Source organism: Novosphingobium sp. BL-A-41-Hi4B-X5A (assembly GCF_055521705.1).
In genome coordinates this window covers 745,092-860,434 of sequence record NZ_JBVFVT010000002.1, presented here as the reverse complement: position 1 = coordinate 860,434, position 115,343 = coordinate 745,092, and the positions used below count along the sequence as shown (strand labels likewise).

96 protein-coding genes, 2 pseudogenes and 2 riboswitches (2 of these 100 cut by a window edge) are annotated in these 115,343 nt (G+C 63.1%); of the genes and pseudogenes, 46 read left to right on the top strand and 52 right to left on the bottom strand.

What is annotated here, in order from left to right:
* Both ACZ1JY_RS19585 and ACZ1JY_RS19580 read left to right on the top strand, forming a co-directional pair.
* Positions 1-725, top strand: partial view of an alpha/beta hydrolase gene (locus ACZ1JY_RS19585; protein WP_465131248.1) — the 3' portion only. It extends 244 nt beyond the left edge of the window; only the last 725 of its 969 coding nucleotides appear in the window; its start codon lies beyond the left edge, outside the window; its stop codon occupies positions 723-725.
* Complete coding sequence (locus ACZ1JY_RS19580; protein ID WP_465131247.1) at positions 722-1,831, top strand: pectinesterase family protein; 1,110 nt, start codon at positions 722-724, stop codon at positions 1,829-1,831. Before ACZ1JY_RS19585 ends, ACZ1JY_RS19580 begins: the two co-directional genes overlap by 4 nt.
* Positions 1,832-1,893: 62 nt before the next feature.
* Here ACZ1JY_RS19580 and ACZ1JY_RS19575 read toward each other — a convergent pair whose 3' ends face one another.
* Genes ACZ1JY_RS19575 through ACZ1JY_RS19555 form a run of 5 tightly spaced genes read right to left on the bottom strand, consistent with a single transcriptional unit; the run spans position 1,894 to position 10,190 of the window.
* Complete coding sequence (locus tag ACZ1JY_RS19575; protein ID WP_465131246.1) at positions 1,894-3,249, bottom strand: mannitol dehydrogenase family protein; 1,356 nt, start codon at positions 3,247-3,249, stop codon at positions 1,894-1,896.
* The gene (gene uxaC, locus ACZ1JY_RS19570) at positions 3,246-4,661 is read right to left on the bottom strand and encodes a glucuronate isomerase (RefSeq protein WP_465131245.1); all 1,416 of its coding nucleotides are present in this window, start codon (positions 4,659-4,661) and stop codon (positions 3,246-3,248) included. Before uxaC ends, ACZ1JY_RS19575 begins: the two co-directional genes overlap by 4 nt.
* Positions 4,661-6,268 carry a family 43 glycosylhydrolase gene (locus tag ACZ1JY_RS19565; RefSeq protein WP_465131244.1) on the bottom strand — a complete coding sequence of 536 codons (1,608 nt, stop codon included), beginning with the start codon at positions 6,266-6,268 and terminating at the stop codon, positions 4,661-4,663. Before ACZ1JY_RS19565 ends, uxaC begins: the two co-directional genes overlap by 1 nt.
* The gene (locus ACZ1JY_RS19560) at positions 6,265-7,281 is read right to left on the bottom strand and encodes an alpha/beta hydrolase (protein ID WP_465131243.1); all 1,017 of its coding nucleotides are present in this window, start codon (positions 7,279-7,281) and stop codon (positions 6,265-6,267) included. The genes ACZ1JY_RS19565 and ACZ1JY_RS19560 overlap by 4 nt, the downstream gene beginning before the upstream one ends.
* Before the next feature lie 56 nt (positions 7,282-7,337).
* Positions 7,338-10,190 (bottom strand): TonB-dependent receptor, encoded by a 2,853-nt coding sequence (locus ACZ1JY_RS19555; RefSeq protein WP_465131242.1) that lies wholly within the window; start codon positions 10,188-10,190, stop codon positions 7,338-7,340.
* Between the two features lie 253 nt (positions 10,191-10,443).
* Here ACZ1JY_RS19555 and ACZ1JY_RS19550 point away from each other — a divergent pair, with 253 nt between their 5' ends.
* On the top strand, positions 10,444-11,784 hold the full coding sequence (locus ACZ1JY_RS19550) for a pectate lyase family protein (protein ID WP_465131241.1): 1,341 nt from the start codon (positions 10,444-10,446) through the stop codon (positions 11,782-11,784).
* 17 nt (positions 11,785-11,801) lie between these two features.
* Positions 11,802-12,176, top strand: coding sequence for a cupin domain-containing protein (locus tag ACZ1JY_RS19545; RefSeq protein ID WP_206065886.1), 375 nt, complete (start codon positions 11,802-11,804; stop codon positions 12,174-12,176).
* On the opposite strand, the gene ACZ1JY_RS19540 is transcribed toward ACZ1JY_RS19545, so the two are convergent.
* The 5 genes from ACZ1JY_RS19540 to ACZ1JY_RS19520 all read right to left on the bottom strand — a co-directional run bounded on the left by ACZ1JY_RS19540 (position 12,145) and on the right by ACZ1JY_RS19520 (position 17,264).
* Positions 12,145-13,689, bottom strand: a complete 1,545-nt coding sequence (locus ACZ1JY_RS19540) for a carboxylesterase/lipase family protein (protein WP_465131240.1) — start codon at positions 13,687-13,689, stop codon at positions 12,145-12,147. The two genes, ACZ1JY_RS19545 and ACZ1JY_RS19540, sit on opposite strands and share 32 nt — an antisense overlap.
* Positions 13,676-14,686: a sugar kinase gene (locus ACZ1JY_RS19535; RefSeq protein WP_465131549.1), complete on the bottom strand. Its 1,011-nt coding sequence runs from the start codon at positions 14,684-14,686 to the stop codon at positions 13,676-13,678. Before ACZ1JY_RS19535 ends, ACZ1JY_RS19540 begins: the two co-directional genes overlap by 14 nt.
* Positions 14,687-14,700: 14 nt before the next feature.
* Complete coding sequence (kduD, locus tag ACZ1JY_RS19530) at positions 14,701-15,468, bottom strand: 2-dehydro-3-deoxy-D-gluconate 5-dehydrogenase KduD (protein WP_465131239.1); 768 nt, start codon at positions 15,466-15,468, stop codon at positions 14,701-14,703.
* Positions 15,469-15,494: 26 nt separating this feature from the next.
* Positions 15,495-16,133: an RpiB/LacA/LacB family sugar-phosphate isomerase gene (locus ACZ1JY_RS19525; protein ID WP_118075028.1), complete on the bottom strand. Its 639-nt coding sequence runs from the start codon at positions 16,131-16,133 to the stop codon at positions 15,495-15,497.
* A 114-nt stretch (positions 16,134-16,247) separates the two neighbouring features.
* A complete protein-coding gene (locus ACZ1JY_RS19520; RefSeq protein ID WP_465131238.1) occupies positions 16,248-17,264 on the bottom strand; it encodes a LacI family DNA-binding transcriptional regulator in 1,017 nt (338 codons plus the stop codon).
* A 201-nt stretch (positions 17,265-17,465) separates the two neighbouring features.
* Between ACZ1JY_RS19520 and ACZ1JY_RS19515 the strand changes: the two genes are divergently transcribed.
* From ACZ1JY_RS19515 to ACZ1JY_RS19505, 3 genes are all read left to right on the top strand, one after another.
* On the top strand, positions 17,466-18,965 hold the full coding sequence (locus tag ACZ1JY_RS19515) for a UxaA family hydrolase (RefSeq protein WP_465131548.1): 1,500 nt from the start codon (positions 17,466-17,468) through the stop codon (positions 18,963-18,965).
* A gap of 81 nt (positions 18,966-19,046) precedes the next feature.
* The gene (locus ACZ1JY_RS19510; RefSeq protein ID WP_465131237.1) at positions 19,047-19,856 is read left to right on the top strand and encodes a 2-keto-4-pentenoate hydratase; all 810 of its coding nucleotides are present in this window, start codon (positions 19,047-19,049) and stop codon (positions 19,854-19,856) included.
* A 53-nt stretch (positions 19,857-19,909) separates the two neighbouring features.
* Positions 19,910-21,190 carry an MFS transporter gene (locus ACZ1JY_RS19505; protein WP_465131236.1) on the top strand — a complete coding sequence of 427 codons (1,281 nt, stop codon included), beginning with the start codon at positions 19,910-19,912 and terminating at the stop codon, positions 21,188-21,190.
* A gap of 132 nt (positions 21,191-21,322) precedes the next feature.
* Here the strand turns inward: ACZ1JY_RS19505 and ACZ1JY_RS19500 are convergent, their stop codons facing one another.
* From ACZ1JY_RS19500 to ACZ1JY_RS19490, 3 genes and pseudogenes are all read right to left on the bottom strand, one after another.
* Positions 21,323-23,296 (bottom strand): sulfatase-like hydrolase/transferase, encoded by a 1,974-nt coding sequence (locus ACZ1JY_RS19500; RefSeq protein ID WP_465131235.1) that lies wholly within the window; start codon positions 23,294-23,296, stop codon positions 21,323-21,325.
* A gap of 130 nt (positions 23,297-23,426) precedes the next feature.
* Positions 23,427-23,738, bottom strand: coding sequence for a hypothetical protein (locus tag ACZ1JY_RS19495; RefSeq protein WP_465131234.1), 312 nt, complete (start codon positions 23,736-23,738; stop codon positions 23,427-23,429).
* 183 nt (positions 23,739-23,921) lie between these two features.
* A pseudogene (locus ACZ1JY_RS19490) lies at positions 23,922-24,461 on the bottom strand (TonB-dependent receptor domain-containing protein).
* An 887-nt stretch (positions 24,462-25,348) separates the two neighbouring features.
* On the opposite strand from ACZ1JY_RS19490, the gene ACZ1JY_RS19485 reads away from it, so the two are divergent.
* The 4 genes and pseudogenes from ACZ1JY_RS19485 (at position 25,349) to ACZ1JY_RS19470 (ending at position 28,863) form a co-directional block, all read left to right on the top strand.
* Positions 25,349-26,461 carry a sensor histidine kinase gene (locus ACZ1JY_RS19485; protein ID WP_465131233.1) on the top strand — a complete coding sequence of 371 codons (1,113 nt, stop codon included), beginning with the start codon at positions 25,349-25,351 and terminating at the stop codon, positions 26,459-26,461.
* A 102-nt stretch (positions 26,462-26,563) separates the two neighbouring features.
* Positions 26,564-27,742 carry an APC family permease gene (locus ACZ1JY_RS19480; protein ID WP_465131232.1) on the top strand — a complete coding sequence of 393 codons (1,179 nt, stop codon included), beginning with the start codon at positions 26,564-26,566 and terminating at the stop codon, positions 27,740-27,742.
* Positions 27,743-28,074: 332 nt separating this feature from the next.
* Positions 28,075-28,257: pseudogene (locus tag ACZ1JY_RS19475) on the top strand (hypothetical protein); the annotation flags it as partial.
* A gap of 156 nt (positions 28,258-28,413) precedes the next feature.
* The gene (locus tag ACZ1JY_RS19470; RefSeq protein ID WP_465131573.1) at positions 28,414-28,863 is read left to right on the top strand and encodes a hypothetical protein; all 450 of its coding nucleotides are present in this window, start codon (positions 28,414-28,416) and stop codon (positions 28,861-28,863) included.
* 548 nt (positions 28,864-29,411) lie between these two features.
* On the opposite strand, the gene ACZ1JY_RS19465 is transcribed toward ACZ1JY_RS19470, so the two are convergent.
* Positions 29,412-29,975: a TetR/AcrR family transcriptional regulator gene (locus ACZ1JY_RS19465; RefSeq protein ID WP_465131231.1), complete on the bottom strand. Its 564-nt coding sequence runs from the start codon at positions 29,973-29,975 to the stop codon at positions 29,412-29,414.
* 288 nt (positions 29,976-30,263) lie between these two features.
* On the opposite strand from ACZ1JY_RS19465, the gene ACZ1JY_RS19460 reads away from it, so the two are divergent.
* The 12 genes from ACZ1JY_RS19460 (at position 30,264) to ACZ1JY_RS19405 (ending at position 46,733) form a co-directional block, all read left to right on the top strand.
* Positions 30,264-32,411 (top strand): TonB-dependent receptor, encoded by a 2,148-nt coding sequence (locus tag ACZ1JY_RS19460; protein WP_465131230.1) that lies wholly within the window; start codon positions 30,264-30,266, stop codon positions 32,409-32,411.
* A gap of 46 nt (positions 32,412-32,457) precedes the next feature.
* Positions 32,458-33,246: an SDR family NAD(P)-dependent oxidoreductase gene (locus ACZ1JY_RS19455; RefSeq protein ID WP_465131229.1), complete on the top strand. Its 789-nt coding sequence runs from the start codon at positions 32,458-32,460 to the stop codon at positions 33,244-33,246.
* 21 nt (positions 33,247-33,267) lie between these two features.
* A complete protein-coding gene (locus tag ACZ1JY_RS19450) occupies positions 33,268-34,548 on the top strand; it encodes an amino acid permease (protein WP_465131228.1) in 1,281 nt (426 codons plus the stop codon).
* Positions 34,549-34,585: 37 nt separating this feature from the next.
* Entirely contained in the window at positions 34,586-35,851 is a 1,266-nt protein-coding gene (locus ACZ1JY_RS19445; protein WP_465131227.1) for an aspartate aminotransferase family protein, read from the top strand.
* Positions 35,852-35,863: 12 nt separating this feature from the next.
* Complete coding sequence (locus ACZ1JY_RS19440) at positions 35,864-36,877, top strand: phosphotransferase enzyme family protein (RefSeq protein ID WP_465131226.1); 1,014 nt, start codon at positions 35,864-35,866, stop codon at positions 36,875-36,877.
* A gap of 293 nt (positions 36,878-37,170) precedes the next feature.
* The gene (locus tag ACZ1JY_RS19435; protein WP_465131225.1) at positions 37,171-39,519 is read left to right on the top strand and encodes a TonB-dependent receptor; all 2,349 of its coding nucleotides are present in this window, start codon (positions 37,171-37,173) and stop codon (positions 39,517-39,519) included.
* A gap of 76 nt (positions 39,520-39,595) precedes the next feature.
* Complete coding sequence (locus tag ACZ1JY_RS19430) at positions 39,596-40,399, top strand: SDR family NAD(P)-dependent oxidoreductase (RefSeq protein ID WP_465131224.1); 804 nt, start codon at positions 39,596-39,598, stop codon at positions 40,397-40,399.
* 35 nt (positions 40,400-40,434) lie between these two features.
* On the top strand, positions 40,435-41,061 hold the full coding sequence (locus ACZ1JY_RS19425) for a TetR/AcrR family transcriptional regulator (RefSeq protein WP_465131223.1): 627 nt from the start codon (positions 40,435-40,437) through the stop codon (positions 41,059-41,061).
* Positions 41,062-41,159: 98 nt separating this feature from the next.
* Complete coding sequence (locus tag ACZ1JY_RS19420) at positions 41,160-42,071, top strand: LysR substrate-binding domain-containing protein (RefSeq protein WP_465131222.1); 912 nt, start codon at positions 41,160-41,162, stop codon at positions 42,069-42,071.
* 114 nt (positions 42,072-42,185) lie between these two features.
* The gene (locus ACZ1JY_RS19415; RefSeq protein ID WP_465131221.1) at positions 42,186-44,429 is read left to right on the top strand and encodes a TonB-dependent receptor; all 2,244 of its coding nucleotides are present in this window, start codon (positions 42,186-42,188) and stop codon (positions 44,427-44,429) included.
* 7 nt (positions 44,430-44,436) lie between these two features.
* Positions 44,437-46,203 carry an amidohydrolase gene (locus tag ACZ1JY_RS19410; RefSeq protein ID WP_465131220.1) on the top strand — a complete coding sequence of 589 codons (1,767 nt, stop codon included), beginning with the start codon at positions 44,437-44,439 and terminating at the stop codon, positions 46,201-46,203.
* Positions 46,200-46,733, top strand: a complete 534-nt coding sequence (locus ACZ1JY_RS19405) for a DUF3237 domain-containing protein (protein ID WP_465131219.1) — start codon at positions 46,200-46,202, stop codon at positions 46,731-46,733. Before ACZ1JY_RS19410 ends, ACZ1JY_RS19405 begins: the two co-directional genes overlap by 4 nt.
* 113 nt (positions 46,734-46,846) lie before the next feature.
* On the opposite strand, the gene ACZ1JY_RS19400 is transcribed toward ACZ1JY_RS19405, so the two are convergent.
* The 3 genes from ACZ1JY_RS19400 to ACZ1JY_RS19390 all read right to left on the bottom strand — a co-directional run bounded on the left by ACZ1JY_RS19400 (position 46,847) and on the right by ACZ1JY_RS19390 (position 49,576).
* Complete coding sequence (locus ACZ1JY_RS19400; protein WP_465131218.1) at positions 46,847-47,956, bottom strand: class II histone deacetylase; 1,110 nt, start codon at positions 47,954-47,956, stop codon at positions 46,847-46,849.
* Positions 47,957-48,165: 209 nt separating this feature from the next.
* A complete protein-coding gene (locus tag ACZ1JY_RS19395; RefSeq protein WP_465131217.1) occupies positions 48,166-48,414 on the bottom strand; it encodes a helix-turn-helix domain-containing protein in 249 nt (82 codons plus the stop codon).
* 196 nt (positions 48,415-48,610) lie between these two features.
* A complete protein-coding gene (locus tag ACZ1JY_RS19390) occupies positions 48,611-49,576 on the bottom strand; it encodes a helix-turn-helix domain-containing protein (RefSeq protein WP_465131216.1) in 966 nt (321 codons plus the stop codon).
* 409 nt (positions 49,577-49,985) lie between these two features.
* On the opposite strand from ACZ1JY_RS19390, the gene ACZ1JY_RS19385 reads away from it, so the two are divergent.
* The 9 genes from ACZ1JY_RS19385 (at position 49,986) to ACZ1JY_RS19345 (ending at position 58,476) form a co-directional block, all read left to right on the top strand.
* Positions 49,986-52,133, top strand: coding sequence for a TonB-dependent receptor (locus ACZ1JY_RS19385; protein WP_465131215.1), 2,148 nt, complete (start codon positions 49,986-49,988; stop codon positions 52,131-52,133).
* A 183-nt stretch (positions 52,134-52,316) separates the two neighbouring features.
* Complete coding sequence (locus tag ACZ1JY_RS19380) at positions 52,317-54,122, top strand: NAD(P)-binding protein (protein ID WP_465131214.1); 1,806 nt, start codon at positions 52,317-52,319, stop codon at positions 54,120-54,122.
* An 18-nt stretch (positions 54,123-54,140) separates the two neighbouring features.
* Positions 54,141-54,728 (top strand): YybH family protein, encoded by a 588-nt coding sequence (locus tag ACZ1JY_RS19375; protein WP_465131213.1) that lies wholly within the window; start codon positions 54,141-54,143, stop codon positions 54,726-54,728.
* A 67-nt stretch (positions 54,729-54,795) separates the two neighbouring features.
* Positions 54,796-55,944 (top strand): amine dehydrogenase large subunit, encoded by a 1,149-nt coding sequence (locus ACZ1JY_RS19370; RefSeq protein ID WP_465131212.1) that lies wholly within the window; start codon positions 54,796-54,798, stop codon positions 55,942-55,944.
* Positions 55,941-56,486, top strand: a complete 546-nt coding sequence (locus ACZ1JY_RS19365) for a MauE/DoxX family redox-associated membrane protein (protein ID WP_465131211.1) — start codon at positions 55,941-55,943, stop codon at positions 56,484-56,486. Before ACZ1JY_RS19370 ends, ACZ1JY_RS19365 begins: the two co-directional genes overlap by 4 nt.
* On the top strand, positions 56,483-57,085 hold the full coding sequence (gene traF / locus ACZ1JY_RS19360; RefSeq protein WP_465131210.1) for a conjugal transfer protein TraF: 603 nt from the start codon (positions 56,483-56,485) through the stop codon (positions 57,083-57,085). Before ACZ1JY_RS19365 ends, traF begins: the two co-directional genes overlap by 4 nt.
* Positions 57,086-57,107: 22 nt before the next feature.
* On the top strand, positions 57,108-57,605 hold the full coding sequence (locus tag ACZ1JY_RS19355; protein WP_465131209.1) for a methylamine dehydrogenase light chain: 498 nt from the start codon (positions 57,108-57,110) through the stop codon (positions 57,603-57,605).
* 11 nt (positions 57,606-57,616) lie between these two features.
* The gene (locus ACZ1JY_RS19350; RefSeq protein ID WP_465131208.1) at positions 57,617-58,081 is read left to right on the top strand and encodes a c-type cytochrome; all 465 of its coding nucleotides are present in this window, start codon (positions 57,617-57,619) and stop codon (positions 58,079-58,081) included.
* A gap of 23 nt (positions 58,082-58,104) precedes the next feature.
* Positions 58,105-58,476 carry a c-type cytochrome gene (locus tag ACZ1JY_RS19345; RefSeq protein ID WP_465131207.1) on the top strand — a complete coding sequence of 124 codons (372 nt, stop codon included), beginning with the start codon at positions 58,105-58,107 and terminating at the stop codon, positions 58,474-58,476.
* Between the two features lie 54 nt (positions 58,477-58,530).
* Here the strand turns inward: ACZ1JY_RS19345 and ACZ1JY_RS19340 are convergent, their stop codons facing one another.
* From ACZ1JY_RS19340 to ACZ1JY_RS19285, 12 genes are all read right to left on the bottom strand, one after another.
* A complete protein-coding gene (locus tag ACZ1JY_RS19340; protein WP_465131206.1) occupies positions 58,531-59,469 on the bottom strand; it encodes a helix-turn-helix domain-containing protein in 939 nt (312 codons plus the stop codon).
* Between the two features lie 72 nt (positions 59,470-59,541).
* Complete coding sequence (locus tag ACZ1JY_RS19335; RefSeq protein WP_465131205.1) at positions 59,542-60,519, bottom strand: CobW family GTP-binding protein; 978 nt, start codon at positions 60,517-60,519, stop codon at positions 59,542-59,544.
* The gene (locus ACZ1JY_RS19330; protein WP_465131204.1) at positions 60,516-62,126 is read right to left on the bottom strand and encodes an amidohydrolase; all 1,611 of its coding nucleotides are present in this window, start codon (positions 62,124-62,126) and stop codon (positions 60,516-60,518) included. The genes ACZ1JY_RS19335 and ACZ1JY_RS19330 overlap by 4 nt, the downstream gene beginning before the upstream one ends.
* A 136-nt stretch (positions 62,127-62,262) precedes the next feature.
* A complete protein-coding gene (locus ACZ1JY_RS19325) occupies positions 62,263-63,045 on the bottom strand; it encodes an enoyl-CoA hydratase-related protein (protein ID WP_465131203.1) in 783 nt (260 codons plus the stop codon).
* Positions 63,038-64,114, bottom strand: a complete 1,077-nt coding sequence (paaE, locus tag ACZ1JY_RS19320) for a 1,2-phenylacetyl-CoA epoxidase subunit PaaE (protein ID WP_465131202.1) — start codon at positions 64,112-64,114, stop codon at positions 63,038-63,040. The genes ACZ1JY_RS19325 and paaE overlap by 8 nt, the downstream gene beginning before the upstream one ends.
* An 8-nt stretch (positions 64,115-64,122) precedes the next feature.
* The gene (gene paaD, locus ACZ1JY_RS19315) at positions 64,123-64,626 is read right to left on the bottom strand and encodes a 1,2-phenylacetyl-CoA epoxidase subunit PaaD (RefSeq protein WP_465131201.1); all 504 of its coding nucleotides are present in this window, start codon (positions 64,624-64,626) and stop codon (positions 64,123-64,125) included.
* A 7-nt stretch (positions 64,627-64,633) separates the two neighbouring features.
* On the bottom strand, positions 64,634-65,386 hold the full coding sequence (gene paaC, locus ACZ1JY_RS19310; protein WP_465131200.1) for a 1,2-phenylacetyl-CoA epoxidase subunit PaaC: 753 nt from the start codon (positions 65,384-65,386) through the stop codon (positions 64,634-64,636).
* A 10-nt stretch (positions 65,387-65,396) separates the two neighbouring features.
* A complete protein-coding gene (paaB, locus tag ACZ1JY_RS19305) occupies positions 65,397-65,681 on the bottom strand; it encodes a 1,2-phenylacetyl-CoA epoxidase subunit PaaB (protein WP_465131199.1) in 285 nt (94 codons plus the stop codon).
* A 13-nt stretch (positions 65,682-65,694) separates the two neighbouring features.
* Positions 65,695-66,678 carry a 1,2-phenylacetyl-CoA epoxidase subunit PaaA gene (gene paaA / locus ACZ1JY_RS19300; RefSeq protein WP_465131198.1) on the bottom strand — a complete coding sequence of 328 codons (984 nt, stop codon included), beginning with the start codon at positions 66,676-66,678 and terminating at the stop codon, positions 65,695-65,697.
* A gap of 74 nt (positions 66,679-66,752) precedes the next feature.
* Positions 66,753-67,952 carry a 3-oxoadipyl-CoA thiolase gene (gene pcaF, locus ACZ1JY_RS19295; RefSeq protein WP_465131197.1) on the bottom strand — a complete coding sequence of 400 codons (1,200 nt, stop codon included), beginning with the start codon at positions 67,950-67,952 and terminating at the stop codon, positions 66,753-66,755.
* Positions 67,945-68,373: a hydroxyphenylacetyl-CoA thioesterase PaaI gene (gene paaI / locus ACZ1JY_RS19290; RefSeq protein ID WP_465131196.1), complete on the bottom strand. Its 429-nt coding sequence runs from the start codon at positions 68,371-68,373 to the stop codon at positions 67,945-67,947. The genes pcaF and paaI overlap by 8 nt, the downstream gene beginning before the upstream one ends.
* Entirely contained in the window at positions 68,366-69,865 is a 1,500-nt protein-coding gene (locus ACZ1JY_RS19285; RefSeq protein WP_465131195.1) for a 3-hydroxyacyl-CoA dehydrogenase NAD-binding domain-containing protein, read from the bottom strand. Before ACZ1JY_RS19285 ends, paaI begins: the two co-directional genes overlap by 8 nt.
* A gap of 95 nt (positions 69,866-69,960) precedes the next feature.
* Between ACZ1JY_RS19285 and paaG the strand changes: the two genes are divergently transcribed.
* The 5 genes from paaG (at position 69,961) to ACZ1JY_RS19260 (ending at position 75,877) form a co-directional block, all read left to right on the top strand.
* Positions 69,961-70,752 carry a 2-(1,2-epoxy-1,2-dihydrophenyl)acetyl-CoA isomerase PaaG gene (paaG, locus tag ACZ1JY_RS19280; protein ID WP_465131547.1) on the top strand — a complete coding sequence of 264 codons (792 nt, stop codon included), beginning with the start codon at positions 69,961-69,963 and terminating at the stop codon, positions 70,750-70,752.
* Positions 70,753-70,776: 24 nt separating this feature from the next.
* Complete coding sequence (gene paaZ, locus ACZ1JY_RS19275) at positions 70,777-72,804, top strand: phenylacetic acid degradation bifunctional protein PaaZ (RefSeq protein ID WP_465131194.1); 2,028 nt, start codon at positions 70,777-70,779, stop codon at positions 72,802-72,804.
* Positions 72,804-74,105: a phenylacetate--CoA ligase PaaK gene (gene paaK / locus ACZ1JY_RS19270; protein WP_465131193.1), complete on the top strand. Its 1,302-nt coding sequence runs from the start codon at positions 72,804-72,806 to the stop codon at positions 74,103-74,105. The genes paaZ and paaK overlap by 1 nt, the downstream gene beginning before the upstream one ends.
* A gap of 10 nt (positions 74,106-74,115) precedes the next feature.
* A complete protein-coding gene (locus ACZ1JY_RS19265) occupies positions 74,116-74,415 on the top strand; it encodes an EthD family reductase (protein ID WP_465131192.1) in 300 nt (99 codons plus the stop codon).
* A gap of 76 nt (positions 74,416-74,491) precedes the next feature.
* The gene (locus ACZ1JY_RS19260) at positions 74,492-75,877 is read left to right on the top strand and encodes an aldehyde dehydrogenase family protein (RefSeq protein ID WP_465131191.1); all 1,386 of its coding nucleotides are present in this window, start codon (positions 74,492-74,494) and stop codon (positions 75,875-75,877) included.
* 61 nt (positions 75,878-75,938) lie between these two features.
* Here ACZ1JY_RS19260 and ACZ1JY_RS19255 read toward each other — a convergent pair whose 3' ends face one another.
* The 4 genes from ACZ1JY_RS19255 to ACZ1JY_RS19240 form a co-directional block, all read right to left on the bottom strand.
* Positions 75,939-76,892 carry an alpha/beta hydrolase gene (locus ACZ1JY_RS19255; protein ID WP_465131190.1) on the bottom strand — a complete coding sequence of 318 codons (954 nt, stop codon included), beginning with the start codon at positions 76,890-76,892 and terminating at the stop codon, positions 75,939-75,941.
* 4 nt (positions 76,893-76,896) lie between these two features.
* Positions 76,897-77,373 carry a DUF3237 domain-containing protein gene (locus ACZ1JY_RS19250; protein WP_465131189.1) on the bottom strand — a complete coding sequence of 159 codons (477 nt, stop codon included), beginning with the start codon at positions 77,371-77,373 and terminating at the stop codon, positions 76,897-76,899.
* 90 nt (positions 77,374-77,463) lie between these two features.
* Positions 77,464-79,221, bottom strand: coding sequence for an amidohydrolase (locus tag ACZ1JY_RS19245; RefSeq protein ID WP_465131188.1), 1,758 nt, complete (start codon positions 79,219-79,221; stop codon positions 77,464-77,466).
* 72 nt (positions 79,222-79,293) lie between these two features.
* Positions 79,294-81,645: a TonB-dependent receptor gene (locus ACZ1JY_RS19240; protein ID WP_465131187.1), complete on the bottom strand. Its 2,352-nt coding sequence runs from the start codon at positions 81,643-81,645 to the stop codon at positions 79,294-79,296.
* A gap of 360 nt (positions 81,646-82,005) precedes the next feature.
* Between ACZ1JY_RS19240 and ACZ1JY_RS19235 the strand changes: the two genes are divergently transcribed.
* On the top strand, positions 82,006-82,947 hold the full coding sequence (locus ACZ1JY_RS19235; protein ID WP_465131186.1) for a helix-turn-helix domain-containing protein: 942 nt from the start codon (positions 82,006-82,008) through the stop codon (positions 82,945-82,947).
* A gap of 153 nt (positions 82,948-83,100) precedes the next feature.
* Here the strand turns inward: ACZ1JY_RS19235 and ACZ1JY_RS19230 are convergent, their stop codons facing one another.
* A complete protein-coding gene (locus tag ACZ1JY_RS19230; protein ID WP_465131185.1) occupies positions 83,101-83,271 on the bottom strand; it encodes a hypothetical protein in 171 nt (56 codons plus the stop codon).
* A 52-nt stretch (positions 83,272-83,323) separates the two neighbouring features.
* Positions 83,324-85,093: a sulfatase family protein gene (locus ACZ1JY_RS19225; protein WP_465131184.1), complete on the bottom strand. Its 1,770-nt coding sequence runs from the start codon at positions 85,091-85,093 to the stop codon at positions 83,324-83,326.
* Positions 85,094-85,208: 115 nt separating this feature from the next.
* Here ACZ1JY_RS19225 and istA point away from each other — a divergent pair, with 115 nt between their 5' ends.
* Both istA and istB read left to right on the top strand, forming a co-directional pair.
* Positions 85,209-86,735 carry an IS21 family transposase gene (istA, locus tag ACZ1JY_RS19220; RefSeq protein ID WP_465131546.1) on the top strand — a complete coding sequence of 509 codons (1,527 nt, stop codon included), beginning with the start codon at positions 85,209-85,211 and terminating at the stop codon, positions 86,733-86,735.
* On the top strand, positions 86,725-87,507 hold the full coding sequence (gene istB, locus ACZ1JY_RS19215) for an IS21-like element helper ATPase IstB (protein WP_465131183.1): 783 nt from the start codon (positions 86,725-86,727) through the stop codon (positions 87,505-87,507). The genes istA and istB overlap by 11 nt, the downstream gene beginning before the upstream one ends.
* A gap of 154 nt (positions 87,508-87,661) precedes the next feature.
* Here the strand turns inward: istB and ACZ1JY_RS19210 are convergent, their stop codons facing one another.
* Genes ACZ1JY_RS19210 through ACZ1JY_RS19195 form a run of 4 tightly spaced genes read right to left on the bottom strand, consistent with a single transcriptional unit; the run spans position 87,662 to position 92,044 of the window.
* The gene (locus ACZ1JY_RS19210; protein WP_465131182.1) at positions 87,662-88,879 is read right to left on the bottom strand and encodes a GAF domain-containing sensor histidine kinase; all 1,218 of its coding nucleotides are present in this window, start codon (positions 88,877-88,879) and stop codon (positions 87,662-87,664) included.
* Positions 88,876-89,157 carry an Hpt domain-containing protein gene (locus ACZ1JY_RS19205; RefSeq protein WP_168904955.1) on the bottom strand — a complete coding sequence of 94 codons (282 nt, stop codon included), beginning with the start codon at positions 89,155-89,157 and terminating at the stop codon, positions 88,876-88,878. The genes ACZ1JY_RS19210 and ACZ1JY_RS19205 overlap by 4 nt, the downstream gene beginning before the upstream one ends.
* Positions 89,154-89,522, bottom strand: coding sequence for a response regulator (locus ACZ1JY_RS19200; protein ID WP_465131181.1), 369 nt, complete (start codon positions 89,520-89,522; stop codon positions 89,154-89,156). Before ACZ1JY_RS19200 ends, ACZ1JY_RS19205 begins: the two co-directional genes overlap by 4 nt.
* Positions 89,519-92,044, bottom strand: a complete 2,526-nt coding sequence (locus ACZ1JY_RS19195) for an ATP-binding protein (RefSeq protein ID WP_465131180.1) — start codon at positions 92,042-92,044, stop codon at positions 89,519-89,521. The genes ACZ1JY_RS19200 and ACZ1JY_RS19195 overlap by 4 nt, the downstream gene beginning before the upstream one ends.
* A 208-nt stretch (positions 92,045-92,252) precedes the next feature.
* Between ACZ1JY_RS19195 and ACZ1JY_RS19190 the strand changes: the two genes are divergently transcribed.
* The 3 genes from ACZ1JY_RS19190 to ACZ1JY_RS19180 are packed head-to-tail and all read left to right on the top strand — an operon-like array spanning position 92,253 to position 94,202.
* Positions 92,253-93,455: a PP2C family protein-serine/threonine phosphatase gene (locus ACZ1JY_RS19190; RefSeq protein ID WP_465131179.1), complete on the top strand. Its 1,203-nt coding sequence runs from the start codon at positions 92,253-92,255 to the stop codon at positions 93,453-93,455.
* Positions 93,456-93,472: 17 nt separating this feature from the next.
* Positions 93,473-93,805, top strand: a complete 333-nt coding sequence (locus tag ACZ1JY_RS19185; RefSeq protein ID WP_168904959.1) for an STAS domain-containing protein — start codon at positions 93,473-93,475, stop codon at positions 93,803-93,805.
* Positions 93,798-94,202, top strand: coding sequence for an ATP-binding protein (locus tag ACZ1JY_RS19180; RefSeq protein ID WP_465131178.1), 405 nt, complete (start codon positions 93,798-93,800; stop codon positions 94,200-94,202). The genes ACZ1JY_RS19185 and ACZ1JY_RS19180 overlap by 8 nt, the downstream gene beginning before the upstream one ends.
* Positions 94,203-94,337: 135 nt before the next feature.
* Here the strand turns inward: ACZ1JY_RS19180 and ACZ1JY_RS19175 are convergent, their stop codons facing one another.
* Genes ACZ1JY_RS19175 through ACZ1JY_RS19165 form a run of 3 tightly spaced genes read right to left on the bottom strand, consistent with a single transcriptional unit; the run spans position 94,338 to position 98,435 of the window.
* On the bottom strand, positions 94,338-96,200 hold the full coding sequence (locus ACZ1JY_RS19175) for a glycosyltransferase family 2 protein (RefSeq protein WP_465131545.1): 1,863 nt from the start codon (positions 96,198-96,200) through the stop codon (positions 94,338-94,340).
* The gene (locus tag ACZ1JY_RS19170) at positions 96,197-97,480 is read right to left on the bottom strand and encodes a DUF3131 domain-containing protein (RefSeq protein ID WP_465131177.1); all 1,284 of its coding nucleotides are present in this window, start codon (positions 97,478-97,480) and stop codon (positions 96,197-96,199) included. Before ACZ1JY_RS19170 ends, ACZ1JY_RS19175 begins: the two co-directional genes overlap by 4 nt.
* Before the next feature lie 28 nt (positions 97,481-97,508).
* A complete protein-coding gene (locus tag ACZ1JY_RS19165; RefSeq protein ID WP_168904962.1) occupies positions 97,509-98,435 on the bottom strand; it encodes a hypothetical protein in 927 nt (308 codons plus the stop codon).
* A 104-nt stretch (positions 98,436-98,539) separates the two neighbouring features.
* On the opposite strand from ACZ1JY_RS19165, the gene ACZ1JY_RS19160 reads away from it, so the two are divergent.
* Both ACZ1JY_RS19160 and ACZ1JY_RS19155 read left to right on the top strand, forming a co-directional pair.
* Positions 98,540-101,221, top strand: a complete 2,682-nt coding sequence (locus ACZ1JY_RS19160) for a DUF3131 domain-containing protein (protein WP_465131176.1) — start codon at positions 98,540-98,542, stop codon at positions 101,219-101,221.
* A 266-nt stretch (positions 101,222-101,487) separates the two neighbouring features.
* On the top strand, positions 101,488-102,120 hold the full coding sequence (locus ACZ1JY_RS19155) for a tyrosine-type recombinase/integrase (protein ID WP_168904993.1): 633 nt from the start codon (positions 101,488-101,490) through the stop codon (positions 102,118-102,120).
* Positions 102,121-102,235: 115 nt separating this feature from the next.
* On the opposite strand, the gene ACZ1JY_RS19150 is transcribed toward ACZ1JY_RS19155, so the two are convergent.
* The 10 genes from ACZ1JY_RS19150 to ACZ1JY_RS19105 all read right to left on the bottom strand — a co-directional run bounded on the left by ACZ1JY_RS19150 (position 102,236) and on the right by ACZ1JY_RS19105 (position 114,043).
* Entirely contained in the window at positions 102,236-105,202 is a 2,967-nt protein-coding gene (locus ACZ1JY_RS19150) for a PAS domain S-box protein (RefSeq protein ID WP_465131175.1), read from the bottom strand.
* Between the two features lie 360 nt (positions 105,203-105,562).
* A complete protein-coding gene (gene cobU / locus ACZ1JY_RS19145; RefSeq protein ID WP_168904966.1) occupies positions 105,563-106,072 on the bottom strand; it encodes a bifunctional adenosylcobinamide kinase/adenosylcobinamide-phosphate guanylyltransferase in 510 nt (169 codons plus the stop codon).
* Positions 106,069-107,529, bottom strand: a complete 1,461-nt coding sequence (locus ACZ1JY_RS19140; protein ID WP_465131174.1) for a cobyric acid synthase — start codon at positions 107,527-107,529, stop codon at positions 106,069-106,071. The genes cobU and ACZ1JY_RS19140 overlap by 4 nt, the downstream gene beginning before the upstream one ends.
* Complete coding sequence (gene cbiB, locus ACZ1JY_RS19135; RefSeq protein WP_062342790.1) at positions 107,517-108,452, bottom strand: adenosylcobinamide-phosphate synthase CbiB; 936 nt, start codon at positions 108,450-108,452, stop codon at positions 107,517-107,519. Before cbiB ends, ACZ1JY_RS19140 begins: the two co-directional genes overlap by 13 nt.
* Positions 108,445-109,425 carry a threonine-phosphate decarboxylase CobD gene (cobD, locus tag ACZ1JY_RS19130; protein ID WP_465131173.1) on the bottom strand — a complete coding sequence of 327 codons (981 nt, stop codon included), beginning with the start codon at positions 109,423-109,425 and terminating at the stop codon, positions 108,445-108,447. Before cobD ends, cbiB begins: the two co-directional genes overlap by 8 nt.
* Positions 109,422-110,135, bottom strand: coding sequence for an adenosylcobinamide-GDP ribazoletransferase (locus ACZ1JY_RS19125; protein ID WP_465131172.1), 714 nt, complete (start codon positions 110,133-110,135; stop codon positions 109,422-109,424). Before ACZ1JY_RS19125 ends, cobD begins: the two co-directional genes overlap by 4 nt.
* A complete protein-coding gene (locus tag ACZ1JY_RS19120; protein ID WP_062342785.1) occupies positions 110,132-110,710 on the bottom strand; it encodes a histidine phosphatase family protein in 579 nt (192 codons plus the stop codon). Before ACZ1JY_RS19120 ends, ACZ1JY_RS19125 begins: the two co-directional genes overlap by 4 nt.
* Entirely contained in the window at positions 110,707-111,723 is a 1,017-nt protein-coding gene (gene cobT, locus ACZ1JY_RS19115) for a nicotinate-nucleotide--dimethylbenzimidazole phosphoribosyltransferase (RefSeq protein WP_062342784.1), read from the bottom strand. Before cobT ends, ACZ1JY_RS19120 begins: the two co-directional genes overlap by 4 nt.
* Entirely contained in the window at positions 111,720-112,127 is a 408-nt protein-coding gene (locus ACZ1JY_RS19110; RefSeq protein ID WP_465131171.1) for a DUF1636 domain-containing protein, read from the bottom strand. Before ACZ1JY_RS19110 ends, cobT begins: the two co-directional genes overlap by 4 nt.
* Entirely contained in the window at positions 112,127-114,043 is a 1,917-nt protein-coding gene (locus tag ACZ1JY_RS19105; RefSeq protein ID WP_465131170.1) for a TonB-dependent receptor plug domain-containing protein, read from the bottom strand. The genes ACZ1JY_RS19110 and ACZ1JY_RS19105 overlap by 1 nt, the downstream gene beginning before the upstream one ends.
* 203 nt (positions 114,044-114,246) lie before the next feature.
* Positions 114,247-114,438, bottom strand: a riboswitch (cobalamin riboswitch).
* A 58-nt stretch (positions 114,439-114,496) separates the two neighbouring features.
* Positions 114,497-114,696: riboswitch (cobalamin riboswitch) on the top strand.
* 193 nt (positions 114,697-114,889) lie between these two features.
* On the opposite strand from ACZ1JY_RS19105, the gene ACZ1JY_RS19100 reads away from it, so the two are divergent.
* On the top strand, positions 114,890-115,343 hold the 5' portion of the coding sequence (locus ACZ1JY_RS19100) for a hypothetical protein (RefSeq protein WP_168904972.1). 119 nt of this gene lie beyond the right edge of the window; the window shows 454 of its 573 coding nt (coding positions 1-454); the start codon lies at positions 114,890-114,892; the stop codon falls past the right edge of the window.

The following is a 115,343-nucleotide window of genomic DNA, read 5'->3' as shown; positions in this document are numbered from 1 at the left end:
GGCTGGGCACGGCACTGGTGCTGCTTCACGGAGGTGCCTGGCGATCGGGCGACAAGAGCCACTTTTACGCACTGGCCAGCCACCTCGCCGGACTGGGCCATACTGTCATCCTCCCCGAATATCGCCTCGCGCCCGAGGCCCGTTACCCTGCCGGGATGGCCGACGCCGCAGACGCCTTGCGCTGGGTGCACGACAATGCGGCGCGCTTTGGCATCAAGCCCGATCGGGTAGCCGTGGGCGGCGCCTCATCCGGCGGACAGATGGCGGCTTTGCTCGCATATGATGCAAGCTTACGCACCGATGCGGCGGGCCGTGCAGCACCGGTCGCTGCTCTGGTCGATCTCGACGGGGTGCTCGACATGACCGATCCGCTGGCCTTGCAGTTCGAGAATGCGGCGGGCGACAAGTCGCCGTTTGCGCAATGGGTCGGCGGATCGTTCGAAAGCTCCCCGCAGACCTGGATCGAGGCGAGTGCTGGGCGTCATGTTTCGCAGACGTCTCCGCCGACCCTCATCCTGGGCAGCGGCATCACGCGATTCACCGCAGGGAGAGTGGCAGTGCTCGCGGCCTTGCAAAGTCATGGAACGCAGGCGGAAGTGTACGATCTGGCCAATGCGCCGCATGATTTCTGGCTTTTTGAACCATGGCTGACCCCCACCGCGCGCAGGATCGACCGGTTCTTGCGTGCGGTGATGGGCTTCGGCCAAAACGGGGACAGGCGATGAAGTTCTGCTTGGGAGTTCTGGCAGCTGCACTGCTCGGCGGAGCGCCCGTTCTGGCCAGTGCGGCAGCCGACACATACGCGGTTGCACACGACTGCACGCGCTCTGCCCTGCCTTGCTACACCTCGCTGCAGTTGGCGTTGGATGCGGCTGAACGGGATCGTTCGGACCGGTGGATCGAGATCCGGGTCATGCCGGGCGATTACGAAGAGAAGCCCGTGATCAGGCGGAACCGCGTCAAGATCGTGGGCGCGGGGCGGAGCGTCAGCCGCATCCATTTCGGCGCCGTCGCACAAACGTCAGGCCGCTATCACCGCGCCAATTGGGGAACGCCGGGATCGGCCACGCTCACGATCAATGCCGCCAAGGTGAGCATTTCCGGCATCACGATCGAGAACACCTTTGACTATCTGGCCAACGATGCGCTGGCTGCCAGCGACGCGGGCAAGATTGCCAACCCGCAAGCCGTTGCGCTTCTTCTTGATGTGGCCAGCGACAGCGTGGCGATCAGCGATGCCGCGATACTCGGCTATCAGGATACCCTGTTCACCAACGGCGGCCGGGCCCGGATTGCGCGCTCGCTGATTGCCGGCAATATCGATTTCATTTTCGGCAACGGCCAGCTGTGGATCGAGAACAGCGAAATCCGGACGAGGAAGAGAGCCGCGGAAATCTCCCCTGGCGATTTTCATTCGTTTGTTGCGGCGCCCTCCACGCCGCTTTCCCAGTCGACGGGCCTCGTGATCTATCGCAGCCGCCTGACGCGCGAGGCGGGCGTGCCGGACGCTTCGGTCGCGCTGGCCCGACCATGGCATCCGACAAAGCGCTTTGCCGATGGCCGCTACGCCGATCCTGAAGCTGTCGGCCATGCGCTGTTTGTCGATTGCCACATGGACGCGCATATTCACCCCGACCACTGGGCGCCGATGAATGGAACCTCGAGAGACGGCACCATGAGCACCGTCTTCCGCCCGCAAGACGCGCGCTTTGCCGAAAGAGGCTCGACCGGTCCCGGAGCGGCGTCGAAGCCAATCGGGATGACCTGGAGCGACGCACGTTCCCTGCAGGAAATCAGGCAGGAATTCGCCGGTATCGCGCTCGGCCACTAGCAGACCTGAGCAGACCTGCCCCACACTTGCCTGCCAACGGCCGGAGTATGGGGCCAGTGAGGCTATTGCGGCCGCCAACTGCTGGTAAGCAGCCCGCCTTCCCCGAACAGCGCGATCATTGGCGTGTCGGTTTTGGCGGCGCGGGAGAGCTTGTCGGCGAGGGGGTCGTCGACGGGGCCGTTGTGGCCTTGCAGGTGGTGGATCCAGGCGCTCAGGCCTTCGCGGATGGCGGGGCAGGTGCGGCCGTGAGCCTCGTTGTGCGCGAGCGTTTCCAACCAGCGCTGCGGGATCTTCTGCGAGCCGTCCATGGCGATCTGGATCAGGCGGTGGTTGAGGCTGGGGTTGGCGAAGCGGGCGATGAGCGCGTCGGCATAGGCATCGAGGTCCTGATTGGGCGCTGGCGTGATGGTAGGTGCAGCCTCTTGCCGCATCAGTTGCTCGGCAAGCGCGCGCAAGTCCGGATCGGCAATGGCTTCGTGGACATATTCATGGCCCGCGCGCAGCCCGCAATAGGCCAGCAGCGAGTGCGCACCGTTGAGCATGCGCAGCTTGGCCGTCTCGTAAGGGGCGACCTCGGTGACCAGCTGCGCGCCGACCGCTTCCCAGCGCGGGCGGGGTCCGGCAAAGCGGTCCTCGATCACCCACTGGCTGAACGGTTCGGTGACGACACAGGCCTCATCCTGGCAGGCCTCGTCTTCAAGACCGCCCAGCGCTGCTGCCACCGCCGCGCGGTCCTCGTCCGTCGTGGCGGGCACGATGCGGTCGATCATCGTGGCGGGACAGGTGCAGTGCTGATCGAACCAGTCGACCAGATCGGGCTCGTGCCGGGCCAGGTACTGGCGCATCAGGCGCTCGAGGATCGCGCCGTTCTCGGCAAGGTTATCGCACGACAGCAGCGTCATGCCGGGCAGGCCCGCCTTGGCCCGCGCCAGCAGGCCCTGCGTGACGAAGTAATAGAAGCTCAAGGAATGCGCGAGATCGAAGTCGAGGCTGCCTCCCGAACCGCCATCGCCGTGCCGGCAATAGCCTTTCTCGGTCACCGTCAGGCTGACGATGCGGGTGGCAGGTGCAGCCACGGCGGCAATCACCGCATCGGGTTCCTCGCTCGCCACCAGCACGTTGCGGACCGATCCCACGATGCGCAGGGCCGCTCCATTGGCCGATTGCTCGGCCACGGTGTAGAGCCCGCCTTGCGGGTTCATCTGCCGCGCCACGCCGGGCGAGCGCAGCGAGACACCGGTGATCATCCAGTCACGGTCACCAGCATTCATCGCCGCATCGGTGTACCACGCCTGATGCGCGCGGTGGAATGCGCCGATGCCGAAGTGGACGATGCCAACCTCTTGGCTTTCGCGATCGTAGAGCGGCCGCGCAACCTCTGCGGGCAGCTTGGCCAGCGCTTCTGGAGAAAGCCTCACAACTTGTACGCCTTCTTGGCGAGGTTGTACGACAGGTCCTGCGCCAGTTCGGCCGCTTCCCAGTCCTCGATGCGGTGTTCGGCAACAAGCTGCGCCAGGAAGCCGCAATCGATGCGCCGGGCAACGTCGTGCCGCGCCGGGATCGACAGGAACGCGCGCGTATCGTCGTTGAAGCCGACAGTGTTGTAGAAGCCCGCCGTCTCGGTGGTCATCTGGCGGAAGCGCTTCATGCCTTCCGGGCTGTCGTGGAACCACCATGCCGGTCCAAGCTTGAGGCAGGGGTAGTGCCCGGCCAGCGGCGCCAGTTCGCGGGCATAGGCGCTCTCGTCCAGCGTGAACAGGATGATCGAGAGGTCCCTCTCGTTGCCGAAGCGGTCGAGCAGCGGCTTGAGCGCATGGACGAAGTCGGTCCGCGTCGGGATGTCGGCGCCCTTGTCGCGGCCGAAGCGTTCGAACACCTGGGCGTTGTGGTTGCGGAACGATCCGGGGTGGATCTGCATGACGAGGCCATCGTCAAGGCTCATCGCCGCCATCTCGGTCAGCATCTGGGCGCGGAACAGTTCGGCATCGGCCGGGGTGGAATTGCCGGCCACGACCTTGTCGAACAGCGCCGCTGCCTCGCTGGCAGACAGGTTGGCGGTTGCTGCCGTGGGATGGCCATGGTCGGTGCTGGTCGCGCCCATCTGCGCAAAGAAGGCGCGGCGCTGGCGGTGCGCGGCAAGGTAGCCGGTCCAGCTGCGGCAATCCTCGCCGGTCAGCCCCGAGAACAAGTCGAGGTTCGCCGAAAAGCCCTCAAACTCGGGATCGATCACCGGGTCGGGGCGATAGGCGGTGATGACCCGGCCCTGCCACCCGCCCTCGCGCGCATTCTCGGCGCGGATCGCGGCGTGATGCTCCAGCGTATCGAGCGGGCTCTCGGTCGTGGCGATCACCTCGATGTTGTAGCGATCGAACAGCGCGCGCGGGCGGAACGCATCGGAGCCGAGCTTTTCGGTGATCGTGTCGAAGTAGAGGTCGGCCGTCTCGGCGCAAAGCTGCACGTCCATGCCGAAGGCCTCGGCAAAGACCCAGTCGAGCCACATGCGCGAAGGCGTACCGCGGAACAGCCAGTAGCTTTCGACAAACAGCCGCCACGCCGCGCGCGGGTCCACGCCCTTGTTGCGTACGCCCAGATCCTCCAGCGCGAGCCCTTGCGAATAGAGCATGCGGAACACGTAGTGGTCCGGCACCAGCAGCAGGTCGGTGGCATTGCCGAAGGTTTCGTTGGCGGCAAACCAGCGCGGATCGGTATGACCGTGCGGGCTGACGATCGGCAGACACGCCACGCTGGCGTACAACTCATGCGCAATCGCGCGCACCGAAGGATCGGCCGGCAGCAACCGGTCGGGATGAAGCTCAAGCGTGCGGGGCATCAGTCGTCCAGTGCAGTGAAGGTGAAGTTGCTGAACCTCGTCTCGCCGGGGCCTGCGGCGTAAAGGCCGGGCCGCAGCATCAGGAAACCGCCGCGCACGTTATGATGATAGCCTGAGACTTCCATCCCGCGGTCGAACTTGCGCCATGTGCGTCCGCCATCGCCCGAAGTGTGATAGCTGACGATATGGCGGCGGTTGGTCACCCGCATTCGCATGGCAGGGCCGTGCGGATTGGCCGGCCGGCCGCGCTCCATCCCGTACTGGTGCGTGACGAAGCGCTCCCGGTCGAAGCCGAGCCCGGCATAAAGCTGGTCGTCATAAAACAGCACGAGGCCTGCAGTGGCGCCCTCGGCCAGTTCGATGTCGCACTCGAACTGATAGGACGTATCTCCAGCGATCAGCAGCAGGGGCGAACCGGAGGACGGGGCCTGATCCTTGCCCTTGAAGAACAGGGTCTTGTCGGCAACGCGCACGCGGTCCGCTTCATCCGGCGCCGGGCGGAAAAACGACCATTTTGTGCCAAGTTGCAGCGAGCTGAAATCGTCGCTCAGCGGCATGCCGTGGGGAAGCGCCTCGCCCCCTGTCGGCTTGGCCAAGGGTTGGGAGAGATCGCCGCCTTTCATGTGGAACCAGCCATCGCCAGTCCATGCGACGGGATCGAGCAGGCACTGGCGGCCCAGCGTCCAGAAGCCGTTCTCGAAACCGTGATAAAGGCTCCACCACGATCCGTCCGGAGCTTCGACGAGGCTGGCGTGGCCGCGCGACCACCACGCCTCGCGCACGTCGGTGGTGCGGACGAGCGGGTTGCCTGGGTGCTGCTCCCAAGGCCCGTGGATCGACCTGGACCGGGCGGCAATGACCATGTGCCCCGTGGGCGGGCCAGCGGTGCCACCGACGGCAGTGAGCATGTAGAACCACTTGCCGACGCGGTGAATCTTCGGCCCTTCCGGGGAAAAGCCTTCGACGTCCCATTCATCGGGGTATCGCCATGGGTCGTAGACATGCTCTACCGGCCCGGCGAGCTTGAGGCCATCGTCCGAAAGGCGCACGCGATCGCCGCCGGACAGGAACAGCCAACGCGAACCGTCTTCGCCGACTGCATGGCACGGGTCGATATGGTCGTGCAGTCCGAGCGGGACCGGATCGCTCCACGGCCCGTCGATATGATCGGCATGGATCACGTAGATCTCGTTGCGTGGAAGAGCCTTCACCGGGATGTACAGGAAGTAGCGTCCGGCGTGCTTCTCAAGGCTGACCGCCCAGACCGATCCGATGTTCCTGTGCAGCGCAGGCTTGCGCGGTTGCCAGTTCACCAGATCGCGCGAGTGCCAGATCAGCAGCCCAGGATAGCTCTCGAAGCTGGAGAAGGTGAGGTAATAGTCCTTGCCGTCCTTGAGGATCGCAGGGTCCGGACGGTCGCCCGAAAGGATCGGGTTCAGGAACGTGCCGTTGCCCAGATCGGCAACGCGCTGGTTGTCGAAGCCCCGGTGCCGCGAGGAGATCTGACGCGGCGCCGGGGCAGGTGCGGCGCTTGCCCCGAGTGGTGCGGCAAGGCCGAAGGAGGCAAGGGCAACGGATTTCACGGCATCCCGGCGATTTACGGTCATAGCGCCAGTCCCGTAGTGCGCGCCCATGCCCGCCAGAGCTCAGGCCAGACTTCGACCGGCTTGCCGATTGCCTTGCGCAGGCCAAAGCCATGGCCGCCGAATTCGAACAGGTGGGTCTCCACGCGCACGCCTTGCGCCTTGGCGGCGGCGCGAAGCAGCAGGGTGTTGTTGACCGGCACCGCGTCATCGTCCTCGGCATGAAGCAGGAACAGCGGCGGGGCATCGCGCGGCATGTTGCGGTGAGGGGAATGCGCAGCTTCCATCGCCGGGGCGGCGGCCTTGCCGACCAGCAGTTCGCGTGAACCGGGATGGGCATCGGGCGCGGACATCGAGACCACGGGATAGATCGGTGCGGCGCTGTGCGGTTTGGCCGACAGCGCGTCCGCTGCATCGACCGGGCCATAAGTCTTCGCCGCAAAGCGCGTGGCCAGATCGGCGCAGAGATGACCGCCGGCAGAAAAGCCCATGGCCGAGACGCGTTCGGGGTCGATTGCGAAATCCCCCGCACGGTGGCGGATCACGCGCATGGCGCGTTGCGCGTCGGACAGGGCGACATCGGGGCCTGCCGCCCAGCCTTCCCCCGGCAGGCGATAGAACAGGACGAAGGCGGTGAAGCCACGGGCTGCGAGCCAGCGGCCCATCTCGTACCCTTCCTTGTCAACCACCACCCAGCGATAGCCGCCGCCCGGTGTGATCAGAACCGCAGCGCCATTCGGGCGGTCTGGATGAAAGACCGCCATGCGCGGACGAGATATGCCGAACACGGCCCGATCGGTAACGAGGCGGTCGGTCGAACGCTCCTGCACGGTTTCGACCAGTGCCTTGACGGGTCGGCCTGGCGCGCCGCCCGGCCAAAGATCGATCGTCTCTGACGGCTGCGGCAGGCCGGGAGGCAGAGGGCCTCCGGGAACTGTCGGCGGCGTCGTCTGGCCACGCGCTGCCGCGCCGAGGCCGAGAGATAAAAAAGAAGCCGCCATGAAGTATCGACGATCGAGCGATCCTGCGACAGTCATGGCAGCTCCTTCTAAGTTGCCGGGCGCGGGAGGGGTGCACCCGGCAGGGTGGGTCGTCAGTACTTGAAGCGGGCACCCACCAGGATGTTGCGCCCGTAGTGATTGTTCTCGTAGTTCCGGTTCGCGTCGATGTCGGTGTAGCGATAGCGGTAGGTATCGAGCAGGTTGTTGCCCTCGACCGAGAGTTCGACCCAGTCGGTCAGCTTGAACCGCATCGATGCGTCGAGATTGAACATCGACCCGTAGCCTTCGAGCACGTTGCCGGTGCCGCTCGCCCCCTCGTGATAACGACCGCGATACGTGCCCATGACGCGTGCCGAGAAGCGGCCGTCGTCATAGTACAGCGTGCCGTTGAACGCCTGCTTGGAGACGTTGGCCAGAGCCGCAGTCCTGTCGACGTTGACCAGTGCGCCGCCCGGCGCGGTCGCCGGACCCTGCAGCGTGTAGGTTGCATCGCTGTCGATGAAGGTCGCGTTGGCGATGATGCCGAAGTTGCCGAGGAAGCCTTCGGTGAAGATCTTGAACGGGATCTGTGCGGCCAGTTCGATACCCTTCAGCTTTGCACCGGTGCCATTGACAGTGGTGGTCAGCGTCCAGATTGGCTGGTTCAACAGGGCAGGGTTCAGCGCGGCCGGCGAAGAGGGATTCAGCACCGAAACCGGCAGACCCGTCTGTGCGAAGGTCGCCTCGGTGATTGCTGCGCTCTGCGTGAAGCTCGCCACTTCCTTGATGAAGCCCGCCACCGAGATCAGCGCCTGCGGGGCGAAATACCATTCGATCGACAGGTCGTAGTTGGTGGCCTGGAACGGCTTCAGGAACGGGTTGCCACTGTTGACGCGGAAGTTGAACCCGTCTGCCGAACCACCCGGCGTCAGCGAGCCGAGCGTTGGGCGCGTGATCACTTCGGCAACTGCACCGCGAACGATCAGGTCCTCGGTCGGGTAGAACGCGATGTTCGCCGAGGGCAGCCAGTTGTCGTACGACCGCTCGACCGTAGCCTGCGTGCCGCTGACGAGGCCGTAGGAGGACTGTTCGGTCTTCACATAGCGGATGCCGGCGTTGAGCGCATAGCGCAGGCCCAGCAATTCGCCCTTGCCGTCAAACTGCAGGTAACCGCCCTTGGTGGTTTCCTGAACCCCGCGAATGTTGCCCGCATCGGCAACCAGCGCGCGGTCATAGAGCTTGGTCAGCGCCGTGGTGGTTTCGAGATTCGGCACCAGCCAGGCGTTGGTGTTGCCTGCCGGCTGTCCGGCGTTGCCGAGGTTGAACATCTGCGCCAACTGCGCGGTCACCGGGATGCCGTAGACCGCGGTGGGGCCGAAGACCGACGAGGCCGAGCAGGTGATCGTGCCGAGTACCCGGTCAAGTCCGCCATTGCCACACACGGCGGTGTCGCGGGTGTAGGATTCGGTATCGAAATTGAAGCGGCGCCACATTGCCCCCGCCTTGACCGTGAAGCCTTCGGCAACGTCCCATTCCGTGCGGAATTGCACAGTCTTGAACTTGTTCACCACAGTCGATGGGCGGTCACGGATTTCGGCAAGCTGGAAGTTGGCCGGATCGGTCACGCTGGTGCCGAAGGTCAGCTTCGGGCGCTTCATGTCCGTGTAGTCGAAGCTGTAGCCTTGCGCGTCGCGATCATCGAAGATCATCGTGGTTTCGACCGGGATGTCGGCATCCGATTTCGAGAAGCCGCCGAGTACCGTGAAGCGCAAGGTATCCGACAGGTCCTGGTCCCACGTGCCGCCAACCTGATAGAACTCGGTCTTGCTCTTGCGCAGGTAATGTTCGGTGCGGACCCAAGCATCGTTGAGCGTTGCGGAGATCATGTTGTTGTTGGCATCGTAAACCGGGTTCACGACGTTGATCGAACGCTCGTTGCTGCGCAGCAGGACTTCGCCCCACTGCTCCTCACGATCGGCGTTGAAGCGGGAGAATAGCCCATCGATCGAGAACTTGGTGGCATCGCTCGGTGCGAACTGGACCGAGCCGGTCAGGCCGAGGCGCTCGCGGTCGTGCTTGACTTCGCCGTAGCGCGGGATGCGTGGGTGGAAGGCAAGGGCAGCCTTGTTACACGCGGCGCTGCTGACGTAGGCGCCGCCGCTGTTCGGCGTCGTGAAGCAGTTGGTACCATTGACAGAGTCAAAGCGGGCCTGGGACCAGCGCACGGTGTTGTTGCCAAGCTCAAGGACCTTGGTCTTTTGGTAAGCAGCAGAAAGCGAGACGCCGAAGGTGCCGTCATCGTTGCGCCAGCTGAGCAGACCGGCGAGACGTGGGCCAACGTAGTCCGACAGGTCGTTGTATGTGCCGACGACCGAGGCGACGCCGGTGAAGCCGGCCTTGCCAGCCAGCGGGTTGCCGGTGTTGAGATCGACCACTGCGCCCAGCGAACCTTCATCGAGGCTGGCCTCGGCAGTCTTGTGGACGACGATCGAGCTGAACAGCTCGGAGGCGAAGACGTTGAAGTCGAACGCGCGGTCGCGGTTCGCCGAAGCGCCGTCGGTCGAGGTTGCCACGGTCTCGAGGCCGTTGACGCGGACGCGGGTGAACTGGCTGGACAGACCGCGCACCGTGATAGCGCGGCCTTCACCGGCATCGCGCGAAATCGAGATGCCGGGGATGCGCTGGAGCGATTCAGCAAGGTTCTGATCGGGGAACTTGGCGATGTCTTCGGCGACGATCGCATCGACCGCGCCGACGGCGTTCTTCTTGACGTTTATCGCTGCCTGGAGCGACTGGCGGAAGCCGGTGACAACGATCGCATCATCGGGTGCTGCATCGTCTGCGCCCACTTGCGCTTCAGGCGCCGCGACCGCTTCCTGCGCCTGTGCGAGGCTGCTTGCCGCGAGCGCACCGCTTGCCAGCAGTGCCATCCTGAACAGCGATGTGCGCGAAACTGAAGTAAGCATGATGAATCCCCTCATTGCCCTTTTCGGGGCTATTGATACCGGTGTCAAAGGGGGAAGACGCAAAGCGCCAACCTTCCTGTGCACCACTGCTCCCGCAAGCCGGCCCTGCTACCAACATGACACCGACCATTGATCCGGTCCCGTAGTGATCACGCCCGCCAAGGCTTGGCGCGTCATCAAGGTAACCGGTGTCATTATTTATTGCCCTTGCTTCGCGCCTCTGTCAATAACCATGCCAATGGGAGAATCTGCGATGCACCAGAGACTGCAAAAGTTCACGATTTCGGCCATTTTCGCCAGTCTGCTGGCAACGACCGCCTGGGCAGAACCGCACCCTGCCGATCCGACGAGGGGCGGGGCCACCGGGCGAATCATCCGCGTTACCACGCTGGCTAAGGCCGGCCCTGGATCGCTTGCCGAGGCGCTTGCCGCAAAGGGTCCGCGCACCGTCGTGTTCGAGGTCGGCGGCACGATCGACATGGGCCGCGACACGCTGGAGATCACCGAGCCGTTCCTTACGGTGGCCGGACAGACCGCACCTTCGCCGGGAATCACGATCGTCAAGGGTGGCATCGATCTGAAGACCCACGACGTCATCCTCTCCCACTTGCGCGTGATGACCGGCGCCGATGGTCAGGCCAAGCTTTCAGGCTGGGAGGCCGACGCTTTCTCGACCGTGGCGGCGCACAATGTCGTTGTCGAACATTGCAGCTTCCTGTGGGCGCTTGACGAGAACATGTCCGCATCGGGCCCGCGCTTCACCGGCAATACCGTGGCTGAATGGCGCGCCGGCACGAGCCATGACATCGTCTTTCGCGAGAACATCGCAGCGGAAGGGCTTGCCAACGCCAGCCATCCCAAGGGCGAGCATTCCAAGGGTTCGCTTATCCACGACAATGCAACGAACATCACGTTCTACCGCAACGTCTGGGCGCACAATGTCGAGCGCGCGCCGCTGGTAAAGGGCGGGGCGCAGGTCACCATGATCAACAACGTGATCTACAATCCCGGCCACCGCGCGGTGCACTACAACCTGATGAATCTCGAATGGACCGGGCACGATTATGTCACCGGCGAGATCACTGCAGTGGGCAACGTAATGCGCGGCGGCAACGATACCGATCCGGGCCTGCCGTTCCTGATGCTGGGTGGCGATGGCGATCTCAAGTACTTCGGCAAGGATAACCGCGCGGTCGACCGCCACGGCAATGCGCTCCCGCAGTTCGGCCGCTATGGCGAGACGCGGGCCAGGCTGATCACCGCAAAAGCGCCTTTGACCAACCTCTCTCGTTACAGCGCCCTGCCTTCGGGCGAGGTCGAGACGTCCGTTCTGCAGACGGTCGGTGCGCGCCCGTGGGATCGCGCGCCTGATGATATCCGCGTGCTGTTCTTCGTCGCCGAAGGGCGTGGCGACATTATCGACGACGAGAAGGAGGTCGGTGGCTATCCACATCCCGTGGCCACCTTCGCGCCTTTCGTCGAGGCCGACTGGAACCTCGATACGATGACGCCGAAATCGGGCCGATATCCGGGCCAGAAGGCCGGGCCGCAAGAAAAGCTCTCCACCCGAGATGCCGGGATGCGCCAGCCGTGAGCGCGATTGTCGCGCTAATGCTTGCCGCCGCGCCACCCATGGCGGTTGTCGATGAGGCGGACACCATGCGGCGGGAACCCCCACCGCATGGCAACATCGGCATGAGCACTGCTTGGCGGATCAGCGACGCGGTGCCTCAGCCGCGCCGCATGGAATTCCGCCGCCGCACGCTGGATGTCGGGGCAGCAATCGGCGAACATCCCATCGCGCACGACGAGGTCTATTACGTTCTCGAAGGCGAGGGCGAAGTCGTGTCCGACGGGCAGCGTGCCGTGCTCAGGAAGGGCATGACCGCCTACCTCTACGAGGGAGCGGTCGTCGGCATCACGCAGCGCGGGGACGCGCCTCTCGCGCTGATCATCAGCTACCCGGTTGAACGTAAGGCGCCGTAGCCCAGAGTTCGCGCTCCCAACGGCGGGGATCATTGACGGTTTCGGCCCGGCCGTCCGAAACCACCAGCGTTTCCCGGGCAGGCAGGGTGTAGGGCATCCACGCCGCCAGACCGGGCTGTCCGGTCCTGGCAAGGCCGGTGAATGCCTGCATCAGCAGGTTGCTGGTCGTGCGTGCGCCTGCATCCGTCCCGCTCATGCTGCCGGGCGCATCGAGCGTGCCGAAGACGTAAGGGATGTCATCGGTGTGGGCGGCACCGCGCAAGGGATCGCGCGGAGACGGGCGGTCCAGCTGATAGACCCAGGTGGCTTTGGCACCAGCTTTCGCCCTCTCGTCCGCTTCGATCACCTGCCCGGGCCAGGAGCGGCCGGCCGTGGTCGCGGAGTAGAACACCTGCTCGGGCGTCCATTGCGGAAATTGCGTGCGGTACTGCCCGACGACCCAATCGACATCGAGGTCGATCTTGATCTCCGGTGCGATCCGGGCGGCAAGGGTGTCCCAGGTCAGCCCCTGCAGCTTCGGCCCGCGTGGATCGATGAAGGCCCGCGTTTCTTCGCGCACATTGCCGAGAATCATCGGTATGCTCCGCGACTGCGGCGCCGCATCCGGCCAGAACGGATGGCGGGGCAGGTTGGTCATGTCCAGAACCGGCCCCATATAAAGGCTGCCACCCATGATCGGATCGGTTGTGGCGAGGCCTTCGACGAGTTGTTGCACAGGCATCGTCCGCAGCGTTTCCACGTCATCGGGGCGCAGCTTCAGCGCTGCGAGCAGGGCAAGCGTCCGCTTCCATGCGTTGCCCGGTCCGCTCGCCACAACTTGCTGGCCGCTCATCGTGGTCGCCGCGTGGAACAGGCCGTCAGCCGCCGGCATTGCCATCAGCGTTGCAATCTTGGCGCCGCCACCTGACTGCCCGAAGACCATGACCCGCGCCGGATCTCCACCGAACGCCACGATGTGGTCGCGTACCCATTGCAGCGCGAGGATCAGGTCCAGCTGTCCCAGATTGCCGCTATCGGCAAACCGCGGTCCGAATGGCTTGAGCCAGGCATAGCCCAAAGCATTGAGCCGGTGGTTGACGGTGACCACGACGACGTCGCCTTGCGCTGCCAGCGTCCCACCGTGCGTCAGCGGATCGGTGACCGTGCCGTTCGAGTAGGCACCGCCGTGGAAGTAGACCATGACCGCACGCCGCGCTCGCGGATTGGCGTCCGGCGTCCAGACATTGAGGAACAGGCAGTCCTCGCTCTGCGCCATGTCGGGATTGCCGCGTTGCGGAGCAATCGGAGCGAAGCTCTGGGCCCTTGTCGGCGGCCCCTGCCACGGCTCCGGCACGGCTCGTGCGAACCGCTCTGCGCGGCCATAGCGAATGCCCTTGAAGGCGAGCACGCCATCCTCGCGCAGTCCGGTAAAGCGCCCTGCCTGCGGGTCGCGGGCTTTGCCCAGAATCGGCGATGCAACCAGTGCCGCACTTGCGCCCAGAAGCGCGCGCCGGGTCAGTTCACCGCCTGACATCGCCACCTTCGGCACTGAACGCAGCGAGTTCGCTCGGCCTGATCAGACAGAAGTCGCCGGGGACAGAGTGTTTGAGCGCCGCAAGCGCAAGGCCGCATTCGGCCATGGCCTGAGCATCGCCCCCCTGCAGGTAGCGGTGCAGCACTCCCGCAGCAAAAGCGTCGCCTGTCCCGATCCGGTCGATGATGCCGGTAACGTCGATCTCGGCAGTTTGATGCTTTGACCCGCGCGCGTCGACGCGGGCCGCGATGCGATGGTGATCGCTGTTCAACACTTGTCGCGCGGTCGAGGCGACCAGCTGCAGGTTGGGGAACGCGGCAAAGGCTGCTTCCACCGCCTCGCGCCGCCGTTCGGCGCCATCGCCAGAGAACGTCTTGCCGAGCAGCAGCGAAATGTCGCGGTGGTTGCCGATCAGCAAGGTTGCTGCACTTACCAGTTCCGTCAGCACGGCGCGCGGGTCGCTGTCCCAGCTTTCCCAGAGCTGGGCGCGGTAATTCCCGTCGAGGCAGATCGGCACGCCCGCGCTTTGCGCTGCGGCCACGGCCGCGCGGACAAGTGCCACGCCCTTGGGACCGAGCGCAGGAGTTATGCCCGACAGGTGCAGGAGGCTCGCGCCTTCAAGCGCGCCAGCGAAGTCGAACGCCGCTGCCTCGGCCTGCGCAAACGCCGACCCTGCGCGATCATATGTGATCGACGAAGGTCTGAGGCCAGCGCCCGGCTCCATGAAATAGAGCCCCATGCGCCCGCGCCCACGGGCGACGAAGCGGGTATCGACCCCGCCTGCGCCGAGTTCCGCCCGCGCCCTGTCACCGAGAGGATTGTCAGGCAGCAGCGTGACCATGCGGGTCGCGTGCCCCAGCGAGGCCAGCGCGACGGCCACGTTGGCTTCCGCCCCGCCGACGACCATCTCGAGGCTCTGCGCCTGGACCATAAGCCGCGCATCCGGGGGCGAGAGCCGCAAAAGCATCTCGCCAAAGCAGACGACGTGACCGGCCATCAGCGCGTTCGCAGTCACCGGGCCAGCCAGCCGCCGTCGACGGCCAGCACGTGTCCCTGCACGTAATCTGCCGCGCTGCTGGCAAGGAACACCGCTGCCCCGCCGATGTCGGCAGGGTCGCCCCAGCGTCCCTCGGGGATGCGCTCCATGATCTGGCGGTTGCGCGTCTCGTCGGCTTGCAGGGCTGCGGTATTGTTTGTCGCGATATAACCGGGCGCGATGGCGTTGATGTTCACACCCTTGGCCGCCCATTCGCAGGCGAGCAGTTTGGTGAGGCCGGCAACGCCGCTCTTGCTTGCGGTATAGCTTGGCACGCGGATGCCGCCCTGAAAGCTCAGCATCGAGGCTATGTTGATGATCTTGCCGCGGCGTCCGGTGGCCTCGCGAGTGGCGATCATGTGGCGGCCCGCTGCCTGCGAGAGGAAGAACACCGACTTGAGGTTGGTGTCGACCACTGCGTCCCAATCCTCCTCGGTGAAGTCCACCGCATCGGCCCGGCGGATGATGCCCGCGTTGTTGACCAGCACATCCAGCCCGCCCAGCGCGGAGACCACCTGTTCGACCACGGCCTGCACGGGCTCGATCGTCGAAAGATCGGCACCAACCAGCTCGCACTTGCGCCCCAGTGCCCTCACTTTGGCTGCGGTTTCCTCGGCAGGCGTGCGGCCGACAGCGGCAATGTCTGCCCCGGCCTGCGCCAGCGCCACGGCAATGCCTTGGCCGATACCAGTGTTGGCGCCGGTGACGACCGCGACGCGGCCCGATAGATCGAACAGGTTCATCGTTATCCTCTCCCCTGGATCAGGGGTCAGGCCGAAAGGCCACGCAGGTAATCGGAGATCGCTTCGTCCTTGCTGTTGGCATAGAACAGTTCGGCGAACTTTTCCCCGGCGATCGCGGCCTTGAGCAGGTCCTGATCGACGGTCTTGAGCACGGTCAGCATGTCACGGCACGATGCTTCCTTGAGACCTTTGAGGATGCCGCGATTGGTCTTCATGATCGCCGCGCGCTCCTTGGGGTAACCGAGGCCACGCTCGCCATCGAACAGCTTGCGATAGACGTCCTGCAGGTTCAGTTCGGCGGCCCAGCCGAAGCCCTTCGAATAGGGCATCGAGATGGCATTGCCGTCGTTGATCTGGCCGAACAGGAACGCGTCGGTCGGATCGATTACCAACCCGCAGAACACGCCCGGCATGCTGTTGGCGGCAAGCATCGAACCCATGCCCGTGCCACAGCCGGTCACCACGAAGTCGGCTGCCCCGGAGTTGAGCAGGATGCCGGTCAGCAGACCGTTCATCACGTAGGTCAGCGAGGCTTTGTCCTCGGGCGAATACATGCCGTAATGGTGAACCTCATGGCCGAGCGGCTCTGCGACAGCGGCCAGCGATTCGTGGACAAGGCTCGCCTTGGCGGCCTGGCTGTTCTCGATGATCAATGCGATTTTCATGGAAATTCCTCTCGCTCCGGCCAATTTGACCCGGCAGTGTGACGCGGCTTTGCCCTTTAGGTAACCGGTGTCATTAAGTGAAGCAAGCCCATTCGTGCGCCATCTTCGCAAGTCTCAGCAGGTTGCGACGGAAGCTCGCTCGATCAGGTCGGAAAGGAAGTGCGAGGGTTGCCTGCGGGCCTCTGCCGGGTCGATCAGCTTTATCGCCGCAGCTCTGGCCATTGCCTGGATCGGCCAGCGCACGGTGGTGAGCGGGGGCCAGATATGGGCGGCGATGGCGGTGTCGTCGAAGCCGACGATCGAAAGGTCTTCTGGCACCGAAAAGCCCAGCGTCCGCGCCGCATGCAGCACGCCTGCGGCCATTTCATCGTTGCTAGCAAAGATCGCGCTGGGGCGGGGAGCAGCGGCGAGCAGCTTCCTGCCTGCGGCAATTCCGGTCTCGAATGTGTAGTTGCCCTCGGCCATGATGGCTTCGTCCAGCGGGATCCCCGCCTTCTCCAAGGCATCGCGATAGCCCAGCGAACGCTCGGCAGCGGAGCGGAAGCCTTCGGGGCCTGCGACGAAGCCGATGCGGCGGTGGCCTCGACCGATCAGATAGTCCACCGCTTGCGAAACCGCCTCACGGTCGTTCGACGCCACCATGTGCTCGTCTTCGTCAAGCTGGACAGAGCCCATGCGCACGTAGGTCACGCCCAGATCCTCGCACAGTTCTGCAAGCGCATCGTTTTCGGAAATTGGCGGCAGCAACATGACGCCGAACAGGCGCTGCTGTTCGAGAAATGCGCGCACGTCGTCGAGCATGTCGGGCGAGCGGCGATTGACGGGGCGAACAACCAGCGCGAACTCGGTATCGCGGATCGCGGAAAGGATGCCTTCCTGAACTCCCAGGACCATCTGCGCGTTGGGGTTGTCGTGAATCAGGCCGATGAGGAAGTTGCGGCGCAGGGCCAGGGCCCGGGCTTGCGGGTTGGGTACGTAGCCCAGTTCCGCGATCACCGCCTCGACCTTCTCGCGCGTGGCATCGTTGAGCAGCGGCGACCGGTTGATCACCCGGCTGACGGTTTTCTTCGAGACGCCTGAAAGGCGCGCCACGTCGTTGATTGTCGGCTTGCCGTCCTTCGACTTCTTCACACGTTGTCCCGTCGATCCAGGCCCCGCTCACTGTGACTTACACCGGTGTCAAGGCAGTGCAGCGTTCCTAGCCGGTTCTTGCCAGACTTTGCAATGGGCCACGCGTCTTCGCCATTGACACCGGTTACCTAAAGTCTATCCAGAGACAGCGCCATTGAGGGCGTCTGTTGGGAGAGTCGCGGATTGTCGGTCGCCGTTGCCATGCCGGACGTGCTGCGCGTTCACACGCTGGATAGCGTTGCGGTGGCGCTGCGTCCGCTGTCGCCCGGGGCGGGGGTCACGGTCGGCGGCGTCGCCCTGACGATCGAGGAAGACATCCCGCAGGGGCACAAGTTTGCCACGCGGGCCCATGCAGCCGGCGAACGGGTCGTGAAGTATGGCTTGCCGATCGGCGTTGCCACCCAAGGCATCCGGGCCGGCGAACACGTCCACGTCCACAACGTGAAGACTGCCCTCGACGGCGAACAGGTCTATTCTGCCGAAACTGCACGCGGCGCAGCGGCTCTGGAAGCAGGCGATGCACCGATCTGGCGCGGATACCGCCGCGCCGATGGCCGTGCCGCGACGCGCAATGAAATCTGGATCCTGCCGACAGTGGGCTGCGTCGGTCGTACGGCGGAACAGGTCGCCCGTGCAGCCGAAGCGCGCCATGCCGGTCTTATCGCGGAGGGCTGTATCGATGGCATACACGCGTTCATTCACCCTCACGGTTGTTCGCAACTGGGAGATGATCTGGACGCGACCCGCGCGCTGCTGGCAGGACTGGCGGCCAATCCCAACGCGGCTGGCGTCCTGCTGCTCGGGCTGGGGTGTGAATCAAATCAGTTGAACGCTTTGCTGGCCGCCCTTCCGCAAGCCGCGCGGTCCAAGGTCCGGACGCTGTCCTCGCAATCTGCCGGCGACGAACTGGCGGAAGCGGCAACGCTGGTAGACGAATTGGTCGAACTTGCAGCTTCCGTCCGGCGTGAGGACTTGCCGCTCTCTGCGCTGACTGTGGGGCTCAAGTGCGGTGGGTCCGATGGCCTGTCAGGTCTCACCGCCAACCCCTTGCTCGGCCGCTTCAGCGAACGCCTTGCCGCTTCAGGTGGCACGCCGATCCTCACCGAAATTCCGGAGATCTTTGGCGCGGAGCAGGCGCTGCTGAATCGTGCCGTCGATGCACAGACGTTCGCGTCCGTTGCTGCACTGGTGAACCGCTTCAAGCGGTACTACCTCGATCAGGGCCTCCCAGTGTCGGAGAATCCGTCGCCCGGCAACATTGCGGGCGGAATCACCACGCTTGAGGAAAAGTCCGCAGGGGCGGTGCAGAAGGCCGGCACCGCACCCCTCGCTTCGGTGCTCGATTACGGGGATCAGGCAACGGAGCCCGGCCTCGCCTTGCTCGAAGCGCCGGGAAACGATGCGGTTTCCTCCACGGCACTTGCCGCAGCAGGGGCTACGCTTTTGCTGTTCACGACCGGGCGCGGCACGCCGCTCGGCTTTCCGGTGCCGACGGTCAAGGTCGCCTCGAACAGGGCACTGGCTCAGGCCAAGCCCCACTGGATCGATTTCGATGCCTCGCGCGTGCTCGATGAAGGCAAGGTGGCGGCAGATGCGGCTTTTCTCGAAACGCTCATCGCTATCGCCAGCGGACGGAAGACGGCTGCTGAACGCAGTGACCAGCGCGAGATGGCAATCTGGAAGAAGGGCGTAACGCTCTAACTATGTACCGCGGTCGGACGGCCGAGACTTGTGATTGACACCGGTTTCCTATAGGCAGCCGGGCGAATGAGGGACCAAGGGATGGGGACGGAATTGAACGAGAATGCGGATCAGGTTGCAGCGGCCTTCGTCAGCGCCCGCCACGAAGCCCGCGTGCTCGAAATCTACCCCGGCACTACGCCTCAGGCGCTCGACGATGCCTATGACATACAGGATCGTGCCATCGCGATCGATGGGCGCCAGATCGTCGGCTGGAAAGTCGGACGCATAAATTCTCCTTTGGACGCATCGCTTGGCGCCAACCGCCTTGTCGGCCCGATCTTTGCCGACAGCGTCGTGGATGCCGATGCCGCCGATACTCCCGCGATGCCGGTCTACGCGGGAGGCTTCGCCGCCGGAGAGGCTGAGTTCCTTGTCCATGTGGCGCCAGGCTTCAAGGGTCCGGTTCCCGCCGACGACGCCGGCACGATCGCGATTGTCGATGATGTCCGCATCGGGATCGAGATCGCCAGTTCGCCGTACCCGGGCATCAATGCCGATGGGCCGACGGTGACCGTTTCCGACTTTGGCAACAACACCGGTCTGGTGCGCGGCGCAGCTCTGCCCAACTGGCAGTCGACCGACCTCTGCGCCATCAGGGTCAAGAGCGAGATCGACGGCATCGAAGTCGGATCGGCGACCGCTGCCGCAATGCTCGACGGACCCTATGGTGCGGTGCGCTTCCTGCTTGGCAACCTGCTGGCGCGTGGCTTCGATGTGTCGCAGGGCCTGTGGGTATCCACCGGCGCCGTGACCGGCGTGCACGAAATCGCCGTCGGCCAGGAGTTTCGTGCGATCTTCGAGGGCCACGGCGAATTGACCTGCACGATCATCGCGGCGGCCCCCCGCTGAATTGCATTTGGCGGCATGGCCCGGAACGGGTTGGCCGCTTCGGGAGAGAAGCAATGGACCAGAACTTCAACCCGCCTGCCGCCTCTGCCAAGGCCGGGCGCTACCGCTGGGTCATCGTCGCCCTGCTGTTTGCGGCCACTGCGGTCAACTACATCGACCGCCAGATGATCGGCGTGCTCAAGCCGACGCTGGTGGCGGAGTTCGGCTGGAGCGAAACCGACTTCGCCCAGATCGTGTTCTGGTTCCAGGTCGCCTATGCCATCGGCTACATCGGCTTTGGCCGCATCGTCGATGTGGTCGGGGCAAAGCTTGGCTACACTATCGCCATCGTGGTCTGGACCGCCGGCCACATGGCCCACGGTTTCGCGACCGGTCTTGCCAGCTTTGCCGCTGCGCGCTTCGGCCTCGGCGTGGGCGAGAGCGGGAACTTCCCGGCTGGCATCCGCGCCGTAACCGACTGGTTCCCCCAGCGTGAGCGTGCTTACGCGATCGGACTGTTCAATGCCGGTGCAAACGTCGGCGCCATCATCACCCCGCTGCTGGTTCCGGCGCTTGTGCTGTGGTTCGACTGGCGCGCCGCCTTTTTCATCACCGGTATCTTCGGCGTGGCCTGGCTCGCCGCCTGGTGGCTGGTCTATCGCCATCCTGCCGAACACCCGCGCGTCTCGCCGGCCGAACTTGCCTGGATCCAGCAGGACCCTGCAGACCCGGTCGAGCAGATCGGCTGGGCAAAGCTCCTGACCGTGCGCGAGACCTGGGCCTACGCGCTGGGCAAGTTCCTGATCGACCCGGTCTGGTGGTTCTTCCTGTTCTGGCTGCCCGGCTACCTGTTCGAGCGCTATGACATGGACCTCAAGACCTTCGGCCTGCCGCTCGCGGCGATCTACCTGATTTCCGATGGTGGATCGATTTTTGGCGGGTGGATGTCCTCGCGCCTGATCAAGGCGGGACGCACCCCCAACTTTGCGCGCAAGGCCACGATGCTCCTGTGCGCCGTGGCGGTCCTGCCGATCTGGTTTGCGCAGAGCATCGACAGCGTGTGGGCTGCCGTTCTCATCATCGGGCTAGCCACCGCAGCGCATCAGGCCTTTTCGGCGAACCTCTATACGCTGCCTTCGGACGTGTTCCCGCGCGGAGCAGTGGGTTCGGTGGTTGGCATTGGCGGCACGGTTGGAGCGCTCGGCGGCATGGGCATGGCGCTGTTCACCGGCTATATCCTCGACAAGACCGGCGGCTCATACGAAGTTCTGTTCGCCATCTGCGCCAGCAGCTACCTTCTGGCCCTCGCCGTCGTGCATGTGCTTAGCCCAAAGCTTAGTCCTGCAACTATCTAGGCGCCTCCGTCCTACAGAAAGGCCCGGCCAGCCCTGCTCCATGCCGTTCATGAGATCCCGCCCGTTAAAAGCCCCAAGCCGACAGTGCGAATGCCGGACAGCCGTGCCCGGCAAATCGCCGTGCGCAAACCGTCATGAAGGCCACTTGGCACTTTCAGCGGGCCCCATGAAGGCGGACCCGCTCTTTATCGACCCCTGACAGGCCGCCTCGGAGATCGCCTCTGCCATAGGTTCGTACGGCCCGGTCAGAACTGCTTCGAGATAGGTTGCCAGGCGCTTTGGATACTCAGCATCCCGTTTGACGGTCGACGCCGCAGTTTTCCGGATTACCGGCAGCGCCGGCAGGGCTGCCTTGCCGATGCACGACAATGCATCGAAAGCCTGGATGCGAACCGGCATCGGTGATGGTTCGTCGGCCAATCGCGCGAGGACCTGCACGGCCTGTTCCGGCTTGCCGAGACCTACGAGGGTCTCGGCCACAACCACGCGGACATGATCCGATGGATCCGCCAACAAAGCCGTTTCAAGATCGCCGCGGACGGTAGCCGCTTCCCCACCCAGCATCAGGAGTCCCCGCGCTGCCCAAAACCGGGTTGCTTCGTTGGAACTGCGCAACAGCTTGCGGAACCGGTTCACATTGCGCGGTTCGCGCTTTGCGGCTGCAGCAGCCAGCCGCATCAACGCAGGAAGCGGGTAAACCGCGCGATTGCGACTTTCAAAATAGCCTTCGCCGACGGATCCTTCAGGCAGGAAGCCGTTGTCGTTAATTGCCAGCATATGCCGGTCAAGCGCCTGGCGCAGCCTCCTCGCTGCAGCGGCAGCCGAGGGCGAGGTGATCAGGTTGTTCACTTCGTCCGGATCTGCCGATAGATCGTAAAGCTCCTCGAAAGCCTTCGGCTTGAAGAATGCTTCCTGCTTTGCGTTGAGCTTGCCCGCCAGATGCAGGGCATTCCATTGGCGATAGCTTTTCTGCACGCTCCATTCGTAACCCACGTGCTGCCCAAGAGGTCGATGTGGCAGGTAATTACGGATGTACCGCCAGCGGCCATCGGTGACGGTGCGCACGAGGTCGTAGCGCTCGTCCATGCGATCGCGGAAGCCAAAAGCATATTTTTGCGGCTGACCGATGCGGTGCCCCAGCAGCGGGCGTCCGGTCATCTGCGGTGGCTGTGCCACTCCGGCAATTGACAGAAGCGTAGCAGGCAGATCGATCAGCGTCACCAGCGCGTCGATCGTGCTTCCGGGCATGGCGGGCGCGAGGTGCCGCCACTTCGGCGGTACATACACGACCAGCGGCACGCGCAAGCCTTCCTCGTAGCAATATCGCTTGGACCGGGGCAGTACTCCCCCGTTGTCGCCGTAATAAAACACGATCGTGTCGTCAGCCAAACCATCGGCGTCGAGCTGCGCCAGCCAATTGCCGATCTCTTGATCCATGGCGGTCATGATGTTGTAGTAGTTGGCATAATCCTGCCGGATTGCCGCATCATCTGGCAGAAAGGCGGGGATGCGAACCTGGTCTGGACTAACGGGACCGGCCATAGGGGCGCACATCTTGGACTCGTGGCTGGTGCCGGTGTTCATCACGCACAGGAACGGCTTGTCCTTGGGGGCCTTGCGCCAATGCCCATCGACGCCCTGAATGTCCCAGATGGCCGCCGGGACGACATCGCTGTTGTAGTCGGTCTTCGGGTTGTTGATGCAGAAGTAGCCCGCCGCGCGCATCAGTTCGGGATAAGTGCGGAAAGCTTGCGGCAGCTTGGCTTCGGCCCGCATGTGCTGGGCCGGCGAGCAGCTCTCGGGATTGACGCCGGTGAGCAGGGCGAAGCGTGACGGCGCACAGACTGGCGCATTCGAATAGGCATTGCGGAACAGCACGCCCTTCTTGGCCAACGCGTCGATGTGCGGCGTATGGGCCAGCTGGTCCCCGTAGGCGCCGACATAGGGATTGTTGTCCTCACTCACCAGCCAGAGGATGTTCGGCAACGCGCGAGGGGTCTGGCCTTGGGCTGCTGTGAGACCAGCTGCCCCGAGTCCCAGAGCACCGAGGGCCATGGCTTGGCGGCGAGTGTGTAACATTTTGCGGCGCTCCCACTGCAGGCGCATGAATATCATTGATCAGCTTGACCACCGGACCGGGTAGGGTGGTCGGAAAGCTGGTGGCCGGCCCGGTGTGCGCAGGCCGGCCAAGCCAAAGCTTTGGCCCGGTAAACCAGCTCACCGGGCCAATGCCATCTTAGAACCGGAAGCCGAGCGAGGCCACGAAATAACGGTCTGCATTCTTGGGACGGAAAGCGTAGACGTCAACAACGCTAAGGTTGTTACCGATGAGCGCAGACGTCGTGGTGGTTGTGTAGAAGTTCTGGTTGAACAGGTTCTTCACGAAGACCGTCAGCGTGTAGCGCGAATCCGGTGCCGAAAGCCCGATGCTGGCATCGACCAGCGCATAGCCGTCCTGAGTCTGCAGCGGGTCCTGCTCGATCGCGAACTGAACGTCGCTCTGGTAAGGCAGGTCAACCTGAACGAAGCCATTGAGTGAGGACGTCACGGGCCCTTCCCAGCGGGGACTTACGTTGAACCGCCATTCGGGCGAAACCGGAAGCTGCCCGCACCGTACGTCTTGCACAAGGCCGCTCGTTGCCACGCTGCCGTTCGGTGCCCTGAACTGATAGCGATAGCACGTGTTGACGGGCCGGGTGCCACCCAGTGCGACAGTGACTGCGCTCGGCTGCTACTGGGTCGGGCAGTTCAGGCCATCAACGTCGAGGGTGGCCTGCTGATAGGTGACGGCTGCGCTGACGGAGAAACGGCGCGACGAACGGAGCGTGGCTTCGATTTCCACACTCTTTGTGCGCGAGATACCCGCATTGGTCGGCTGAAAAGCGATCACGCCGTTGGCCGGGTCGCCGCGGTTGGTCTGGACCTGAAGGTTGGTATAGTCCGCGAGAAACGCCGCTGCCGCTACGCTCAGCGAGCCGTCCGATGTCGAGCCCTTGAAGCCCACTTAATAGGCGTTCACGCGCTCAGGCTGGATCACCGGGTCATTGCCGGAGTTGGCCGTGGGCTCGGTGTCGATACCCTGGCCCTTGTATCCGCGGGTATAGCTTGCATGAACCCGAGCACGGCGGCTGAATTCGTACCGCAAACCGGCCTTGCCGGTTACCGCATCGTCGCTAGCGCGTTGTGTGCCGCTGGGATTGATGGTCCCGAACGATGCATCGCCGGGACAACCATTACGGGGCCGGCCTGTGGCCTCGAGGAATCTGTCCACGCCGCCTTGCTTGTGTGAATCTCAATATAAAGTCGTGCCAGTGCCGCTGGCACAACCTTATTATGAGATTCACCGTTCATAAAAATATGAATTTTGATGAACGGTGCCAATCACCGACTGCTTAAGCAGACTGTGTCAGGACCTAATGACCCCTAAACTCACTTCAATATTTTTAATTATGAGTAGGTCTAACTTGTTGCCCGAGGCGCAACTGCTGCAGTTGGTCGCCGCAGGCGGAGTCCTTTAATCGAGCTGCAAATCCGGACCGAGGATCTATCAGCAATGACTACCAAGCTTATCTGGGATAGATCCTCGCAGGATACAACTGCTGGCTACAGCGAGCAAGGTAATTGGCAGATTTTGCGGGCGACCGGGATTGCGGACGATCCGGTTAGGCAGCTTCAGGGCCGCGAAAACAGGATAGCGGCCATTCGAATGCGGCGGTGCCACAGGCAGCACTCGACCAGTTGGCGACGTTCAGCGCGAGTGCCCGGAACGGCGCCATCTGACAAAGAGCAGTCCTTTGTGTCTGGTTAGGCCGTCAGGCGAAGCCGCCTCAGTTCCGGTGATTCCCGAGCCTTCGAAGGCAACAGGATTTTGCCATTTATCCTGCGACCCAATACCGGGAATTCAGTAGTTGGGCCTGAAAATTGGATTTATATTGTTTGTCGTGTCTGCCTTCCGTGCCAGTGCCGATGGCATCGCGGAAGCTGTTGCTCAGATCATTTCAGCCCAATTTCGACTGGCGTCATCGCTGAATGAGATTGAATGACGCCTTTTGGCAGAGGGGTGGTATGATGGCAGGCCCTGCGAGCCATAGTTCGGCAAGGAAGGCAGCCAGGTATGGCTCTCGATCCGCGAGTCTCTGGTCTCCGAAGGCTTTGGCCATGGAATTTTTTACGCCTGTTTCACCTGAACAATCCAGCAGTCTTGGAATGGCGCTGGTTTTATCGTCGGCTATGCCGCTGCTATTGCTCGACGATCACATGGTCATTCAGGCAGTCAGTGAGACGTTCTGCCGCGCGTTCGATTTGCGGCGCAATGCTGTGGCTGGTGTTTCCCTTTTTGCGCTGGGCGATGGTGAATGGAACACGCCGCAGTTGCGATCCTTGCTTGAGGCGACCGCCGATGGGCGCGCAGCAATTGACGCTTACGAATTCGTCCTGAAGCGCGAAGGCAAGCCCGACCGCATCCTGATCCTGAACGCACATGCGCTGGACCATGATGGAAGCGCTGCAATCCGGCTGGTCCTTGCCGTCGCTGACCTCACGGCAATGCGCGATTCCGAGCATGCGCTTCGCGCACAGGCTCACAAAAACGATGCGTTGGTTCGCGATCAGCAGGTGCTGATGCAGGAGTTGAACCATCGCGTTGCCAACAGCTTGCAGATTATCGCAAGCATCCTGATGCTGCGCGTGAAACGCTCTCAGTCAGCAGAAACCCGCGATCATCTGAGCGACGTACACCACCGGGTCTTGTCGATTGCCAAATTGCAACGTTTGTTGGCTTCAAATGCGAATTCCGATGTCGCTCTACTACCCTACCTGACAGATCTTTGTGCCAGCATCGGCGCATCGATGATTGCCGACCCAGACAAACTGACCCTGAATGTCACAGCCGATGAAAGCTCGATGAGCCCAGATCAATCGGTCAGTCTGGGACTGATTGTCACCGAACTGACGATCAACGCACTCAAACATGCATTCCCCGATGCAAATCAGCGAAATTGTCACATCGACGTGGCTTTTGCCGCCAGCATGTCAGGCTGGGTCCTGAATGTATCTGACAATGGCTGCGGCATGGTGGAAAATCCTGCCAAGCCTAAAAGCGGCCTTGGCACTGGCATTGTCCAAGCACTTGCCGGGCAACTGGCCGCAACAGTCGACGTCGCTGACAACGAACCGGGCACCATTGTGACCGTGCGCCACGTAGCGGTCGGTTCTGAAGAGACTTCGGCCAATTCGGGAACTTCCGTTTTGCAATCTCCCGCCGGGCGCTAGGCCCTTGGTACCAACATCGTTGCTCTCGGCAATGGGCATTCCTCGCTGGTACATCTCTTGAAGCCCGCGCCCGTACCCAAAGCCTTGATCAGATCACTTTCGATGACACATGCTGTCCTCTACGGACTTGGCGTCACCATCGGGGCTGGCATCTACGTGCTCGTGGGTGTTGCCGCCGGGCGCAGCGGGATGAACGCGCCCGTCGCCTTCCTGATTGCGGCACTGGCAATGGGCTTCACAGCTGCAGCCTTTGCCGAACTCAGCACGCGGATGCCAATCAGCGCCGGCGAAGCCGCCTATGTCGAGGCAGCCTTTGGTCGGAAATGGCTCGGCCTGATAGTTGGTCTGCTGGTGGTCGTGAACGCGGTCATTACCGCTGCCACCATAAGCTCGGGCAGCGCCGGCTACATTTCAGTCTTTGTTCCCCTGCCCAATGTCTGGATTATAATCGGGGTTGTTGTCGCGATGGGCGCGGTAGCCTGCCTGGGCACAGCTCAATCCATTGCCTTTGCTGGGGTCATGACGCTCATTGAAATTGGGGGTCTGCTGCTGATTGTAGGTGCTGGATTGATTTCTGAAGACGCAGTTCTGACGCGCCTTCCCGAAATGATGCCGACTGGTAATTCCGCTTCGTGGATGGCAATCGGCGGGACCGCGGTCATCGCGGTATTCGCCTTTGTTGGCTTCGAGCATCTGGTCAACATCGCCGAGGAAATGAAGGAGCCAAGCCGGACACTGCCACGCGCCCTGTTCCTGACGCTAGGTATCACGACAGTCCTCTACGTCCTCGTCATGTGGATCTCTGTCGTAGTGGTGCCGCCGCTGGAACTGGCGGCCTCAACCGCGCCATTGGCGACGGTCTTCATGCGCCTTACCGGTCTACCGCTGGTGACTATGAGCGCAATTGCGGTTGTCGCTACGCTCAATGGCATCGTCGTTAACATGATCATGATTGCCCGGGTGCTCTATGGGCTGTCCGCAAAAGGCAGCCTGCCAGGAGCCTTCGCTAGATTGGAAACGCGAACCGGAACTCCCTTGCTGGGAACAGTGGTCGGCGTCGGGTCCATCCTGGTGCTAGCTCTGGCAATTCCGCTTGGGGGCCTTGCCGACATTGCTGCGCGCGGAACACTTCTGATTTTTGCAATCACAAACGCCGCGCTGATCCGCATCAAAATGCGGAACCAGTCCGTTCCATCGGGCAGCTTCGTCTGCCCGATGTGGGCCGCAGTTGCCGGGCTGACCTCCAGTGTCGCGCTCTTGTTCTTCGCCATCGTTGTGTAGGTCGACGACCCCATCTCTTAAACAAGACTGATCGTATCGTGTTCCATGTACTCAAAATCGCACACCACTGGCTGCCGATCACGATTGTTCGCCTAGTACGACTCAAGGATGGGCTGTCGAAAGACAAATTCTAGCTGGAAAGCCGCCCTGCGCCTGTTCTGCTGTGAATGACCGGAAAGTCCCAAGCCAAGTCTTTCCGCCATTGCTAGCGGGAGCTGGACGAAGGGCAGAGATCGATCACGACAAAACTGAGCGCGAATGTCCGGGTTCAAGGCGTGAGGCGCTTGCTTTCTTCTTGCACCGGAAACCGAGAGTGAGATTATGGTAGCAAGATGACCCGCCTCCTCAACCCTCTTGGTCAATTGATTGGAGGCCCCTGCCATCAACCGCGGGTTGTGGTAGCGCGCGGTGAGGATGGCGCAGAACGCTGGATCGATGAGGTCGAGCGGGGACTAGCGTGCAATTGCACTTGTTGGGAGTGCAAAAGCCGCCTTGTTGCTCGCCAGGGATCGGTGCGAGAGTGGTCCTTTGCTCACCAAGCAGACTCGGATTGCGCGGGTGGGGTCGAAACTCAGGCACACCGTTATGCCAAGGCAGTGATAAACGAGGCCGGCGGGCTGTACGTCGCCAGCGTAAGACCTGACGCTTGGGGGGCGTTGCACCCGCGATTCATGCAGCTCGCGCCCGTGCGAACGGAAGAACGGATAGCAGGATTCAGGGCCGATCTTGTGGGCTCTCTGAAAGGGCATGAATTGATTATCGAGGTGAAGGTTACGCATGGTTGTCCAGCCAACAAAATTCGAGCCTATCGTGATCTGAATATGTCAGTATTGGAAATCGATCTTGCGCCTTTCAGGTACGCGACGGCGGACGATCTTCGGGAAGCTGTGCTCAAGCGTGCTACGAGATATTGGCTCTGCTTAAGCGGCGGCAGGGACGTACCGCGACAGCCAGCGCCAACTAAACCGGGTGGCATCGATCAGCAGAGAAAGCTCAGCGGCTTCGCACGACCAAAGAACATATCTCAGCGAGAGTGGGCAGAAATGTCGACCTTAGAAAAAGTCACCGCCGTTGATCCTGACGGACGCCTGACCATTAAAAGTCGGGGCTACAGGAGCTAAATGAACGACCGTTTTTGCTGCGTGCTTCAAATCGCCCGGACGTCCGCTATGTTGGCGACAATTGTCAGGCAATCCCAAGTCTAATTCACTTCTACGTCAATGCCTGCGGCTTCCACATCATCGAATACTGGAACGAGAGGGATCGCGATTTCTCGATGCCTGTGCATGGCGCTATGCCCGGCGGAGACGACACATTCCGGTTCGTCAAGGAGGTCGCCGACGCCTAATCAGCTGCTGGCGGATGGTCGTTAGACAATGATTGCGAAGTAGGCTGACATTTGAAACACCGTTATGACTAATTTCAACAACATGTGCGATCGTCGGGCTGCTAGTGCTGTCGCATATCACGCGGGGTATGTTCTGCTAAATAAGATCAGGTCGATGCCTATAGAAATCTGACATCGATGGAAACTTTAGATCCGTCCCGTAAATGCTTTGGGATGCATGGTAGTCCCTCTCAATTGTATTGGTGATGAGACAGTTTATTTTGATCTGCCTGATGCATTGACTGAGTCTTCGTGCAGGGTATGTCAAACGTGTTCAGAAGGTCATGCAGCCGGTTGTATTATAGATGGAATATATGCCGCTAAATATTGAGTAGATGCCAAAACAGCTTCCTCCTCGTAATCAGGTGTAATGGTAGAATGCCTTAAAACAGACAAGCAAAACATTAAATCAGCAATTTCAATAGCGTGATAAAACTTTTCTTCACGATTTGAAATTTGGGGAACTTTAAATTTGTTATTTACCATCTTTAAAAGTTGGGTTGCGAGCAGAAGATCGCTCTTACGGTCGCTTTGCTTGACAATTGCGGGAGTGTAAGGGCCAAGTAAAAGTTGTAGAGCGTCCCTGTTTGAGCGAAAAAACTGTGCTCCACGCCGGACATATGCGTCGACGATATGCCGCCACTCAGACGCTGGCAATTCTTCAACTTGTTGTTGCCAATCAAATAGCTCTTCTTCAACCTGCTCAGCTACTGATCTATACAGGTCCTGCACGTCACTGAAGAAATGGTAGGCTGAAGCACGTGGTATGCCTGCTGCAGCCGCAATATCCGGCAGAGTTATCAACTGCATCTCCTGTTCGCGCAGAAGCTGACGAGCTGCGTCCATCAGTTCGCCTCGCCTCATTCTCCCACGCGACTGGGTCCGCTTTATCGTTGGCATTTTTCTGACATTCCATTTCCGACGTTTGTCGAGTTTTGGTTGTAGAGGATTTGCGTGTGCTAGGTGATAGCAGCATTTATCCCCTTTACAAACCGACTCTGTTCGGGTTTTATCCGACCGGTCGGATAATCAAAGATTCTTGGACTTCAGGGGAGAAGTACGATGGTATTCACTGGCGCCCGGCGCTTGCGGACCGCTTTGTTGCTTGCTGGTGGAGCTCTGGCTTTCCCCGGCATGGTCCAGGCTCAAGCCCAGTCTGGTAATGAGGGTGAGACGGACGAGATTGTTGTTACCGCGCAGAAGCGCGAGCAGTCGGTACAGAACACCAGCCTGGCTGTTACCGCACTCGGGGAGTCGGCGCTCGCCGCGGTTGGCCGTCAGGATGTTACCGCGCTTGCAGGGCAGGTGCCCAGTCTCCAGGTCAACCAGTACAGCCCGACCATCACGGTCTTCAATCTGCGCGGCGTGTCCCAGAACGACTTTGCCGACTCGCAGGAGGCGCCGATCGCCTTCTACAATGACGAAGTCTATGTCGGTGCCTTGGGCGCCATCAGTGGACAGACCTTCGACCTGCAGCGCGTCGAGGTCCTGCGTGGTCCGCAAGGAACGCTGTTCGGTCGTAACGCGACGGGCGGTCTTGTCCAGATCGTCACTGCCAAGCCGACCCGCGATTTCGAGGGCTTTGCCACCCTTACGGTCGGCAGCTATGGTCAGGTTGCGACCGAGGGCGCGGTCAGCGGTCCCTTGAGCGAGAGCGTACGCGCCCGCCTTGCCTTCACCAGCAACCACCATGGCGGCTACATCAAGAACGACATCGGCCCCGACCGTGGTGGCAGCAAGTTCTACGGTGGCCGTTTCCAGCTCGAAGGCGATGTCGGCAGCGAGGGCAAGCTGCTGTTCAAGGCGCAGTATCTGCGCAATGACAATGAACGCAGTTCGGGCAGCTACAGCCATGCGGCGGCCGGCTTCAACGCCGATGGCCTGGGCTATGCCCTGCCGGCCAATGTCGACTTCTGGGGCACCTGCGCAGGATGCGATGCGGTTGGTTATCGCGATGCCGATGGCGACCCGTTCACTGCCTCGCTCAACACCGATCCCCGCTTTGGCCGCACCTACTGGAGCACGACCCTTCGTTACGAGCAGAAGATCGGCACCGTCAGCCTGGTCTCGATCACCGACTACCAGAAGTTGAAGAAGAACTACGGCGAGGACTCCGATATCGGTCCTTCGTCGGCTTTCAACTACACCACCGCCCAGGATCTCTACCAGCTCTCGCAGGAGTTGCGCCTCTCGGGCGACACTGACCGCCTGCAGTGGCTGGTGGGGGCCTATGGCATGAAGATCCGCACCGACAATGCCTATGTCGCCGATCTTGCCCAGTCGTTCGATCTCGTCACCCGCTATGGCGGGCGCCAGAACACCGAGAGCCTCGCCGTGTTCGGTCAGGGCGAATACGAGGTGGTGCCGCAGGTCCACCTGATCCTCGGTGCGCGCTACAGCTGGGACTGGAAGGACTACGACTTTGCCCTGAGCGCCTTCGATGGCGCGGGCACCGACCTTGGCACCGAGCGCTTCAACAAGGCGCTCTATCCCGACCTCGCCAGGAAGACCTTCAAGAACTACTCGTTCAAGGCCCAGGTCGACTATCGCCCGGCTGATGGCGTGCTGGTCTATGCCGGCGTCAACCGCGGTACCAAGAGCGGCGGCTTCGGCGTCGTGGCCTTCCCGGGCATCGTGCCCGCCAGCCTGCCCTATGACCAGGAAGTGCTGACCAACTACGAAGCCGGCTTCAAGACCGAGCCTGCGCCGGGCATGACCCTCAACGGTTCGATCTTCCACTACGACTACAAGAACTACCAGGCCTTCTCGATCGTCGGCCTGTCGCAGTCGATCACCAACCGTCCGGCCAGGATCAACGGTGCCGAACTGGAACTGGGCGCACGGCCCCTGCGCGGGCTGAGCCTGCAGGCCTTTGCAACCTACCTCGACACCAAGGTGCGCGGCATCGTCCTGCCCTTCGGGCGCGTTGCCGACCGCGTGCTGCCACAGGCGCCCAAGTGGAGCATTGGCGGACGCATCCAGTACACCGTCCCGGTAGGCCCCGGCGACATCACCGTGCAGACCGACTGGAAGTATGACAGCTTCCAGTATTTCTCCACCTTCAATGCACCCATCGATCGCGAACCCGAACGCGTGATCGGAAACGCCCGCGTCTCGTTCAAGACCAACGACGACCACTGGGAAATCGCCGCATTCGCCAACAACATCACCGACAAGCAATACCGCGTATACAACCTCGACCTCTCCACCGCCCTCGGCATCTCCCAGCAAACCTTCGCAAGACCTCGATGGATCGGTGGATCGGTTACCTACACATATTGAGTTGGGCAGTGCTGTGCTGACCTCGACCCTGTCCGGAGAGTCTGGAATGTCCCTTCAAAACAAGACTATACTGCTTACCGGTGGCGGGACGGGTATCGGCGCAGCCGCAGCACGGCGGGCCGTTGCCGAAGGGGCCAACGTGGTCCTGATGGGGCGTCGCCGCGCCATGCTGGAGCCGGTCGCCGCGCCGTTAGGCGACCGGGCCGTAATCGTCGAGGGGGATGCTGCCCGGGGCGAAAGCGTCCGCGAGGCCGTGACCCGGGCCACGGAGCGCTTCGGCGGGCTCGACGGGGTCATCGCCTGCGCCGGCACGGTGCAGGTCGGCGCGGTAGGTGATATGCCGGACGAAGTGTGGCGCGAGCAGCTCAGCACCAACCTCGACACGGCTTTCGTCACCGCGCGCGAATGCATTCCGGCCTTTGCGGCGCGGCAAGGCGGGGCCTTCGTCTTCCTCTCGTCGCTGGCGGGGCTTCAGGCCATTCCGCAGGCGGCGGGATATGTTGTGGCCAAGCATGCCCTGATCGGCCTTACCCGCTCGATCGCGGTGGACTATGGCGCCCAGCGCATCCGCGCCAATGCGATCTGCCCGGGCTGGGTAGAAACGCCGATGGCCGATTCCGAGATGCAGGTGATTGCCGAACGTGACGGCATCACCCTCGCTGAAGCCTACAAGCTGATGTCGTCCGACGTTCCGCTCGGCCGGGCGGCCGGGGCCGACGAGATCGCCGACTTGTGCTGCTACCTCGTTTCCGAGCGGTCGGCCTTCGTCAACGGCACCTATGTCACCGTGGACGGGGGCGCTTCTGCCGTCTGCGTGCCGACGCTGCGCGGCTGACGGCGCCGGAAAGGACCTGACGTGTCACTTCAGACAGATCGCCTCAGCTGGAAATCCATCGCGGGACTTGGCGTCGCCATCGTCATCGCCGGACAGTTCTCGGGCTGGAACTATGGGCTGGCCCATGGCTGGAGCAACATGTTCGCGGCGACCATTGCCGTGGCTCTGCTCTATACCGGGCTTGCCCTGTGCATGGCCGAACTGTCCAGCGCACTACCCGGGGCAGGCGGGATGCAAATCTATAGCGAGACGGCTTTCGGCCCGCTGGCGGGGGCACTGGTCGGCTTTGCAGTGTTCCTCGCGCTCTCGCTGGGTACTGGCGTGGCCAGCAGCTTCGTCTCGTCCTATGTCCAGTCTGTGCTCGGCGTGGGCGGGTGGCCGGTCAAGATCGCACTGTTCACCTTGATTATTGCCATCCATCTCTACGGAGTGGGAGAGGCGCTGTGGATCACCCTGGCGGTGGGTGCGATCGCGACGCTTTCGCTGGTGCTGTTCAGCGTCTCCATGGTCCCGGCCTTCGACCGCGCCAACCTGCTGGTCGACGGCAGGATCGGCCTCAGCCTGAGGAGCGTGTTCGACTGCATTCCCTTTGCGGTGTGGCTGTTCCTTGGCGTGGAACAGGCGGCAACCGCATCGGAAGAGGCGCGCGATCCGCACGTGACCATGCCCAAGGGTCTGCTCACCGCCATTGCTGTCCTGTTCGTCACGGCGACCAGCGTGCTGATACTTGCGCCCGGTGGGGCAGGGGCGGCGACCATCGCAGGGGCCGGAGATCCGCTCTATGCCGCCATGGTCAAGGCGCCGGGGGTGACGAACACGTCGCTATTGTCGACCGTGGTCGGGCTCGGCGCGATCACCGGGCTGGTGGCGACTTTCTTCTCGCTGCTCTATTCGGCCTCGCGCCAGCTCTATGCTCTGTCCCGCGCCGGGCTCCTGCCCAAGTTGCTTTCGGCGACCAACCGGCGGGGCGCGCCCTGGGTTGCGCTGTTCGCGATCGCGGCGATCGGCATGCCCGTCTCGACCCTCTCGCCCGACACGATCCTCGTCGGCGTGGTGCTGCTGCTGAGCCTGACCTACGTCGCGACGCTTTCGGCGTTCATCGCCCTGCGCCGCCGCAATCCCGAGCTTGCCCGCCCCTTCCGCGTGCCGCTTGGCGCGCCGGTGGCGGCGGTCATCCTCGTGCTGGCGCTGATTGTGCTGGTGGCAAGCGCCATCCAGAGTACGGCCATCCTTGCCCCGCTGGGAGCGGTGATGGTGCTGTGCGGAATCATCATTGCATGGCGCGTGCAGCGCCAGAGCTAGCCCGTTGCATAACTCTTAGATCAAGGCCCCTGCCGACATGAGCCAGGAAACCATTCTCGAACGCCGTTACCGTGTGCTCGGCCCCCACTCGCTGCTGTTCTACGACAACCCGCGCCACATGGTGCGCGGTCAGGACGTCTGGCTCTGGGATGCCGACGGCAAGAAGTACCTCGACGTCTACAACAACGTGCCGCAGGTCGGCCACTGCCACCCGCGCGTGGTCAAGGCCCTGGCCCAGCAGGCAGCGACGCTGAACGTCCACACCCGCTACCTCAACGAGCGCATCCTTGACTATGCCGAGCGGCTGACCGCGACCTTCGCGCCGGAGCTGTCGCGCGCGATGTTCGTGTGCACCGGCACCGAGGCGAACGAGCTGGCGATCCGCATCGCCCGGCACAATACCGGCAACCGGGGCATCATCGTCACCGACTGCAACTATCACGGACACAGCACGATCCTCGCCGCGCTGACCACCGGGATCCCGCAGGCAGAACCGTTCCCCGACTTCGGCCGCAAGATCACGATCCCCGACATGCTGCGGACCAGCCTGAGCGAGGAGGAACTGCTGTCCATGCACCTCGAGCAGGTGCGCGCAGCAATCGATTCCCTCAACGCCAGCGGCCATGGCGTGGCGGCAATCTTGCTCGACACGCTGTTTTCGACCGAAGGCCTGCGCGTGGTGCCCAAGGGCTACCTCGAGGCCGTGGTACAGATGGTGCGGGAGGCCGGCGGTATGGTCATCGCCGACGAGGTCCAGCCCGGCTTTGCCCGGATGGGCGATGCGTTCTGGGGCCACCAGCACTATTCGATCGTTCCGGACATGGCGACGATGGGCAAGCCGATCGGCAACGGCCACCCGATGGCCGCGCTCGTCACCCGGCCCGATATTGCCGAGCCGTTCTGTTCGGAGACGATGTATTTCAACACTTTCGGCGGGAACCCGGTCTCCGCCGCCGTTGGCCTCGCCGTGCTGGACGTGATCCGCGACGAGGGGCTGCTGGAGAATGCCCGCGTCGTGGGCGACTATATCAAGACCGGCCTGCAGGACCTGGTCGACCGGCACGAGCTGGCCAGCATCGTGCGCGGGCGCGGCCTGTTCTTCGGGATCGAGCTGCTCAAGAACGGGGTCGCCGCGCCGGACGAGACCAAGAAGCTGATCAACGATATGGCGGATCGCGGCGTGCTCGTCAGCCGCATTGGCCCTGAAAACAACATCCTCAAGATGCGCCCGCCGCTCACGTTCAAGCCGGAACATGCCGACATGCTGATCGAGACGCTGGACCGCGCCTTTGCCACCCTTTGAAGGTTGATCGAAATGCCAGAATTGCAAGACATGGACCCGGCCGCGCAGGAGCGCGCGGTCTATGCCCTCGCCGAATCCGCGCTTGCCAGCTGGCCCGGTGAATTCTCCGACCTGCGCCTGATCAAATACCGCGAAAACGCGGTGTTTTCGGTGGTCCGTGATGGCGAGACCAAGTTGGCCCTGCGGGTCCACCGGCTTGACTACCACAGTGATGCCTCGTTGCGGTCCGAGCTGCAGTGGGTACGCTTTCTGGCCGATGCCGGGATTGGCGTGCCCGAGATCATCCCGACCGCGAGCGGTGACGAGTTTGCCCTCGCCACGGCGCCGGGCCTGTCGCGCCCGCGCCAGGCGGACATGCTGGGCTGGCTGGAAGGCGGGCCGATCGGTTCGGTCGAGGAAGGCCTAAACGGGACAGCCGAGGAACAGGCCGCGCTCTATTTCGAGGTCGGTGCCCTGGCAGCGCGCCTGCACCAGCACACGTCCGCCTGGACCCTGCCCCAACAGTTCAGCCGCCACGCCTGGGACCATGATGGTTTCATCGGGGCCGAACCGTTCTGGGGACGGTTCTGGGAACTGGATGGCATTTCGCCCGATCATCTTGCGACGATCCAGCGCGCGGTGGAGCAATGCCGAGCGGAACTGGTCGCCTATGGCATGACGAAGGACAACTATGGCCTGATTCACGCCGATTTCGTGCCGGAGAACATCATCCAGTCCGATGGCAAGCTGTTCCTGATCGACTTCGACGATTGCGGCTTTGGCTGGCACATGTTCGAGCTTGCGACCGCGCTCTACTTCCATCTCGAGGCGGAGAACTACAAGCAGATCCGGCGCGCGATGATCGAGGGATATCGATCGGTCCGGACTCTGGACGATCGCGACCTGAAGATGATCGAGGTGTTCCTGTTCCTGCGCAGCACCACCTATCTTGGCTGGGTGCACACCCGGTCCGAAACGGAGACGGCGCGCGAACTCAAGCCGTTCTTTATCGATACCACGGTGAGGCTGGCCCAAGCCTTGGGCTGATCGGCCTTGCTTCCCTGTGGTGCGCACATCACAGCCCACCCTCTAGCGCCGCCCACCCCATTTTAGTGGCGGGCGGCGCGCTTTTTGGGCTTGCTTGCATGAGCATGAAGCCTGGCTGACAAAAGAATGGCACGCGTCGATTGGCTGCGGCACGCGTAGAACAGAATTATGACTGCGCCTCCCTAGAAGCAGACGGATAGTCAAAGCGGCGAGCAGGGTTGCGGCAAATAGGGCAAATGACGCCCACCGTGACAGAACGAGACCTGCCGCTGCGGGGTAAAAAGGGGACGGCAGTGAGGAAGAAGACCACCATTGCGTTGACCGCCAGCCTGTCAAGCATGGCGCTGGCCACAGGAAGCGCACACGCGCAGGCGGCTGCTGATGGCGCCGACGCGGGCGGCGAGATCGTCGTCACTGCGCAGAAGCGAGCGCAGAGCACCACGGACGTGGGGATCACCATGTCGGTCCTGTCCGGCTCCGACCTGCAGAATCGCGGGATCAAGTCTGCCGCAGACCTTGCGCTGACTACTCCCGGGCTTGTGGTCAACGATTCAGGCGCGCAGGGCGTGCCGATCTATACGCTGCGCGGGGTTGGCTTCAACAACATCTACGTCAATGCGTCGAGTACGGTCGGGCTCTATGTCGATGACGTCGCCATACCCTATCCGGTGATGAGCAGAGGTGCCTTGTTCGATATCGAACGGGTCGAAGTACTCAAGGGACCGCAGGGTGACCTGTATGGGCGCAACACCACGGCGGGCCAGATCAACTTCATCACCGGGCGGCCGACCCGCGAGTTTCACGCCGGTTATGCACTGGAATATGGCCGTTTCAACTCGGTCGACGCCGAGGGTTTCGTCAGCGGGCCGATATCGGATTCGATCCAGGTCCGGGTGGCGGGCAAGCAGGTGCTGAGCAGCGGCTGGCAGCGCAGCCTGTCGCGCCCGCAGGACAAGCTGCTGGGCAGCAAGGACGAAACCGCCCTGCGCGGCAAGATCAACTTCGACCTCGGCGGGAAGAGCTCGATCCTGCTCGAAGGTTACTGGACGCGGGACCAGTCCGAAGGCGTGGCGGCGGCAGCTCTCGACGGGCGCCTGATCGGCCTGCCCAGCGCGCAGACCGCACTGCCGGGCCGGGGCACCGTGATCTACACCATCGGCGACAACCGCGCGGCCGACTGGACGCCCAAGTTCAGGCCGCGCCACAACAACCACAGTGCGGGCGGATCGGCCCATGTCGACCTCGACCTCGGCAGTGTCTCGCTCGCCTCGATCAGCGCCTATGACCATTACGTCCGTCACGAGACGAACGACTGGGACGGCGCGGCAGCCAACATTTCCGGCAGCATCAACAACACCAGGATCAAGTCCTTATCGCAGGAATTGCGCCTCTCGGGCGATGCCATGGAGAAGAGCCTGAACTGGATCGTCGGCGGGTACTATTCGTGGGACAAGCTGACCGAAGACTACAATTACTTCATGTCGGATTCCTTCTTCAACACGGCGCTGGGGATCGACGAACTCAACACCCGCTACACCCAGGTTACGCGCAGCATCGCCGGGTTCGGCCATATCGAATGGGACGTGGCACCCAAACTCCAGATCGTGGGCGGGCTGCGCTATACCCACGAGACGCGCTCGTTCACGGGCTGCACCTATGACCGCAACGGGACCTATGCGGCGACGACCAACAATCTGATCACGCCATTCCTGATCTTGCCGAACGGCCTGCCCGATCCCGGGCTGGTGCCCTTCGGTGGCTGCGCGGTCTATGACGACCGGCGCGAGAGCCCAAACTTCGGGACCTTTGCCCCGTTCAACGACCGGATCACCGCCGACAAGTGGATGGGCAAGGTCGGGCTGAACTACAAGCCCAATTCTGACCTCCTGCTCTATGCCTCGGTCTCCACCGGGTTCAAGTCGGGCGGGTTCAACGGCGGCAATTCCAACACCACCACCCAGCAGGCGGCCTATCGGCCCGAGCGCCTGATCGCTTACGAAGCGGGGGTGAAGTCTGATATTCGCCAGCTTGGCCTCAACCTTGAGGCGGCGGCATTCTACTATGACTATCGCGACAAGCAGGAAGCCGGTCTTGCGGTGACTTTTGTCGGCAACATCAACGGCCTGACCAACATTCCCCGCTCACGCATCTATGGCGCCGAGATAAGCGGGACCTTCCGGCCGACCCGCGAGCTGTCGCTGGCCTTTGGCGCGACCTATCTAAACAGCAAGGTCCTGCGCTGGAACCCGATCAGCGACCGCAGCCTCTATCCAAACGTAATCACCTTCGACGCGGCGGGGCAGCGGCTGCCGAACGCGCCGGAATTCTCGTTCAACCTGACGCCAGGCTACAAGAAGCCGGTCGGGAGCGGGCTGTTCGTCGAACTGGCGGGTGACCTCAACTATCGTTCGTCAACCTCGGGCAGCGGGTTCATCTATCGCGGGCTCAACCCCTATTTCCTTGTCAATGCGCGGCTGACCGTGGGCAAGGAAGACGGGCCGTGGCAAGTGAGCCTCTGGGCGAAAAACCTGTTTAACCGATACTATTTCAACTACGCCAACGACATCGGCGGCTCCGGCACCTATATCCGCGTGCCCGGTATGCCGCTGACCTACGGGATGCGCCTGTCCACCCGTTTGTGAACACGGGGCGGGGGCATCAGCCTGACCCGTGCCTCCGTTTGTCCCCCTACTAGACGATCACACCGAGGGTACAAACATGCGTTTTGAAGGAAAGTCGATTTTCGTGACCGGCGGTGGAACCGGAATTGGGGCGGCCATCGCGCGCCGCTTCATCGAGCTTGGCGGCAAGGTGACGATCATGGGCCGACGCCGAGAGCCGCTCGAGGAAACCGCCCGCGAACTCGGCTGCCTCGCCATTGCCGGGGACGCTGCCGACGGGCCGACGGTGGAGGCAGCAATCAACCAGACTGCCGAGGCTCATGGCGGGCTCGACGTGCTGGTCGCCAATGCCGGGACTGCGCAGATCGGATCGGTCATCGATACGACTGACGCGATCTGGGAAGAGGCTCTGCGCAACAACCTGACCAGCGCCTTCGTCGCCGCGCGCAGCGCCATGCCGTGGCTTAAGCGCAAGGGCGGGGCAATTGTGATCATTTCCTCGCTCGGCAGCGTTGAAGTGGTACCGGAAATGTGCGGATACGTCACCGCCAAGCACGCCCTAATAGGCCTGACAAAGTCGATCGCCCATGACTTTGGCAAGTTCGGGGTGAGGGCCAACGCGATTTCGCCCGGTTTCGTGCGGACGCCGATGGCCGACCAGACGATGCAGGCGATCATGGCGCGCGACAACGTGTCCATGGACCAAGCCTATGCCTCGGTCACGGCGCACCAGCCGATCGCCCGACCAGCCACCCCGGAAGACGTAGCGGCGGCCGCGGCCTTCCTCGCTAGCGACGAAGCTGCGTTGATCACTGGGTCCAATCTCGTGCTTGACGGCGGTAATGCCATCGTCTGCGGGCAGATGCTGCTGGCCAACTTCGCAGGCGATCCCCGGCGCTGACTCTGCCGGTTCGCATCTTGACCTCAAAGTGTGCAATGCTACGCGCATTGGTGCAGAAAAAGGGGTATGCGCGAATGGCCCGTACACAGGCCGTAGATTATGAAGAGCGGCGCGAGGCCATCGTTGAGAAGGCGGCGGAGCTGTTTGCTGCAAAAGGCTTTCTCGGTACGTCAGTAATGGACATCGCAAAGGCGTGCGATGCGTCCAAGTCATTGCTCTATCATTACTTTCCATCTAAGGAGGACGTCCTGTTGGGCGTCATGTCCTCGCACATCGATCGGTTAATCGAGACGCTTGAAGAGGTCGAAGGCAGCGAGGGCGAAAGCGCCGAAAAGCTGGCGCGCCTGATTCGGATGTTTATGGCCGATTATGTCGGCGCGGCGGCGAGCCAGTCGGTCCTGCTGCAAGAACTGGATAACCTGCCGGCCGAAGCCCGCGCGGACATCGTCGGCAAGCAGCGGCGGATCATCGATGCGGTGCAGGGCTGGTTGGTCGAGATCCACCCGGAGCTGGCCAACGACCGGGCCCGAGCGCGGTCGCTCACCATGCTGCTGTTCGGCATGATCAACTGGACCGGCAACTGGTACGATCCGGCCGGCGCAGTGACGCCAGATCAGATCGCGGCCATGGCGGTCGGACTGATCACGCGCGGGCTCGGGTAGGGCGCCTGAACGCGGATAACATCGGCCGTGGCGGGCTGCGGGCCTTCCCCGGATAGTTGCACGCCAGCAAAGATGCGCGAGTGCAAGGGAGGAGGCACATGTTCGGTAACCTGCCGCTGACCGGCCTTCGCGCGTTCGAGGCACTGGCCCGCACGCTGTCGCCCGGCTCGGCGGCCAAGGAACTTTCGGTCACGACCGGCGCGGTGACCCGTCAGGTCCGCGAGCTGGAGATCCTGCTCGACCTCAGGCTGTTCGAGCGGCAGCGCGGCGAATGGCACCTGACCGCGCAGGGGGCGCAGCTGGCGGCGTCGATCGCGGGCAGCCTGCAGTCGATCCGTTTCGCGCTCGACACCTTGCCGTTCAGCGCGCAGCCGCCCTTGCGGATCGGAATCTCGCGGGCCCTCGCGACCCATGTCGTTGCGCCGCGTCTGCGTGAGTTCCTGGAGATCGCGCCCGGTACAGTCATGTACCTCGACGGCGAGCAGCAAGGCGGGGTCCCCCATCCGGGGCTGGACCTGGTGGTGCGCTATGGCATTCCCGAAATGGTGCCGGGGATGAAGGCGACGCAGCTGTCGTCCGGGCTACTGTTCCCGGCGGCGGCACCGACGCTGCTCGGAGGCAGTACGCCGCTCGTGCCAGAGGAGTGGCCGGATGCTGAGCTCCTCGCCTTCATGCTGATCGACCACTGGACCGAATGGTTCGTCGCCACCGACCGGCCCGTGACCCGACGGCCGATCATCCACTTCAGCGATTCCAACATGCTGTTCGAAGCGGCGATCCACGGGGTCGGAATAACCATGGCCCACTCGGTCATCTGTCATTCCTTCCTGAAGAACCGCGCGATTGTGCCCATTGGCGAGGGGGTGCAAATCGACCACCACTATTACGCACTTGTCCCGGCCAACAGTTCTGGCGTGGTCGGCCAGTTTCTCGACTGGCTGGAGGGGATCATGACCGAGGCGGAAAGATCCTCCGCGCAATACCTGACCTCAGCTTCACGCGGAAAATAACTGCCGGATTTGCAGAAGTTTTTTCGTTCGACAACGCGGCCCCACGCTGATTAGCCTGATTAAATAGACTGATCGGTCAGTCTATAAAGAAAATCAGGTGATGGGGGCTACCACATGGCAAGGACTGAAAAGAGACGGGCACTGCGCTGGCTGGTGACGACGACGGCGCTGTGCGCTCTGGGCGCGGTGTCACCCGCCCTCGCGCAGCAGGAGGAGGGCCGGGCCGCTGCGGCTGCGTCTGCCGGAGCCGACGAGGGCGGCGAGATCATCGTTACCGCGCGCAGGCGCGACGAAAGCCTCAAGGACGTGCCGATCTCGATCTCGGCGCTGGGCGCGGAATCGATCCGCAACCGGGGCCTCGGCTCGGTCAACGAGATCGGCTCCACCGTTCCCAACGTGCGAATGCCTCCGGCCAGTTCGGGCAGCAACGGCTCGGGCGCCTATACCTACGGCATGCGCGGGATTGCCACCAATGCCCGCAATATCGGGTTCGATCCCGGCGTCGGCGCCTATGTCGACGGAGTTTACGTCGGCCGTTCGGCGGCGTTCAACCAGGTTCTTGCAGACGTGGAGCGGGTGGAAATCCTGCGCGGTCCGCAAGGGACACTGTTCGGCAAGAACACGATCGCAGGCGCGGTCAACATCATCACCCGCAAGCCGAGCTCGACCCCTGAGGGCAGCGTCCTGGTCGGCATCGGCAACCGCGATGCCAGCAAGATCGAGGGCCGCCTGTCAGGCCCGCTGACGGACGGCGTTTCAGCCAAGATCAGCTTTTCGCGCTCGCTCAAGGACGGCGATGTAATCAACCGGCTGGATGGGCTGGACTATCTCCATGACGACAATACCTGGGCGCTGCGCGGCGCACTGCGCGCCGAGGCTTCGCCGGGGCTGAGCTTCACCCTGTCGGGCGACTATACCACCACCCGCAGCCGCGGCATGGGCGCGCAGCTGACGCGGGTGGAGGGAATGGCGCTGACCGTCCCGGGCGTGATCGCCAACGACCGTGATGCGATGAACATTGACGGCCTCAACCGCAATTCACTGATCAACTGGCGCGATGAATATGGCGTGGCCCTGACCAGCGAGCTGGAGTTGCCGGGGAACCAGGTCACCGCGATCACGGCCTATCGCGATGCGCGCCTGCGCTTCAGTACCGACGATGACGCGACGCCCTGGCCGATCCAGTATTCCGGCTTCGACGACCGGACCAAGGCTTTCTCACAGGAACTGCGCGTCGCCTCGACCGGGACGCGGTTCTGGAGCTACCTTGTCGGCTTCTACTATTTCCACCAGAACGGGACGTCAAAGCGCTATACCGACGCGGCCCTGCCCGATGCGTTCCATTCGGGCCCGTTCTATCCGATCTACAACAACTACCCCATTACCTATGGCCGGATCAGCACGGATTCACGGGTCAATTCGCGCGTCTGGGCGCTGTTCACCAGCAATGACTTCAAGCTGCGCGATGATCTGACCCTAACCATCGGTGCGCGCTATACCGAGGAGCGCAAGACGCTTGACCACCGCCAGCGCGACACGTCGTGGATCAAGTTCCCCAGCCTCGACATCGTCGGCCAGTCGCGCAAGGACAGCGATTTCTCGGGCAACGCCAGCCTGAACTATCGCCCGACGCGCGACACCAGCATCTATGTATCGGTTGCGCGGGGGTTCAAGTCGGGTGGGTTCAACCCGGACTACATCCGCAGATCGGTCACCTTCGCACCGGAAAAGGTCACCAGCTACGAACTGGGGGTCAAGTCCGATCTGTTCGACCGTAAGGTCCAGCTGTCCGCCGCTGCGTTCTATACCAATTACGAGAACCAGCAGGTCAACATCTTCGAGGCCGGTGCCTTTACAATCAAGAACGCCGGCAGGTCGACGATCAAGGGTGGCGAGGTCGAGCTGACCCTGCGCCCGGTGTCCCGCCTCACCGTGACCGGCTCGGCAGGTTATACTGATGCGAAGTACAAGGCCTTCCCGAACTGCCTCGGCGCAAATACCGATTGCGCCGGACGCAGGCTGCCCTACGTGCCACGCTGGTCAGCCTTCGGCTCTGCCGAATATGCGATCCCGGTGCCGGGAGGAGAGGTCCGCCCGCGCGTGGAGGTCAGCTATACCGGCGACCAGTACTTCGATGCCACCAATGTCGAGCGCAACCGGGTGCCGTCCTACACCCTCGCTAATGCAAGCATCGCCTATCAGCGTGATGACGGCTGGCGGGTGAGTGTCTGGGCGAAGAACGCGCTCAACAAGAAGTACGATGCTGCCCGCTGGGACTTCGCATCGCTGTTCGGGATCTACTACTTCTTCCCGGGTGAGACGCGCACCTTTGGCGCTGACCTTTCCTATCGCTTTTGAGGCTTGAATGATGAACCGGATCGGCCGTTTCCGTGCCATGGTGGGCACCTTCGCACTCGTCGCTGCCTGCACGCCGGCCATGGCTGGGCAGCCGGCGGACCTCGTCCTAACCGGGGGGAAGATCTTCACGGCCGATCCGGACCACCCCTGGGCGCAGGCAGTCGCCATCGCTCAGGGAAAGATCGTGGCGGTAGGCACCGACAAGGAGGTTGCTGCGGCTGCGGGCAGGGCCGCCGTCGTCCGCAACCTGCGCGGGCGGACGGTGATTCCCGGCCTCAATGACGTTCACGTTCACACCTTCTGGGCCTCGCAGAACATCGTCCACTACCGCTGCAACTTCCCGGTCTACTCCACCTTCGAGGAGGTGCTGGACCGGGTCCGGGCCTGCAGCAAGTCAGCCGAGCCTGATGCCTGGATCATGGGGGAATACTGGTCCAGCAATCTCCTGCCGAAGATCGGCACACTTGCCGCCCTTAAGGCGCTGGACGAGGCGAGCGGTGGCCGCCCCGTTTACCTGCGCGATGATACGACCCACAACCGCTGGGTCAGCACGCGGGCGATGGAGTTGGCCGGGATTGATCGCAGGACCCAGGAGCCGGCGGGCGGCAAGATCGTCCGCGACCCGGCGACAGGTGAGGCGGTGGGGCTGTTCGTCGAACGAGCCGCGTTCAGCCTGGTGGAAAAGGCAACGCCGATCGCCCGGCCGTTCAGCGAGGCCGACATGCCCGGCATGTTGCAGGCCAGCATCGCCCGGATGAGTCGCAGGGGCATCACCGGTTTCCAGGACGCCCGCATTGATGACGTGAACGTTGGCGCGGCCTTTGCCCGTCTGGACAGGGCGGGCAAGCTGAACGCGAGGGTGGCCCTCTCGACCTATTTCGATGCGTCGAACAAGGCCGATCCGGCTGCTGTCATGGCCACTGCCGCCAAGGCGACAGGGCCCCATGTCGCGACCCAGTATGCCAAGATCTACCTCGACGGGGTGATGACCACGCGGACCGCGGTTTTCGTCGAACCCTATCACCTTGGCGAGGAACACGACCCCAATTTCCGCGGCGAGTACAAGATGAAGCCGGGTGAGCTGGTGCCTCTGGTGGTCAGGCTCGACGCGCTCGGCGTGTCGATCAAGTTACACGCTGCGGGCGACGGCGCAGTGCGCGAGGCGCTCGAGGCGATCGAGGCGGCTCGTGCGCTCAACGGGGATCGCGGGCCGATCCACCAGATCGCCCATGGCGGCTATATCAAGGACGATGACCTTGCCCGCCTGGTGCCGCTGCGGGTGGCGATCGATGCCTCGCCCACCGTGTGGTTCCCGGGGCCCATCGCGGATGGCACGGCCGCCCAGATCGGGACGGAGCGCACCAACCATTACTGGCCGTTCAAGACCATGGTGCAGTCGAACGTGACGCTGGCCGGCGGTTCCGACTGGAAGACCCTGCCCGACGAATACTCCGACATCTGGGCCGGGATCGAGGGCATGGTGACCCGGCGCAACCCGACCGGGCGCTTCCCTGGCGCCATGTGGCCAGAGCAGAGCCTGACCATCGAGCAGGCTGTTTCAGCCTATACTGCAGGGTCGGCGCGGGCTATGGGGATGAATGCCGCGATCGGCTCGCTCATGCCCGGGAAATGGGCCAACTTGGCCATTCTTGACCGCGACATCTTCACCATCAAGCCTGACGACATCGGCGAGACCCGCGTGCTCGAAACCATATTCGAGGGCCGCGTCGTCTATGCCGCCGATCCGGCCTCGGCGCGGGAGGGCGCGCGATGAGCGGCGAAGGGGTTGCCGGACAAAGCCGCCGGGCTGTGCTGCAGCATGCCTCGCTGGCGGCGGCGCTGACGGTCCTGCCCGTCACGCGCCTCTCGGCTGGGGCGGCATCGGCCGGGGGCCAGGCGCCTTTGGCGCTCAAACCGTTCTGTACCCTCGTCACCCTGACCGGTGAGCCGGCTACCATCGGTGCCGGCGGGCGGATCATCATTCCGATCACGGGCGGAACGGTTGACGGGTCGGGCCTGCAAGGAGAGGTGCTGCCGGGCGAATCCTGGCTGGACCGGCGGGCCGATGGCAACGTTGAATACCTCGTCCGCTACCGGATCAGGTCCCGTCAGGGCCAGATCATCGCCGACCAGGCCCAGGGCTTCGTTCGGGGCGGCGCAAGTAATGCAGATGCCTATTCCCGCACGGTCCACCACTTCGAGGCGCCAGAGGGGGCACATGCGTGGCTGAACAGCTCGCTGTTCATCGGACGGCTCGGCCATGTTGAGGGCGGACGGAGGATCGAGGTGTTCGAACTCCTGTGAGCAGCTAGCCCAAGTGGGCACAGAATTGCTTTATTGGGTTCAACAGTCGGGTGCTGCCTGCTGGCGCATCGCCCGTAACGGGTCGATGCGCCGTGTCCACATGGACTGGCCGGTCAGCTTATCGCGAGCGTCTTGCAGAACTGGTCGATCAGTTCGTTGTGAAAGCTAAGGACGTGGGACCTAGGTTGCTGGAGCTGGAAGAACTCAAGCTCGGGGTCGACCACTTCGGTCTTCTTGCCTGACAGGGCTTCAAGCAGGGCGTGGCCGCAGAACGGGACATAGTCCTCCGAATAGCCGCCTTCGTGCACCACGACGAGGCGATCGTCACAGAGTTCGCGGGCTAGTTCGAGCATGTATTCCGTCATCGCGCGGTAGCTACCGCTGTGCAGAAGCATGCGCGCGAGAAGGTCGACCGAGTTGGCATCGAGGCCACTGGCGACGATGACGAGGTCAGGATTAAACGCGCGCAGTGCCGGGCCGACGATCCGGTGCAGGGCGCGCATGTAAGTCTCGTGACCACTGCCGGCGGGGAGCGGAATGTTGATGTTAGCACCAAGGCCATCGCCTTCGCCGCGGTCTTCCAAACCGTTGTAGCCCGGCGGGTAGCAGCCATCCTGATGTAGCGAGATGGTGAGCACATCACCACGATTGTAGAAGATGCTTTGCGTGCCGTTGCCGTGATGGATGTCCCAGTCGACCACGGCAACGCGTCCGGCAAGCCCCTTGGCCATGGCCGCCCCGATCGCGATCGAGATGTTCGAGAGCAGGCAGAAGCCCATGGCTTGATCGCGAAGGAAATGGTGCCCGGCTGGACGGCACAGGGCATAGGCGTTGCGCGCTTTGCCGGTTAGCACGTCGTCGACCGCGCGCTTGGCCAGCCCGGCAAACAGCGCCGCCACCTCGAATCCCCCCACGCTGAACGGAGCGACCCTGCCAAGTTCGCCGCCACCCCTGGCGCTCAATTCGGGAAAGTGCGCGATGTAACTGCGCGTATGTACGCGAAGCATGTCCTCTTCGGTGGCGGGCGGAGCGCTCAGCACGGTGAGCTTATCGACCAGCCCAGACACTTGGGCCAGGTTCAGAAGCCGCCGCTTGGATTCCGGGGTGTCCGCGCCATAGGTGCCAGAAGGTGGTTGGACCCAGCGATCGAGGGGGAGGAAAAGCGCCTGGACGCCAGTTGAATGCCAGAAGGTACGTTCATCGGTGTAGAAGTTGGTCGTCATCCGTAGTCGCTCCGCAATCTGCAATTCGAGCCACCTAGCTCGCGTGCAAGTGACACTATCGGCGGATTCGAAAAGGAGCGCTTGCCAGCCCGTGCCAAATTCTGGACATGCTTGCCAAGTGCCACGGCGCGCGCAACAAGGCTGATTTCTTTGTGCAGGCGTGCGGCGAAGGCCGACCCACTTGCCTATGCGTGCCGCGATGGGCGCGCTCAGAAGGCGGCACGAACCATCGATGGGGTCACGCCGAACTGCTTGCGAAAGGCGCGGGAAAAGTGCGCGGCGTCATTGAAGCCGACAGCGAAGGCCACTTCGGTGATCGACGTGCCGGAATGCTGCTGCAGGTGCTTGTGCGCCACGGCGAGGCGCAGTTGCGGAACCCACGCCTGAGGAGTGATGCCCTCCTGCGCGAAGAGGCGGTATAACTGGCGCAGCGAGTGGCTGGCGACCTCAGCCAGCATTCTGGGCTGAATGTTCGGTTCGTGGATGTGATCGATAACGAAACCCTTGAGGTCATGCAGCCTGAGCCTGCTACGCGGCGTGGTGACGCCAATTGACGCCGCGCACAAACGGGCTGACCCTGTCCTATCGCCAGTAGGTCCTGCCAAGAAACGCGGGTACCCTCACGGGTATCCGCGTGAGACTTGACAGTTGGCTTCAAGACGGTGAGCGCATCAGGCTCGGCAAAATGCCGTAGCGGTTGCGGAAGGCACGTGAAAAGGTCGTTGAGTCATGAAATCCTACTGCCGTTGCGATTTCCGAGATCGAGGACTCAGCTTGGCGCAAGAGAATATCATGCGCGATTTCCAGCCGTATATCTGAGACCCAAGCTTGTGGTGTCGTGCCCTCGCGCGCAAACAGGCGGTAGAGTTGGCGACGGGAAACGCCGTACTCTTGTGCAAGGCGATCAGGCGAAATAACTGGCTGCCTTGCGTTCTGGATCACCCAATGCCTTAGCCGCGCCGTGCGCTGAGGTGACTGGGTGAGATTTGACACCTGCCTGTTCTTCCAGCTGCGATAAAGCATGGAAACGAGCGCCCTTAAAAGGACGTCATGGTCGCTTGCGTCCAGCATCTGTTGCGACTGGTGCAACGAGTTCAAGGTGGTTGAGAGGATTCGACCGAACCCGCGGCTGCCGTCAATCGCGACTCCGACCATTTGATCTAGATAGGCCTCGATCGGTTTGAGGCAGGTGCGTGGAAGCGGAACGGCAAGTAGCGCGCTGGGACCTGGCATCTTGAAGTGGCATTCGCCGAATGGGGAAACCAGCAAGAAATCGGAGGTATCTAGCGAGATCCTCCGACCGGCGTGCGTGACGATGGATTTGCCGCGCTGTTGCTGCACCAGAAACACGCAGTCGTGCCAGCCCCAGTTGAGCCGGCCAGCGTGTCGCTCCCATGCAATTCCTTCTCCTGCGGCGATACCGGCCGAGAGCGGACCTATCTGTACCGCTTCCAAAGCAATAGAACAATTCGGCCCGATCGCCGTTGCCACGTGAGGGCCGTAACGGTCCTGCAACGCTTCTTCAAATTCCAACAGCAGGGCGCGCAGAGCAGCGCTGCGCGAACTGGTGTGATCGAGCTCAGGGATTGAGTGACCAATGCTCATAAGGGCAATCTGCAAAACGCTCTTAGGGAATTGTATGACCAGTCGGACTATTTAAGCAAGTTCCGAATTTTCGGTGGGACTCGGCCAAGCCATGTCGCACCCCGGCATTTGGCAATGCCATTCTTTCTGCGGAGACCAATCAAAGCTGTCTGAAGCCCGCTCCCATCTCTGTTCAAATCCGAGCCGACGGTGGCGTTTCTCTTTTTTTCCGACGTTTGTCGAGTTTTGGTTGTAGAGGATTTGCGTGTGCTAGGTGATAGCAGCATTTATCCCCTTTACAAACCGACTCTGTTCGGGTTTTATCCGACCGGTCGGATAATCAAAGATTCTTGGACTTCAGGGGAGAAGTACGATGGTATTCACTGGCGCCCGGCGCTTGCGGACCGCTTTGTTGCTTGCTGGTGGAGCTCTGGCTTTCCCCGGCATGGTCCAGGCTCAAGCCCAGTCTGGTAATGAGGGTGAGACGGACGAGATTGTTGTTACCGCGCAGAAGCGCGAGCAGTCGGTACAGAACACCAGCCTGGCTGTTACCGCACTCGGGGAGTCGGCGCTCGCCGCGGTTGGCCGTCAGGATGTTACCGCGCTTGCAGGGCAGGTGCCCAGTCTCCAGGTCAACCAGTACAGCCCGACCATCACGGTCTTCAATCTGCGCGGCGTGTCCCAGAACGACTTTGCCGACTCGCAGGAGGCGCCGATCGCCTTCTACAATGACGAAGTCTATGTCGGTGCCTTGGGCGCCATCAGTGGACAGACCTTCGACCTGCAGCGCGTCGAGGTCCTGCGTGGTCCGCAAGGAACGCTGTTCGGTCGTAACGCGACGGGCGGTCTTGTCCAGATCGTCACTGCCAAGCCGACCCGCGATTTCGAGGGCTTTGCCACCCTTACGGTCGGCAGCTATGGTCAGGTTGCGACCGAGGGCGCGGTCAGCGGTCCCTTGAGCGAGAGCGTACGCGCCCGCCTTGCCTTCACCAGCAACCACCATGGCGGCTACATCAAGAACGACATCGGCCCCGACCGTGGTGGCAGCAAGTTCTACGGTGGCCGTTTCCAGCTCGAAGGCGATGTCGGCAGCGAGGGCAAGCTGCTGTTCAAGGCGCAGTATCTGCGCAATGACAATGAACGCAGTTCGGGCAGCTACAGCCATGCGGCGGCCGGCTTCAACGCCGATGGCCTGGGCTATGCCCTGCCGGCCAATGTCGACTTCTGGGGCACCTGCGCAGGATGCGATGCGGTTGGTTATCGCGATGCCGATGGCGACCCGTTCACTGCCTCGCTCAACACCGATCCCCGCTTTGGCCGCACCTACTGGAGCACGACCCTTCGTTACGAGCAGAAGATCGGCACCGTCAGCCTGGTCTCGATCACCGACTACCAGAAGTTGAAGAAGAACTACGGCGAGGACTCCGATATCGGTCCTTCGTCGGCTTTCAACTACACCACCGCCCAGGATCTCTACCAGCTCTCGCAGGAGTTGCGCCTCTCGGGCGACACTGACCGCCTGCAGTGGCTGGTGGGGGCCTATGGCATGAAGATCCGCACCGACAATGCCTATGTCGCCGATCTTGCCCAGTCGTTCGATCTCGTCACCCGCTATGGCGGGCGCCAGAACACCGAGAGCCTCGCCGTGTTCGGTCAGGGCGAATACGAGGTGGTGCCGCAGGTCCACCTGATCCTCGGTGCGCGCTACAGCTGGGACTGGAAGGACTACGACTTTGCCCTGAGCGCCTTCGATGGCGCGGGCACCGACCTTGGCACCGAGCGCTTCAACAAGGCGCTCTATCCCGACCTCGCCAGGAAGACCTTCAAGAACTACTCGTTCAAGGCCCAGGTCGACTATCGCCCGGCTGATGGCGTGCTGGTCTATGCCGGCGTCAACCGCGGTACCAAGAGCGGCGGCTTCGGCGTCGTGGCCTTCCCGGGCATCGTGCCCGCCAGCCTGCCCTATGACCAGGAAGTGCTGACCAACTACGAAGCCGGCTTCAAGACCGAGCCTGCGCCGGGCATGACCCTCAACGGTTCGATCTTCCACTACGACTACAAGAACTACCAGGCCTTCTCGATCGTCGGCCTGTCGCAGTCGATCACCAACCGTCCGGCCAGGATCAACGGTGCCGAACTGGAACTGGGCGCACGGCCCCTGCGCGGGCTGAGCCTGCAGGCCTTTGCAACCTACCTCGACACCAAGGTGCGCGGCATCGTCCTGCCCTTCGGGCGCGTTGCCGACCGCGTGCTGCCACAGGCGCCCAAGTGGAGCATTGGCGGACGCATCCAGTACACCGTCCCGGTAGGCCCCGGCGACATCACCGTGCAGACCGACTGGAAGTATGACAGCTTCCAGTATTTCTCCACCTTCAATGCACCCATCGATCGCGAACCCGAACGCGTGATCGGAAACGCCCGCGTCTCGTTCAAGACCAACGACGACCACTGGGAAATCGCCGCATTCGCCAACAACATCACCGACAAGCAATACCGCGTATACAACCTCGACCTCTCCACCGCCCTCGGCATCTCCCAGCAAACCTTCGCAAGACCTCGATGGATCGGTGGATCGGTTACCCGTAGTTTTTAAAGTGGAAGGGATCGCCTTATGAAGGACAAGGATCGCAATGCTGGGGCCAAGTCCAGTCAGTGGCCCGATATAACCCGACGCGATTTCGTTGGGGCAACGCTGATCGGGTCAGGCGCGTCACTACTTACGGCCGCTGCACCCGGCATGCGATCCTTGGCGAAAGCGCAAACGTACCAACTCCCCATGACGGGGCTCGGTCCTGACTGGACAGGCCCAAGCGGGATCGGCGACTATGCCGACAAGAACGGCAACACCCACAAGGTCGTCAATGCCGCTCATGGCGAAATCCGCAACGGCTCGTTCGACAAGCGGATTGCCAAGGCCCCGGTTGTCGACGACCTCTACGACCTGGTAATCGTCGGCGCGGGCATTTCCGGTCTGACCGCTGCCTATGTCTATATCCACGAGAAGCCCGACGCGAAGGTCCTCGTCCTCGACCAGCACGACATCTTCGGCGGTGAGGCCAAGCAGAACGACTTCGAGGTCGACGGTTATCGCCTGACCGCGCCGCAGGGCTCGACGGGCATCGTCGTTCCCTTCGCCAAGGCGAGAGAGGCCGGTTTTCCCACGCCTTTCGTCCGCGAGCTTGGTTTTCCCACCGAGTTCGTCCACCAGAAGCCGCAGAACCTGACCAAGGATATCCTCATCCCCGAGGACATGTGGTCGCCCATGCACATCGCGTGGGAACGGGCCGACACCGCCTTCTATTATGAAGGCCACGGCATGGTGAAGAATCCGTGGCGCGACGGCTTCGCCAAGGCCCCGATCCCTGAGCGGCTGAAGAAGGCGCTGGTCGACCTTGAGCTGTACCGCACCCCGCCGCGCCGCGACGACTGGGCGCAGTGGCTGGACACGATGTCCTACAAGGACTTCCTGCTCAACGTCGCCAATGTCCCGGCCGACCTGATCGATCAGGTCTGCGCCTATCTGGACCCCGTGATGGCGGCGATGGGTTGCGCGCTGGGTTCGGACATCATTTCCGCCTACTCGGCATGGAACTACATGATGCCGGGCGTGAACGCCTATTCACGCTACCAGCTTGGCGGCACTGACCCGACCGATGGAATTTTCCTCGCCACGTTCCCGGGCGGCAACACCTTCCAGGCCAAGCGCTTCCTCAAGCTTGCCAAGCCCGAAGCGCTGACCGGTGACGACAGCCTTTATGGCCTGCAGTACAGCACGGTGAACTGGGACACGCTGGACCGTCCCGGCGACAAGTACCGCATGCGCCTCGGCGCGACGGTGTTCTCGGTCGTCCACGAAGGCAAGGCGGCTTCGGCGAAGGTCGTCCGCGTTACCTACGAGAAGGGTGGCAGCCTGCATTCGGTCCGCGCCAAGCGCGTCATCTGCGCCGGCCAGCAGCATGCCAACAAGCGCATTTGCCATGACATCAGCCCAGCCTACCGCGAAGCGATGCAGGCCTTCCAGCACGCGCCGATCCTCACCCTCAACGTCGCCCTTAGGAACTGGAAGTTCCTCGAGAACCTCGGCGTGGCAGCGGTCCGCTGGTTCGAGGGTCTTGGCTGGTGGACCAGCCTGCGCCGCAACCTCGTGCTCGACGGCAAGGAAACTCAGCCGCTCGACCCGAACAAGCCGGTGGTGCTGACCCAGTACATCCCGTTCCTGAACCCTGGCGTTCCCTTCCCGGACCAGTGCACCACGGGCCGCATGCAGCTTTTCGGCATGAGCTTTGCCGACATCGAGAGCCAGATCCGCGACCAGTTCACCAAGATGTTCGCGCCCTATGGCTTCGATGCCGACCGCGACATCGCGGCGATAATTGCGAACCGTCAGGGCCATGCCTACGTCTGCGGCTATCCGGGGTTCTTCTTCGGAAAGGACGGCAAGAAGGCCCCGATGGAGGTCCTGCGCGAACCCTTCCACCGCATCGCATTCAGCCATTCCGAGCTTTCCGGCGCCCAGATGTGGGAAACCGCCGTGGAGCAGGGCGAGCGCGCGGCCAAGCAGATGCTGGCCCTCAACGACTGACACTTCGGAGATTTCACAATGAACAAGATGCTCAAGATCCGGCACGCCGCTGCCATGACAGGCCTAGCCGCCGTCCTCGTGCTCGGCGGTTGCGGCAAGTTCGACAAAGCCGAGGCGGCGCCTTCCGGCGAAGCGACCGCGGCCGACGCTGCGCCCGAAACCACGACCGCCTTCACCACGGTTGGCGACATCCCGGCTTCCGACCCGACTGAACTGGCCGCCTTCCGCAAGGCGACTAAGGAACTCTATACTTTGAAGGAACAGGCTTTCGCCGAGGGCAAGGCCGATCCGATCGTGAAGCGGTTCTATGCCAACAATGCCCTGTCGTTTGGCGTCGAGGGCAAGCCGGTCGAAGGCCGCGCCGCCTTCGATGCCGACTACCAGAAGACCGTCGCGCGCTACAACGTCCGCGTCGTGCCGTACAACAGCTATGTCAAGGGCGATGCTGGCTGGGACTGGGCCACGTTCTATGTGACGCCGAAGGACCCCAAGTCGGGCGAGAAGCCGTTCTCCTTCGCCATCCTGTTCCTGTGGACCAAGGTCGATGGGCGCTGGGTCTGCGCGGGCGACATGTACGTCATGGGCAGCTTCGAAGCCGCCAAGTAATCAAGCGAAGGCTGCGCAGCCACGCATGGCTGCGCAGCCGCTCAAATACTCACAGCTGGAGCGGTCGATGCTCAGGAAATTCGTTCTTGCCGCCAGTGCCTGCCTGTCGTGTTCCGCCGTGGCCCACGCAGAACTTCAGCCCGAGCAGCTGGTCGTCGAATCCCTTGCCAAGACGATGGCGCCCCATTGGGTCTGGGTGAACGAGATTGCCTTCGAGCGCATGCCTGACGGGCGATCCTACCTGGTCGACGGGGATACCGGCCGGGTTCTTGGCATGATCAGCGGTGGCTACGGCCATGGCACGCTGATGATCCATCCCTCGGGCGAATACGTCGCCGTCACCGGCACCTATTACACCCGCACCTCGCGAGGTGAGCGGGCCGACGTCGCGACCTTCTACAAGACCACCGACCTTGCCCCCGGAGACGAGGTGGCCATTCCGCCCAAGCGCTTCGGCGGCATGCCCTTCCTTGCCTCGAACAGCGTCATGCCCGGCGGCAAGTTCGGCCTTATATACAACTTCACGCCGGAACAGTCCTTGACCGTGCTCGACATGGAACAGCGCAAGGTTACTGGCGAATTCGCGACGCCGGGCTGCGGCCTGACCTTCCCGACCTCGGCCACGCAGTTCTTCATGCTCTGCAGCGACGGGTCGACCCAGCCGGGCACCCTTGATGCCAAGGGCCAGATCTCGCTCGCCCCGGCGACGGCCCAGATCTTCCCGACTGATGATCCGGTCACCGAAAAGGGTGTCTGGACCGGCACGAACTGGCTGTTCTTCTCGCGAGATGGCAAGGTCTTCGTGGTCGGTGAGGCCAAGGGCATACCGGTCGTTCAGCGGACTTGGCCGCTGGTCCAGAACGTTCCCGGCGCGTGGCGCCCCGGTGCGCTGCAGACGGCTGCCTATCACTCAGCTACTGATACGCTCTATGTCCTGATGCACGAAGGCGACGTCAATTCGCACAAGGACCCCGGCACCGAACTGTGGGTATACAAGGCTTCCGAAGGGCGCCTGATCCGGCGCATGCCGCTCGATGGACAGGCCACCTCGGTGGCGATCAGCCAGGATGCAGCGCCGTTGCTCTACACCGCCAACCTCGGGCAGAGCGCGCTCCAGATCCGCGACGTTGCAAGTGCCAAGGTGCTTCGCACGGTAGATGGGCTTGGGGCATCGATCACTGTGCTGCAGCCCGCTCCACTGGCCCTCCGGCCGTGATCGGTCCGCTGGCTATCCTTGCCGGTCAGCTCGGCTTTGCCGCGCTGTTCCTCGCATCGGCTACGACCAAGATCGCTCGCCCGCGGCAATTCGCGGCGACGGTGGACAGCTACATGCTGGTCCCAGCGGCGCTGGTCTCCCCGGTGGCGGTTGCACTGTCCGGCCTCGAACTACTGCTCGGCCTTGCCCTGCTGGCCATCCTTCCTGTGTCGCCACAGCATGCCCTTGCCGCGACTGGCGTGGTCCTGCTGGTCTATGGCCTTGCTATGGCGATCAACGTCTCGCGCGGGCGTACCGGGCTCGGCTGTGGCTGTTCCGGCTTCGGCAAGGCCGAGGCCCCCATCAGCTGGGCCATGGTCGGGCGTAACGTCGTGCTAGCGGCCATAGCCCTCGTGCTTGCCAGCGGGCAGGCCACCCTTCCGGGGCCGCTGTGGTCGGCCTGCCTTGCCGCCGCCCCCGCGGCTATCGTCAGCCTGTTGCTCTATGCCGCATTCAGCCAGCATCAGACAAACCGCGCAATTCTGGGAGCAATGCAGCGATGAGCAATTACCTCGTATTCGCAATCGTCGCTCAGTGGGTGGTGATCGTGGTCATGGCCGCGATGATGCTCGGTATGCTCCGGCAGATCGGCATACTGCATGAACGCTTGCCATCGTCGGGCGCGCTGTCTCTTTCCGGCGGCCTGCGGCCCGGCGAAGAGCTTGCCGTCGCCAGCTATGCCACGCTTCACGGAGAAAACCTGACCATTGGCGGAGCGAGCGAGGACGGGCGCGCCACGCTGCTGTTCTTCGTCTCGCCGACCTGCCCGATGTGCAAGGCGATGCTGCCTACCGTGCTCGGCATGGCCAACCGGCTTGGCCGGACCACGCGTCTGGTCCTCGCCAGCGACGGCGACGTGCCGCTCCAGCAGCGCATGGTCGAACGCGAAGGGCTGGATGGCTATCCGCTGGTCCTCTCGATGGAACTGGGCCGCAAGCTCGGTGTGGCCAAGCTGCCCTATGCCGCGCTGATTGGTGCCGATGGCCGTCTCGTTGCCAAGGGGCTGGTGAACAATCGCGAACATGTCGAGAGCCTGTTCGAGGCCCAGCGCCTCGGCGTCAGCTCGCTCCAGGATTACCTTGCGCAACAGCGCAGTGCATGAAATCGAAATTGGAGGTCCTCAGATGAGCCGGATTGACAGGATTCTGGAACGGATGTCCAGGTCCACTGCCCGCAACATTTCCCGTCGCAGTTTCTTCGGTCGCGCCGCCACGTTCGGGATGGTCGCCTCGCTTCCGCTGCTGCCCGTGTCGCGCGCCGGAGCGGTCCAGCCCGGCGAATCCGGCAATCCGGAGTCATGCGATTATTGGCGCTATTGCGCGATCGACGGGTTCCTCTGCTCGTGCTGCGGCGGATCGGCATCCACCTGCCCGCCCGGCACCGAACCTTCGCCCGTGACCTGGGTGGGCACCTGCAAGAACCCGGTCGACGGCAAGGACTACATCATTTCCTACAACGACTGCTGCGGCAAGTCGGCCTGCGGCCGCTGCCAGTGCAACCGCAACGAACGCGATACGCCGGTCTACATGCCGTCGGGTTCGAACGACATTAACTGGTGCCTCGGCACCCAGGTCGGCGTGGTCTACAACTGTTCGACCTCGGTCTTGCTGGGCACTGCCTGAGGATAACGCCCATGTACCCGAGGATCCTGCTGGTCTTTGTGCTTCTCGGTACCGTTTCCGCAGCTGTCGCCCAAGTTGTGGCCCCACCCCAACCGGGTGGCCGCCCGCAGTCGAACAGCACCAACGGGCGCCGGGTCCAGGTCAACTACATGCTGGAATGCCAGGGCTGCCACCTGCCCGACGGGTCAGGCATGGCCGGCCGCGTGCCGACCCTGCGCGGTCAGGTGCAGCATTTCCTGACCGTGCCGGGCGGGCGGGAATTCCTCGTCCAGGTTCCGGGCTCGTCCAATTCCAAGCTGAGCGACCGCGATCTGGCCGAGCTGATGGACTGGATGCTGGTCCAGTTCGGCGGGCTCAAGCCGGGCAGCTTCAAGCCCTATTCAGCCGAAGAAGTGGCACAGTACCGCAAGGTAAAGCTGGGCAATGTCGTGGCGACCCGTGCAGCCTTGGCTGCCGGATTTCCCAAGGCCCAATAGAAAGACGCAACCGGGAGAATACGATGAAGTTCAGGTTCCTTGTCGCCGTTCCTGCCATGGCCGCCGTCTGCGGCTTTGGCGCAGCGGCTGCCATGGCCCAGGCGGCCCCTGCGGCATTCAACCAGTGCAAGGCGTGTCACGTGGTCGGTGCAGGCCAGAAGGCCACGCTCGGCCCCAATCTCTACAAGGTGGTCGGCAGCAAGGCCGGCTCACGTCCGGGCTATGTCTATTCCGCCGCGATGAAGGCCAGCGGGAAGGTCTGGAACGCCCAGACCCTCGATGCCTTCATCACCAGCCCGCAAGGGGCAGTCAAGGGCACGAAGATGTCTTACTTCGGTGAGCGCGATCCCCAGAAGCGGGCCGCGATCATCGCCTATCTTACCTCGCTGAAGTAAGGCCGAAGGCGTCGGCAGGGCGTTCGGGCCAGATGTCCGGGCGCCCATTGCCCCTCAGTTTGCCGCCGCTACTTCCCGCGGGGAACAGTCGAACATCTGGCGGAACGCGCGGGAAAAGTGCGCCGCGCTGTTGAACCCCACTGAAAACGCGATGTCGGTGATCGTCCGGCCGCGATCCTTCATCAGGCAGGCCCGCGCCGCCTGCAGCCTGAGGTTCCAGACCCAGGCCTGCGGGGTCGTCCCTTCATCGCGGAACAGCCGGTAAAGCTGGCTGCGCGACAGGTTGCAGACCCGCGCCAGCTTGTCCGGGCCAAGGTCGGGATCGTCCAGATGCTGTTCCACCCAGCCCTGCAACTGGGTGAGCTGGCGGTGGCGTACCTCGTTGGGCTTGGGGCCGGTGCCGGTCTTGCAGTGGTCCAGCATCGACGCGATGATCTCGCCAAGAACCACGCAGTCGTCGGCATCGAAATTGGCCTCGGGCTGGGCCAGCGCGCCCAGCATCGAGGACAGGACCCGGCCCACCCCCTGCGACCCGTTGATCGTCGCCCCCAACAGGTCGGTAAAGTCCGCCTTCGACCGCTCGAGCAGGGGGAAGGGCAGGCCGAGCGAGATCATTGCCCCCGGCTTCACCAGTTCAAAGCTGCATTCCCCGACCGGGCTGATCAGGACAAGGTCGTGCGACCGCAGTTCCGCCACCCGGTCGCGGTGGCGCACCCGTGACAGGCCGCCACGCTGCTGGATCAGGAAGATGCAGTCATGCCACTGTTCGTCCAACTGGCGCCGCTGCCGTTCCCAGCCAATGTCGCGGCCCCGGGCGATCCCGGCCGCGAACGGGCCAAAGGCGGCGACGTCAAGCTGGGCCACATGGCGCTCGCTCCGCACGTCGACGCGGTGGGCGCCATAGCGGTTGGTCAGCGCCTCGGCGAAGAAGCGCGAACCCGAGACGACCGAGCCGCCCGCCGTGCCTTCATCTCCGTCAGTTGGACATCCCATCGTGTTGTCCCTCAGCTCAGGTTCCTGCCTATCAGGTTATCCTTGATCCGTAACGTTTTTTAGGTGCCCTCTTCATCCCGGCACAGGCGCGGTGGCTGCTTCCAGCAGGGCCATGAAGCGGTCGCGCACCGGGCCTGCGTTCTGGTCCTTGGCAATGAAGGTCAAGGCGGTCTTCGCCTCGCCCCGCGGCCAGGCCTCGAGCACCTCGGGCGGGAAAAAGAAATGGCGCACTCCCTGGACAAGGATCGGACGGGCACTCTCGGCGACGTGGCACAGACCCTTGGCGCGCAGCAGCACATCGTGGAACTCCCGCGCCGCATTATCCAGCGCGCGGGCAAGGGCGGGCCAGGGGAGGGCGCGGTCCAGTTCGGCCACTGCGGTCGATACCGACAGGCCTTCCGCATGGGGCGAACAGGCGTGGGCGTTATGGCCGGTCCCGGGGTGATCCGGGCGGCAGAGGAGGTCGGCCGGCACGCAGTCGCCGTTGATCGAAAGCGTGATTGTTGCAAGGCCGTTGCAGCGCCGAAGCAGTGCCGTTGCAGCGGCCAGATCGGTCACCGGAACGAGGTCGGACTTGGTCACCACGAACCGGTCGGCCAGGCTCACCTGCTCGCGCGCCTCGACCGAGCCGAGCACGGCCTCCGGCCCGAACTGGCAGTCGACCACGGTAATCACGCTATGCACGCCAAACCGCGCCCTGACCCAGTCGTCGCTCGCAAGCCTGTGCAGGACCGGCCCCGGACAGGCGATCCCGCTGGTCTCGATCACCACGCGTTCAAACTCGGGAATGTCCCCCCGCTCGCGCAGGAGCGCCAGATTGCGCAGGGCAAGGCCAAGGTCGCCCTGCACGCTGCAACAGACGCAGCCACCATCCATCAGCAGGGCGGGCATCACGTCGGTGCCGACCAGGTGCTGGTCGATCCCGACCTCGCCCACCTCGTTCACGAGCACTGCCGTGCGCGCAAATTCCGGCGTGCGAAGCAGGGCGCGGAGCAGGGTGGTCTTGCCCGCGCCGAGAAACCCGGTGAGCAGAAAAACCGGGATCGTCATGAGCTTGGGCCCTCCTCGGCAGCGTAGACGGTGCGTCCTTCGAACACGGTCCGCAGCACTGCGGTGGCGCCGATCTCGGCGGTCGGGACTTCGAACAGGTTCCGGTCCAGCACGATGAAGTCGGCGGACTTGCCCACTTCGAGGGTCCCGATGCGCTGGTCGAGATTGACCGCGCGGGCCCCTTCAATCGTCATCATTCGCAGCGCATCGGCAAGGCTGACGGACTCCGCGCCGCGTTCCACCATCCCCTGAAGCGCCGGGAACAGGTTCGGGTCGGGGGTGATGATCCAGTCCGATCCCACGGTCATATGGGTGCCCAGCTGCTGCATCGACTGAAAGGTGTAGCCGCTGTCCAGAACGGCGAACTCAGGCGTGCGGATGTGCCAGATCGCGGGCGAAAACTCGGCAATCACATTGAGTTCGGCGAAGCGCGGGCGGTCATCGGGGTGGATGAAGGTACAGTGCGCGATCTCTTGCGGCCGGTTGCTCGCCCCTTCGGTCTTGCGCATGGCCTCGATCGCATTGAGCGCGACCCGGATCGACCCTTCGCCCGCGCAATGCATCTTGAGCATGATGCCCTGCCGGTCATACTCGACCAGCGCAGCGGTCAGAACTTCCTCGGAAATCTGGATCCGGCTCGTGTCCACGCCGGCGCCATTGTCCAGCAGCGGCGCCTCGGTAAAGTGGGGCGGGAGCGGGGCCCCGTCGAGCCAGCACTTCACGAAATCGGTATGGACGTGCGGGCTGCTGAAGTCGCGCCGCTGCGCGATCAGGCGCTCCTGTTCCTCGCAGGAAACGCCGCCGCCAAAGGACTCTTCCTGCCAGACGAGGTGGGCCGTGACGTGGACCGGCAGTTCTCCGGCCGCATCCAGTTCGTTGAGCACCTGCAGCTGGGCGAGCGAGGCCGAGGCTTCCTGGACCGAAGTGATCCCGAACTTGCTGGTGGTGGCCAGGGCCCAGCGCAGGGCATCGCGATAGATGTTGCTTTCATAGGGCGGGATCGCACGCTTCACCGCCCAGGTTGCGCGCTCCACCAGTTCCCCGGTCGGCTCCTGTGATCCGTCACGCCGCATGATGCGGCCGCCGCGCGGGTCGGGGGTGGAGGCGTCGATCCCCGCGAGTTCCAGCGCCTTGCCGTTCACCAGCGCGTGGTGGATCGTGTAGTCGTAGATGTACACGGCCTTGTCCGGAAAGGCTTCGTCAAGGAAGGCGCGGTCCGGCTTGGCGTCGGGAAAGACGTTGGGGTTGAACTCCCCGGCGATGATCCAGTCGGACAGGGCAGGGCTGGAGCACTTGGGGCAATCGCAGAGGTTGCGGACGATCTCGTCGGCGTCGGCGTTCTCGGTCAGGCGGCATTCGAAGCAGAACTTCAGCCCGCTGGCGAGGAGGTGGATATGGGCATCGTGGATGCCCGGCATGACCATACGCCCGCCAAGGTCCTCGCGCGGGGCGTTACCCGCTTGGGCAAGGATCTCGTCCGTCGATCCGACCGCGCGGATCTTCCCGTCCTCGACCAGCAGGGCCTCGGCCCAGGGCAGGTCGGCAGTGCCGGTGTAGATCTTGCCCCCGACATAGGCAGTGGTCTGCGGACGTGCTCCGGATGTCATGCGTTTCTCCCAGGTGGGTCGCTGAGGGCGAGGCCACGCGCGACTGATTGGGAGGCATAGTGCGACGGCACGCGGGGGCGATCTTGCCCCAGCGTACTGCCGACCGATCAGGAGTGACAAAGATTGCGGGTGCGGATCACCTGCCGGACCAGACCGGCGCGCGCTTTTCCTTGAAGGCCCCGATGCCTTCGGCCTTGTCGGCGCTGTCCATCAAGGTGAGGAACAGCTCGCGCTCGCGCCGGATATGGGCCGCTTCGTCGAGCGAGGTGGTTAGGCGGATGCTCTCCACTGCCACGCGCATCGCCAGCGGTGCCCGGTCGGCAATGGTGCGGGCCATCTCCAGCGCTTGGTCGAGCGCCTTGCCGGCCTCTGCCACCGTGGCGACCAGCCCCCAGTCAAGCGCTTCGGCTGCCTTGATAGGCTGACCGGTGAGGACCATCACCATGGCACGCTGCATCCCGATCCGGCGCGGCAGGACCGAAGTCCCCCCGGCGCCGGGCATGATTGCGAGGTTGGTTTCGGGCTGTCCGAACCGCGCTTCGCTGCCGGCGATGACGATGTCGCAGCATAGCATCAGCTCGCACCCCGCGCCGAGGCACCAGCCTTCGACTGCCGCGATCAGCGGCTTGGGAAAGCGGCGGATCGCCTGCCAGGCGAGGAACCGTGGGCTTTCGACCGCGTCTGCGCTGGTCGAGCGGGCCATCTCGTCGAGGTCTGCGCCGGCGGCGAAGACCGTGTTGCTACCCGTGATGACCACGGCGCCTATGGCGGGATCGCTTACCACACCGTCCAGTTCGGCGGCGATCGCCTGAAGCAGCGCGGTTGACAGGGCATTGCGCCGCTCCGGCCGGTTGAGGCGCAGGACGAGGACCTTGCTATCCACCCGCTCCGCCAGGAGGATCGGTGCATCATCAGGCATCGAGGTCGAGTTCCACATCGTCGCTCAGCGGAATGGCCTGGCAGGTGAGGACATAGCCCTGTTCGACTTCCTTGGCGGTGAGCCCGAAGTTCTGGAACATCTCCACTTGGCCCGAGATGACCTTGGCCCGGCAGGTTGCGCAGACGCCAGCCTTGCAGGCAAACGGAGCGGGAAGCCCAGCGGCGCGGGCGTTGTCGAGGATCGAGCCCTGATCGGCATGATAGGACAGGGTGCGGCGGCGCCCATCGATCGAGAGCTTGATCTTGCGCCCGTCCGCCTGCTTTTCCAGCGCACGCACGGCCTCAAGCCGCTCCGCGCTCATCTCGCCCACGGTGAACCGTTCGACGAGGATGCGGTCCGCAGGAACGCCGGCTGCGGAAAGGCCGCTTTCCACCGCGTCCATCATCTGGGCCGGGCCGCAGATGAAGGCGGCATCGAGCGAGGCGGGCTGGACCAGCGAGCCGAGCACTTCGCCGACCTTGGTCTCGTCGATCCGGCCGTTGAGGATGTCGAAATCGCCTTCCTCGCCGGTAAGGAAGTGATGGATCACGAGCCGGCCGAGGTAGCGATCCTTGAGCCCGGCGAGTTCCTCGAGGAACATGATGCTCTGGGTCGTCCGGTTTCCGTAGAACAGGACGAAGGTGCTTTCCGGTTCGACTGTAAGCGCGGTCTTGAGCAGGGAGAGAACCGGGGTGATGCCGGAACCGCCTGCGAACCCGGCATAGGTCGCCTTGCGCGCGGGGTCGAAGGTCCAGGTGAAGCTGCCATGGGGCGGCATCACCTCGATCCGGTCGCCGGCCTGAAGCGTGGCATTGGCCCAGCCGGAGAACAGCCCGCCCGGGATCTCCTTGATCGCGACGCGCAATTCGTCGTCAGCGGGGGAAGAACAGATCGAATAGTTGCGGCGCACGTCCTCGCCGCCGATCATCGCGCGCAGGGTCAGGTGCTGGCCCGGGCTGAAGCGGAACTGGTCCGCCACTTCGGCAGGCAGGTTGAGCCGGAGCGATACCGCGCCGGAAGTCTCGCGCCTGACCTCGGCAACCTCGAGCGGATGGAACGAAGTGGACATGCGAACTCCTAGTGGCACTTGAAATTGTCGAACGGCTCAAGACAGGCATTGCACTGCCAGAGCGACTTGCAGGGCGTGGAGCCGAAGCGGGAAATCTCGCGCGTGTCCGCAGAATCGCATCGCGGGCAGAGCACCGGCTGATTTCCCCGCAGCGACCGGGCATCGGCCCCCTTGGGCGGCGGCGCGATGCCATAGGCCCTCAGCTTGTCACGCCCGGCGTCGGAAATCATGTCGGTCGACCAGGCAGGGGAGAGGACCAGTCTGATCCCCACATCTGCAAGGCCTGCCGCATCCAGCGCCTCGCGCACCGAGGTCTGGATCGCTGCCGTGGCCGGGCACCCGGAATAGGTGGGGGTAAGCCGGACGACTGGCTTGTCGCCGTCCAGCGCAACCCCCTGGACAATCCCGAGATCAACCACGGAAACCACGGGGATTTCCGGGTCGGGCACTTCGGCCATGACGGCCATGACCTTGCTGGCCAGTGCGGGATCGATCTGCTCCGGGCTGCTCATCGCGAGCTTACCAGGTGGCTTCCGGATGGGCGCGGGGCAGGACCTGCATGACCGCGAGCATCTGCGACAGGTGCTCGGTATGGCGGCCTTCGCGCCCGCCGGTCAGCGGCCAGGTCACTTCAGGAGCGCTGACCGTCGCCTCGGCCAGAACGGCGGCGACTATCTGGTCGAACCGTTCGCGGATCGCGTCGGGCCGGGGCAGCAGGCCCTGTGCAGCGAGCGCGAGGGCATCCGCATTCCAGCGGAACAGGTCGTCGGTGAACCGGGCCAGCCAGTCCAGCCCGTCGATCACGCGCTGGCGGCTTTCCTCCGTGCCGTCGCCCAGGCGCACGATCCATTCGCTGGCATAGTCGACGTGATAGCGGGTTTCCTTGATCGCCTTGGCGGCAATCTCGGCCAGGCGAACGTCGCTAGACCCGGCGAGCAGTTCGAACAGGACGCTGCTGTAGGCCGAAAAGTAGAGCTGGCGCACCAAGGTCCGGGCAAAGTCGCCGTTGGGCTGTTCGACCAGCAGCGAATTGCGGAATTCCTCGGCGTCGCGGTGAAAGGCAAGTGCATCGGCCGTGCGGCCCTTGCCCTCGACTTCGCCCGCATATTCCAGCAGCATGGTCGCCTGGCCCAGCAGGTCAAGACCGATGTTGGACAGGCTGAGGTCGACTTCGATCGTCGGTGCCGTGCCCGACCATTCGCACAGCCGCTGCGCCAGGATCAGGCAGTCGTCACCCAGCATCAGGGCGGCGTTGAAAAGGGGGGTGGTCATCGCAGGCCCCTCACATGTGCTTTACGGGTTCGGGCAGGTCGTAAAACGTGGGATGACGGTAGATCTTGTCTGCAGCCGGGCCGAACAGCTCTTCGGACTGCTTGGGATCGGACGCGACGATATCGGTCGACTTCACCACCCACAGGCTGACGCCTTCCATCCGCCGGGTATAGGTGTCGCGGGCGTGGCGCAGGGCGATCTGCGCGTCGGGCGCATGGACCGAACCGGCGTGGCGATGCTCAAGCCCCCCACGGGCGCGCACGAAGACCTCCCAGAGGGGCCAATCGGTGGACATCTCGAATTCTCCTTCAGGCCGCGATGCGCGCGGATTGTTTTGCGGCATAGGCATCGGCCGCCTCGCGGACCCAGGCCCCGTCGTCCCAGGCCTTGCGGCGGGTGGCAAGGCGCTCCTTGGCAGTCGGGCCCTCGCCGCGGACGACTGCGTAGAACTCGTCCCAGTTGATCTTGCCGAAGTCGTAGTGGCCGCGCTCCTCGTTCCAGCGCAGGTCCGGATCGGGAATGGTCAGGCCGAGCAGTTCGGCCTGCGGAACCGTGGCGTCGACGAACTTCTGGCGCAGCTCGTCGTTGGTTTCGCGCTTGATCCGCCAGCGGATTGACTGGGCCGAGTTGGGCGAGTTGTCGTCCGGCGGGCCGAACATCATCAGCGACGGCCACCACCAGCGGTTGAGCGCGTCCTGCGCCATGGCCTTCTGTTCGGGCGTACCGTTAACCAGCGACAGCAGCAGGTCGTAGCCCTGGCGCTGATGGAAGCTTTCTTCCTTGCACACGCGCACCATGGCACGGGCATAGGGGCCATAGGACGTGCGCTGCAGCGGGACCTGGTTCATGATCGCCGCGCCGTCGACCAGCCAGCCGATCGCGCCGATGTCCGCCCAGTTGAGCGTGGGATAGTTGAAGATGGTAGAGTACTTGGCGCGGCCTTCGTGAAGCGCGTCGATCATCTCTTCGCGGCTCGTGCCAAGCGTTTCGGCGGCACAGTAGAGGTAGAGGCCGTGGCCGCCCTCGTCCTGGATCTTGGCAAGGAGGATCGCCTTGCGCTTGAGGCTCGGCGCGCGGGTCAGCCAGTTGCCTTCGGGCAGCATGCCGACGATCTCGCTGTGGGCGTGCTGCGAGATCTGGCGCACCAGGGTGCGGCGATAGGCTTCGGGCATCCAGTCCTTCGGCTCGATGAATTCATCGGCGGCGACGCGCGCCTCGAAAGCGGCGACCAGCTCGGGATCTTCGACGACAGAGACCACATTCTGCGGCTTGCCGAGTTCAGTGGTATACATTTGCAAACTCCCCAATCACGAAACAGGTATATAATTTACTGACCGGACGGACAACTAAAATCTATGTGCGCGGCTCAGATTTTTTCGATTGCAAGGGCGATGCCCTGTCCAACGCCGATGCACATGGTGCAAAGTGCCCGGCGCGCGCCGGTTTCGGCGAGCTGCTGGGTGGCCGACAGGATGAGCCGCGCCCCCGACATGCCGAGCGGATGGCCCAGCGCGATCGCCCCGCCGTTGGGGTTCACGTGGGCCGCATTGTCGGGCAGGCCGAGTTCGCGCAGCACGGCGAGGCCCTGGCTGGCGAAAGCCTCGTTCAGTTCGACGAAGTCGAAGTCCGAGATATTCAGACCGAGTCGCTCGGCCAGCTTCTGGCTGGCGGGGGCGGGGCCGATACCCATTATCCGCGGCGGCACGCCGGCCACGGCGCACCCCAGCACGCGGGCGCGGGGGGTAAGGCCGTACTTCTCCACCGCGCTCGCGCTGGCGACGATGATCGCCGCCGCGCCGTCGTTGACGCCGCTGGCATTGCCTGCGGTCACGGTGCCGTCAGGGCGGACGATCGGGCGCAGCTTGGCGAGGGTTTCGAGCGTGGTTTCGCGCGGGTGCTCGTCACGGTCCACGATCACATCGTCACCCTTGCGCACCGGAATGCGGACCGAGACGATCTCCTTGGCGAGGCGGCCGTTGGCCTGGGCGCGCGAGGCGCGCAGCTGGCTTTCGACGGCGAATGCGTCCTGGTCGGGGCGGCTGATACCGAACTGGTCGGCGACGTTCTCTGCCGTCTCCGGCATGGAATCGATGCCGTATTCCGCCTTCAGCCGGGCATTGACGAAGCGCCACCCGATGGTCGTGTCATAGACGGCATTGTTGCGGGAAAAGGCGGTCTCCGCCTTGGGCATCACGAAGGGCGCGCGCGACATCGATTCGACGCCGCCCGCGATGTAGAGATCGCCGTCACCGGCCTTGATCGAACGCGCGGCGAAGCCGACCGCGTCCATGCCCGATCCGCACAGGCGGTTGAGCGTGGTCCCCGGAGCGCTTTCGCCAAGGCCCGCCAGCAGGGCCGACATGCGGGCGACGTTGCGGTTGTCCTCACCTGCCTGATTGGCACAGCCCATGATGATATCGTCGATCGCGCCGACGATGGCGGGATTGCGTTCGGCCAGCGCCTTCAGTGGCACGGCCAGCAGGTCGTCCGGCCGAACCGAAGCCAGGCTGCCGCCATAGCGACCGATCGGGGTGCGAACGGCATCGCAGATAAATGCATCAGTCATCAGGCTGTCCTTCGAGAATGGCCCCGCCAATTTCGCGGGATTGACCTTGGAATTGGGCGACCACCCGTCCATCGTCGGCGGTGACCACGACCGAGCAGACCCCGGTCCGCCCCTGCCGGGCGGTCATCCGGGCTTCGGCAATCAGCGTCTCGCCGACCTTGCCAGGGCTGAGGTAGACGATCGAGGCACCCTGGCCGACGGTGCGGACGTTGTGGCTGTTGCAGGCATAGGCAAAGGCGGTGTCGGCGAGGGCGAAAGTCATCCCGCCGTGCACTGCGCCGTGGCCGTTCACCATGTCCGGCCGGATCAGCATGGCAATCCGGGCATAGCCTTCCGCCGCGTCCAGCAACTGGATGTTCCATGCTGCGCCCGTCCCCTCGGACGAGAGCAGGGCGCGGGCGACCGCGAGGGGATCAACCATGGGCAGGCTCCTCCGCCTTCGCTGCCTGCGTGATCGCGGGCGAGGGGAGGTACATGTCGTCCCCGCTAGCCCGGGCGATGTTGGACAGGACCTGCGCGAGGCGGTCCGGGCCGAAGCGGTCGGCCCACTGCAGCGGCCCTTCGGGATGGTTCGCGCCGAGCCGCATGGCGGCATCGATCCCGGCGGCATCGGCTACCTCGTCGGCCAGGGCGTCGAACGCGGCATTGGCCAACTGGGCGAGCGAGCGCAGCACGACCTGCCCGGGGCGGTCAGGCACGGCGATGGCCACCATCCCGGCGCGGGCGATCAACGCGGCGACGGCGGCAAAGGTCACTTCGTCACGTGCGGTAATGCCAAGAGCGGTTGCCTCCTGTGGATCCCGCTGGTGGTCGAGCAATGCGTCGAGCTCCGCCCGCTCGGAGAGCAGGCGCCCGTCGCCAGCGCCGATCCGCCATTCGCCAAGGGTGAAGCTGTCTTGCGGCAGGGTGGTATCGGCCGCAACTGCCACGCCCGCAGCCGCCAGCCGGTCGACCAGAGGGCGAAGCGCTGCGCCTGCGTTATGGCGCAGAATGAGGTCGTCACCCGCAGGCGCCGCATTCTCGGTCAGGCGAACCGGCTGATACCCGGCTTCGCCTTCGCCATAGGCGTAGAAGCCACGCCCGCTCTTGCGGCCCAGCGCGCCGGTTTCGACCAGCTTAGCCTGAACCGGGCTCGGACGGAAGCGGGTCCGGCCATCATAGGCATCGTAAACCGAGCAGGCGACAGTGTAGTTCACGTCGTGCCCGATCATGTCGGACAGGGCGAGGGGCCCCATGCGAAACCCTCCGGCCTGCTCAAGCAGGCTGTCGATACTGGCGTTGTCCATCCCCTCGCCGGCGGCGATGAAGCCCTCGGCGTAATAGGGGCGGGCGACGCGGTTGACGATGAAGCCCGGCACGTCGCGCACCAGTACCGGCTGCTTGCCCCAGGCCGAGAGCGTGTCGACCATCCTTTCGAGGAGGCCCGCAGGGTTCGATCCCGATCCGATCACCTCCACCAGCTTCATTGCCGCCACGGGATTGAAGAAGTGCAGCCCGACGAACCGCTCGGGCCGCTCCATCAGGGCGGCAAGCTGGGCAATGGAGAAGGACGAAGTGTTGCTGGCGATGACCGCATCGGCGTCCAACACCGCTTCGAGCCGTTCGAACAGGGCGATCTTGGCGTCATGATCCTCGATGATCGCCTCGATGGCAAGAGCGGCGCCTGCGGCATCGCCGAGGTCGCCCGACCAGGTGATTCGCTGGCGCACCGCGTCGGCAGCCTCGGCAGTCAGCCGCCCGCGCCTGATCTGCCCGTTCAGCATCGTTTCAATGCTGTCGCGCGATCGTTGCAGTGCGGGTTCATACCCGTCGACCAGAACGACTGGATGGCCGGCCACGGCCGCCACGAAGGCGATGCCTGACCCCATGGTGCCCGCGCCGATCACGGCGAGGCGCTGATTGCTCCCGATCATCATGAGACTTGCCTAGCCGGAAAAATATAGCTTGCCAATAATTGTCCGACTGGGCAGGTTATTAAAAGTTGAAAAAATATTTGGGGAGTCGGCCGGTGGCCTATGCGACGATCGGATTCGAGGTGGTGGATGGTGTCGGCTGCCTAACCTTCAACAGGCCTGATCGGCTCAACAGCTTCAACGTACAGATGCACGGCGAAGTCGCGGAAGCGCTAGACAGCGCTGCAACCGATCAAGCCGTTCGCGCGGTCCTTGTCACCGGGGCCGGGCGGGGTTTCTGTGCCGGACAGGACCTTTCGGACCGCGCTGTTGCGCCGGGTTCCGATGCAGTCGATCTCGGCAATTCGGTTGAGCGGTACTACGCCCCGCTGGTGCGCCGCCTGACCGGCATGGCCAAGCCGGTGATCTGTGCGGTGAACGGGGTCGCCGCCGGTGCCGGCGCCAACATCGCCTTTGCCTGCGACATCGTGATCGCTGCGCGCAGCGCCAAGTTCATCCAGTCCTTTGCCAATATAGGCCTCATCCCCGATACGGGCGGGACCTGGGTGTTGCCGCGTCTTGCGGGGCAGGCCCGGGCACTCGGCCTCGCTCTTACTGGCGAACCGCTGCCAGCGGAAAAGGCCGAGGCTTGGGGCATGATCTGGAAGTGCGTGGACGATGAACGGCTTGCGGAAGAAAGCCTGTCTCTTGCGCGCAAGCTGGCTGCGGGGCCGACCCGCGGGCTGGCTGCAACCAAGGCTTCCCTGCGCGGCTCGTTCGGACGCTCGCTGGACGAATCGCTGGAGCTGGAGCGCGATCTGATGCGCGAACTCGGCTTCAGTGCAGATTACAAGGAAGGCGTGTCGGCCTTCATGGAAAAGCGCGCTCCGCAGTTCACCGGACGCTGAGCCTTTCAATTTTTTGGAGTAGACATGACCAGAATTCTCGAGAGCTACAGTGGTGACGCCTGGACGCGTACCACTGCGCCTGCCCAGCATGTGCTTTCCGCCATCACGGGTGAAACTGTCGCCACGTGCGGCGGAAGCTCGCTCGATTTCGGGGGGATGCTGGGCCACGCCCGCCAGACTGGCGGCGCATCGCTGCGCGCGATGACCTTTCGCCAGCGCTCTGCCATGCTCAAGCTGCTGGCTCAAGCCATCATGGCCCGCAAAGAAGAGCTTTACGAGCTTTCCGCGCAGACCGGCGCGACCCGCACCGACAGCTGGATCGATATCGAAGGCGGCGCCGGTACCCTGTTCACCATGGCGTCCAAGGGCCGAAAGGAGCTGCCTGACGACGTCGTGCTGATTGACGGCGATCTGGAGCCGATCGGCAAAAACGGCACTTTCGTGGGCCAGCATGTCTACACCTCGCTGCAGGGCGCGGCGGTGCTGATCAATGCGTTCAACTTTCCAGTGTGGGGCATGCTGGAAAAGCTCGGCCCCGCGCTGCTGGCGGGCGTGCCGGCTATCGTGAAGCCCGCCACGGCCACCGCCCAGGTGGCCGAACATGCCGTGCGGATCATGGTTGAATCCGGTCACCTGCCTCCCGGCGCACTTCAGCTGATCGTGGGTGACGTGGGCGACCTGTTCGATCATCTCACCTGCCAGGACGTGGTGTCGTTCACGGGCTCTGCCGCGACCTCGCTCAAGCTCCAGAACCACCCGGTAATCGTGCGCGAAGGCGTCCGCTTCATTGCCGAGCAGGATTCGCTCAACGGTTCGGTCCTCGGCCCAGATGCAGAGGCAGGATCGCCGGAGTTTGACCTGTTCGTCAAAGAGGTCGTCCGCGAAATGACGGTGAAGGCGGGGCAGAAGTGCACCGCTATTCGCCGCGCCTTCGTGCCCAAGGCTCTGCTCGGCGCTGCGGAAGAAGCACTGAAGGCGCGCCTCGCCAAGGTCGTCGTGGGCGATCCGGCGCTGGAAGGCGTGACCATGGGCGCGCTGGTCAATGCGCGCCAGGCCGATGACGTCCGCGCCAAGGCCCAGCAGATCGGCAACGAGGCGGCGCTCGTGTTCGGCTCGATCGACACGGTGGACGCCCGAGCGGACAACCCCGGCGCTGGCGCCTTCGTCTCGCCGCTGCTGTTCAGGCACGACACGCCGTGGACAGCGGAGGCCGTTCACGACGTCGAAGCCTTTGGCCCGGTCGCGACGCTCATGCCGTACGAGGACCTCGACGACGCGATAGCGCTCGCCAATCGCGGCAAGGGCTCCCTTGCGATCTCGCTGTTCACCTACGACCCCGCCGTGGCGCGGCACTTCGTCCTCGGTGCGGCCGCCTATCATGGCCGACTGGTCATCATTGACCGCGACAGTGCACGGGAATCGACCGGCCACGGTTCGCCTCTGCCGATGCTGATCCACGGCGGTCCCGGCCGTGCCGGTGGCGGCGAGGAGATGGGCGGCGTCCGCGGCGTGAAGCACTTCATGCAGCGCAGCGCCATCCAGGGCAGCCCGCGCAACCTCAGCCGCGTAGTGGGCCAGTGGCTTGCCGGGGCGCCCCGACCTGAGGGGGAGGTCCATCCGTTCCGCATGACTTATGGTGAGCTTGAGCTGGGCTACACGCTGCGCACCCCCTCGCGCCAGATCACGCTCGAGGACATTGAGCATTTCGCACACTTCACCGGCGACACATTCTATGCCCACATGGACGAAGTGGCCGCCGCGGCTAGCCCGATCTTCGGCGGGCGTGTGGCTCATGGTTACCTGATCCTGTCCTTCGCCGCCGGCCTCTTCGTTGACCCAGCGCCGGGCCCGGTGCTCGCAAACTTCGGGCTCGAACACCTGCGCTTTGTCCAGCCGGTCAAGCCGGGCGAGAGCATCAAGGTAGCGCTTACCGTCAAGTCCAAGTCCCCGCGAACGCCCGACATGGGTGAGGTCCGCTGGGCCGTCGCCGTGACAAACGCCTCTGACGAGCTTGTCGCTACCTATGATCTCCTGACCATGAATGCATTCTGATGGCCCGCGTCGATCAAGCCGAACTGCTCGCTAATGAGCGTCTGGATCTGCCGCAGCTTCGCGCGCTCCAATTGGAGCGCCTGAAGCAGAGCCTCGCCCACACGTGGAAAGGCAACCTTGCCTACCGCGCGAAGTGCGAGGCAGCGGGCGTCACTCCGGACGACCTTCAATCGCTCGAAGATCTGGCGAAGTTCCCGTTCGTGTCAAAGGCTGACCTTCGTGAAAACTATCCGTTCGGCTTTTTTGCCATGCCGATGGACCAGGTCTCGCGCGTTCATGCCTCGTCGGGGACTACCGGCAAGCCCACGGTAGTTGGCTATACCGAGCAGGACATCCAGACCTGGTCCGGTCTTGTCGCCCGCTCCATTCATGCTGCGGGCGGCCGCCCCGGGATGAAGGTTCACGTTGCCTACGGCTATGGCCTGTTCACCGGGGGCCTTGGCGCGCACTATGGGGCCGAAGCGCTCGGCTGCACCGTCATTCCGATGTCGGGCGGGCAGACCGAAAAGCAGATCCAGATGATCCAGGATTTCCAGCCTGATATCATCATGGTCACTCCCAGCTATATGCTGACCCTGATAGACGAGATGAAGGCACGCGGCATCGATCCGGCGTCGACCTCGCTCAGGACGGGCATCTTCGGGGCCGAACCGTGGACAGACGCCATGCGTCGCGAGATCGAGAAAACTGCCGGTCTGCGCGCCGTCGACATCTACGGTCTGTCGGAGGTGATGGGGCCGGGCGTCGCTCAGGAATACGCCCACACCCAGGATGGCCCGACGATCTGGGAAGACCACTTCTATCCTGAGATCATCGACCCGGTGACCGGCGATGTTCTGCCGGACGGCGAGGAGGGCGAACTGGTGTTCACCTCGCTGACCAAGCAGGCCATGCCGATCATCCGCTATCGCACCCGTGATCTTACCCGGCTGCTGCCGGGGTCGGTCGGCCCGATGCGGCGTATGGCCAAGATCACCGGTCGTTCCGACGACATGCTTATCATCCGCGGGGTCAACGTCTTCCCCAGCCAGATCGAGGAGCAGATCCTGAAAGTGCCGGCGCTGGCGCCGCATTTCGAGATCGAGGTCAATCGCCCCGGTCGCCTCGACGTGGTGATCCTCCGGGTCGAAATGCGCGATGCGATGGCAGAGCAGGATAGCCAAGCTGCGGTCAACGAACTGGCTCACCACATCAAGACCATGATCGGCATCTCGACCAAGATCGTGGCCTGCCCGCGCAGCTCATTGAAGCGGTCCGAAGGCAAGGCGACCCGCGTCATAGACAACAGGCCCAAGTGCTGAGGAGCAAGAAATGGCAGTAAAGTTGGTGGCGATTTACGCGACTCCCGATGATCCTGATGCGTTCGAGGAGCACTATCGCACAGTGCATGTTCCACTGGTGCAGCAGGTGCCAGGACTTGCCGACTTGCGTCTAATTCGCCGCAACAAGCGCCTGATGGGAACTGCGGATGTGTATCTGATCGCAGAGATGATCTTCCCGGATCAGGAAGCTTTCGACAAAGCCATGGCCTCGCCTGAGAACCGCGCAACCGGCAAAGACCTGGCAAACTTCGCCAAGGACAAAGTCACGCTCATCATAGCGAACGACTGAGGGATAAGGGTTTATGTGGGATACCGGCACAATCTTTGTCGCAGGTCAGGATATAAAGGCTGATCAAGGCGCAGTGATGGACGTTATCAGCCCCGCCAATGGCGGTGTTGTTGGCCGTGTCGGCTCGGCTTCCGCTGCCGATGTCGATAGGGCCGTAGCTGCCGCAAAGGCCGCGTTCGAGGGTGAAGAATGGTCGTCCATGAGCGGCGCCCAGCGCGGTGCACTCCTGCTGCGCCTGGCCGAGCTCGTCGAACGCGACGCCAAGTTGCTTGGCGACATGGATGCCCTGTCGATCGGCCGTCCGTCGATCGAGACGCAAATCCTCGACCTGCCGAATGCGGTTGGCACCTTCCGCTATTACGCGGGCTGGGCGGACAAGCTGGAAGGCCGGGTAGTACCCACCGCGGGCTATTTCGGGCGCAAGACCCATTCCTTCGTCACGCGCGAGCCAGTCGGCGTGATTGGCATGATTGTGCCGTGGAATACGCCGCTGATGATCCTGTCCTGGAAATTGGCTCCAGCCTTGGCCGTCGGCTGCACCTGCGTCATCAAGCCGGCCGAGCAGACCCCGTTCTCGGCCATCCGTCTCGCCCAGCTGGCCAAGGAAGCCGGCTTCCCTGACGGGGTAATCAACGTCGTCCCGGGCCTTGGGTCCGTGGCAGGTTCCGCACTCAGTGAACACCCTGACGTTGACAAGATCAGCTTCACCGGCAGCCCCGAAACCGGCGCTGTAATCATGCGTGCGGCCACTTCCAACTTCAAGCGCGTTGCGCTCGAGCTGGGCGGAAAGTCGCCGCAGGTGGTTTTCGAGGACGCGGATCTCGACGCCGCGATCCAGGGCTGCGCAATGGGCCTGTTCTTCAACCAGGGCCAGGTCTGCGCCGCAGGCACGCGCATCTTCGTCCACCGTTCGATGGTCGACCGGTTCACCGAGGCCATGGCCGGGGCCGCCAGCGCCACCGTGGTGGGCGATCCGACCAGCGGTGAAGTGCAGATGGGTTCGCTCGCCGGCAAGGGCCAGTTCGAGCGAGTCGAGCGCTATGTCCAGGCGGGTCTCGCCTCGGGCGCCCGGATGGTGACCGGCGGTGCCATAGCCCACGATCAGGGGTACTTCTACCGGCCGACCATCTTCGATTCCGTGACCGATGAAATGTCGATCGTCGCCGAGGAAATCTTCGGTCCAGTCGGCTGCATCATCCCCTTCGATAGCGATGAGGAAGCCGTGCGCCGCGCCAATGCGACCCGCTATGGTCTTGCGGCGACATTGTGGACCAAGGACGTGTCGCGTGCCCTCACAGTCGCCAAGGGCATCCGCGCTGGTGCAGTTTCGGTCAATGGCTGGGCTACCATCGATCCGGCTCTGCCGTGGGGCGGCTTCAAGACCAGCGGCATCGGCCGCGAACTCGGCATCAGCGGGATCGAAGCCTGCACCGAAGAGAAGGTCACGACGCTGGTTCTCTGATGTGAATAGGGGCGGCGGCTTGGGCCACCGCCCCTTTTAGGATAGATTGTCGTGGGCTCTGTCAGGCCAAAGTGGCGGCAGCGGTGCGTGCTTCGGCGATGAAATCTTCGATAAAGCCGGCAGCGACCGTGCTGTGGTGCGCAAGCGTCATGTAATTGTGGCACATTCCCGGATAGACCTTGAGCGTCGCCGGAACCCCGGCAGCTTGTAGCATCGCGGCATAGTGGACGGAATCGTCGCGCAGCGGGTCGCACTCTGCGGCGGCTATGAAGGCGGACGGCAGGCCGTTCATGTCCCCCTTGAAGTGGATCGGACTGGCCTCGACCAGTGACTCTTTGTCCGGGAAATAGGCCTGGTTGAACCCCTTCATTACCTCGATGTTGAGGATCGGTCCCGCCGCAAACTGGCGGTGTGACAGCTTCCTGCCCTCGGCCACGCCGGGAAAATCGAGCACCGGATTGATCAGCCCCTGCCAGAACAGGCGCTCGCCTAGCTCCGCGTGGTGCCGTATGGCGAGCAGGGCGGAAAGATTGCCGCCGGCCGAATCCCCTGCCACTGCAATATTGCCCGAAGTGCCAAGCAGTTCGGTGTTTTCCGCTGCCCACAGCAGCGCGTCCTCGCACTGTTGAAGCGCAACCGGATAGGTGTGCTCGGGCGCGAGGGCATAGTCGAGCGATAGGATGACAAGCCCGGTCGCATGGCTGAACTGGTGCATTACCTTGTCCAGCCCGTCGAGACTGCCGACCATGAACCCGCCGCCGTGCATGTAGAGGATTAGAGCGGGCGGGGCCTTGATCTCGGGCGTGTAAAGCCGCGCCCCCATGTCGCCGTGGCGCGTCGCGATCGTTATGTCACTGGTCCTGACGCGGACCGGCGGTTCGCCCTGCTCGGCCATCAGTGTGGAATAGCGCTCGCGGAACTGCTGCACCGTCAGGCCGGGTTCGCCCATGACCTCATCGAAGCGGGCTGCCTGGGGCGCGATTTGCGGGTCCAGCGGGGGAGCTTCAGATGACATGGATTCAGTCGACCTCGTAAAAGTGTATGATGATGTCCGCGCCGATGTAGCGGCCGATGCCGATGTGGACGCGCGTGGCAAGCCACTGGTAATCCGGGCTGTCGGTGAAGAACTGGGCCACGGTCCGGAAATACACGCCGTCGAGCGACGCACCGCCCTTGGTGACGATTTCCTCGAACAGGGCAGGGTCGGAGTGGCCGATGCCCCGGTTATAGACCTCGATCCACGTGCCGTCCGCGGTCTGGACCGGATAGCGGGCGTCGAGCCGGAAGATGCCGTTGACGTCGGTGGACCAGTCACCCCCGCCCGGCTGCACCAAGGCGTCTATGTTCGGCCCGATCAGCGTTCCGCCCGTGACCGGCGTGAATTCCCGCACCACCGGGCCATGCCGCTCCACCCCCACCCGGGGGCCAAGTGCGGCGCACAGTTCGGCGACGAACCGGGATGTGGGCGGGGGTGCGGGTTCGATCCTGTATGTCATGTTCACCTCGTTTGGGCTCACCATTGCCGGTCTATGTCGCGATGCGATCCGAAGGTTCTCACGTGCCGTCAGCGCTGCCACGCCGGATGGTCAGTTCGGGGCACGCTCATAAACGAGCTTTCCGCCGAAGAAGGTCATGTCCACCTTCGTCGCTGCGATCCGGTCGGCAGGGATCCTGAACAGGTTCTGGTCGAGCACGATCATGTCCGCCGCCTTGCCGATGCGGATCGATCCGGTGCGCTTGTCCGCGCGGATCGCCTTGGCCGAGTTGAGGGTGTAGAACCGGATCATCGTGCCGACGTCGACCGCCTGTTCGGGCCAGAGCGCGCCGGGCGCGGCGCCGGTCGGATTGCGACGGGTGACCATGCCCTGCATACCATCCCACAGGTCGGAGAATTCGCCGGGGAGCGTCTTCCAGTCGGTCCCGCCGGCCACGACTATGCCTTTTGCGGCATAGGTCCTGAAGGGCCAGTACCGATCGGCCCGATCCTTGCCGATCACGGCCTCGGTGCCGGTCAGGATCGGGCCGGGGTACCATACGGTGGGCGAGGCATCGACCGCCGCATTGAGCGGGCGGAACCGGTCGATGTCGCTGTCGGCGACATAGCCAGCGTGGGCGAGGGTATGGATGGGGCCGTTCGGGCCATTGGCCTTGCGCGCCGCCGCGATCGCATCGAGCGCCATGCGGACCGACCCGTCGCCCGCCACGTGCAGCTTGGTAGACACGCCCCGCTTGTCCAGCTCGGTGACCATTTCGGCCAGGCGGGCGGCCGACATCTTGGTCGGGCCGTGGAAGGCCTTGCCGTGGGCCTCGTCGGGCAGATAGGGCTGGATGAAGTTGGCGGTGTGGCTGACCATCACTCCGTCGACGAAGATCTTGGCGAAATCCATTGACAGGTTGCGCGAGTTATACTCGGCCCTGCGGCTGTAGATGTTGGCAATGTCCGGGTTTTCCGGATCGATCAGCATGGACAGGGCGGCATGGGCCGTGAGGCCGCCGCGCTGGTCGAGCAGGCGATAGGCGCGAATGTCGGAGAACATGCTTCCGCCGAAGACCACGCCTGCATCGTCGAAACCGGTGACCCCGCGCGAGTTGAGATAGCGTACGCCGACGGCGAGCGCCCCGGCCTCGTCTTCCACGCTGGCCTTGGCCGCCATGGCAGGGATGTGTTTCTCGACCAGAGCCGTGGCGCTTTCCAGCAGCAGGCCGTTGAGCGCGCCTGTCTGCGGATCGCGGCCAATCTTGCCGTTCACCGGATCGCTGGTGTCCGTTCCGATCCCGGCAACCGCCAGCGCCCTGGAGTTCACCCAGCGGTCGTGGATGCTGTCGTTGCGGAGCATGACTGGGTGGTCACCGCTCGCCTCGTCCAGCGCCTTGAGCGAGCGGGCGTCGGCCAGCCGGCCATAGAGCCCGCTGCCCCAGCTTTGCCCCACGATCCACGTGCCTGCAGGGATTCTCGCGGCACATTCCCGCACGCTTCGGATCACCGCATCGAAATCGCCATAGGCGGAAAAGTTGCAGTTGAAGATCTGCAGTTCGGCCGCAGCCGTTGCGAGATGGACGTGGCCGTCGATGATGCCGGGCATCACCATCCGGCCCTTCAGGTCGACGACCCGGGTCCTCGTCCTGATCAGCCGGTCGATCTCCCGGTCGGTCCCAATGGCGACAATGGTGCCATCCTTGACCGCTACCGCCTGGGCCCATTTTCCCTCGGGCTCGACAAGGTAGATCGACCCGTTGCGCAGGACGAGATCGACGTCTCCGCCATGCGGTGCCGGGGACTTCGCCAGTCCCGCCTGTGAGGTGCTCGACAGCAAGACAGCCAATGCCAAAATCATCGTCCGCATCGCGCACCCCGTCAGGCTAAGTATTTGAGATCATCGGGTGGATCGGGCCGACGACCGGACCGATCCCGGTATTCAGTATCGGGCCGTGGCGGTCAGGCCGATGGTCCGTGGGCGGAAGCCCGAGAAGCGGGTCAATGGCGTCCCGACCAGGTTCTGCCCATCCAGCGCGGTCTTGGTGTCGAACAGGTTGTCCGCAAAGAGCGAGAGGTCGACCTTGTCGAGCTTCACGCCCACGCGGGCCGTCACGAAGTTGGTCTCCGGCGCCCCGTAATAGAACGGGATGAAGTTCAGCCCGTTGGCGGGATTCCTCTGGGCAACCTGTGACGATTCGGCGCTGGCATACTGGTAGTCGACGCGGGCATAGCCTTCGCTGCGGCCGGTCAGGGCGAAGCGGTATTCGGCGTTGAGCGCAATGCGCCACGGCGAACCCTGGATCCGGTCGCCCGCCGAGACCGCCGAGCTGCCCGGCCGCGGCGCGGCAGCATAGACGGTGTCCTTGAACTTGCCGTTGGTATAGCCGACTGCCGCGCCAAGGTTCAGGCCGTCGATGGGCGTGAATGCCGCATCGATGTCGAAGCCCTTGTTCTCGGCGCTGCCAAGGTTGGCGATGAACCCGCCGCCGCAGCTTGACAGAGTGACGAACTGCTGGATGTTCTTCCACTTGACGTAGAACAGGCTGGCATTGAACGTCAGACGACGGTCCGCAGTCTGGTTCTTGCTGCCGACTTCGTAGCTCCACACCGTATCGGAATCATAGGTGCTCGGGTTGATCCCACCGAGGCCGAGCGCGCCCAGCTGCGCCTGGCAGGGGGAGAGCTGCCGAGCGTTCGACCCGCCAACGCGGAAGCCCTTGGCGACCGAGGCATAGACCGAGTTGAGCGAGCTGATCCTGTATTCGAGTCCGAATTTCGGCGTTACCGGAGAGTCGCTCTGCTTGCCGGAGTCGGTGAAGGGCACCCCGCCGAACGGCCCGCCCACGCTGGTGAGGAACGAGAACTTGGCTGAGGCGACGCGCAGGCCTGCCGTGGCGGTGAGGTTCGGGGTAATGTCATAATCGACCTGGCCAAAGCCCGCGATCTGCTTGTCCACGGTCTCGAACGGATCCTGGTAATAAATCAGCCCACCGGGGAGCACGGGGATCCCGAAGACCGCCGTAAAGGGCAGACCGGTCGCGGTCTCGAACTCGTTGGTGAGCGTTGGGTCATAGACGAACTGCGTCGCGTTCTGCTTGGAGTGCTGGTAGAATCCACCGATAACCCAGCGCAGGCTCTGGCTCTTGTCGGTTGACTGGATGCGAACTTCCTGCGTGAAGCTGCGTTGGCTATTGCGAAACTTTGAGGGAGCCGCCGCGCCCGCGGGCGGGATCGGGTTGCCGAACACAATCGCGCGGTCCAGCTGAGTATAGTCGGCGATGACGTCCTGGTCGCGGTGAAGATAGGATGAGACCGAGATCAGACTGATATTGTCAGCAAGATCAATCGATGCAGTCAGCGACGGCACGTAGAACTCATCCTCGGTTGGCGAGGCGATCTCGTTGCCGTTGATGAACTTGCCCTGTGACGGATTGCTGAGGATATCCCAGTATGTCGGCGCATCATCGGTACGCTGGCGCTGGTAATAGAAAGAGGCCGTCAGCTTGACCGCCTCGGTCGGCGCAAGGGTAAGTGCCGCGCGGCCAGAGAAGGTATCGCCGCTGTTCGCGTCCTCCTGAATGATCGCTTTGGTGCGGGGATTGGCGCGATCTACCCAGCCAGCGGTCTTGCGATACCAGGCGCTCGCCCGGAAGCCGAGCTTGTCTTCTACAATTGGCGCGCCATAGGCCGCGCCGATTTCATAACCGACGCCGCCGTTCTTGGTCGTGCTGACTTCGGCGCGGCCATAGCCGGACTGGTCCGAGAGGCTCGGCGATGGGGTGATGAAGCGGATCGTGCCGCCCTGCGACCCGGCGCCGAACAGGGTGCCCTGCGGTCCGCGCAGTACTTCGACGCGTTCAAGGTCGAACGCCTCGGGAAAGGGCGAACCGCCCGAGTACCCGGCCCGGCGTGCTTGGATCGGTACGTCGTCGATGTAGATGCCCGTGGTGCTCGCACCGCCGTTTGAGCGGATGCCACGGATCGAGATGTTCGTAAGGTTCTGCGGTCCACCACGGTTGAAGTCGAGCCCCGGGGTCAGGCGCACGACGTCCTGGATATCGCGCACACCCTGCCGGTCCATCCGCGCCTGGGTGTAGGCGGTGATGCTGATTGGAACCTTCTGGATGCTTTCGCTGCGGCGCTGCGCCGTGACGACGATCTCGCCGTTAGCTGGCGTAGCTTGGCTGTCGCCATCGGGCTGCCCGGAGTCCTGGGCCATTGCGCTAGCATAGGGCAGGGCGGCCGAGGCAGTGGCCAGAAAGATCGAGAAGATCTTGGTTCGCTTGTTCATTGTTTTCCCCCCATCGCGTGAAGCGGTGTGTGTTGGCCGGCAGCTTAGTGCGCGGCATAGGGGGAAATTCGTTGACCGATCGGTCTGTGTCAACGCGTGGGGAGGTTAGAGAGGGGTGCGCAGCGGGCTTGTCGATGCGTCGCCCAATCTGAGATTAAATGACGGTAAAATAGTCATTTTTCCTGCCGACTCAAAGAATTTAATCGCCACGATGATGCCATTTTGGCCCCTTTGACGGCAGGGTGGTGCAACAGTTTGGCAACGTCGTGCAAGCAAGTTTGCCCGTAGGTGCGACAGCACTTGCCGAGACGCAGTTGATGCAACACTTTGGTCCCTAACAAACCACGGGATGAGTGACTCATGGTGAGCCCGCTTGAGTATGCAGAGGGTGCACGCGACCAAAAGACAACTCAGCTGCTGAACATAGAGCAGCGGATGAAGCAGCGGTTCGGCGACATTGGCGTCCGCCCCCTAGGCGCGGTCAAGCCTGCGCTTGCGATCGAGTGGCGCAGCTCATGCATCGGGCCGGCATTCGTTACGCAACTGAACGGAGTGGAGATCGCAAGGCAGGCCGGTGCGCTGAACGATCGCTGGTCGGACGCGGTGTTTCTAGTGCAGCAAAAGGTCGGAACTGCGTTCTGCCGGGAAGACGGCATGGAATTCCGGGCGGGGCCCGGCGAAATAGTGATCGTGGACCCCTGTCTCGACAGCTCGATCAAGAGCGAAGGACCTTGCAAGTTCCTCTCGTTCGGAATCCCCCGCGATACAATCCTTTCGCTCGAGAAGCGGGGGCTAAAGCCATTTCATAAGGTTATCCGGGCGGATACTGACATCGCCAGGATCCTGGTCGGCACTATCGACCTTCTCCTCAAGTCAAACCAAGCTGATCTCCTCACCACAAGAACTGCCAATCAGGTCCTCCTGGATCTGCTGACCGGGGCTCTGCAACTTCAACAACTCAGCGCATATGATGAAGAGCTTGAGCTGATCGAGAATATGCGAAAGTGGGTTATCGCGCGGGTTGGCATGGAAAGGACGGAAGTTCACGATCTCACGCGCCGCTTCGCCGTATCCGAGCGCGGGCTCTATCGACTTTTCGCTCGTCACCAGCTGACCCCAGACCGGTGGCTCTGGGCATGTAGGCTTGAAGTGGCGAAGCATCGACTAGATTTGCCTTTTGTCAACATTACGCAAGTCGCGCTGGAGACCGGGTTCAAGGACGTCTCTCATTTCTCGCGGTTGTTCAGCAAGATGTTCGGGGAATCACCAAGTGTGTATCGGCGAAAGAAATCGTCGATCTGAAAGCGGACGAAACAGTCGTTATCGCCAACATGGGTTACTTTGTTGAGGCGAATGTGACGGTCGCCAAATCTGAGGAAGGGGTCGCGCGCTCACATTCGAATGATTTGATGAGGCGGGGGCGCAAAATGCTTTGGGCGGTTGGAGGCGGGCCGGTCAATCGGCGGCGATACCGGGGAGGAACCGGAGGTTGTCACCGCTGACGTAGAGTTCGACGATCGCCTGGCCCTTGGTGGTCGCCGAGGCTTCGCCCAGATCGATCAGGTGTCCTCGCAGGGAGTCCCTTCGCTCATGATCTTCATCCTTCTTGGCTAGACGCGACCCCATTGTCCCAGGCCACGGATGCGGACCAACCCGCGTCGGGTCAGCGAAGGCAGTGTCATTTACCGCCCTTGCGGGCGAGGGTCTCCATCTCCGAAGCCAGGACATCCACCTGGTTACGACCGTGGCCGAGCGGTGGCATGTCGAGGAACGACTTGCCCTGGTTGTGCAGCGACTCCTTGAAGCCACCATCGGGAACCAGGTCGTCCACCCGGTCTGAGCGATCCGGCTCGACGTACCATTCCTTGGGGAATGGAGCAGAACCGGTGCCGCCGATCGCTCGGCGCACGCTGCCGATCGACGTCCGCGCGGTGTAGGGGATGACGTGGGCGCCGTCGCGGTTGGCCAGCTGCTTGAACATGGCGGCGCGCAGCGTGACTTTTGCATCGGTGTAGGCGGGATCGTTCGCGAGATTGTGCATCTCGTCAGGGTCCTCGGCGAGATCGTAAAGCTCGTCCCGATCATATACGCCGTAGTACTGGATGTACTTGAGGTTACCCCGGCAGATAGCGAAAGTGCCGGGCGTCATCGGGAACGACCATTCCCAGTAGTATTCGTACACGAAATCCGGTGCCTTGTAGGCCTGGGGCGCAACCTTGCCGGTGATCAGCGGCCAGGCACTCTGCCCCTCGAACTGCGGCGGTGCGGCAACGCCCGCCAGGTCGAGGAAGGTGGGCGCATAGTCGAGATTGCGCAACAGAGCCGGATTGGTCACCCCGGCCGGGACTGTTCCGGGTGCGACCATGATCATCGGCACCCGGACCGAGGGTTCATAGGCGGTGCGCTTGTCAATCAGACCGTGCTCGCCGATCTGGAAGCCATTGTCCGAGGTGAACACCACGAGCGTGTCCTTCTCCAGACCCTTCTTCGTCAAATAGGCCATGATTCTGCCCACGCTGTCATCCACCGCCGAGAGCGTGGCGTAGTAATACCGGAGGTACTCCGGCATCTTCATGTCGGCGTTGTAGAAGAAGTCGACCCCGTGCCAGGAATTGCGCTGGTTGTAGACCCACATCGGCTTGCCGGCATAGTTCTCGGGGGTGTTCGCCGCGCTCGCCGGCAAGGCGAAATTCACTTTGTCGTACTGGTGTGCGTAGCGGGGCGGCGGCAGCGGGTCGGAATGGACTGCCTTGTGGCTGAGATAGAGGAAAAACGGCTTCTTCGGATCACGCTCCTTGTCGAGCCAGTTCATCGCATAGTCGGTGAGCTCGTCGGTGATGTAGCCGCGCTGCGGCACCCGCTTGCCATCGACATTCAGTGTGTTGGCCGTGCCCTTGGCCGCCTGTGCCGCAGAGATGCCCTCGGTCGGATAGTAATGCCCCTGTCCCGCGAAGCTCACCCACATGTCGAACCCGGGGCGTGGAGCGTCGGTCGCCTGGCCCATGTGCCACTTGCCGACGAAGGCCGTCTGGTAGCCGGCCTTCTGCAGATAGGCCGGGAAGAAGGTCAGGCCATCTTCCGACGAGTTGTTGTTGTCGACGATGCCATGGTTGCGGGCCGTTTGTCCGGTCAGGATGGTGGCCCGGCTGGGGCTGCACAGCGATGACGTGACGACCGTGTTGGGGAAATAGGTTCCGCGCTTGGCCAGCAAGTCGATGTTTGGCGTGCGGATCTGCGGCTGCAGGAAACCCATCCCGTCGTAGCGCAGGTCGTCGAGGATGATGAAGATGACATTGCGCTGTTGCGCGCCAATCGCCGCCGGTGCGAGTGCGGCGTGAGCGGGTGCTGTCTGCACCGGCATCGCCGACTGGCCGATTGCGCCCGGCGCAGACGTCAGGACGGCCCCTACAAGAGCTGCTTTGCCCAAAATTCGTTGGCGAAGAGCCATCACTGTTGATTGCCACTGAGAAGTGACCCGGGAGGGGCCGTAATTTCCACTGAGATTTGACCCATGTTCTGATCGTTCCCCTGGCTGGCAGTCGGGGGATCATGGAGTGATCGACATGGCGTTATTGAGTGTGATCCGCCGCTGGCATTTCCGGGAAGGTATGCCGATCCGGGAGATCGAACGGCGCACCGGCTTGTCCCGCAACACGATCCGCAAGTACCTGCGAGCCGGGACAGTCGAGCCGCAGTTCAAGGTGCCCGAGCGGCCCAGCAAGCTCGACCCGTTCGCCGAGAAGCTGTCAGGCTGGCTCAGGGTCGAGGCCGGCCGCTCGCGCAAGCAGCGCCGCACGGTCAAGCAGATGCACGCCGATCTGGTGACGCTCGGCTATGACGGCTCATACAACCGGGTCGCCGCTTTCGCGCGGGAGTGGAAGGTCGACCGCCAGCGCGATGCGCAGACCAGTGGGCGGGGCACATTCGTCCCGCTTGTGTTCATGCCGGGAGAGGCCTTCCAGTTCGACTGGAGCGAGGACTGGGCTATCATCGCCGGCGAGAGGACCAAGCTGCAGGTTGCGCACAGCAAGCTGTCGCACAGCCGCGCCTTCATCGTCCGGGCCTACCTGCTCCAGACCCACGAGATGCTGTTCGATGCCCTGACCCAGGCGTTCCGGGTTCTGGGCGGGGTTCCACGTCGGGGGATCTTCGACAATATGAAGACCGCGGTCGACCGGATCGGTGCCGGCAAGGTGCGTCAGGTCAATGCCCGGTTCTCGGCGATGGCCAGCCATTACCTGTTCGAGCCGGAGTTCTGTAATCCCGCCGCCGGATGGGAGAAGGGTCAGGTCGAGAAGAACGTCCAGGATGCCCGGCGCCGGCTGTGGCAGCCATTGCCGTGCTTCCCCGATCTTGCCGAACTCAATGCCTGGCTCGAGCAGCGCTGCATCGAGCAATGGCACGAGATCCAGCATGGCGTCATGCCCGGCACAATTGCCGATGCCTGGGCGGACGAGGTCGCCAGCCTGATGCCGCTGGGACGCACCTTCGACGGGTTCGTCGAACATGCCAAGCGGGTCACGCCGACCTGCCTCGTGCACCTCGAGCGCAACCGGTACAGCGTACCGGCCTCCTTCGCCAACCGCCCGGTCAGCCTGCGGGTCTATCCGGACCGGATCGTCGTGGCGGCCGAGGGTCGGATCCTGTGCGAGCATGAGCGGATCATCGAGAGGTCCCATCATCTGCCCGGGCGGACGGTCTATGACTGGCGTCACTACCTGGCGGTGATCCAGCGCAAGCCCGGAGCCCTGCGCAACGGAGCCCCCTTCCTGGAGATGCCCGATGCCTTCCGGCAGCTGCAGGCGTCCCTGCTCAAGCGCCCGGGAGGTGACCGGGAGATGGTCGAGATCCTCGCCCTCGTCCTCCAGCACGATGAACAGGACGTCCTCTGCGCGGTCGAGTTAGCGCTGGAAGCCGGCGTGCCGACCAAGACCCACGTGCTCAACATCCTCCACCGGCTGACCGACGGCAAAGCGGGTACACCACCGAAGATCGACGCTCCCCAGGCCCTGACCCTGCGACGTGAACCCAAGGCGAACGTCGAGCGCTATGACGCGCTGCGCAGCAGGGAGGCCGCCCGTGCGTCATGATCCTGCCAGCGCCGCCGTCGTGGTCATGCTGCGTGGCCTCAAGATGTACGGCATGGCCCAAGCCGTTGCGGACCTCATCGAACAAGGCGCACCAGCGTTCGATGGCGCCGTGCCGATCCTGTCGCAGCTGCTCAAAGCCGAGGTGGCCGAGCGCGAGGTCCGTTCGATTGCCTACCAGACCAAGGCGGCCCGCTTCCCGGCCTACAAGGACCTCACCGGCTTCGATTTTGCTTCCAGCGAGATCAACGAGGCCATGGTCCGCCAGCTCCACCGCGGCGACTTCATTGACGGCGCCAACAACGTCGTGCTGATCGGCGGGCCCGGCACGGGCAAAACCCATATCGCCACGGCCCTCGGCATCCAGGCCGTCGAGCATCATCGCAAGAAGGTGCGCTTCTTCGCCACCGTCGACCTGGTCAATGCCCTCGAGCAGGAGAAGGTTCTGAACCGCGCCGGCCAGCTCGCCGATCGCCTGCTCCGGCTCGACCTTGTGATCCTCGACGAGCTCGGCTACCTGCCGTTCAGCTCATCGGGCGGTGCCTTGCTCTTCCACCTGCTCAGCAAGCTCTATGAGCGTACCAGCGTCATCATCACCACCAACCTGAGCTTCTCCGAGTGGGCCGGGGTCTTCGGCGATGCCAAGATGACCACCGCGCTCCTCGATCGGCTCACCCATCACTGCCACATCCTGGAGACCGGAAACGACAGCTTCCGCTTCAGAGCCAGCAGCGCCGCAGCCCCCAAATCGCGAAAGGCCAAATCACCCGCTTGACCCCACCCCCGCACCGGGGGACACATATCCACCCGGGTCAATTCTCGATGGAAATCCCGGGTCACTTCTCAGTGGCAATCAACAATAGGACATCAAAAAGCCAGCCAACCCGTTGCCGGAAAAGCAGTTACGCCGACATGGTTAGCAAAGGGTTTCATTCCGCCTTGCGTTCGGCAGGCAACGAAACCCAGAACGTCGTGCCAATGCCTTCTTCGCTGGAAAAGCCAATCCGCCCTTGCATGAGCGTGACAAGCTCGCGCGCAATCGCAAGGCCCAGTCCGCTGCCAGCCTTCTCCGTCGCGTCCGTCTCTCGCGCCTGCTCGAACCGGTTGAATATCCGCGGCTGGAATGCCTTCGGGATGCCCCGTCCCATGTCTTTCACACAGATGACGATGCGCTCGCCCTCGCTTCGGGCAGCAAGCGTGACCGCAGCGCCACGTGGCGAGAACTTGATCGCATTCGAGAGCAGATTGGAGAGAACCTGCTGCAGCCGGTTCGCATCTGCCTTCACCATGCATCCGGACACGTGGCATTGGCTTTCCAGGCGAACATCGTGCGCCACCGCGAAGCCGCTGGCTGCCTCGACAGCTTCACGCAACTGGCCTTCCACATCGAGCGGAACGACATCGACGGTGATGGCTCCTTCGGCCAGGCGGCTGAGGTCGAGCACGTCATTGACGAGTCCGGCCAGGCGCCGGCTGTTGTCCCGCGCAATGCGCACGAGACGACGGGCGTTCTCGGGAAGGTCGTCAGAAAGGCGATCAAGCAGACCGAGCGAGCCCATGATCGAGGTGACGGGGGTGCGCAGTTCATGGCTGGTGGCCGCGAGAAATTCGTCCTTCATCCGATCGAGCGCGCGATGGCGTTCCTCGGCCACCGTGCTGTCGAGCCGCAATTCGATCAGGTCCACGACGAGCCGGGCGAGCTTCGCCAGCGTTTCGCGCTCCTTTTCCGAAAGCGTCCGGGGGCGATGGTCGATCAGGCATAGCGTGCCGGGAACGAGGCCGTCCTTCAAGCGCAGCGGAGCGCCGGCATAGAAGCGAATGGCCGGGGCGCCGGTGACCAGCGGATTGTCTGCAAAGCGTTCGTCGGCCAGCGCATCCTCGATCACGAACAACTCGTCAGAGAGGATCGCGTGGGCGCAGAACGAGATGTCGCGAGCCGTCTGGTCAGCATCAAGCCCAACCTTGCCCTTGAAGCACTGCAGGTCAGCACCAACGATCGAAACAAGGCTGATCGGCACGTCGAAGGCGTTGACGGCCAATTGCACTGCGTGATCGAACGCCGGTTCCTGCCCGGGGCCTTCAAGCCGGTAGCGTGCGATGGCATCCAGACGGACAGCTTCGTTGTCGGGCAGGCGGGCGGTGATCATGACGGGTCCTTTTCCTCGAGCGCTTCCCGCAGCGCGTGGACGAGTGCGGAGACATCGGGGTGATCCTTCTCGACGTGCTCGAGCGCATCGACTTTCGCGGCAGCGTGGCCGACTTCCGTGAAGCCGAGGGTTGCGGCAATGCCTGCCAGTTTGTGGGCTTCACCGCGAAGGACGGCGCTGTCACGTTCTCCATCGGGACGTTCGAACAGTTCGAGGGTCTGCGTCATGCGGGCACTGAAGCGGGCGCGGATCGCGACAAGAGGGTCAGCCCCGGTCATGGCAGGAATTCCCGGCATTGCGCGGCCAGGGTCATCACGTCAAACGGCTTGGCCAGCACCCCCGCCGCGCCCGAGGCGAGGAGAGATTCAACGTCCCTCGACGACGTGCGGGCTGTTATGAACACGACCGGCACCTCATCCAGGCTGCTGTTCTGGCGCAGGAGCCGCAAGGTGGCGGGGCCATCGAGATCGGGCATCATGAAATCGAGCAGGATCAGTTGCGGTTTCCATTGCTCGATGAGAGCCAGCGCATCGCTGCCTGAAGCGCTGGTGCGCACCTCGAGATCAGGGTCGAGGGACAGCGCCATCTCGGCGATTTCGCGGATATCGGCGTCGTCGTCGACGTAGAGAACGGGGATGGTCATGTGTTGGCCTCTCCGGCCGCGCTGGCCTGCGCAAGCCTGCTGACGGTCCGCACGAGGTGGTCGATCGGCGTGTGCGACTTCGTGAAAAACGCCTGGACCTTCTCGGAAACTTCCGGGTCGGCGTCCTGCGCCGAGAAGATGATCACCGGAAGCGGTCCGTTGGGCGCCTTGGCCAGATCGCCGAGCAGGGCAAGACCAGAGCCGTCGGTCAGACCGAGATCGAGAATCGCAAGATCCAGTTCGGTCCGGGCGATCGTCGCACGGGCCATTTCCACGCTGGGTGCAGCAAACAGCGTAGCCTTGCCCTCAAATGCAGCCTCGACAAGGCGGACGATGTCGGGGTCATCCTCGGCATGGAGCACCCGCGGCAAGCGGCTGGCCCCTTCCTTGCCCGAGGGCAGCTTGTTGATGACGCGGTTTACCGCCTGCACCACCTGATCGAGGGAGAGCGGCTTTCGCAGCCAGTCCTCGATCTGCAGGACCTTGGCCGACAGCGCATCGCCGTCTGTCTCGGCCGAGATCATCAGTATCGGCGTTGCTGGTGCGGCGCCGTCACGCAACTCTCGCACCAGCGCGATGCCTCCCTCGCCGGGCAGTTCGGCATCGACGAGGATCACCGAGAAATCCGCACCGGCCGCCGTGGCGAGAGCATCCTGCGCTGTCGCGGCGATCCTGCAGGTCAGGCCGTTGTCGCTGATCATCTGCGCGAGGGCATGCGCGACGATCGGATCGTGTTCGCAAAGCAGCACACAAGGAGCGATGCCGATGTCATGGTCCCGCAGCGCCGGAAGGACAACCGTGAAGTTCGAGCCCTTGCCGGGCGTGCTGTCCACCGTCACCTTGCCGCCAAGCCGTTGCACGATCTCGCGAACTATCGCGAGGCCGAGACCGGTGCCTTCCTTCTGACGGGCATCAGACGAATCCGCCTGGGCAAAGCGCTGGAACATGCGGCCGAGGAATTCGGGAGCAATGCCGCTGCCGCTGTCGATGACGCTGACAGTGTGGGCATTGCGTCCCGCTTCCACCCGCACTTCGACGGTTCCGTTCCGTGGAGAGAATTTGGCCGCATTCGAGATGAGATTGGCCAGCACCTGCATCAGGCGGTCGGCGTCGACCCAGATCGGCGTCGGTCGATCCGGCTGGGTCAGTCGCAGGGTTACCCCGTAGCGTTCGCCGTAGGACCTGTTTGCGACGATGGCCTGCGCGGCAATCTCGCCCAGATCGTTCCGGGCATTGTTGAACACCATCTTGCCGGCATCGAGCTTCTCGATATCGAGAATATCGTTGATAAGGCGGACAAGACGTTCCGAATTGTTGTGCGCAATCTCGATAAGCCTTCCCGCCCGATCCGGCAGCGCGCCTCCCGCTCCGCCAGCAAGCAGCCCCAGCGAGCCTGCGATGGAGGTGAGCGGCGTGCGCAATTCATGGCTGACGCTGGCGACAAACTCGGCTTTCATCCGCTCGATCTTCTTGCGCTCGCTCATGTCCCGCACGACCGCAACGTAGTGCATCCCGTCGGCCAGCGAGACGGCGCTTATGGCGACGTCCGCCAGGAGGGGGGTGCCATCCTTGCAACGACCGGGGATTTCCTGAAGCGAGCCGGGTTCGCCGTCCTGCAGGTTCATCTGCCGCAATTGCATCGCGACTTGTCCGACGGGTGTCGGTGTCGCGAAGAGCATGCCGACATCACGGCGCAACAGTTCCTCCTCGGCATAGCCGAACATGCGGGCAACGGTCTGGTTGACCGATTCGATCGACCCGCTGGGATTAAGGATGATGATGCCGTCCATCGCGGCATCGAGAATGGCTTTTCGCCGTCGTGAAAGATCGGCCACGGCGTCCAGCGCCTGCGACCTGCTCTTGGTGGCACTGGCGATTGCCACGGCTGCGCCGGTGAGCAGCACGAGCAGAGCGCCGAGGATGGCCAGAGCCGTCATCTCGAGCCGGTTGCGGGCGGCTCCGGACCGTGCCGAGAGCCGATCGAGACGGCTTTCCTCGGACAGCTGCAGCTCGGCAATCTCGGAGCGCAGTGCATCCATGGCCCGCTTGCCATCCCCGGAGCGAACCCGACCGACGGCCTCCGTCGCTCGCCCCGAGGTCGCGAGAGTGATGGTCTCGCGAACGAAGTTGCGCTTCTCGACCGAATGCTGGCGCAGATGCCGCAATTGCTCGCCTGCGTTTCCGTTTTGCTCAAGCCGATCAAGCTTGGAAAGTTCAGCATCGATTGCCGGTTCAGCAATGCGATAGGGTTCGAGAAAGTCTTCCTGCTGCGTCAGGACATAGCCGCGCGATGCAGTTTCAATATCCTGATGAAGCGAAAGAATCCGCTGCAGTTGCAATCGGCGGGCGTAGGACTGTTCGACCTCGTTGCGTAAATCCACTGCCTGCCGGGCCTGGCTGACGAGCAGGAATCCCACCACCACGATCCCCAGCGTGACGGTGACCAAAAGCGCCACGAGAAGAATGCGAGGGCGGCCGCGATCAGCCGCGCGCGCGCCGGTGAAGTCGAAAGCGCCAGTCACAGCGGATCGGGGCCGCAGCCGAATCGCAGCGCGATTGCCGGAATGAAGGCGATCCGGGCTTTTGGTTGATCGTGGCTTGTGCACGGGCTGCAGGCAAATTCGAGCATCTGCTTGCAATCTTGCACAAATCCATGAAATTCAATTAAAAATGATCTGCATTCCGATGTCCGCGAAAGGTTCGTCGGCAGACTTTCGGAGCAGCGTACCGATGAATCTTACGGCACCCTTACGGATCGCACGTCCGCTTGAGGTGCTGCTGGTCGACGACGATGACTTATTCCTTGATCTGACCTCCCTCGAACTTGGTCGGCTGGGCTGCGAGGTCCAGGGGGTGACCGATGCACAGCAGGCGCTCGACCTGCTTTCGCGGCAGGAGTTCGATGCGATCATCACCGACTGGCAAATGCCCGGGATCGACGGGATCGAACTGGTTCGCCGCGTGCGCAAGGCCGGTTCGGCCGATCGCTTCCGCTATGTCGTGCTGACGACGGCGCGGGCCGATCCGGACACGGCGCGGGCTGCGCTGGAGGCGGGCGCGGACGACGTCCTGTTCAAGCCGCTCGACCGGCTGCAGGTGGAACTGACGATCGCGTCGATCAAGCGCACGGTTGAACTGCAACGCCGGCTCCATCGCCACAACCGCCATCTCAAGTCGGCCCACCAGCGCACGCGCGAAGCGTTCAGGCGGATCGAGGCGGACATCGAGGCAGCCGCGAGGCTGCATCGCGGCCTGCTGCCGATGCCGACAGCTCGCGATCGGTTTGATTTTGCCTGGAGCTATCTGCCGGCCAGCAACCTTGGTGGAGATTCGCTCGGTCTCGTCACGCTCCGCAACGGGGCGACGCTGTTCTTCCTGATCGACGTGAGGGGGCATGGCGTTCCCGCTTCGCTGGCGTCGTTCCATGTCCATCACCGCCTGATCCAGCTCTCCCCCGAGACGCCGCAGGCGCTTGAGACGGCGATTGCGCAGCTCAATGACGAGATTGTGAACCAGCCCGAGGAGACATACTGCACCCTGATCTGCGGTCTGTTCGATGCCGAAGGCCGTAAAGGTCACATGGTCCGCGCCGGCCATCCACAGCCAATCGTGGTGCATGAAGGTGCGGCGGTCGAGACGAAGATTTCCGGCGGCTTCCCGCTGGGATGGTTTGCAGGCCAGCGTTTCGTCGCCGAGCCGATCGAACTGCCCGACGAAGCTACGCTGCTGGTCTATTCCGACGGGCTGACCGACTGTGTCGATATCGACGGCGCACCACTGGGACATTCTGGGCTGCAGCGTGCCTTGCAAGGGAACGTCGGCGACAGGCCGGTTGAGAAAATAGCAAGGCTCGAGAGCTACTTGCGCCGGTTGCAGCCTCGCAGCGGCTTCGACGATGACGTTTCGGTATTGGCGCTTAGGCGCAAGGCCTAGAGGGAGATTCAAGCTTGATGAACGCTCAGCAGTTAGAGGATATCCTGGAGATCACGATAGACGGACCTAGGATCGACTCCGTCGTCGCGCCACAACTCAAGATCGATCTGGAGCAGGCCGTGGCGCAAGCACCCAAGAAAATCGTTCTCGACCTGTCGTCCGTCGACTTCATGGACAGCACGGGCCTCGGCGTGTTCGTGTCCCTGTTGAAGAAGCTGGGGCCTGACGGGGCGATTGCCGTTGCTGGGGTGCAGCCCGCCGTGCTGCGCCTGTTTCAGCTGACGCGCCTCGATACCCTGTTCCGCATCGTGGACGACCTTCCCGCGGCAAGAGCGCTGGTGCGTGGCTGATCTTTCCTCTTCATGCGACGCGACATTCGAAGGCGTGCGCCTGCTGGCCGAACGTCTTCGCGTCTGGTGCGAAGACGCGGGCCTGCCCGAAGCCGCTCGCATGGATCTGGAACTGGCGCTGGTCGAGGCGGCAAACAATGTCGTCAGGCACGGCTATGCCGGATCGCCCGGCGGCAGGCTGGACCTCGAGGTGCGAAAGGTGCCCGGCGGCGTCGAAATGGCGCTGAGCGACCATGGAACGCCGATACCGGCCGCTCGGCTGCATTCGGTGCACAGCCCCGCGTTCGACAGCGAAAGCGGACGCGGGCTGGCACTTATTGCCGCCTGCACGGATCGCATCGGCTATGTCGAAGGGCGAGAAGGCAACCGCCTCGAGCTGTTCAAGGCGCTTCCCTGACGCAGTCCTCGCAGGTCGGCGCCGGCCGGCTCGCCAACTTTTCGTCGTCGAGTCGGATAAGCAGAAGGCCCGCTCCGGCCAGTGCCAGAGCCGTCAGGATGTGACTGCGACCCCTGCGCAGCCCGGTTCGCCAGTTCATGCGTCGCTTTCCGGTTTCCACATCGCCGCGCGGACCATGATGGACATCGCGAGGATGTTGTTGAGGCCCCACAGCCCGTTCGCGATCAGTCCGCCGAGGGTGTAGCTGCCATATCCCAGCGTCAGCGCCACCGCCGCCCAGAGGAAAGCGGCAACCGTCGCGATCATTACGGCAAGTTGCGGATAGACGAGGTGGAGGAAGTTGCCGGTTTGCCGCTCCTTGGGCGTCACCGGGAACTTGATCTTCTGCTTCCGGATCACTGCCCACAGCGCGCGCAGCGAGATCGGGAAGGATGCGAGGTAACTGACCTTGCCCTTGTATCCCGACAGGCCCCAGGTGCCGACCATGAAGGCGATCTCGTTCACGATCAGGAACGGCAGTGCGTGCACGAAGAAGTCTCTGGTGTAGGCCGACACAGGCGTGACGCCGAAGACAAGATAGATCAGCGGCGCGATCAGGAACAGGCAGTTCCACACCGCGCCGAGGTAGGACCAGAACGTGGTCAGGTACATCAACCGCTGCCCCAACGACATGCCGCGCGCGGTCAGCGGGTTGTCGTGGAACAGGATGTCCAGGCTGCCGCCGGCGTACTTGAAGCGCTGGATGGTCCAGGTAAGCAGGTCCTGCGGGCTCAGCATCCTGGATTCGACGTCGGGGTGAAGCACCGACTTCCATCGCCGCGAGCGGTCCTGATGCAGCACGATCGAGGTGTAGATGTCTTCCGAGACGTGGAACTTGTAGGGCGTAAGCTCCTGCTCCTGCGCCGCCTGCCACATGGCCAGAGCTTGCTTGTCAGGATCGGCCTTTCGCCTCGTAAGCCGCTGCAGCTTGGAACGGGTCTCGTCCGAGGCCTTGTGGATGGCATCGGCATACGCCTTGAGCGCCACGAACATGACGGCTTCGCGCCGGTGGATCGAGGCAGCGCCACAGCAGAAAGCAGCGTTCCACGTGTTCCGCCGCCGCTGAATCACGTCATAGAACATCGCCGGATCATTGACGAACGGGTCTTCGCCAACTCGGATCTCCCCGAAAAGTCCTTCCACGGCACGACCGAAGATCCGACCGAGCCTGCCGACCTTGCGCCCGAGAAAATTGCTTAGCGTCTCTCCTTCCGGCAGGTCATAGAACCATTGCGGCGTCTGTACGAAGGCCACGTCGGGATCGCGGAAATAGCCCAGCGTTCGTTCCAGCAAGGTCGGAAACGGTCGCGTATCGGCATCGCAGATGACGATGAAATCGCCACTCGTCTGCTCCATCGCGTTGCGCAGGTTTCCCGCCTTGAAGCCTTCGTTGGTGGCGCGGGTGATGTAGTTCACGCATTCCTGCGCGGCGACAGCGGCCATGGTGGGACGCCGACCGTCGTCGAGCACATGGACGTTGAGCAAGATCGGGTGCGGATAGCGGATCGCCTTGGCATCCTGGATCGAAAGTCTGACGAGTTCCTCGTCCTCGTTGTAGGTGGCAATGAACACATCGACGCTGATGGCGCGATCGGCCTGGGGCGGTTCTGCCAGACAATCGGAGAGAAACTGCGGCGGCGGGCGGCGGGGATAGTCGCGCACTTTCCACAAGTTCAGCGAGAACAGCACCAGTCCGATCCAGGCGCAGGTCTCGGCGAGCACCAGCGGCACGGCGAACCATGCGGCGTCCCAGTTGATCGAGGCTGTCCAGCGCCACCCGATGTACCAGGCACCAAGGCCGATGTTGAGTACGGCGAGGACTTGCCAAAGCAGCTCGATGGGCCGGGACGCCGGCAGCGGGTCGGGCGGGCGACGGTCCTCGAAGCGCGTAAAGTAGAAGTCGCCGGCGGCTTTATGGGCCGCTTCGGCGTCGGACGGCGCCGTACCGAGCGCGTTCACTTCGACACCAGCGCGGGCAGCGAGCAATCGCCGCCCGTCCCCCCTTTGATCTGGCCTTTGATCTGGCGATCTGCCGAGAACAGCTTGCCGACGTTGCGATAGAGGATGCTTTCCAGCACCGCCGCGTTGGTCGCCGAAGAGCGGGTCCATTCGTAGGCACCCGAAGCTTCATAGCGACCTTCGTACCAGCCAGATGCGGGATCGTACAAAGTGCTCAGCGTGCTTGTCAGGGCCTTGGCCTGACCACCGTCATGCAAGGCTGCAAGCATGAAGCCGGTGCGGGTGGAAACCAGCGCTAGTTCGGGATGCGCCTTGCCGTCCTCCCCGGTCGTGCTCCACGGATACCCGCCAGAAAGCACGGCATCGGTCACCGCAAAGGGCGCGCTGGTCCGGCGGAAATCGCCGCGGGCCGTGACAAGGCCCGTCCGTTGCCAGCGCCGTGTCTGCACGCGCCACAGCCGCTCCTCCATGGCCCGAGCCGGCGCAAGGTCCTGACCACCGGGCGCCTTCCAGCCGAACTCGATGCCGAGCAGGGCGTATGGTGCGGATTCAAGCGGGGAACGATCAGCCAGCGCGAAGTCCTCGCTCTCGATAGTGATGCGAGCCTCGCCAGATGTGGGCGAAGGCGCAGCGACGCTTTCACCCCAGGCGCCGAAGCCCTGCGAGGCGTAGAGTGCTGCACCGCCTTGCCGTTCTGGCGCGTTCTCAAGACCCTGGCCCGAGGGCAGGGCGGCACGCAGATGGCCGGCCTCGTCAACTGCGCGACAGGTCTGCCAGCGGGACAGCGCCCGCGCAACGAAAGGTTCGTACTGCGGATAGCGGTCGACCAGCATGCGCAACCAGATAAGCAGCCGTCCGGCCTCGATCGAGGACCAGCCGGGATCGACGCCCGGGCGTGGGGGGTCGATCAGCCCGCCGTCGCGCGTGCTGTAGTAGCGGGCCGGCATTTCGCCGTTCGAGAGCGGCATGCTGGAGAGGAAAGTCAGCGCCGAACTCACGTTGTCGTCGAATTCGCGGCGGTCTATGACATGCAGGCGGTCAGCCGCGATGGCAGCGGCGATCTGGTCGCCGATCGCAGAAGGGGTGGTGAAGCCCGAACCGGCAACCGCTTCGACCACGCCGGTTGCGCCCGACCGGGCGGAGCGGAAGTAGGACCAGGCTGCCTTGGCGTGCGCGTCGTCCGTGGGACCGGGGCTCACATAACCGGTGGTCTCTTTGACCAGCGAGCGCGCGATGACGCCGCAGCCACCGAGGATGCCGGCGAGAGCAAGACCGGCCATGAGCCGAGCTGTTCGAGTGTACTTCATGTCAGAACCCGTGATTCCAGCTGAGGGAGATGCCGCCGTCCTTGAAACGGCCGCTGTTGCGGGCGCGTGCGCGGCCCGGAAAGCGGTTGCCCGAATAGTTGGCGTACTGGATGGAAAACCGGTTCGAGCGATAGTCGAACAGGCCGAACGAATAGGTGTAATCGGGGTCCCACGGCTGCTGGCCATGGGCATAGGCGAACAGGTTCACGTCGACGAAGAGACGGTCCGTGAAGGGATAGCGGCAGCCCAGATTGGCCGAGGTCTTCCAGCTGCCGGTTCCGCCATCGTTGCGGTCGAACCGGGGCGAAGCGTTGAAGCCGACGCGGCAGTTTATCTGCCGTCCCTCGCCAACCAGAAACAGGCGCGCCAGCTTGTCGGGCATCGGCGCCTTCCAGCCAAGCGACACCGTGCCGTGGTCAAAGGGCGTGACCCGATCGCCCTCGCGCGGGCTGAAGCGGTTGTTGGCGTAGTTCGAATACACCAGACTGAAGGTGTAGGGGTGCCAGTCGTCGTAGCCGAAACTGTAGGTGAAATCGGGGTTCCACCGCGCGCGACGTTCGGGCTGGAGATAGCCATAAATCGTCGCCTGCGCGAACCAATGGCCGACAGGCTGGTAGCGCAGCGTCAGATTGGCTGTCGCGCTGGCGCTGTTCAGCGCCCCGGTCGTAACCCCGCCAGCCTGTTCGGATGTCAAGGGAATGCCGATGGCCGGGGTAACGGTCAGGCCATCGAGCAGGTTGGCCAGTTTCGAATCATATTTGCGACGCAGGAGATCATCGACCGGAAAGGCGAAGGAGCTATTGATGCCGTCGAGGACCGGATCGCGCGAGGACTCTGCAGGCGGTTGCCCGTCGAGGGACTGCGCCAGCACCGGGGAGCATATCCCGACCAGGCTGGCCACATTCACGACGACGTTTCGCAGTACCAAGGATCTCTCCGGTTGCACGGTTGATCGCAGCTTGTATGTCATTGAATTCGTTAAATCGACATTGATCTGTCAGGTTTAGCGACGAACCGTTGACGAGGAGCGAGATGATCAGGATGCAGCAGCGGTTTGGCCTTTTCCTGTCGCTCGGACTTGCCTTTCTCTCGGCCAATTGCGCTGCCGGCCGGACCACAGGCGCTGCTTCCGCAGGGTTTGCCGGAGACCCGGTAACCAGTGGTTTGACGACCAGCACTCCAGCGGAGCCCGGCGCTGCCCATCCCGGCCGAACCGGCGCGCTGCTCCCGGAAGAACGCCGCCTTGCCGAGGCGGCGTGGCGCTACGTGGTCAACAATACGCAGACGCAAACCGGGCTGGTCAATGCCGCTGACAACTACCCTTCGACCACGATGTGGGATTCGGCATCGGCCATCGGCGCGATCATTTCGGCCGAAGGACTCGGCCTGACGACCCGCGAGGATGCGTCGTCACGCCTGTCACTGATGCTGGACACCTTGGGGCGAATCCCGCTTTTCCGTGAAACCTGTCCCAACAAGGCCTACAACACCGTCAGTGCGCAGCCGGTCACCTACACCAACCAGCCCGGCGAAATCGGCTGTTCAGCACTCGATGTCGGGCGAGCGATGTACTGGATGCGTGTCGTCCAGCAGCGCCACCCCGAACTGGCTGAAAAGGCCGCCGCTGCCGTGGCGCACTGGAAGCCCGCCAACCTCGTGCGCGACGGCGAGCTTTATGGCACGGCGCCGAAAGGCGATGGCCAGTTCGAATATCTGCAGGAAGGCAGGCTTGGCTATGAGGAGTATGGCGCGAAGGCCTTCCGCCTGTGGGGTTACGACGCCAGCAAGGCGTCCCGTGCCGAACCCTATGGCCTGATCTCGCTGTTCGGCGTGCGTCTGCCCTACGACGCGCGCGATCCGCGTTCCACTGGCGCGCACAATTACGTCGTGACCGAAAGCTACGTACTCGATGGCATAGAGTATGGCTGGGACGAGCCGGACGACGCCACCAGTGGTCCATTCGAACATACCTCGGGCTGGATCGCACGCGGAGCGCAGCGGATCTTCGAAGTGCAGAAGCGCCGCTACGAACGCACCGGTATCCTGACCGCACGGACCGAACACCAACTCGCAGGCGCGCCCTACTTCGTCTACGATACAATCTATTCGGACGGCATGCCCTGGGCCACGATCACCGATACCGGCGAAGCTCATCCCGAAGCCTCGGCCGTAGCGCTGAAGGGCGCGATCGGGATGTGGGTGCTGTCAAAATCGGATTATACCGACAAGCTCTTCGCGGCCGTCAAGGACGCCTACGATCCAGCCAAGGGCATTTATGAGGGGCTTCTCGAAAAGGACGGCAGCCGGATCGCGGCGTTCACTGCCAATAACAACGGCATCATCCTCGAAAGCCTGCTCTACAAGGTAGAGGGCAAAATCCTGCGACAGGGCCCCGTCTCCGTTCCCGAGCGGAAGGTTTCGAGCGCTCGCTTTCGCAGGCCCGCTGCCGGGCCGGAGCTTGCGCGGACGACGCTGGTAAAGCGGATAATTCCGGTTACGCCACCGAAGCTCGCGCCACTTCCGCCAGCCGCCGTGCCGCACGAAGGTCCGATCGATGACGCGATGGCGCAAGTCGCCTGGACTTATTTCATCAACAACACGCAAAGCGACACGGGACTGGTAAACGCGGTCGACGGCTATCCCTCGACTACGTTGTGGGATGCGGCGTCAGGCCTTGGCGCTGTGGTGGCGGCTGAAGGGCTCGGGCTGATCAACCGAGACGAAGCGGAAAGCCGGCTGCGAAAAGCGCTCGAAACTTTCGGATCATTCCGGCTGTTTGCCGGTCTCTGCCCCAACAAGGTTTATGATACGCGCACAGCGCGTCCTGCAAACTATTCCAACCAGCCGGCGGAAATTGGCTGTTCGGCAATAGACGTCGGCCGGATGCTCATCTGGTTCAAGATCGTCGGCAACCGCTATCCCGATTTGGCTGAAAAGGTCGCCGATGTCGTCCGTTACTGGAAAGTCGCTGGTCTGGTGCGCGAGGGTGAACTTTACGGCGTCAACCGCAGCGGTCGGCAGGAGCCCCAGTTCCTGCAGGAGGGGCGACTGGGGTACGAGGAGTATTCGGCCCGGGGCTTTGCGCTTTGGGGCATGGACACGACCCGCGCCGCAGCACCCGAACCGTTCCAGATCGTGCGGGTCGAAGGCTTGCCGATCATGCAGGACGAGCGCGGGAACAGGGATGACGCGGGCATCAACGCGGTCGTGACCGAAAACCATATTCTCGATCTTGTCGAGGTCGGTTCCGTTAACCCGTCGGAGCCATGGCATATTGCCCAGTGGAGCCGCGCGCAGGGGGACAACGTCGTGCTCGCGCAGGAGAAGCGCTTCGCGCGGACCGGCATCCTTACTGCGAGGACTGAGCACCAGTTGGATCGGGCACCGAACTTCGTTTACGATACGGTGCTTTCGCAAGGGGAACCTTTCGCTACGCAGGATGTGAGTGGCAAACCTATCGCAAATGCCGCGGCCGTTTCCACCAAGGCTGCAATCGGCATCGCGGCACTTTGGCCAAGCGCCTATGCCACTCGACTGGCCGACAGTGTACGGGATTTGTTTGACGCGAAGTCGGGTTTTTTCGAGGGTAAATTGGAAAGCGGTAAGCCGATACGTGCTCGCACCGCCAATACCAACGGCGTCTTACTCGCGATTGCGTTGTACAGTCGTGTTGGCAGCATTTTGCAATGGTCTATGCAGAATCTGCAGAAATAATGGTTGTGTTGCTGCGGACCTATTTATGTTTTAATTAGACTGTTGAAATTGGCGCTAAACAATTCGCTTACTTGATTATATGCATCATCCGCAGAGGACGCTCCAGGTGTCCGGGGACGACGTCTCGAGGCGAGATGGCCATTGATTTATCTTACATGTTGTTTGGGCGAAGCCCCTCCGTGTTTTGGCGATAGGCGTATAGCCCTTTCGCCGAATCCGCGTTGTGTCAATCTCGCTATGGCCGATTTGGCCACAGGAGAATCGTCATGGGATATTCAGATCTTGATGCTGCCGTCCATGATCGGCCGCCTTGGAATGCAGGGCAAAATGTTGGCCCGAAACGCCCTTTGCGCAGGCGAGACATCTGGGCAATTCGCTTCTATCTCGACGAGCACAAACGCCTTCGCGACCGCGCGTTGTTCGACCTCGCCATCGACAGCAAGCTTAGGGGCTGCGATTTGGTGAAGCTCCGCATTGGGGACGTTGTAAGCGGCGGACACATCAGAAACCGTGCAACCGTGATCCAGCAAAAAACGGGACGACCTGTCCAGTTTGAAATCATGACTGAAACGCGAGCTACGCTAGAACGCTGGCTTGAACGAAGAGGCGGGCGACTCAACGATTTCGTGTTTCCAAGCCGGATCGATTATCTCGGCCATCTTAGCACGCGGCAATACGCGCGGCTCGTCGATGAATGGGTGTCGGTGGTCGGCCTCGACAGGCGAGACTATGGCACACATTCGCTTCGACGAACGAAAGCTTCCTTGATTTACAAATCGACCGGAAATCTGAGGGCGGTCCAAATCCTGCTCGGACACACGAACATTCAGAACACCGTTCGCTATCTCGGTGTCGACGTGGACGATGCAATAACACTGTCAGAGCGAACGGAGATTTAAACTCTTGGCAATTGGGCCTGTGAGGGATCGGCAGGCCCGACTATCGATGAACGAATGGCAGCAATCAATAAAAGGAAATCGACCACGGAACGTCTGGAATGAAAGGCGTCAGATGTCACTTTTTGCCGATGCCCAGCGCCGCAAGCGCCTGATCAAGATCTGCGGCTTTGAAGGGCTTGGTTAGCCTCGGAAGGTCGGGTGATATTCCTTCCACATCGGCGTAGCCAGATACGATCAGGCACGGAAGTCCTGAACGAAGGTCCTGTACTTGGCGCACAAGTTGCGACCCGCTCATGCCGGCCATCAGGTGATCTGTCACGAGCACTGCCACGTCGTCCAACTCGTCCAGCAGGCGCAGAGCTTCTTCGGCTGACCCAGCTTCCGCCACTTCGAAGCCTGCGTCTTCAAGCATATCGGCGGTGCTAGCGCGTACCAGTATGTCGTCGTCGACAAGCAGAGCGATGCCGCGATAGCTTTGGGATCCTATTCCGTTGCGCTCAGGCGCAGCCACGCCTGAGCGCTGGTCTTCTGCAACCGGCAACCAAAGTTCGATGTTGGTGCCGTAGCCTTGACGGCTGAAGATACGAAGCTCGCCGCCGAGTTGGCGCGCAAGGCCGTGGACCATCGACAAGCCGAGGCCAGTTCCTTTTCCCACGCCCTTTGTCGAGAAGAAAGGTTCAATTGCCCGGGCGACGGTTTGTGCGTCCATGCCCGAGCCAGTGTCAGCGACGGATACTACGATGTAGCTACCCTCTTTAAGCTGGCCCTTGGGCGATTTGGATTGATTGCGAACGGATGCGCTAATCCGAAGTGTTCCACCCTCAGGCATGGCATCTCGCGCATTCACGCACAGGTTCAGCAGCGCCATCTCAAGCTGATTGAAGTCGGCCTGGGCAGGCCGAATATTATCGGCAAGGTCGGTCACCACCTTGATTTGCGGACCCGTGGTACTGGCAATGAGTTCGCTCATGCCTGTGATGAGTTCGCGAATATCGATGGCGGTCGGCTGCAGAGGCTGGCGCCGCGCGAACGCAAGCAGCCTTTGCACGAGCACGGCTGCGCGCTCTGCTGATTGCATGGCTCCAGCAATCAGGCGTTGCTCGCGCTCGCCGCCGAACTGCTTTCGGGCAAGGAGGTCGAGCGTCCCGACGATGGGGGTAAGCAGGTTATTGAAATCATGCGCGACGCCGCCGGTCAACTGGCCCAAGGATTCAACCTTCTGAGCCTGGCGCAGTTGCTCCTCTGCTTCGGCCAGACGCTGTTGTTCGCGAATTCGGTCGGTCACGTCATGGACTATCTGGTAAGCACCAATTTGCTGACCTGCGGCATCGCAAAGCCTGTTGAAGGTGATCTCGTATGATCGGCGCTGGCGTCCCGGATCGCCAAACTCATCAACTATTGTAAACTCATGACCAGCGAGAGCCCGGCTCCAGGTCTTGCGAACATGCTCCTGCTCTTCCGGCAGGTGTCGGAGGACATCGAGCATCGAAGCGCCAACGCGGGGCTGGACGCCATAGACGGCTTCAAAGGCCGCGGCGGCAGCCTTGTTGACAGCGAGCCAGCGGAAGTCGCGATCTGCGACGAGAATGATAGCCGTAGTGTTTTCGACCACATCCGTAAGCAGCTTGCGCTCTGCAAGAGCGTCAGCAATCCGCTGCTCAAGCGTCTCGTTCAGCTCCCGCAGCGCCTGTTCGATCGCCTTCCTTGCAGTGATGTCGATCGCTGTGCCGATGACGCGATTGCAAACGTCACCAGCGAAGACTCCGCGACCTTTGGCGGCGATCCATCGTACTACGCCATCTTCCTTGCCAATCGTGCGATATTCGACGTCATACGTCGTACGACGAGCGGGGTCCGCAGCCGAAGCGTAGGCTGCCGCCGTCGCTTGACGGTCGTTGGGGTGTAGCCCGGCGTAAAAATCATCCATCGACACTGCAACATTTGGAGAGATGCCGAACATTGCCTTCACGCGCGGTGGCCAGAACAACGTCTGGTTGATCTCGTCGACGTCCCACAGTCCGATCTCAGCCGCATCGATGGCCAGGCGCAATTGCTCTTCGCTTGCGCGCAGGTTTGCCTCGGCACCCACGCGCTCGACATGCGCCCAGGATCGGTCAGTGACCTCGCGAATAACCCTGAGCTCATAGTCAGACCAACGATGTGGAACGTTGTCGTGAATCGCCATCAGGGCCGCGAGCCGACCATCCTTGATCAGCGGCATGCAGATGGTCGCAGCTATCCCGATATTCTGAAATGTCTCTGCTTCTTCGGGAGCAATCTCGGTCAGATTATCATTGATGATCAAGGGTCGCCCAGCGTTGAGCTCCTGTACTGCGAGCTTACCAAAAGCAGCGAGGCGATACCGGCCAATAATCGATGGCGAGCCCGGAGCATGCCAGTTACCGCGGATGGTAAAGCCGTCCTGGTCGTCATCCATGTCGGCGTATGCGCAGTTGGTTATCGAGAGATGCTCGGCAACCATGCGCGTGCTTGTCGCCAAGACGGCGTCAGCGTCCTCAAGCCCGCCGACAGCTTGTCCCAGATCATCGAGAAAGCGATAAAGTTCTTCGCTTTTTGCCAGCTGCTGCTCTGCCAAGACGCGAGCTGTGATATCGAAAACCATGGCCAGGCTGCCCACTGGCTCGCCGTGCTGATTCCGGATCGGCAGGTATTCAAGGTCCATGAAGACTTGTTCGGGCCTGCCATGACGCCACAGTTCGAGTTCCTGCGCCTGGAAGCTCAGGGTCTCACCTGTTAGCCCCGCTGCTATCACTCTTGCGTTGAAATCACGCGCCTCTGGCCAGATCTCGAGAACCTTCCCACCCAAAGCTTCAGGGTGGCGAGGCCCACAGACCTGCGCATAGCCATCGTTATAGAGCAGGATCCCGTCAGCACCCCAAAGGACGACCATCGGCACTGGAGATGACAGCACCGTCTGAACGTTTATCTTCAGCTCGGCAGGCCAACTCTCGATTGCACCGAGCCCGGTCGATTCCCAATCCTTGGAGCGGATTAGATCGCCCGTCTTGCCACCGCCGAAAAGGCCGCTGCTACCAGGAGAACTTGCTACAGTGTCCAGCATAAGCTGGCATCGTAGCTCCTTTAGGTTTGGACGGATAGCCAAGACTTTGAAAACGCGCCATGAATAGCAACTCGAGGTTCGATAAATGCTGAGCCAGATCGGCGTCGTGAACGCTACTCCTGGCGAGATCGCTCGACCGAATTTCCGCACCTTCGGAGCTTACACTGTCAGAGCGAACGGATATCTCAACGTCTTTGTCTTGGGCCTGTGAGGGACAAGCAAGCTCGACAATCGATGAATGAACGGCAGCAATGAATTTGACGAGATCAACTACGGAATGACCGGAGTTAAGGCGACAGCGGCATAGTCGGCTGGGATGAAGGACCATAATTCGACTAATTTGAGCATACGTCAGGCGTGTTAACCTTTCAAGCGAAGCGGTAGGCCTGCAGTGACAAGCACAACTTCCCGAGCAACCGCAGCTATTCTCTGATTCAGCCACCCGGCTTCGTCGCGAAACCGGCGAGCGAGAGCATTTTCCGGCACGATGCCCATGCCCACCTCGTTGGCGATCAGGACCAGCGGCACAGTCACCTGCCGAACTGCCTCGGCCAGTTCCTCGCGGGCGACCGCAATCGGGTGATCTTCCAGCATGAGATTGGACAGCCACAGGGTGAGGCAATCTACGAGGATTGCATCGGCGTATCGGGTCGCCTGCCGAATGGCCTGCAGCAGGTCGATCGGCTCTTCAATCGTGGTCCAGCCCGCACCACGATCGGCACGGTGTCGGGAGATCCGGTCAGCCATCTCCTCGTCCTTGGCTTGCGCGGTTGCAATGTAGACACGGCTGCGGCCCTGATCCTCGCAACGTCTTTGCGCATAGGCGCTTTTGCCTGAGCGCGCGCCCCCCAGGACGAGAAGCGAGGTCATCGTCCGTGCTCCTGAGCCATGCGGAGCAGTCCGTCGATATCAAGATAAGCCTCAAGGGCACTGGCAAGATCATCTAGCGCGTCGTCCACCAGCTTGGCATGGTGCAGACCATTTCCTTTCGCCCCAATCCACTGCAGCAGGGCGGTGCGCAAGTGCGGGGCTGCGAGCAGGCCGTGGCAATAGGTTCCAATGACGCGCGCATCTGGACTCCCCGCGCCCTCGTTGCGTTCGTCATCCAGAATGGCAAAGGGCCTCGCACAATCGGCACCGGTCGTGGCGCCCATGTGCATTTCGTACCCCTCGAATCGTGCACCCAAGGCCGTGCCGGAAACCTTGCGAAGGTTCTTGTGCGCGCGCATTTCGGTTCGCACGTTGAGCAAGCCGAGGCCAGGCATACTGCCGCTTGCGCCTTCCAGACCGAGCGGATCGTCTATTTCCTTGCCAAGCATCTGGTAGCCACCGCAAATGCCAAGAACCGCCCCGCCACGCCGATGGTGATGCAGGATGTCAATGTCCCACCCTTGCTCGCGCACAAAGGCGAGGTCCGCCATCGTCGCCTTCGATCCGGGCAGCACAACGAGGTCTGCTGCCAGCGGTATCTGGCTGCCGGGCGGAACCATGACCAGGTCAACTTCAGGCTCGTGGCGAAGGGGATCGAGATCGTCGAAATTGGCGATGCGCGGCAGCATGGGGCACGCGACAATCTTGCGCGAACTGGATACCGGTTGGGCCCGTTCGAGTACCACGGCGTCCTCGGCGGGAAGGCTGGTAACGCACGGAAGCCACGGCACAAGCCCCATGCCGTGCCACCCGGAGAGCCGCTCGATCTCCATATAGCCATCGGCAAAGAGCGCAGGATCGCCGCGGAACTTGTTGACTATGAAGCCGCGGATCATCGCTGCGTCACCGGGCTCAAGCACAGCACGCGTGCCGACGAGCGAGGCGATCACGCCACCACGGTCGATATCGCCAACCAGCACCACAGGCACTTTGGCCGCACGGGCGAAGCCCATGTTGGCAATATCGCCATCGCGCAGGTTGATCTCTGCAGGCGATCCTGCACCTTCCACGACAACTATGCCGCAACGCTCGCGCAACCGTTCCCAGCTTTCCAGAACTTCGGGCAGGAGGTTGCGGCGACCTTCCCGAAAGTTGGCAGCGCCCAGGCTTCCGCGAACTTTGCCGTGTACGACGACTTGCGATTTCCGATCTGCCTCGGGCTTCAACAGAACGGGATTCATGTCGGTGTGAAGCTCGGCACGCGCAGCCAGCGCCTGAAGTGCCTGTGCCCGACCGATTTCGCCACCGTCGGCCGTAACGGCGGCATTGTTGGACATGTTTTGCGGCTTGAACGGCAGCACCATCATGCCCCGATTGGCAAGGGCGCGGCACAGGCCAGCGACCAGCACCGATTTGCCGACATCGGAGCCTGTTCCCTGCAGCATCAGTGCAGCCATGTCATTCCCCCTGCAATAGCCCATCCGAGCAAACATGCTCGGTGATAGACCCGCCGCGCGCGCATCAAGCTGTTAGCGTCGGCCACGCCGCCTTCGCCGATCCATGGCTTGTCAGCCAATGCCCCGTCATAGCTGACCGGCCCCGCCAATCGTACGCGAAGTACGCCCGCCATCGCGGCCTCCGGCCAACCGGCATTGGGCGAGGCGTGGTGGCGGCAATAACGCCACGTTATCCGCCATCCGCTCAACCCGGCGAGGCAGATCAACACAGCGGAGAGACGCGCGGGGACGAAGTTCATCACGTCATCGAGCCGCGCGGCGGCCCAGCCGAAGTGGCGATAGGGCGCCTCCTTGTGGCCGATCAGGCTGTCCGCCGTGTTGATCGCCTTCATTGCCCACAGACCGGGAAGGCCTGCGACAATCAACCAGAACAGCGGCGCGATCACACCGTCGCAGAAACTCTCTGCCAAGCTTTCGATGGCCGCTCTTGCGACCCCTGCCACGTCGAGCGAAGCCGTGTCGCGACCAACGATCATGCCAGCCGCCTTCCGGGCTCCACGTAGATCGCCAGCTTGCAACGACTGCAGCACGGGCAGGAAATGCTGGTCAAGGCTGCGCTGAGCGAGACCGGGCCACGCCAGCATGGCGATCAGGACCCATTTCCATTCTGTCGCCAGCTTCTCGCATAAGGCTGTCAGCAGCAGGCCTGAGCCAGCAGCGAGGGCCAAGAGCAACAGTACGGTCAGAACGCCGCCCGCCTTGCGCGTGCTGTCTGGCAATTCATTGCGGTTCAAGCGTAGCTCGCAGGCCGAGATTGCCCTTGCGAAGAAGCCGACCGGATGGCCGATACGGACATAGAGCCAGTGCGGCCAGCCGATGGCGGCATCGATTATAAGCGCGGTCAGGACAAACGGTTCAGCCAAGCGCCTTGTCCAGCCGGCCAAGCGCTGTCTGGTCGGCAGGCAGGCCGATGCGCAGCAGGTGGGGCCAATCGGAGAAGGGCCGCGTGAGAATACGTTGAGCGGCGAGGCGTTCGAAGAGGGCCGGTGCGCTTGGCGTATCGATCAGGCGGAACAACGGGCATTGGCCCTCGGGCGCAAGACCGTGCTTCAACAGCACTTTGTCGAGCCGGGCCGAGACTAGCGGCAAAGCGTTTCGAGTCCGCGCGATCCACGCATGATTGGCATAGGCAGCACGGCCCAGGGCGAGGGCGGCGGAATGGAGGGGCCAATCGCCGAGAAGCATGCGCAAAGCGTCCAGTATTTTTGGGGGAGCAATAACGAAACCGAGCCGAAGCCCGGCAAGTCCGAAGAATTTTCCCAGCGAGCGCAGCACGATCAGTCTGCGTCCCTCTTGCACGGCATCGGCAACGCTGAGGGTGGGGTCACAATCGGCGAAGGCTTCATCGACAATCAGCCAGCTGCCGTGCCGCTCCTGATGATCGAGCATGGCCAGCAGGCTTGTGCGCGATTGCACCGTACCATCGGGATTGTTGGGGTTTCCCACGACCAGCGCTGTCGAGCGAGCCGGGAGGGTAGCGAGTTGGGTGAGGTTCTCACTACGACTGAAAGCCGCGCGATAGGTGCCATAGCAGGGGGCACGATGCAGGCCGCGCAATCCGATCAACTGCGCAAGCAGGCGCAGGGCCATTTCGCTGCCCGGAACCGCAACGCAGATTGCTTCGTCGCAGCCGAAATGGCGCGCGGCAGCTGCCTCGAGCGCTGCCAGCGCGTCGGGTTCAGGCAGGCGCTGCCACTCCACGGTGAGGTCGGCAGGAGGCGTCCAGCCATTGGGGTTGATGCCGGTCGAAAGTTCGAGCCAGTCTTCGGGCGCACCGCCGAACCGTGCGCAGGCCTGCGCCAGTTGCCCGCCATGGCGGGGGAAGGACGTTGTCATTGCGCTACGACCTGGGCGAGCACGGCGCATGTCTCGACCAGTTCGATGCCTGCGCCATGACCGTCGCCGGAAATGCCGCCGATGCGTTTGCGCAGCCACCACGGCCAGACTGCGAGCGCGGGTAGAGAGGCGAGCAGCGCAGGGTCGACGGCGAGCGCGCCGATGCTCCAAGCCAGCAGCCACACGATCAAAACCGGCGCATTCGCGCCTTTGCGGAAGAGGGTGCCAAAGCCCTCATGCAAGGGCGAAAGGAATCGTGCCCACGCCAGTGGGCCGATCCGCGCCAGCACTGGAACGAGCACGAGCGCGGCATAGGATCCTGTCAGGATTGTCAGCCACACCAGCACAAGCTTTGCCAGCATTTGCAGGGCGATGGACGTCGCTCCGAAGCTGCCGACATGCGGATCGGCCAGCACGACACTCAGGTGTTCCGGCGTGCGGTGCATGGCGCCGGCTGCATCGGCAATATCGGCCAGTCCGTCGAGGTGCAGCGCGCCAGTAACCCCCACCCATGCCGTCAACGCCAGCAATGCGCCAAGAGCCGGGTCGTGTTGCGACCCCAGCCAGCCAGCGCCGGCAACGCAAAAACCCACAAGAGCTCCACACAGCGGGAACCAGCGGATAGCATTGGCAAAATCCGCCTCCGTCGCATCCATCGCGGGAACGGGCAGTCGTGTCATGAACTGCACGGCAAGGATCATGGCCCTCATCGCAGGTTTTCGGTGCGGAGGCGGATGATCTGCCCGGACAGGGCGGCACCCGGCCAGATGCGCAGGGAGAGCAGCGCGCCGTAAGGCAGATCGACGGCCCAGACCTGCCTGAAATCCAGCCCGGTGAGCACCGATACCGCTGCCCGCATTGCGCCGCCATGCGTGACGATCAGCGCGTTGTCGGGAAGCTCGGCAATGGCATCGGCCACGCGGGCCCGCAGGGATGACCAGTTCTCGCCGCGGGGAGGGGGACACGTGTCGGGATCGTCCCAAAAACGGGCGAGGGCTTCGGCCGGGACCCATTCCGGTGAAAGCCCATCCCAATCGCCAAAATCCAGTTCGCGCCAGCGCGCGTCGCACGCAACGCCAACGCCTCTTGCGACTGCCAGCGCCTGCGCGCCAGCGCTGGCGCGCTGCAGGTCTGAACTGATCACGCAGGCGATGGCAAGGCTCTCGGGCACTGCTCCGGCAAGGCCGCCTGCGGGGTCGGCGCAGGGCTCGTCGCGATGACCCAGCAGCAGGCCGGTGCGCAGGGGCGGCCCGTGTCGCACGAGGTGGATCGTCCGGCTGTTCACAGCGCCTGTGCCACGGCAGCTTGCGCGAAAGTTGCCATGCCATTGTGGGCGGCAAGCGCGGCGCGCACGATCGGTACAGCCAACGCGGCGCCGGATCCTTCGCCCAGCCGCAGGCCAAGGTTGAGGATTGGATCGAGCGCGAGGTCTCGTAGCAGGCGGGCGTGCGCCTGTTCGGCGGAACAGTGAGCGGCAAGGCAATGCGCGGTAAAGTCCTCATGGCCTGCCGCCAGCGGCGCAATGGCGGCGCAGCAGATGAACCCGTCGAGCAGGACCGGCACGCGTAGCAATCGCGCCGCCAGTATTGCGCCAGCCATGGCTGCAATTTCGCGCCCACCGAGGCGGCGCAGCGTTTCGAACGGGGTCGAGCAGGCCTGTCCATGCAGGGCGGACGCAGCTTCGACTATCGCCGCCTTGCGGGTTACCCCTTCGGTGTCAACGCCGCTGCCGCGCCCGCACCAGTCCTGAGCGCGGCCGCCGAAAGCTTGCAGGGCCAACGCCGCTGCAGGCGTGGTGTTGGCGATGCCCATCTCGCCCACCAGCAACAGTTGCGTGTCCGGCAGAACAGAGGCAGCACCGGCATTGAGCGCGGCGAGGCAGTCGTCTCTCGTCAACGCGGCTTCGCGAGAGATATCGCCGGTCGGAAGGTCAAGATCGAGTGCGATGACCGACAGATCAGCGCCGCATGCGCGGGTCAACTGGTTGATAGCCGCCCCGCCATTGCGGAAGTTGGCGACCATCTGCGCGGTCACTTCCGGGGAAAAGGCACTGACTCCCTGCGCCGCCACGCCGTGATTTCCGGCAAAGACCACCGCCTGCACTCGGTCGATAGATGGCTGTGCCTTGCCTTGCCAGGCGGCCATGAATACGGCGATCTCTTCCAACCGGCCCAGCGATCCGGCAGGTTTAGTCAGACTCTCCTGCCGTTCTCGCGCTTGTGCGCTGGCCTGCGCGTCGGGGGCGGGCAACGCAGTGAGTGCAAAGGCGAAGGCTGCCTCATCGGTGAAGCAGATCATGCGCAGACGAAGCCTTCCGGCGGGGTACGGGCAATGAACTGTCCCTTCACGCCTTCGGGCCATTGGCCATAGGGCACTACGCCTTCCGCGCTTTGCGCATGGAGAGTGGCGTATTCGAGAATAGCGCGGGCCGCCTCCTCGGTGGGGGTGAACCTACCCAGGACGTAGCCGATCTTGCCCGATGCGCGCAGATGCACGGTGCAATGCTGATGGCAGGCGAAGAGGCATGCAGTCTCCTGCACCGCCACTGCGGACAGTGCGGGATCGGCCTGTTGGAGACTGCGCATTGCTTGGGCAAGCAGGGCACCGCCCCGCTGGCCTTCTGCATCCTCACGCTGATCGGCAGAAAGGCGGCAGGTTGAGCAGACGACCACCGCTGGGCCGGGTTCGATCGCGCGCAGCATCAGAACCGACTCCTCAGACCAAGATAGACCGTACGCCCGAGGGCACCATAGCCGCCCGCTGTCTCGTAGCGCTTGTCCATGATGTTCTCAGCGCGGGCATTGATGGTCAGCCCTTCGGCAACCCGCCACGCGGCGCGAAGATCGACCAGCCAATAGGCTGGCAGCTCGGTGCTGCTGCCGGCCCGGTCGAAAGTCTCGCCCGAATAGCGGGCGGCCACACTGGCGCGCAGGCCCTTCGGCAGGTCCACCCCGCTTTCCAGATTGGCAAGATGGCGCGGCACGCGGGCAAGCTGACGGCCGATATCAGTGCTGCCGGGCGAACGGTCCTCCGCTTCGATCCAGCTGTAGTTTGCTGTCGCAAAGAGCACGCCAAGCTGCGCGCTGCCGGCCAGCTCCAGCCCCTTGGCGTGGGCCTTGCGCACGTTGGCGTAGTAGCCGAAGCGTGTGGTTGTCGTGCCGGGGATATAGCACGCGGCGGGCAAGGTGCCGGTGGTCGGACAGAAGGCGAAGTCGATCAGATTTTCGGTTTCCCGCTCGAACCAGGTCGCCGAAGCGTGGAAAACTTCGCCGAGTGACTGTTCGGCGCCGACCGACCAACCCTTGGCCTGCTCCGGTTGCAACACGGCAGAACCGTAAATGCTGAACAGCTGGTAGAGCGAAGGAGCCTTGAAGCCTTCATCATAGCTGGCGCGCAGCACAGTCTGCCCGGCGTTAGGCGTGTAGACTGCGCCTCCGGTAAGAACTGTGTTGCCGCCGAAGCGGGATTGGTCGTCGTGGCGCACACCGCCGTTCAGCGTCAGGCCGATGAGCGGGGTGAGGCGCAACTCGCCGTAGACGCTGTTCGTATCGGCGCTTTGCGGGACGAGGGCGTAATCGGCGGTATTGTTGCCGGGTGAGGCGCTGGTCATGCGCTGCTCCTCGCGTTCAGCCCCGAATTTGGCGCTGAGACCTTCTGCAAGCTTCAAGTTGCCTTGATATTCGAAACGGCGCACGCGGCCATGCGCATCGAAGTTCAAGGACCGGATCGAGCGCGCCGGATCGTAGTTCTCGCGGTCCGTTTCGGTCTGCAGCACGGCAATGCGGTTGGTGAGGCGCCCATCGAACAGGGCCAGATTGACACCTGCATAACCGGTCCATTCGGTGGTCAGGCCATAGGTACGCGCGTCCCCCGAGCTGCCATCGAATTCGTTGCGCGTATCGGCCAAATAGCCGCGCAAGTCGACCGACAGGTTTGGCGTGAGCTTGAGCGTGGCTGTGCCGCTGGCGGAAACGCGGCGGTAGCCATCGTCCTCCGTGCCGTTGCTGCGTGCGGAGATGCCATCGGTGGTGAAGGCGGAGCCCGCCACGCGCCAGTCGAGCAATGATCCGGCCCCGCCAATGCCAGCCTGGGCGTTGACCGTGGAGTGGGTGCCGGCTTCGACCGCCACGCTCCCTTCCAGCGGCTGTTCCGCGCGTCGCGTCAGTACGCTGACCACGCCGCCGATGGCATCGCTTCCCCACAGGATCGATTGCGGCCCGCGCAGGATTTCCACGCGCTCGATGTCGTCGATCAGCAGGTTGGAGAACGAATAGCCGCCGCCGGTGGCCGACGGATCGGAAATGCGCACACCGTCGATCACCATCACGGTCTGCGAGGAATCGGCGCCGCGGATGCGTAGCGATGTGGCGGTGCCAAAGCCACCATTGCGCGAAAGGCTGACGCCTGGCGTGCGCAGCATTAGATCGGTGAGCGCGATCGGCTGCTGGGCGCGGATCGCCGTTTCGTCAAGCACGGTTACGGTGGCAGAGACTGCGCTCTGCTCGACCGGGCTGCGCAAGGCAGTAACGACGATTGAAGGATCAGGCGCGTCCTCGGCTAAAGCGGGCGAGGCGAGTAGCGTGGCAAGCGAAACAACAGGAATATGGGCAGGACGCATGGTGCGGCTCCCTTCGGTACGAACGGCATGGACCTGCCGCTCAGACACGCGAAGGAAGCACGCGCCGGCATATGCACCGCAAGGCGCAACACGGCATCGCTTCCCGCACGGGGCTTCCCGGCAGGCAATGGCTGTCGTTGCGCGAGGGGTGTGCCGCCTTTGCAAGCCGGCAACCTCGAACGTCCGGTGCACCCTGCCCGAACGAAGAACGACCGCAACAGGCAGGTCTCCTGGCTCGCGGGTCAATGCCGGTCCGGCCGCCTTCTCAGGACGGTGAGGTCCCAATGGCGTAATTGGCCGGTCGGCTCGCCGCTTACAGTTGCAGGGGCAGCCGGAGTTTTACACCCCGTTCCCTTTTGATCCCCTCTCGGGGAACCTGTCGCGGCGGTGCAGGTAGCGACATGTTTTTGCTGCTGCAAGTGCGAATACTTGCGCAGATCAATTGCTTGGCTTATCCAGTCTTTCGCAACGGGTGCCCGAAAGGGCTTAATCGGGAAGTCCGGGCGGTGGTCGCAAGCCACCCAATCCGGCACTGCTCCCGCAACTGTAACCGGTAGCGCATCGCCATCATGCCATTGGGTTTCGGCCCGAGAAGGCGGCGAAAGGCGCGACGATCCGGAAGTCAGGAAACCGGCCTGTTGCGGTCGTTTCTCTGCGCGGGCGGGGTGTACCGGGCGGACGAAGGCACACCCTTCGCGGACGACACTATTGTGCGTTCTCGTCGGAGGGAGATCCGTGATGACCAGCACCTGAGATCCAGCCAGACGTGCGCGTCCGCACGTCTTGCCGATCCTGCGCATCACGCATGCGCACAATCAATTCATACCTGTTCACAGGAGGCCAATCATGGTCCGTATTTCGCGTCCCGATCTCGCGCTGTTTGGCGCGCTTGCGATCGTCATGCTCGTAACCCGCACCCATTCGCTCAGCAATGTCATGCACCTGCCTGACACCAGCCTTGCCAGTTTCTTCGTCGGCGGTTTCTTCCTGCGCCGCGCGACTGCTTTTGCAGGGCTCTTCCTGCTCGCCTTTGCTATCGACGTGACAGTGATCGGCTGGTTCGGCCAGTCCAGCTTCTGCTTCACCCCTGCCTACTGGATGCTCGTTCCGGCCTACGGCACGATGTGGCTGGCCGGGCGCGCGGGCGCGGACAAGCGGGGCACCGAACCGTCATCACTGCTGGGGCTGCTGGCGCTGGTCAGCGTTGGCACTCTGGTTTCCGAGCTGTTCTCCAGTGGCGGATTCTACTTCCTCGGTGGCCGTTTTACCGATCCGACCGTCGCAGGCTTTATGCCCCGCC

Bases quoted from the DNA above. Each gene is read 5' to 3' on its own strand.
- ACZ1JY_RS19580 (WP_465131247.1), top strand. From the start codon at position 722: ATGAAGTTCTGCTTGGGAGTTCTGGCAGCTGCACTGCTCGGCGGAGCG.
- uxaC (WP_465131245.1), bottom strand. From the start codon at position 4,661: ATGCCCCGCACGCTTGAGCTTCATCCCGACCGGTTGCTGCCGGCCGAT.
- ACZ1JY_RS19565 (WP_465131244.1), bottom strand. From the start codon at position 6,268: ATGACCGTAAATCGCCGGGATGCCGTGAAATCCGTTGCCCTTGCCTCC.
- ACZ1JY_RS19560 (WP_465131243.1), bottom strand. From the start codon at position 7,281: ATGACTGTCGCAGGATCGCTCGATCGTCGATACTTCATGGCGGCTTCT.
- ACZ1JY_RS19555 (WP_465131242.1), bottom strand. From the start codon at position 10,190: ATGCTTACTTCAGTTTCGCGCACATCGCTGTTCAGGATGGCACTGCTG.
- ACZ1JY_RS19550 (WP_465131241.1), top strand. From the start codon at position 10,444: ATGCACCAGAGACTGCAAAAGTTCACGATTTCGGCCATTTTCGCCAGT.
- ACZ1JY_RS19545 (WP_206065886.1), top strand. From the start codon at position 11,802: ATGCTTGCCGCCGCGCCACCCATGGCGGTTGTCGATGAGGCGGACACC.
- ACZ1JY_RS19540 (WP_465131240.1), bottom strand. From the start codon at position 13,689: ATGTCAGGCGGTGAACTGACCCGGCGCGCGCTTCTGGGCGCAAGTGCG.
- ACZ1JY_RS19535 (WP_465131549.1), bottom strand. From the start codon at position 14,686: ATGGCCGGTCACGTCGTCTGCTTTGGCGAGATGCTTTTGCGGCTCTCG.
- kduD (WP_465131239.1), bottom strand. From the start codon at position 15,468: ATGAACCTGTTCGATCTATCGGGCCGCGTCGCGGTCGTCACCGGCGCC.
- ACZ1JY_RS19525 (WP_118075028.1), bottom strand. From the start codon at position 16,133: ATGAAAATCGCATTGATCATCGAGAACAGCCAGGCCGCCAAGGCGAGC.
- ACZ1JY_RS19515 (WP_465131548.1), top strand. From the start codon at position 17,466: ATGCCGGACGTGCTGCGCGTTCACACGCTGGATAGCGTTGCGGTGGCG.
- ACZ1JY_RS19510 (WP_465131237.1), top strand. From the start codon at position 19,047: ATGGGGACGGAATTGAACGAGAATGCGGATCAGGTTGCAGCGGCCTTC.
- ACZ1JY_RS19505 (WP_465131236.1), top strand. From the start codon at position 19,910: ATGGACCAGAACTTCAACCCGCCTGCCGCCTCTGCCAAGGCCGGGCGC.
- ACZ1JY_RS19500 (WP_465131235.1), bottom strand. From the start codon at position 23,296: ATGCGCCTGCAGTGGGAGCGCCGCAAAATGTTACACACTCGCCGCCAA.
- ACZ1JY_RS19485 (WP_465131233.1), top strand. From the start codon at position 25,349: ATGGAATTTTTTACGCCTGTTTCACCTGAACAATCCAGCAGTCTTGGA.
- ACZ1JY_RS19480 (WP_465131232.1), top strand. From the start codon at position 26,564: ATGACACATGCTGTCCTCTACGGACTTGGCGTCACCATCGGGGCTGGC.
- ACZ1JY_RS19470 (WP_465131573.1), top strand. From the start codon at position 28,414: ATGCAGCTCGCGCCCGTGCGAACGGAAGAACGGATAGCAGGATTCAGG.
- ACZ1JY_RS19465 (WP_465131231.1), bottom strand. From the start codon at position 29,975: ATGGACGCAGCTCGTCAGCTTCTGCGCGAACAGGAGATGCAGTTGATA.
- ACZ1JY_RS19460 (WP_465131230.1), top strand. From the start codon at position 30,264: ATGGTCCAGGCTCAAGCCCAGTCTGGTAATGAGGGTGAGACGGACGAG.
- ACZ1JY_RS19455 (WP_465131229.1), top strand. From the start codon at position 32,458: ATGTCCCTTCAAAACAAGACTATACTGCTTACCGGTGGCGGGACGGGT.
- ACZ1JY_RS19445 (WP_465131227.1), top strand. From the start codon at position 34,586: ATGAGCCAGGAAACCATTCTCGAACGCCGTTACCGTGTGCTCGGCCCC.
- ACZ1JY_RS19440 (WP_465131226.1), top strand. From the start codon at position 35,864: ATGCCAGAATTGCAAGACATGGACCCGGCCGCGCAGGAGCGCGCGGTC.
- ACZ1JY_RS19430 (WP_465131224.1), top strand. From the start codon at position 39,596: ATGCGTTTTGAAGGAAAGTCGATTTTCGTGACCGGCGGTGGAACCGGA.
- ACZ1JY_RS19425 (WP_465131223.1), top strand. From the start codon at position 40,435: ATGCTACGCGCATTGGTGCAGAAAAAGGGGTATGCGCGAATGGCCCGT.
- ACZ1JY_RS19420 (WP_465131222.1), top strand. From the start codon at position 41,160: ATGTTCGGTAACCTGCCGCTGACCGGCCTTCGCGCGTTCGAGGCACTG.
- ACZ1JY_RS19415 (WP_465131221.1), top strand. From the start codon at position 42,186: ATGGCAAGGACTGAAAAGAGACGGGCACTGCGCTGGCTGGTGACGACG.
- ACZ1JY_RS19410 (WP_465131220.1), top strand. From the start codon at position 44,437: ATGATGAACCGGATCGGCCGTTTCCGTGCCATGGTGGGCACCTTCGCA.
- ACZ1JY_RS19405 (WP_465131219.1), top strand. From the start codon at position 46,200: ATGAGCGGCGAAGGGGTTGCCGGACAAAGCCGCCGGGCTGTGCTGCAG.
- ACZ1JY_RS19400 (WP_465131218.1), bottom strand. From the start codon at position 47,956: ATGACGACCAACTTCTACACCGATGAACGTACCTTCTGGCATTCAACT.
- ACZ1JY_RS19395 (WP_465131217.1), bottom strand. From the start codon at position 48,414: ATGCTGGCTGAGGTCGCCAGCCACTCGCTGCGCCAGTTATACCGCCTC.
- ACZ1JY_RS19385 (WP_465131215.1), top strand. From the start codon at position 49,986: ATGGTCCAGGCTCAAGCCCAGTCTGGTAATGAGGGTGAGACGGACGAG.
- ACZ1JY_RS19380 (WP_465131214.1), top strand. From the start codon at position 52,317: ATGACGGGGCTCGGTCCTGACTGGACAGGCCCAAGCGGGATCGGCGAC.
- ACZ1JY_RS19375 (WP_465131213.1), top strand. From the start codon at position 54,141: ATGAACAAGATGCTCAAGATCCGGCACGCCGCTGCCATGACAGGCCTA.
- ACZ1JY_RS19370 (WP_465131212.1), top strand. From the start codon at position 54,796: ATGCTCAGGAAATTCGTTCTTGCCGCCAGTGCCTGCCTGTCGTGTTCC.
- traF (WP_465131210.1), top strand. From the start codon at position 56,483: ATGAGCAATTACCTCGTATTCGCAATCGTCGCTCAGTGGGTGGTGATC.
- ACZ1JY_RS19355 (WP_465131209.1), top strand. From the start codon at position 57,108: ATGAGCCGGATTGACAGGATTCTGGAACGGATGTCCAGGTCCACTGCC.
- ACZ1JY_RS19350 (WP_465131208.1), top strand. From the start codon at position 57,617: ATGTACCCGAGGATCCTGCTGGTCTTTGTGCTTCTCGGTACCGTTTCC.
- ACZ1JY_RS19345 (WP_465131207.1), top strand. From the start codon at position 58,105: ATGAAGTTCAGGTTCCTTGTCGCCGTTCCTGCCATGGCCGCCGTCTGC.
- ACZ1JY_RS19340 (WP_465131206.1), bottom strand. From the start codon at position 59,469: ATGGGATGTCCAACTGACGGAGATGAAGGCACGGCGGGCGGCTCGGTC.
- ACZ1JY_RS19335 (WP_465131205.1), bottom strand. From the start codon at position 60,519: ATGACGATCCCGGTTTTTCTGCTCACCGGGTTTCTCGGCGCGGGCAAG.
- ACZ1JY_RS19330 (WP_465131204.1), bottom strand. From the start codon at position 62,126: ATGACATCCGGAGCACGTCCGCAGACCACTGCCTATGTCGGGGGCAAG.
- ACZ1JY_RS19325 (WP_465131203.1), bottom strand. From the start codon at position 63,045: ATGCCTGATGATGCACCGATCCTCCTGGCGGAGCGGGTGGATAGCAAG.
- paaE (WP_465131202.1), bottom strand. From the start codon at position 64,114: ATGTCCACTTCGTTCCATCCGCTCGAGGTTGCCGAGGTCAGGCGCGAG.
- paaD (WP_465131201.1), bottom strand. From the start codon at position 64,626: ATGAGCAGCCCGGAGCAGATCGATCCCGCACTGGCCAGCAAGGTCATG.
- paaC (WP_465131200.1), bottom strand. From the start codon at position 65,386: ATGACCACCCCCCTTTTCAACGCCGCCCTGATGCTGGGTGACGACTGC.
- paaB (WP_465131199.1), bottom strand. From the start codon at position 65,681: ATGTCCACCGATTGGCCCCTCTGGGAGGTCTTCGTGCGCGCCCGTGGG.
- paaA (WP_465131198.1), bottom strand. From the start codon at position 66,678: ATGTATACCACTGAACTCGGCAAGCCGCAGAATGTGGTCTCTGTCGTC.
- pcaF (WP_465131197.1), bottom strand. From the start codon at position 67,952: ATGACTGATGCATTTATCTGCGATGCCGTTCGCACCCCGATCGGTCGC.
- paaI (WP_465131196.1), bottom strand. From the start codon at position 68,373: ATGGTTGATCCCCTCGCGGTCGCCCGCGCCCTGCTCTCGTCCGAGGGG.
- ACZ1JY_RS19285 (WP_465131195.1), bottom strand. From the start codon at position 69,865: ATGATCGGGAGCAATCAGCGCCTCGCCGTGATCGGCGCGGGCACCATG.
- paaZ (WP_465131194.1), top strand. From the start codon at position 70,777: ATGACCAGAATTCTCGAGAGCTACAGTGGTGACGCCTGGACGCGTACC.
- paaK (WP_465131193.1), top strand. From the start codon at position 72,804: ATGGCCCGCGTCGATCAAGCCGAACTGCTCGCTAATGAGCGTCTGGAT.
- ACZ1JY_RS19265 (WP_465131192.1), top strand. From the start codon at position 74,116: ATGGCAGTAAAGTTGGTGGCGATTTACGCGACTCCCGATGATCCTGAT.
- ACZ1JY_RS19260 (WP_465131191.1), top strand. From the start codon at position 74,492: ATGGACGTTATCAGCCCCGCCAATGGCGGTGTTGTTGGCCGTGTCGGC.
- ACZ1JY_RS19255 (WP_465131190.1), bottom strand. From the start codon at position 76,892: ATGTCATCTGAAGCTCCCCCGCTGGACCCGCAAATCGCGCCCCAGGCA.
- ACZ1JY_RS19250 (WP_465131189.1), bottom strand. From the start codon at position 77,373: ATGACATACAGGATCGAACCCGCACCCCCGCCCACATCCCGGTTCGTC.
- ACZ1JY_RS19245 (WP_465131188.1), bottom strand. From the start codon at position 79,221: ATGCGGACGATGATTTTGGCATTGGCTGTCTTGCTGTCGAGCACCTCA.
- ACZ1JY_RS19240 (WP_465131187.1), bottom strand. From the start codon at position 81,645: ATGAACAAGCGAACCAAGATCTTCTCGATCTTTCTGGCCACTGCCTCG.
- ACZ1JY_RS19235 (WP_465131186.1), top strand. From the start codon at position 82,006: ATGGTGAGCCCGCTTGAGTATGCAGAGGGTGCACGCGACCAAAAGACA.
- ACZ1JY_RS19230 (WP_465131185.1), bottom strand. From the start codon at position 83,271: ATGGGGTCGCGTCTAGCCAAGAAGGATGAAGATCATGAGCGAAGGGAC.
- ACZ1JY_RS19225 (WP_465131184.1), bottom strand. From the start codon at position 85,093: ATGGCTCTTCGCCAACGAATTTTGGGCAAAGCAGCTCTTGTAGGGGCC.
- istA (WP_465131546.1), top strand. From the start codon at position 85,209: ATGGCGTTATTGAGTGTGATCCGCCGCTGGCATTTCCGGGAAGGTATG.
- ACZ1JY_RS19210 (WP_465131182.1), bottom strand. From the start codon at position 88,879: ATGATCACCGCCCGCCTGCCCGACAACGAAGCTGTCCGTCTGGATGCC.
- ACZ1JY_RS19205 (WP_168904955.1), bottom strand. From the start codon at position 89,157: ATGACCGGGGCTGACCCTCTTGTCGCGATCCGCGCCCGCTTCAGTGCC.
- ACZ1JY_RS19200 (WP_465131181.1), bottom strand. From the start codon at position 89,522: ATGACCATCCCCGTTCTCTACGTCGACGACGACGCCGATATCCGCGAA.
- ACZ1JY_RS19190 (WP_465131179.1), top strand. From the start codon at position 92,253: ATGAATCTTACGGCACCCTTACGGATCGCACGTCCGCTTGAGGTGCTG.
- ACZ1JY_RS19185 (WP_168904959.1), top strand. From the start codon at position 93,473: ATGAACGCTCAGCAGTTAGAGGATATCCTGGAGATCACGATAGACGGA.
- ACZ1JY_RS19170 (WP_465131177.1), bottom strand. From the start codon at position 97,480: ATGGCCGGTCTTGCTCTCGCCGGCATCCTCGGTGGCTGCGGCGTCATC.
- ACZ1JY_RS19160 (WP_465131176.1), top strand. From the start codon at position 98,540: ATGATCAGGATGCAGCAGCGGTTTGGCCTTTTCCTGTCGCTCGGACTT.
- ACZ1JY_RS19155 (WP_168904993.1), top strand. From the start codon at position 101,488: ATGGGATATTCAGATCTTGATGCTGCCGTCCATGATCGGCCGCCTTGG.
- ACZ1JY_RS19150 (WP_465131175.1), bottom strand. From the start codon at position 105,202: ATGCTGGACACTGTAGCAAGTTCTCCTGGTAGCAGCGGCCTTTTCGGC.
- cobU (WP_168904966.1), bottom strand. From the start codon at position 106,072: ATGACCTCGCTTCTCGTCCTGGGGGGCGCGCGCTCAGGCAAAAGCGCC.
- ACZ1JY_RS19140 (WP_465131174.1), bottom strand. From the start codon at position 107,529: ATGGCTGCACTGATGCTGCAGGGAACAGGCTCCGATGTCGGCAAATCG.
- cobD (WP_465131173.1), bottom strand. From the start codon at position 109,425: ATGACAACGTCCTTCCCCCGCCATGGCGGGCAACTGGCGCAGGCCTGC.
- ACZ1JY_RS19125 (WP_465131172.1), bottom strand. From the start codon at position 110,135: ATGAGGGCCATGATCCTTGCCGTGCAGTTCATGACACGACTGCCCGTT.
- cobT (WP_062342784.1), bottom strand. From the start codon at position 111,723: ATGATCTGCTTCACCGATGAGGCAGCCTTCGCCTTTGCACTCACTGCG.
- ACZ1JY_RS19110 (WP_465131171.1), bottom strand. From the start codon at position 112,127: ATGCTGCGCGCGATCGAACCCGGCCCAGCGGTGGTCGTCTGCTCAACC.
- ACZ1JY_RS19105 (WP_465131170.1), bottom strand. From the start codon at position 114,043: ATGCGTCCTGCCCATATTCCTGTTGTTTCGCTTGCCACGCTACTCGCC.